This window comes from Collinsella tanakaei, assembly GCF_030373545.1.
Taxonomy (GTDB): domain Bacteria; phylum Actinomycetota; class Coriobacteriia; order Coriobacteriales; family Coriobacteriaceae; genus Collinsella; species Collinsella tanakaei_C.
This window is the reverse complement of the sequence record NZ_JAUDCO010000004.1, coordinates 1-115,343: the sequence shown is the minus strand read 5'-3', so window position 1 is coordinate 115,343 and position 115,343 is coordinate 1. Positions and strand designations below refer to the sequence as shown.

The 115,343-nt window shown below is 64.5% G+C and carries 95 protein-coding genes, 3 tRNA genes, 1 other RNA gene, 1 pseudogene and 1 riboswitch (1 of these 101 running past the window's edge); of the genes and pseudogenes, 24 read left to right on the top strand and 76 right to left on the bottom strand.

Features of this window, described 5'->3' with window-relative positions; all coding sequences use genetic code 11:
• The 13 genes from QUW00_RS04620 to QUW00_RS04560 form a co-directional block, all read right to left on the bottom strand.
• Positions 1–487, bottom strand: partial view of a helix-turn-helix transcriptional regulator gene (locus QUW00_RS04620; protein ID WP_289613220.1) — the start only. The gene continues 593 nt to the left of window position 1, outside the view; the window shows 487 of its 1,080 coding nt (coding positions 1–487); the start codon lies at positions 485–487; its stop codon lies off the left edge, out of view.
• 149 nt (positions 488–636) lie between these two features.
• Positions 637–2,619 carry a lysine--tRNA ligase gene (gene lysS / locus QUW00_RS04615; protein ID WP_289613219.1) on the bottom strand — a complete coding sequence of 661 codons (1,983 nt, stop codon included), beginning with the start codon at positions 2,617–2,619 and terminating at the stop codon, positions 637–639.
• A gap of 82 nt (positions 2,620–2,701) precedes the next feature.
• On the bottom strand, positions 2,702–3,175 hold the full coding sequence (locus QUW00_RS04610; protein ID WP_289613218.1) for a GreA/GreB family elongation factor: 474 nt from the start codon (positions 3,173–3,175) through the stop codon (positions 2,702–2,704).
• A gap of 126 nt (positions 3,176–3,301) precedes the next feature.
• The gene (tatA, locus tag QUW00_RS04605; RefSeq protein WP_289613217.1) at positions 3,302–3,565 is read right to left on the bottom strand and encodes a twin-arginine translocase TatA/TatE family subunit; all 264 of its coding nucleotides are present in this window, start codon (positions 3,563–3,565) and stop codon (positions 3,302–3,304) included.
• A gap of 847 nt (positions 3,566–4,412) precedes the next feature.
• Positions 4,413–4,489: transfer RNA gene (locus QUW00_RS04600), tRNA-Pro, on the bottom strand.
• A gap of 37 nt (positions 4,490–4,526) precedes the next feature.
• Positions 4,527–5,423, bottom strand: a complete 897-nt coding sequence (gene ispE, locus QUW00_RS04595; protein ID WP_289613216.1) for a 4-(cytidine 5'-diphospho)-2-C-methyl-D-erythritol kinase — start codon at positions 5,421–5,423, stop codon at positions 4,527–4,529.
• 1 nt (position 5,424) lies between these two features.
• The gene (locus QUW00_RS04590; RefSeq protein WP_289613215.1) at positions 5,425–5,721 is read right to left on the bottom strand and encodes a Veg family protein; all 297 of its coding nucleotides are present in this window, start codon (positions 5,719–5,721) and stop codon (positions 5,425–5,427) included.
• A gap of 234 nt (positions 5,722–5,955) precedes the next feature.
• Positions 5,956–6,405, bottom strand: coding sequence for a D-aminoacyl-tRNA deacylase (gene dtd / locus QUW00_RS04585; protein WP_289613214.1), 450 nt, complete (start codon positions 6,403–6,405; stop codon positions 5,956–5,958).
• Complete coding sequence (gene rdgB / locus QUW00_RS04580; protein WP_289613213.1) at positions 6,402–7,046, bottom strand: RdgB/HAM1 family non-canonical purine NTP pyrophosphatase; 645 nt, start codon at positions 7,044–7,046, stop codon at positions 6,402–6,404. Before rdgB ends, dtd begins: the two co-directional genes overlap by 4 nt.
• A gap of 32 nt (positions 7,047–7,078) precedes the next feature.
• Positions 7,079–7,819 carry a ribonuclease PH gene (gene rph, locus QUW00_RS04575; protein ID WP_289613212.1) on the bottom strand — a complete coding sequence of 247 codons (741 nt, stop codon included), beginning with the start codon at positions 7,817–7,819 and terminating at the stop codon, positions 7,079–7,081.
• A gap of 197 nt (positions 7,820–8,016) precedes the next feature.
• Positions 8,017–8,901 (bottom strand): glutamate racemase, encoded by an 885-nt coding sequence (gene murI / locus QUW00_RS04570; protein WP_289613350.1) that lies wholly within the window; start codon positions 8,899–8,901, stop codon positions 8,017–8,019.
• An 18-nt stretch (positions 8,902–8,919) separates the two neighbouring features.
• The gene (locus QUW00_RS04565; protein ID WP_289613211.1) at positions 8,920–9,825 is read right to left on the bottom strand and encodes an HAD family hydrolase; all 906 of its coding nucleotides are present in this window, start codon (positions 9,823–9,825) and stop codon (positions 8,920–8,922) included.
• Positions 9,826–10,219: 394 nt separating this feature from the next.
• A tRNA-Val gene (locus QUW00_RS04560) sits at positions 10,220–10,295 on the bottom strand.
• A 121-nt stretch (positions 10,296–10,416) separates the two neighbouring features.
• Between QUW00_RS04560 and QUW00_RS04555 the strand changes: the two genes are divergently transcribed.
• A complete protein-coding gene (locus QUW00_RS04555) occupies positions 10,417–11,424 on the top strand; it encodes an acyltransferase family protein (protein ID WP_289613210.1) in 1,008 nt (335 codons plus the stop codon).
• Positions 11,425–11,812: 388 nt separating this feature from the next.
• On the opposite strand, the gene QUW00_RS04550 is transcribed toward QUW00_RS04555, so the two are convergent.
• The 10 genes from QUW00_RS04550 to QUW00_RS04505 form a co-directional block, all read right to left on the bottom strand.
• A complete protein-coding gene (locus QUW00_RS04550) occupies positions 11,813–13,096 on the bottom strand; it encodes an aminotransferase class III-fold pyridoxal phosphate-dependent enzyme (RefSeq protein WP_289613209.1) in 1,284 nt (427 codons plus the stop codon).
• A gap of 55 nt (positions 13,097–13,151) precedes the next feature.
• On the bottom strand, positions 13,152–14,105 hold the full coding sequence (gene argB, locus QUW00_RS04545) for an acetylglutamate kinase (protein ID WP_289613208.1): 954 nt from the start codon (positions 14,103–14,105) through the stop codon (positions 13,152–13,154).
• Between the two features lie 69 nt (positions 14,106–14,174).
• The gene (gene argJ / locus QUW00_RS04540; RefSeq protein ID WP_289613207.1) at positions 14,175–15,446 is read right to left on the bottom strand and encodes a bifunctional glutamate N-acetyltransferase/amino-acid acetyltransferase ArgJ; all 1,272 of its coding nucleotides are present in this window, start codon (positions 15,444–15,446) and stop codon (positions 14,175–14,177) included.
• A gap of 78 nt (positions 15,447–15,524) precedes the next feature.
• Positions 15,525–16,595 carry an N-acetyl-gamma-glutamyl-phosphate reductase gene (argC, locus tag QUW00_RS04535; protein WP_289613206.1) on the bottom strand — a complete coding sequence of 357 codons (1,071 nt, stop codon included), beginning with the start codon at positions 16,593–16,595 and terminating at the stop codon, positions 15,525–15,527.
• A 226-nt stretch (positions 16,596–16,821) separates the two neighbouring features.
• On the bottom strand, positions 16,822–17,241 hold the full coding sequence (locus QUW00_RS04530) for a pyridoxamine 5'-phosphate oxidase family protein (RefSeq protein WP_289613205.1): 420 nt from the start codon (positions 17,239–17,241) through the stop codon (positions 16,822–16,824).
• Positions 17,242–17,275: 34 nt separating this feature from the next.
• Positions 17,276–17,713 (bottom strand): pyridoxamine 5'-phosphate oxidase family protein, encoded by a 438-nt coding sequence (locus tag QUW00_RS04525; RefSeq protein ID WP_289613204.1) that lies wholly within the window; start codon positions 17,711–17,713, stop codon positions 17,276–17,278.
• Positions 17,714–17,839: 126 nt separating this feature from the next.
• Positions 17,840–18,631 carry an energy-coupling factor transporter transmembrane component T family protein gene (locus QUW00_RS04520; RefSeq protein WP_289613203.1) on the bottom strand — a complete coding sequence of 264 codons (792 nt, stop codon included), beginning with the start codon at positions 18,629–18,631 and terminating at the stop codon, positions 17,840–17,842.
• A complete protein-coding gene (locus tag QUW00_RS04515) occupies positions 18,628–20,490 on the bottom strand; it encodes an energy-coupling factor transporter ATPase (protein ID WP_289613202.1) in 1,863 nt (620 codons plus the stop codon). The genes QUW00_RS04520 and QUW00_RS04515 overlap by 4 nt, the downstream gene beginning before the upstream one ends.
• Positions 20,487–21,077: an ECF transporter S component gene (locus tag QUW00_RS04510; protein WP_289613201.1), complete on the bottom strand. Its 591-nt coding sequence runs from the start codon at positions 21,075–21,077 to the stop codon at positions 20,487–20,489. Before QUW00_RS04510 ends, QUW00_RS04515 begins: the two co-directional genes overlap by 4 nt.
• A 7-nt stretch (positions 21,078–21,084) precedes the next feature.
• A riboswitch (FMN riboswitch) is annotated at positions 21,085–21,275 on the bottom strand.
• A gap of 794 nt (positions 21,276–22,069) precedes the next feature.
• A complete protein-coding gene (locus tag QUW00_RS04505) occupies positions 22,070–23,284 on the bottom strand; it encodes an iron-containing alcohol dehydrogenase (protein ID WP_235421917.1) in 1,215 nt (404 codons plus the stop codon).
• Positions 23,285–23,689: 405 nt separating this feature from the next.
• On the opposite strand from QUW00_RS04505, the gene QUW00_RS04500 reads away from it, so the two are divergent.
• Together QUW00_RS04500 and QUW00_RS04495 are read left to right on the top strand one after the other, a co-directional pair.
• Positions 23,690–24,772 (top strand): hypothetical protein, encoded by a 1,083-nt coding sequence (locus tag QUW00_RS04500; RefSeq protein WP_289613200.1) that lies wholly within the window; start codon positions 23,690–23,692, stop codon positions 24,770–24,772.
• Positions 24,772–25,827 (top strand): hypothetical protein, encoded by a 1,056-nt coding sequence (locus tag QUW00_RS04495; RefSeq protein WP_289613199.1) that lies wholly within the window; start codon positions 24,772–24,774, stop codon positions 25,825–25,827. The genes QUW00_RS04500 and QUW00_RS04495 overlap by 1 nt, the downstream gene beginning before the upstream one ends.
• A 51-nt stretch (positions 25,828–25,878) precedes the next feature.
• On the opposite strand, the gene QUW00_RS04490 is transcribed toward QUW00_RS04495, so the two are convergent.
• Positions 25,879–26,421, bottom strand: coding sequence for a biotin transporter BioY (locus QUW00_RS04490; protein WP_289613198.1), 543 nt, complete (start codon positions 26,419–26,421; stop codon positions 25,879–25,881).
• A 292-nt stretch (positions 26,422–26,713) separates the two neighbouring features.
• Between QUW00_RS04490 and QUW00_RS04485 the strand changes: the two genes are divergently transcribed.
• The 4 genes from QUW00_RS04485 (at position 26,714) to QUW00_RS04470 (ending at position 31,711) form a co-directional block, all read left to right on the top strand.
• Entirely contained in the window at positions 26,714–28,414 is a 1,701-nt protein-coding gene (locus QUW00_RS04485) for a zinc-ribbon domain-containing protein (RefSeq protein ID WP_289613197.1), read from the top strand.
• 140 nt (positions 28,415–28,554) lie between these two features.
• A tRNA-Glu gene (locus QUW00_RS04480) sits at positions 28,555–28,631 on the top strand.
• Positions 28,632–28,963: 332 nt separating this feature from the next.
• The gene (locus tag QUW00_RS04475; protein ID WP_289613196.1) at positions 28,964–30,277 is read left to right on the top strand and encodes a uracil-xanthine permease family protein; all 1,314 of its coding nucleotides are present in this window, start codon (positions 28,964–28,966) and stop codon (positions 30,275–30,277) included.
• 27 nt (positions 30,278–30,304) lie between these two features.
• Positions 30,305–31,711, top strand: coding sequence for an amidohydrolase family protein (locus QUW00_RS04470; RefSeq protein WP_289613195.1), 1,407 nt, complete (start codon positions 30,305–30,307; stop codon positions 31,709–31,711).
• Between the two features lie 158 nt (positions 31,712–31,869).
• Here the strand turns inward: QUW00_RS04470 and QUW00_RS04465 are convergent, their stop codons facing one another.
• Positions 31,870–33,966 carry a glutamine synthetase III family protein gene (locus tag QUW00_RS04465; RefSeq protein ID WP_289613194.1) on the bottom strand — a complete coding sequence of 699 codons (2,097 nt, stop codon included), beginning with the start codon at positions 33,964–33,966 and terminating at the stop codon, positions 31,870–31,872.
• 428 nt (positions 33,967–34,394) lie between these two features.
• Between QUW00_RS04465 and gltB the strand changes: the two genes are divergently transcribed.
• The 7 genes from gltB (at position 34,395) to QUW00_RS04430 (ending at position 47,327) form a co-directional block, all read left to right on the top strand.
• Complete coding sequence (gene gltB / locus QUW00_RS04460) at positions 34,395–39,014, top strand: glutamate synthase large subunit (protein ID WP_289613193.1); 4,620 nt, start codon at positions 34,395–34,397, stop codon at positions 39,012–39,014.
• Positions 39,007–40,497 carry a glutamate synthase subunit beta gene (locus tag QUW00_RS04455; RefSeq protein WP_289613192.1) on the top strand — a complete coding sequence of 497 codons (1,491 nt, stop codon included), beginning with the start codon at positions 39,007–39,009 and terminating at the stop codon, positions 40,495–40,497. The genes gltB and QUW00_RS04455 overlap by 8 nt, the downstream gene beginning before the upstream one ends.
• Positions 40,498–40,970: 473 nt before the next feature.
• Positions 40,971–41,846: a methylenetetrahydrofolate reductase gene (locus tag QUW00_RS04450; RefSeq protein ID WP_289613191.1), complete on the top strand. Its 876-nt coding sequence runs from the start codon at positions 40,971–40,973 to the stop codon at positions 41,844–41,846.
• Positions 41,847–41,872: 26 nt separating this feature from the next.
• Positions 41,873–42,625: a hypothetical protein gene (locus QUW00_RS04445; protein WP_289613190.1), complete on the top strand. Its 753-nt coding sequence runs from the start codon at positions 41,873–41,875 to the stop codon at positions 42,623–42,625.
• 45 nt (positions 42,626–42,670) lie between these two features.
• A complete protein-coding gene (locus QUW00_RS04440) occupies positions 42,671–45,178 on the top strand; it encodes a homocysteine S-methyltransferase family protein (RefSeq protein ID WP_289613189.1) in 2,508 nt (835 codons plus the stop codon).
• A 124-nt stretch (positions 45,179–45,302) separates the two neighbouring features.
• Complete coding sequence (locus QUW00_RS04435) at positions 45,303–46,667, top strand: PFL family protein (protein ID WP_289613188.1); 1,365 nt, start codon at positions 45,303–45,305, stop codon at positions 46,665–46,667.
• Positions 46,668–46,838: 171 nt separating this feature from the next.
• Complete coding sequence (locus QUW00_RS04430; RefSeq protein WP_289613187.1) at positions 46,839–47,327, top strand: hypothetical protein; 489 nt, start codon at positions 46,839–46,841, stop codon at positions 47,325–47,327.
• Here the strand turns inward: QUW00_RS04430 and QUW00_RS04425 are convergent.
• Complete coding sequence (locus QUW00_RS04425; RefSeq protein WP_289613186.1) at positions 47,324–48,037, bottom strand: hypothetical protein; 714 nt, start codon at positions 48,035–48,037, stop codon at positions 47,324–47,326. The genes QUW00_RS04430 and QUW00_RS04425 overlap by 4 nt on opposite strands.
• A gap of 203 nt (positions 48,038–48,240) precedes the next feature.
• Between QUW00_RS04425 and yhbY the strand changes: the two genes are divergently transcribed.
• Positions 48,241–48,540, top strand: coding sequence for a ribosome assembly RNA-binding protein YhbY (gene yhbY, locus QUW00_RS04420; protein WP_289613185.1), 300 nt, complete (start codon positions 48,241–48,243; stop codon positions 48,538–48,540).
• A gap of 5 nt (positions 48,541–48,545) precedes the next feature.
• Here the strand turns inward: yhbY and QUW00_RS04415 are convergent, their stop codons facing one another.
• The 6 genes from QUW00_RS04415 to QUW00_RS04390 all read right to left on the bottom strand — a co-directional run bounded on the left by QUW00_RS04415 (position 48,546) and on the right by QUW00_RS04390 (position 55,501).
• A complete protein-coding gene (locus QUW00_RS04415) occupies positions 48,546–51,512 on the bottom strand; it encodes an AfsR/SARP family transcriptional regulator (protein WP_289613184.1) in 2,967 nt (988 codons plus the stop codon).
• Between the two features lie 529 nt (positions 51,513–52,041).
• Entirely contained in the window at positions 52,042–52,785 is a 744-nt protein-coding gene (nagB, locus tag QUW00_RS04410; RefSeq protein ID WP_436232153.1) for a glucosamine-6-phosphate deaminase, read from the bottom strand.
• A gap of 75 nt (positions 52,786–52,860) precedes the next feature.
• Positions 52,861–53,358, bottom strand: coding sequence for a PTS sugar transporter subunit IIA (locus tag QUW00_RS04405; RefSeq protein ID WP_289613183.1), 498 nt, complete (start codon positions 53,356–53,358; stop codon positions 52,861–52,863).
• Between the two features lie 228 nt (positions 53,359–53,586).
• Entirely contained in the window at positions 53,587–53,982 is a 396-nt protein-coding gene (rpsI, locus tag QUW00_RS04400) for a 30S ribosomal protein S9 (protein ID WP_289613182.1), read from the bottom strand.
• Between the two features lie 2 nt (positions 53,983–53,984).
• Complete coding sequence (rplM, locus tag QUW00_RS04395) at positions 53,985–54,428, bottom strand: 50S ribosomal protein L13 (protein ID WP_235421936.1); 444 nt, start codon at positions 54,426–54,428, stop codon at positions 53,985–53,987.
• Positions 54,429–54,631: 203 nt separating this feature from the next.
• Entirely contained in the window at positions 54,632–55,501 is an 870-nt protein-coding gene (locus QUW00_RS04390) for a patatin-like phospholipase family protein (RefSeq protein ID WP_289613181.1), read from the bottom strand.
• Between the two features lie 235 nt (positions 55,502–55,736).
• Here QUW00_RS04390 and ssrA point away from each other — a divergent pair.
• Together ssrA and QUW00_RS04380 are read left to right on the top strand one after the other, a co-directional pair.
• Positions 55,737–56,105, top strand: a transfer-messenger RNA (tmRNA) gene (ssrA, locus tag QUW00_RS04385).
• Between the two features lie 964 nt (positions 56,106–57,069).
• Complete coding sequence (locus QUW00_RS04380) at positions 57,070–57,522, top strand: hypothetical protein (RefSeq protein ID WP_289613180.1); 453 nt, start codon at positions 57,070–57,072, stop codon at positions 57,520–57,522.
• Between the two features lie 110 nt (positions 57,523–57,632).
• Here QUW00_RS04380 and gatB read toward each other — a convergent pair whose 3' ends face one another.
• The 7 genes from gatB to QUW00_RS04345 form a co-directional block, all read right to left on the bottom strand.
• A complete protein-coding gene (gene gatB, locus QUW00_RS04375) occupies positions 57,633–59,318 on the bottom strand; it encodes an Asp-tRNA(Asn)/Glu-tRNA(Gln) amidotransferase subunit GatB (protein WP_289613179.1) in 1,686 nt (561 codons plus the stop codon).
• Positions 59,315–60,829: an Asp-tRNA(Asn)/Glu-tRNA(Gln) amidotransferase subunit GatA gene (gene gatA / locus QUW00_RS04370; RefSeq protein ID WP_289613178.1), complete on the bottom strand. Its 1,515-nt coding sequence runs from the start codon at positions 60,827–60,829 to the stop codon at positions 59,315–59,317. Before gatA ends, gatB begins: the two co-directional genes overlap by 4 nt.
• Positions 60,829–61,140, bottom strand: coding sequence for an Asp-tRNA(Asn)/Glu-tRNA(Gln) amidotransferase subunit GatC (gatC, locus tag QUW00_RS04365; protein WP_289613177.1), 312 nt, complete (start codon positions 61,138–61,140; stop codon positions 60,829–60,831). The genes gatA and gatC overlap by 1 nt, the downstream gene beginning before the upstream one ends.
• 570 nt (positions 61,141–61,710) lie before the next feature.
• A complete protein-coding gene (locus QUW00_RS04360; RefSeq protein WP_289613176.1) occupies positions 61,711–61,959 on the bottom strand; it encodes an HPr family phosphocarrier protein in 249 nt (82 codons plus the stop codon).
• A gap of 218 nt (positions 61,960–62,177) precedes the next feature.
• Positions 62,178–62,714 carry a PTS sugar transporter subunit IIA gene (locus QUW00_RS04355; protein WP_289613175.1) on the bottom strand — a complete coding sequence of 179 codons (537 nt, stop codon included), beginning with the start codon at positions 62,712–62,714 and terminating at the stop codon, positions 62,178–62,180.
• Positions 62,715–62,914: 200 nt separating this feature from the next.
• Positions 62,915–63,394 (bottom strand): S-ribosylhomocysteine lyase, encoded by a 480-nt coding sequence (locus tag QUW00_RS04350; RefSeq protein WP_289613174.1) that lies wholly within the window; start codon positions 63,392–63,394, stop codon positions 62,915–62,917.
• 683 nt (positions 63,395–64,077) lie between these two features.
• On the bottom strand, positions 64,078–65,055 hold the full coding sequence (locus QUW00_RS04345; protein ID WP_289613173.1) for a hypothetical protein: 978 nt from the start codon (positions 65,053–65,055) through the stop codon (positions 64,078–64,080).
• 618 nt (positions 65,056–65,673) lie between these two features.
• Here QUW00_RS04345 and QUW00_RS04340 point away from each other — a divergent pair.
• Both QUW00_RS04340 and moaC read left to right on the top strand, forming a co-directional pair.
• Positions 65,674–66,783, top strand: a complete 1,110-nt coding sequence (locus QUW00_RS04340) for a GTP 3',8-cyclase MoaA (protein WP_289613172.1) — start codon at positions 65,674–65,676, stop codon at positions 66,781–66,783.
• Positions 66,784–66,789: 6 nt separating this feature from the next.
• Entirely contained in the window at positions 66,790–68,154 is a 1,365-nt protein-coding gene (moaC, locus tag QUW00_RS09355; protein WP_354003405.1) for a cyclic pyranopterin monophosphate synthase MoaC, read from the top strand.
• 56 nt (positions 68,155–68,210) lie between these two features.
• Here moaC and QUW00_RS04325 read toward each other — a convergent pair whose 3' ends face one another.
• Together QUW00_RS04325 and QUW00_RS04320 are read right to left on the bottom strand one after the other, a co-directional pair.
• Positions 68,211–69,266, bottom strand: coding sequence for a Gfo/Idh/MocA family protein (locus QUW00_RS04325; protein WP_289613171.1), 1,056 nt, complete (start codon positions 69,264–69,266; stop codon positions 68,211–68,213).
• Positions 69,267–69,414: 148 nt separating this feature from the next.
• Positions 69,415–69,795, bottom strand: a complete 381-nt coding sequence (locus tag QUW00_RS04320) for a PTS-dependent dihydroxyacetone kinase phosphotransferase subunit DhaM (protein ID WP_289613170.1) — start codon at positions 69,793–69,795, stop codon at positions 69,415–69,417.
• 630 nt (positions 69,796–70,425) lie between these two features.
• Here QUW00_RS04320 and QUW00_RS04315 point away from each other — a divergent pair.
• The 4 genes from QUW00_RS04315 to QUW00_RS04300 all read left to right on the top strand — a co-directional run bounded on the left by QUW00_RS04315 (position 70,426) and on the right by QUW00_RS04300 (position 73,150).
• On the top strand, positions 70,426–71,460 hold the full coding sequence (locus QUW00_RS04315; RefSeq protein ID WP_289613169.1) for an SPFH domain-containing protein: 1,035 nt from the start codon (positions 70,426–70,428) through the stop codon (positions 71,458–71,460).
• A 60-nt stretch (positions 71,461–71,520) separates the two neighbouring features.
• Positions 71,521–71,700 (top strand): Arc family DNA binding domain-containing protein, encoded by a 180-nt coding sequence (locus QUW00_RS04310; protein ID WP_289613168.1) that lies wholly within the window; start codon positions 71,521–71,523, stop codon positions 71,698–71,700.
• 647 nt (positions 71,701–72,347) lie between these two features.
• Positions 72,348–72,536 (top strand): hypothetical protein, encoded by a 189-nt coding sequence (locus QUW00_RS04305; protein ID WP_289613167.1) that lies wholly within the window; start codon positions 72,348–72,350, stop codon positions 72,534–72,536.
• 449 nt (positions 72,537–72,985) lie between these two features.
• Positions 72,986–73,150: a hypothetical protein gene (locus QUW00_RS04300; protein ID WP_289613166.1), complete on the top strand. Its 165-nt coding sequence runs from the start codon at positions 72,986–72,988 to the stop codon at positions 73,148–73,150.
• A 166-nt stretch (positions 73,151–73,316) separates the two neighbouring features.
• On the opposite strand, the gene QUW00_RS04295 is transcribed toward QUW00_RS04300, so the two are convergent.
• The 3 genes from QUW00_RS04295 to QUW00_RS04285 all read right to left on the bottom strand — a co-directional run bounded on the left by QUW00_RS04295 (position 73,317) and on the right by QUW00_RS04285 (position 76,639).
• Positions 73,317–75,524, bottom strand: a complete 2,208-nt coding sequence (locus tag QUW00_RS04295) for an FtsX-like permease family protein (RefSeq protein ID WP_289613165.1) — start codon at positions 75,522–75,524, stop codon at positions 73,317–73,319.
• Positions 75,514–76,347: an ABC transporter ATP-binding protein gene (locus tag QUW00_RS04290; RefSeq protein ID WP_436232154.1), complete on the bottom strand. Its 834-nt coding sequence runs from the start codon at positions 76,345–76,347 to the stop codon at positions 75,514–75,516. The genes QUW00_RS04295 and QUW00_RS04290 overlap by 11 nt, the downstream gene beginning before the upstream one ends.
• Positions 76,348–76,477: 130 nt before the next feature.
• Positions 76,478–76,639 (bottom strand): hypothetical protein, encoded by a 162-nt coding sequence (locus QUW00_RS04285; protein WP_289613163.1) that lies wholly within the window; start codon positions 76,637–76,639, stop codon positions 76,478–76,480.
• A 166-nt stretch (positions 76,640–76,805) separates the two neighbouring features.
• Here QUW00_RS04285 and vsr point away from each other — a divergent pair, with 166 nt between their 5' ends.
• Positions 76,806–77,804 (top strand): DNA mismatch endonuclease Vsr, encoded by a 999-nt coding sequence (gene vsr / locus QUW00_RS04280; protein WP_289613162.1) that lies wholly within the window; start codon positions 76,806–76,808, stop codon positions 77,802–77,804.
• A 388-nt stretch (positions 77,805–78,192) separates the two neighbouring features.
• Here vsr and QUW00_RS04275 read toward each other — a convergent pair whose 3' ends face one another.
• The 32 genes and pseudogenes from QUW00_RS04275 to QUW00_RS04120 form a co-directional block, all read right to left on the bottom strand.
• Positions 78,193–79,176, bottom strand: a complete 984-nt coding sequence (locus QUW00_RS04275; protein WP_289613161.1) for an ATP-binding protein — start codon at positions 79,174–79,176, stop codon at positions 78,193–78,195.
• Entirely contained in the window at positions 79,169–80,056 is an 888-nt protein-coding gene (locus tag QUW00_RS04270; RefSeq protein WP_289613160.1) for a hypothetical protein, read from the bottom strand. Before QUW00_RS04270 ends, QUW00_RS04275 begins: the two co-directional genes overlap by 8 nt.
• 8 nt (positions 80,057–80,064) lie before the next feature.
• Complete coding sequence (locus QUW00_RS04265) at positions 80,065–80,775, bottom strand: LytR/AlgR family response regulator transcription factor (RefSeq protein WP_289613159.1); 711 nt, start codon at positions 80,773–80,775, stop codon at positions 80,065–80,067.
• 780 nt (positions 80,776–81,555) lie between these two features.
• Entirely contained in the window at positions 81,556–82,266 is a 711-nt protein-coding gene (locus QUW00_RS04260; protein ID WP_289613158.1) for an FHA domain-containing protein, read from the bottom strand.
• Positions 82,267–82,294: 28 nt separating this feature from the next.
• On the bottom strand, positions 82,295–83,719 hold the full coding sequence (locus QUW00_RS04255) for a zinc ribbon domain-containing protein (protein WP_289613157.1): 1,425 nt from the start codon (positions 83,717–83,719) through the stop codon (positions 82,295–82,297).
• Between the two features lie 83 nt (positions 83,720–83,802).
• Complete coding sequence (locus QUW00_RS04250) at positions 83,803–87,765, bottom strand: hypothetical protein (RefSeq protein ID WP_289613156.1); 3,963 nt, start codon at positions 87,763–87,765, stop codon at positions 83,803–83,805.
• Positions 87,766–87,790: 25 nt separating this feature from the next.
• The gene (locus QUW00_RS04245; protein WP_289613155.1) at positions 87,791–88,777 is read right to left on the bottom strand and encodes a hypothetical protein; all 987 of its coding nucleotides are present in this window, start codon (positions 88,775–88,777) and stop codon (positions 87,791–87,793) included.
• Between the two features lie 11 nt (positions 88,778–88,788).
• The gene (locus QUW00_RS04240; protein ID WP_289613154.1) at positions 88,789–90,546 is read right to left on the bottom strand and encodes a serine/threonine protein kinase; all 1,758 of its coding nucleotides are present in this window, start codon (positions 90,544–90,546) and stop codon (positions 88,789–88,791) included.
• The gene (locus QUW00_RS04235; RefSeq protein ID WP_289613153.1) at positions 90,546–91,430 is read right to left on the bottom strand and encodes a PP2C family protein-serine/threonine phosphatase; all 885 of its coding nucleotides are present in this window, start codon (positions 91,428–91,430) and stop codon (positions 90,546–90,548) included. Before QUW00_RS04235 ends, QUW00_RS04240 begins: the two co-directional genes overlap by 1 nt.
• 36 nt (positions 91,431–91,466) lie before the next feature.
• On the bottom strand, positions 91,467–93,170 hold the full coding sequence (locus QUW00_RS04230) for an FHA domain-containing protein (RefSeq protein WP_289613152.1): 1,704 nt from the start codon (positions 93,168–93,170) through the stop codon (positions 91,467–91,469).
• 13 nt (positions 93,171–93,183) lie between these two features.
• Positions 93,184–94,194 (bottom strand): FHA domain-containing protein, encoded by a 1,011-nt coding sequence (locus QUW00_RS04225; RefSeq protein ID WP_289613151.1) that lies wholly within the window; start codon positions 94,192–94,194, stop codon positions 93,184–93,186.
• 117 nt (positions 94,195–94,311) lie between these two features.
• Complete coding sequence (locus QUW00_RS04220; protein WP_289613150.1) at positions 94,312–95,331, bottom strand: protein kinase domain-containing protein; 1,020 nt, start codon at positions 95,329–95,331, stop codon at positions 94,312–94,314.
• A 223-nt stretch (positions 95,332–95,554) separates the two neighbouring features.
• A complete protein-coding gene (locus QUW00_RS04215) occupies positions 95,555–97,141 on the bottom strand; it encodes an Mbeg1-like protein (protein WP_289613149.1) in 1,587 nt (528 codons plus the stop codon).
• A 36-nt stretch (positions 97,142–97,177) separates the two neighbouring features.
• On the bottom strand, positions 97,178–98,035 hold the full coding sequence (locus tag QUW00_RS04210; RefSeq protein WP_289613148.1) for a hypothetical protein: 858 nt from the start codon (positions 98,033–98,035) through the stop codon (positions 97,178–97,180).
• Between the two features lie 62 nt (positions 98,036–98,097).
• Entirely contained in the window at positions 98,098–98,397 is a 300-nt protein-coding gene (locus tag QUW00_RS04205) for a hypothetical protein (RefSeq protein ID WP_289613147.1), read from the bottom strand.
• Between the two features lie 3 nt (positions 98,398–98,400).
• Positions 98,401–98,691: a hypothetical protein gene (locus tag QUW00_RS04200; RefSeq protein WP_289613146.1), complete on the bottom strand. Its 291-nt coding sequence runs from the start codon at positions 98,689–98,691 to the stop codon at positions 98,401–98,403.
• 11 nt (positions 98,692–98,702) lie between these two features.
• The gene (locus QUW00_RS04195; protein ID WP_289613145.1) at positions 98,703–99,158 is read right to left on the bottom strand and encodes a hypothetical protein; all 456 of its coding nucleotides are present in this window, start codon (positions 99,156–99,158) and stop codon (positions 98,703–98,705) included.
• Positions 99,159–99,170: 12 nt separating this feature from the next.
• Positions 99,171–100,172 (bottom strand): FHA domain-containing protein, encoded by a 1,002-nt coding sequence (locus QUW00_RS04190; protein ID WP_289613144.1) that lies wholly within the window; start codon positions 100,170–100,172, stop codon positions 99,171–99,173.
• A gap of 18 nt (positions 100,173–100,190) precedes the next feature.
• Positions 100,191–100,442, bottom strand: coding sequence for a hypothetical protein (locus QUW00_RS04185; protein WP_289613143.1), 252 nt, complete (start codon positions 100,440–100,442; stop codon positions 100,191–100,193).
• 2 nt (positions 100,443–100,444) lie between these two features.
• The gene (locus QUW00_RS04180) at positions 100,445–101,878 is read right to left on the bottom strand and encodes a T7SS effector LXG polymorphic toxin (protein ID WP_289613142.1); all 1,434 of its coding nucleotides are present in this window, start codon (positions 101,876–101,878) and stop codon (positions 100,445–100,447) included.
• Positions 101,879–101,914: 36 nt separating this feature from the next.
• Positions 101,915–102,268 (bottom strand): hypothetical protein, encoded by a 354-nt coding sequence (locus tag QUW00_RS04175; protein ID WP_289613141.1) that lies wholly within the window; start codon positions 102,266–102,268, stop codon positions 101,915–101,917.
• A 3-nt stretch (positions 102,269–102,271) separates the two neighbouring features.
• Complete coding sequence (locus QUW00_RS04170; RefSeq protein WP_289613140.1) at positions 102,272–102,703, bottom strand: DUF5082 family protein; 432 nt, start codon at positions 102,701–102,703, stop codon at positions 102,272–102,274.
• 42 nt (positions 102,704–102,745) lie between these two features.
• The gene (locus tag QUW00_RS04165; RefSeq protein ID WP_289613139.1) at positions 102,746–104,290 is read right to left on the bottom strand and encodes a T7SS effector LXG polymorphic toxin; all 1,545 of its coding nucleotides are present in this window, start codon (positions 104,288–104,290) and stop codon (positions 102,746–102,748) included.
• 57 nt (positions 104,291–104,347) lie between these two features.
• On the bottom strand, positions 104,348–104,737 hold the full coding sequence (locus tag QUW00_RS04160) for a hypothetical protein (RefSeq protein WP_289613138.1): 390 nt from the start codon (positions 104,735–104,737) through the stop codon (positions 104,348–104,350).
• A 24-nt stretch (positions 104,738–104,761) separates the two neighbouring features.
• Positions 104,762–105,175 carry a DUF5082 family protein gene (locus QUW00_RS04155; RefSeq protein ID WP_289613137.1) on the bottom strand — a complete coding sequence of 138 codons (414 nt, stop codon included), beginning with the start codon at positions 105,173–105,175 and terminating at the stop codon, positions 104,762–104,764.
• Between the two features lie 9 nt (positions 105,176–105,184).
• Positions 105,185–105,505, bottom strand: a complete 321-nt coding sequence (locus QUW00_RS04150) for a DUF4176 domain-containing protein (protein ID WP_289613136.1) — start codon at positions 105,503–105,505, stop codon at positions 105,185–105,187.
• Complete coding sequence (gene essC, locus QUW00_RS04145; RefSeq protein WP_289613135.1) at positions 105,502–110,052, bottom strand: type VII secretion protein EssC; 4,551 nt, start codon at positions 110,050–110,052, stop codon at positions 105,502–105,504. Before essC ends, QUW00_RS04150 begins: the two co-directional genes overlap by 4 nt.
• Positions 110,053–110,058: 6 nt before the next feature.
• A complete protein-coding gene (locus tag QUW00_RS04140) occupies positions 110,059–110,352 on the bottom strand; it encodes a WXG100 family type VII secretion target (protein WP_289613134.1) in 294 nt (97 codons plus the stop codon).
• Positions 110,353–110,774: 422 nt separating this feature from the next.
• Positions 110,775–112,268, bottom strand: a complete 1,494-nt coding sequence (locus tag QUW00_RS04135) for a zinc ribbon domain-containing protein (protein WP_289613133.1) — start codon at positions 112,266–112,268, stop codon at positions 110,775–110,777.
• Between the two features lie 57 nt (positions 112,269–112,325).
• Positions 112,326–113,693 carry a zinc ribbon domain-containing protein gene (locus QUW00_RS04130; RefSeq protein WP_289613132.1) on the bottom strand — a complete coding sequence of 456 codons (1,368 nt, stop codon included), beginning with the start codon at positions 113,691–113,693 and terminating at the stop codon, positions 112,326–112,328.
• A gap of 83 nt (positions 113,694–113,776) precedes the next feature.
• Positions 113,777–114,787: a hypothetical protein gene (locus QUW00_RS04125; protein WP_289613351.1), complete on the bottom strand. Its 1,011-nt coding sequence runs from the start codon at positions 114,785–114,787 to the stop codon at positions 113,777–113,779.
• Between the two features lie 237 nt (positions 114,788–115,024).
• A pseudogene (locus QUW00_RS04120) lies at positions 115,025–115,090 on the bottom strand (zinc-ribbon domain-containing protein); the annotation flags it as partial.
• Positions 115,091–115,343 lie beyond the last annotated feature (253 nt).

Here is a 115,343-nt window from a genome sequence, read left to right as displayed (position 1 = left end):
CGCGCCCGGACCCCTCCGGAACGATCGCCGACATCAGACGATAGAACGATGCGTCGTAGTGCAGGCGCGATGCGGGGTCGCTTCGAGCGCTCAGCACCATCATCTGCGCCAGACACCGACGGATGGTCGCCAAACGCGGGTCGGATCGCCGCGCGGGATCGGACACGAGCCGCAGCGACACCATCTCATCGGTACCGAAATACCCACGGAAGAACGCAGGGTCGATATGAAGGACCATGGCGGTGTTGTCCTGCCCCAAGCCGAGCGTCGCATGGCCCTCGTTGGGGTTGATGAGGATCATGTCGTCCTCGTCGAGCACGTAGCGCGCGCCGCTCGCACACAGCTCGACCGAGCCCTTCACGACCACGAGCAGCTCAAAGTCGGCGTGCCAGTTGTAGTGGTACGAACCGATGCGATACACGTAGTGCTCGAGCCTGAGATTCGCATTCGCGTTCTCGTAGCGATAATGAAGCTGACCGTCCTGCATGTCTGCGGCACCTCCCCACCCCTGCATGGTAGCGCAGCGAGGCGGTCCTCGTTCCGCGCCCGTTGAAAAAGGTTGAACCGCACGTCACGAAAAAACGGGCCGCCCGGTTTCCCGAGCGGCCCGCGCAGCGTACGATATTCCGCCGTCCCTTAGTACAGCTTGGCGCCCGCCGGGATGGCGTCGTCGAGCATGAGGAGGTTCAGGCGCTCCTCGTCGCCCTCCTGATGGATGGCGCTGATCAGCATGCCGCAGCTCTCGATGCCCATGAACTTGCGCGGCGGCAGGTTGGTGATGGCCACGCAGGTGCGGCCGACCAGATCCTCGGGCTCGTAGTAGTCGTGGATGCCCGACACGATGGTGCGGTCGGTGCCCGAGCCGTCGTCAAGCGTGAACTGCAGAAGCTTCTTGCTCTTGGGCGGCAGCACGCAGTCCTTGACCTTGACCACGCGGAAGTCCGAGCGGCTGAAGGTCTCGAAGTCCACAGAATCGGCGAACAGCGGCTCGACGGCGATCTTGGAGAAGTCGATCGTCGGCTTGAGGTTCGGCGCGACGTTGGACGAGGCGGCGCCGGCGCCCTCGGCCTCCTTGGCGCGCGCAGCGGCGGCGCCGTTCGCGCTGCCGCGCTCGGGCTTCATGTGCGGGAACAGCAGCACGTCGCGGATGGACGCCGAATCGGTGAGCAGCATGACCACGCGGTCGATGCCGATGCCGATGCCACCTGCCGGCGGCATGCCGTACTCGAGCGCGCGCACGTAGTCCTCGTCGTACTCCATGGCCTCGTCGTCGCCGCCGGCCTTCTCCTCCATCTGGCGGGCGAAGCGCTCGGCCTGGTCGACGGGGTCGTTCAGCTCGGAGAACGCGTTGGCGTACTCATGGCCGGCGATAACCAGCTCAAAGCGATGCGTGAGGCGCGGATCGTCCTCGAAGCGCTTGGCGAGCGGGCTCACCTCGACCGGATAGTCGCACACGAACGTGGGGTTCACGATGGAGTCCTCGCCGCGCTCGTCGTAGATCTCGGCGATGAGCTTGCCGGGGCCCCACTCGGGCTTGACCTCGATGCCGCACTCCTCGGCGGCGGCGCGCAGCTCGTCGATCGGCGTGTCGAGGTTGAGCTCGCGGCCCATGACCTCCGAGACGATCTCGGTCATGGGGCGGCTCGGCCAGCTGCCGGACAGGTCGATGGTCTTGCCCTGGTACTCGATCTGCTCAGAGTCGTTCACCGCGGCGTTGGCCGCTTTGATGACGCCCTCGGCGAGCTCCTTCATACCCTCAAGGTCGGAGTAGGCACGATAGGCCTCCATGGTGGTGAACTCGGGATTGTGGGTGAGGTCCATGCCCTCGTTGCGGAAGATACGACCCAGCTCGAACACGCGCTCGTAGCCGCCCACCAGCAGGCGCTTCAGGTGCAGCTCGGTGGCGATGCGCAGGTAATTCTCCTGGTTGAGCGCGTTGAAGTGGGTGATGAACGGCTTGGCCGTGGCGCCGCCCTGGATGGTCTGCAGGATGGGCGTCTCGACCTCCATGTAGCCGTTGTCCTCCATGTAGCGGCGGAAGGCGCTCACGATGCGGGAGCGCTTAGCGAAGGTCTCGCGCACGTCGGCGTTGACGATCAGGTCGACGTAGCGCTGACGATAGCGGGTCTCCTTGTCGGACAGGCCGTGGAACTTCTCGGGCAGCGGGCGGACCGCCTTGGACAGCAGGGTGAGCTTCTTCGGGGCGACGGACAGCTGGCCGCGCTTGGTGCGCACCACGACGCCCTCGGCGCCCACGATGTCGCCCAGGTCGAGCTCGCCGAGCAGCTCCCAGGCGTCGGCGGGCATGTCGTTGATGCGGCAGAACAGCTGGATGTCGCCGGTCGGGTCGCGCAGGACCACAAACATGATCTTGCCCTGGCCGCGCTTGGCGACCACACGGCCGCCGATCTTCACCACGTCGTCGGTGTCCTCGCCGGCGGGCAGCTCCGCATAGGCGGCCTCGATATCGGCGACATGGTTCTCGACGTCGGAGTGCTCCGGGTAGGGGTTCTTGCCCGCAGCGAGCATCGCGGCGCGGTCGGCAAGACGGCGGGCGCGCTCGTCGTTGAGCGTCGAGGCGGCCGGTGCCTCGGCGGATGCGTTCTGCATGTCTTCCATGGTAGCTCCTCTACGAAAAACGCCCCCTGAAACACGAGGTCCCAGGGAGCGAGCAAACGTGCGTTGCGCGGGACCTTATGGCCTAGCGCGAGATCTTCGTGATGGTGTACACGCGGGACTTGCCGGAAGGCGTGATGACCTCGACGGTCTCGCCCTCGGCGCGGCCGATGATGGCACGGCCGACCGGGGACTCGTTGGAGATCTTGTGCTCGAGCGAGTTGGTCTCGGTGGTACCCACCAAGGTGACGTCGATGGCGACGCCGTCGCCGTCGACCAGCGACACGGTGCAGCCGATGGAGACGATCAGACCGTGCTCGCCGACCTCGGCCTCGCGGGCGTTGGCGAGGATGGCCTGGATCTCGGCGATGCGCGAAGCGTTCTTGGCCTGCTCCTCCTTGGCGGCATCGTACTCGGCGTTCTCGGAAAGGTCGCCGAACGCGCGGGCCTCTTTGATGTGCTCGACGATCTCACGGCTCTTCTCGCCCTCGCGCCACTCGAGCTCCTCGACGAGCTTCTGGCGGCCCTCAGCTGTCAGTACGATCTCGCTTGCATCCATGCGTGCTTCTCCTTGCAACGTTTCTGCCATCGCCGTCGCCTCGGACGGCGGATACTCCAAAACACAAAATGACCGGCTCGCCCCTCCGGGGAAGCCGGCCATCGCTCACCCCGCTTCGCGGTGGAACTAGTCCTCCTCGATCGGGCTTTCCTCCTTCTTGGCCTTGGCCTCCTTGGCCTCGGCAAGCTTGGCCTCGAGCTCGCGGATCTCCTTGTCCTCCTCGGACTCGGGCTCCTCCTCGGTGGCCTCGGCTTCATCGGTGGACATGCCCTCGCGGATGTTCTTCACCGTCTTGCCCAGAGAGGCGCCGAGCTTCGGAAGGTTCTTGGGACCAAAGATCAGCAGTGCGACGATGAGGATGACAACCCACTCAAAACCCTTAGGGAACATACTTTTCCTCCCACGAATACATGGCATGTTCGATACGAAAAGCGCGGCCGCCGTGCGTACCCGGGCGCTTTCCAGCTCGAAAGAGTATACAACGCCGATGCGGCATGGACAACACCGCCATATTTTACACGTGAGTTATGGGCCGCACGCTCGCGTACCCCAACCTGAATCTTGTTTTGGCACGATTCCCCCGCACCATCGACGGCACGACCGGATATACATGGTCTGCGGCGAGCCCCGGATGCCTCGCCTCACCGGAACCGTGCTGTAAACGCGCCGGTGCGCGATGACGGGCGAGGCGATTTACGAGTAAACCGCCCTGGTTTTGCATCCGAAGTTCGACAGTGAAAGCCAGCAATGCCGATTTTGGACAATTTGTTCAGATATGAAGGTTGAAGGGTCAATAGATTGACCGAGACGACTGCCAAAGCTGGCGCTGTTGAGCAAGTAACAGCATTTAGTTTTATTCTCTTTATACTGTCATTTCGCCTATACTTTGCCGACTGTCTGCGCAATGCCCCCGACACACACCTTTAGCCCGTTTTCGCTCGGTCAATCCTTCATATCTGAACAAATTGCCCACCTTGGAACCAACCTTTGCAACATCCCTGCGTTCAGGCAGCCGAAATCGCGCAATTCGCTCTCTTTCACCAATGCAAGGACAGGTTATGCCCAAATCTGCATGCGCGCGTCACCCCGGGCAGCTCGCTTTGTCGCGCCCGCAACGGCAATCTATACTCCGCATTCGCGCACTGTCCCCGTTCGACAAGCCTAGACGTCGCTCTCGGCCACCGTCCACAACAAAACAGGCCAGCGCGGAAAACCACGCCGGCCTGTTCACATTCACTGGTCGGGTTGACTGGATTTGAACCAGCGACCCCCGCGTCCCGAACGCGGTGCTCTACCAAACTGAGCCACAACCCGAAAGCTCGATTATCCTAACACACTCCGCGCGCGATTGCTAGCACGTGGATACCGTCAGTCCCGACTTCTCCATCTTTGTGGCGCACGACCACCATCCGTGCTGGTCAGAGGCCACAGCGGCAAGGCGCTGAGCGATGTCGTGCGACTCGCACACGGCAAAGACGGTCGCTCCCGACCCCGACACCTCGGCGGCGCGAACACCCGGCTGCGCCCGCAGCCATCCGCGCACGTCGCCGATTTCGGGCAGGATGTCAATCGCCGCGGGAGCCAGATTGTTGAAGACGGCCCCTATGGCTGCGTCCTTGTCACCGGCGCGCATGGCGCGCAGCATACCCGAAAGATCGCCAAGCTCGCACGGGTCGGCATCGAAGCGCCGGTACGCCTCGATGGTCGAGACACCGCCGTGACGCGGCTTGACGAGCACCACGGGCACGTCGTCGAGCGGCTCAAAGAGCTCAACGAGCTCGTCGCCCGCACCGGCCAGATAGGCAGGCGGGCCGTAGAGGAAAAACGGAACGTCGGCGCCGATGCTGCGCGCAACGGCGACAGCGGCGGGATCGGTGCGGTCAATGCCCCACAGCTCGCAGATGCCCGCGATCGCGGCGGCGGCGTCAGCGGAGGGACCGCCCAAGCCGCTTTGAAGCGGGATGTGCTTCTCCACGGTAATGGACGCCTCGACCGGGCGTCCGAATGCCTCGCTCATGGCATGCGCGACGCGCCAGACGGTATTCTTCTCGATGGGAATGCCGGCATCCGGAACGGTGGTGACCTGCAGGTCGCAAGCCGGCTCAAAGATGAGGGTATCGGCGAGGCCGAGCGCCGTCATGACGGTGTCGACCCGATGGTAGCCGCGCGCGTCGGTCGTCGTGTGGATACCCAGATACAGGTTGACCTTTGCGGGCGCGTCGACCCGCAGGCGCGCGGCGGCGTTCATCCTAGTGCTCCTCGAGCTGGTTTCCGAGCGGCGTGAACAGGTGCTCGCCCGACTCGGGGTCGAACAGCTCGACGGTACCCGTCAGGACGTCGACATACTGGTACGACTGACGGGACTTGCGGCCGCGACGCTCATCGACCTCCACAATGAACACGGAAGGGTGAACGGTCTTGATGCAGCCCATGCGCTCCACGACGCGCGTACGGCCCATGTTGGCCTTGACCTTAACGCGCTGACCGATCATCTCCAACAGCTTCTCGTGAATCTCATCCACATGATTGACTTCAAGCTCTTCCATAGCGCCTCCTCCAGATGTGGGCGAAAATGCGCAGAACTATCCCACTGTATTCACAAACGCACCGAGTATAGCAGGGTCATATCGAGATTGCACGTCAGCACAGTGGAGCACGCAAGAACCCCAGGCTACGCCTCGCCCCATGGCAAAGCAGCGCGCTCACAGCAAACGGCGCGCCCCGTTTGCCGGGCCTGGCAAACGGGGCGCGCCGCCCTGTCGTCTTGTGTTTCCGCGCGTCTACGCAAGCTGGTCGGTGTCGAGCACGATGGTGAACGGCCCGTCGTTGACGAGCTCCACCTCCATATAGGCGGCAAACCTGCCCGTCGCGACATGCGGCACGTCCGCGCGCACGAGCTCGACGAAATACTCGTACAGCTCGTTGGCGAGCGCCGGCTCTGCCGCATCGGTGAAGGAGGGACGGCGCCCGCGCCGGCAGTTCGCGTACAGCGTGAACTGCGACACGACGAGCACCTCGCCGTCGATATCGGCGAGCGAGAGGTTCGTCTTGCCGTCGGTGTCCTCATTGATGCGCAGGCCGCTGAGCTTGGCCCACAGCCTATCGGCCTCCGCGCGGGTATCCTGCGCGCCCACGCCGAGCAGGATGAGGTAGCCCGCGCCGATGCTGCCGACGACCTCACCGTCGATCGTCACGCTCGCACGGGAGACCCGCTGGACGACCGCCCTCATGCGTCCTCGCCGGAAAGCTTCGCCGACAGGGCCTCGAGCGCATGGAAGCGGTGGCTGATGGCGTTTTTCTCCTCCGGGGTGAGCTCGGCCATGGTCTTGCCCGGCGTGTCGTCGGGCAAGAACAGCGGATCGTAGCCGAAGCCGTTGGTGCCGCGCCCCTCGTGGGCAATGCGCCCCTCGCAGGCGCCCTCGCCATAGGTCACCAGACCGTCGACGTCGATGAGCGCCACGACGCTCATGAAGCGCGCGGTGCGCGCGGGGTCCTCGACATCGGTTAGATTGGCGAGCAGCTTGGCGTTGTTCGCCGCGTCGTCGCCGTGGACGCCCGCGTAGCGCGCGGAGTACACGCCCGGCTCTCCGCCGAGCGCGTCCACCATAAGGCCCGAGTCGTCGGCGATGGCGGGAAGCCCGGTCTCCTCCACCGCAGCCTGGGCCTTGATGAGGGCGTTCTCCAGAAACGTCGTGCCCGTCTCCTCGGGATCGTCGAAGTCCCCAAGCTGGCCCAAGGCAACAAACGTCACATCGGGCAGGACGTGCGAGAGAATCTCCTCGATCTCGGTGAGCTTATGCATGTTGCCCGTGGCCACCACGATGGTGCGCGCCGGGTCCAGCGAATCGATATCTATCTTCTCGAGGGCCATGTTGCCCCTCCTTCCCTATCGGCTGGCGGCGCCTACTCGTCGTCGCGGAAGAGCGTCACCTGGTTCTGCAGGTCGATAAGCTGGCGGATGCCCGCGTCGCCCAGATCGAGCAGGCGGCCGAGGCGCTCGCGCGAAAACGGCGTCCGCTCGCCGGTGCCCTGGATCTCCACGATCTCGCCCGTATCGGTGGCGACGAGGTTCATGTCGACCTCGGCGCGCGAGTCCTCGGCGTAGTCGAGGTCCAGCAGCTCGGCGCCGTCGACCACGCCCATGGACACCGCGGCGACCTGGCCGGTGAGCGGCAGGCGCGCGATCTTGCCGGCCTCGACCCATGCCATGAGGGCGTCGTGGAGCGCCACCCAGGCGCCCGTGATGCTCGCCGTGCGCGTGCCGCCGTCGGCCTGGATCACATCGCAGTCGACCGTGACGGTGTACTCGCCGAGCGCGCGCATGTTGGTCACGGTGCGCAGGCTGCGGCCGATCAGGCGCTCGATCTCCATCGAACGGCCTTTGCGCGAGCCCGTCTCGCGCTTGCTGCGGCGGTTGGTCGACGCCGGCAGCATGGCGTACTCCGCCGTCACCCAGCCCTGACGGCTTGCGCGGCGCCAGGCGGGAAGCCCCTCCTCGATGGTGGCGGCGCACAGTACGCGGGTATCGCCGAACTCGACAAGGCACGAGCCGAGCGCGTGCTTCATGACCTCGCGCGTCAGCTTGACCGGACGCAGGGCGCCGGCAGCGCGGCCGTTTGCGCGCTTGATCTCGATATGATCCATAGGTCGTCTACTCCTTTGTCGTGAATCTCAATGGGTCAGATGGGGACGTGTTCCGTCCAACCCATGCGGACGGACGGAACACGTTTTGCCTGCAGCCCATGGGTTGGACGGAACACGTCCCCATCTGACCCATGGGTTGAGGGGAACACGTCCCCATCTGACCCATGGGATGGCCGGACACGTCCCGCCCAACCGCGTTAGTAGCGATCGAGCTCGTCCAAGCTGATGTGCTCGATGCTTTTGAGCGGCTGGCCGAAGATGAAGCTGCCGGCCGCCGCGAACTCGGCGATGTTGTCTGACGTCGTCGCAAAGCGATGCGCGGGCACCGCGTCCTCGCCGGCAAGCTGCTCGCGGCGCACGAGGATGTCCGTGAGCTCGCGCGTGGTCTCCTCCGCCGACGATACCACGCGCACGTCGGGACCGAGCGCATGGCGGATGGGGTTCACGAGCAGCGGGAAGTGCGTGCAACCCAGCACCACCGTGTCGACCTGGGCGCCGGACTCGATAATCGGCTTGAGCGTGCGCTCCACCTCGGCGCGGTTTTCGGGCGTGTCGAACACGTCGCCGTCCTGGAGCCAGCGCTCCTGAAGGTGCGCGCCGGTCGCCAGCTCGTTCTCCACGATCTCGACGAAGCTCGGGGCGGGGCAACCGTAGACCGAAACGCCCGCATCCAGATCGCGAATCGCCCGCGTGTAGGCACCGGAGCGAACCGTGAGCTCGGTAGCGAGCACGCCGACCTTGCGCGTGCGCGTGCTGTTGATGGCGGCGCGGGCACCGGGCGCGATGACGCCGATGACCGGGATGGGAAGCAGCTGCTGGGCGATGCGCAGGCCGGCTGCCGTCGCGGTGTTGCAGGCGATGACCATGATCTTGACGTCATGGGCGGCCAGCCAGCGACCCGCCTGCAGTACGAAGGAGCGGACCTCGCTTTCGGTGCGCACGCCGTAGGGGCAGCGCTTGGTGTCGCCCACGTAGTAGATGGACTCATGCGGCAGCGACGTGGCTATGGAGCGCGCCACGGTCAGGCCGCCGAGGCCGGAATCGAACACGCCGATGGGCCTGCTATCCCCTTGAGCTGTCATCTCTTCCAACGTCCCTTCCTATGCGAGCGCCGCGAGCAGGCAGCGCATCCCCTGGACCCAACCGTCGACGATGCGCCCGCGCGTGACGAACGCGTTGTCGTGGGTCGCCAGAAACTCCTCGGCCGTCGGGTTCTTGAGACCATTTTCGACCAAGAAGAACGTATCCACGTAATCCGCCATGAGAAAATCGGACGTCGCGTCGCCGATGGCGAGCGTCTGTGCAAGGTCGATGCCGCGCAGCTCGCAGAACCGCTCGATGCCGCGTCCCTTGTTGAGGCCGCGCGGCATGATGTTGAAGGCGCGGCCCTTGACGCCTTCGGGCAGCTTGAGCGTCGTGGGGGCGGAGATGTAGTTGAGGTACCCGTTATCGCCCCAATCGAGCTCGGCGCCGGATGCGCGGATGATGTCCCACGCCTCCTCGTCGGGGATCTCGCCGCGCAGGCCCACGGTCACCTCGCGGTGCTTGTAGCCGGTCGACATGTCGTTGTGGTACTCGAGCAGGCCGGGCCAGCGGTTGGAGAACTCGTCGAGAATGCCCGTGGCCTCGATGCACTCGTGAGGCGAATAGCCCCAGATGGGGTTGTACGGCATGTCGGCGCAGAAATACTCCCAGCGCGAATCGCCGCGGTCGAGCATGAGCAGGCCGCCCATCTCGCCAATGTAGGAGTTGAGGCCGAAGACGCGCGAATCCTCGTGCAGCATGGAACGGTTGCGCCCCGAGCACGGAATGACCTCGACGCCGGCGCGCTTGAGGTCGATGAGCGTGCTGACGAGATCGAGGCTCGGGTTGCCCGCCGCATCGCTGAGCGCGCACGAGCCGGGCGCCAGCATGGTCCCGTCCAGGTCGGTGAACACGTAGCGCACGCGCGAAAGGCGCTCGCGCAGCTCGCCGGTGGGGATATCGGGCAGCACGGTATGGGGCATGGGCCCTCCTTGGTCGCACGGAACCGTCGCGCACCATTGTAGCCCGAACCGCACGAATCCCCCGACAAGATGGCGCCGGGTACAAACTTGTCGCGACAAGATGGTGCCGGATACGAACTTGTCACCGGTGGGCTTCGAATCCCCCTGCAGGGGGGCGCCCACAAGAAACGGCACCGTCGCCGGTGCCGCCAACTGTCCTATGGTGGGCGATGAGGGATGTCGGCCGCCGCTTCGCGACGGCCTCCCGCTGCGGATGCCCTTCGGGCCTCCTTGCGCGCTTCGCTGGAAAATGCTCAGCGCATTTTCTCAGCTCCGCGCCCCTAGCGGGGTTCGAATCCCTCTGCATGGAGCTCAAAACAAAAACGGCGCCTTTGCGGCACCGTTAACTAAACTATGGTGGGCGATGAGGGATTCGAACCCCCAGCCTTGTGCGTGTAAAGCACCTGCGCTAACCGTTGCGCCAATCGCCCTTGCGCGGACCAGTATAGCGTAAAGCGGGGGCGGGAGCCAAAGATCGGAGTCGCTCCCCAATCCTTCATGGCTACAATGGTGGCGCAATGTCTTCTTACCGCACGAAAGAGTTTCTCCGCCATGCCCCCCCGTACGCGCATCGAGCTGTTTGACAACATCAAGGGCGTGTTGATCGTCCTCGTCGTCATCGGGCACTTCATGCACCCGGTTCACAACGACAACCCCGCCATCAGCGCCGGATTCGACATCATCTACCTGTTCCACATGCCGCTGTTCGTGTTCATGTCGGGACTGTTCGCCAAAGGCGCTTACCGCGACGGGCACCTGAACGTGAACCGCATCATCTCCTACTTGGTACTCGGCATCGCCTATCAAGCGGCGATCATTCTCATCAACGGAAGCGAGCTGCTGCCCAAGCTGTTCCAGTTCACCTCGGCACCGTGGTACCTCATCGCCATGGCGTGGTGGTATGCCGCGACGCCGTTGCTCGCCCGCATGCGCCCCGCGATGGGCATCGGCATCAGCTGCGCGATCGCGCTTGCGTGGGGCGCGGTCGACCTCTCGGACGGCCTGCTCGCCATCAGCCGCACGCTGACGTTTCTCCCCTGGTTCGCGTGTGGCTACTATCTGAAGCCGGAGCGCGTGGCCCAGCTGCATGGCAACCGCTGGCTGTGGGCAGCGGTGCCCGTCGCTGCGGCAATCGCCCTCGCGCGCCTGCTTGATCCGACTGTCTACGACTGGTTCTTCCAGCGCGTCTACGGCGATACCCCCTATCTCGCCGGCATCTGCATCGGCCTCGTGGAGAAAACCGTCGCCACGGCAATCGCCGTCGTGTTCTCGCTTGCCGTCATCAAGCTCATCCCCAGCGAGACGCGCCCGTGCCTCGGCCTGCTCGGCAGGCGCTCGCTGCAGATCTACGTCATCCACCGGCTCATCCGCGCGGCACTCACCTTCCGGACGCCCTTCTACGATCTGCCGATCTTGCTCGACCCGCTCTGGGGAACGCTGATCGTTCTCGCCATCAGCGCCGCTGTCTGCGGCATTTGCGCGGCTCTGCCCGTCGAGCAAGCTTTCAACAGCTTCATGCGCCGCGCGTGGATTGCCCGCCCCGCGGAAACCGATCGCTAGGCGGCGCGGTCTTGGACTTGCCCCATCCGCCCTCACGTTACTAGCGAATCGCCTGCCTGGCCGCCGTCACGCTGCTAACGGTTTTACCCGGTCCGTTGTGACAGAAATCGGCCTCGAAGCGTCACAGCCGACCGGATAAAACTTTTAGCAGGCAGGAGCAGGTAGGCGAATTGGCGGGAGAGCAGGCAAGCAGGCAGGTGAGCACCGGGGCGGTCAGGCGGCCGGGAAGGCAGCCTGGACCTGGGGCTGGCGAGGGCGAGAAGCCGGACACCAGGGCGGTCAGGCAGCCGGGCAGGCGGGCAGCCGCGCGAGCTGACAGCCGGCAGGCAGAAGCGGCCCGTCAGCTCGACCGGGCCTATGCTGGCGGCGGCGACCCGAAAGCCCGTCCCTACGCCAGCACCTGCGCCAGCGCTGCCACCAGCGCGTCCACGTGCTCGCGCCCGCAGATCAGCGGCGGCAGGAAGCGCAGCGTGTGCGCGCCGGTCGCGTTGATCACGAAGCTGCGCCCGAGCATCGCCGAGACCACGTCGTGGGCATCGCCTGCCGCCTCGTCCAGGTCGCAGCCGACCATAAGCCCTGCACCGCGCACGTCCACCACATGCGGTACCCGCGCGAGTCGCTCAGCCAGGTAGGAGCCGACCTCGGCCGCATGCTCGTCATAGCGCCCGCGCACGAGCTCGCACAGAACTGCGGATGCGGCGGCCATGGCAAGGCAGCTGCCGCCGAACGTGCTCCCATGGTCACCCGGACGGAACACGTCGGCGACCGCACGTTTGGCCACGCACGCGCCGCACGGCACGCCGCCGGCGATACCCTTGGCAAGGCTCATGATGTCGGGCTCCACGCCCAGCGTCTGGAAGGCAAACGGCTTGCCCGTACGGAAGATGCCCGTCTGGACCTCATCGGCAATGAGCAGGCCACCGACACCGTGCACGAGCTCGGCAGCTGCGCGCATGAACTCCGGTGTGAGCGGATGGACGCCGGACTCGCCCTGGATGGGCTCGACCATGACGGCGCAGATCTCGCTGCCCAGCCGGTCGAAGATCGAGCGCAGCTCATCGACGTCGTTGGGCGTGCAGGCCACAAACCCGCCCGGCAGCGGCTTGAAGCTGTCCTGCAGCCAGTCCTGCATGGTGGCGGCGATGGTCTCGAGCGTGCGCCCGTGGAAGCCGCCGCGCAGGCACGCGATGGTGTTACCGCCGTTGCCGACACGCTGGGCATAGAGGCGCGCAAGCTTCATGGAGCCCTCGTTGGCCTCGGCGCCGGAGTTGGCGAAAAACGTCTGCCACGTCTGCTCGTCCTCGGCTGGTTTCGCGGCCGCCTGCACGGCGTCGGCATCGCCGGCGACGACGGCGTCGGCCACGGCGCGCGCCCCCGCCATGTCGTCGTTGGCGAGCTTGGACAGCAGCGCTGCCACCTCGCCGCGGTGCTCGATGTAGAAGTAGTTGGACACGTGGAGCAGACGGTCCGTCTGATCGTGCAGCGCCGCCGTGAGCGCCGGATGGCCGTGCCCCAGGCAGCACACGCCGATGCCTGCCAAGAAGTCCAGGTACTCACGGCCTTCATCGTCGACAAGCGTCATGCCGTGCCCGCCCACGAACTCGACCGGCGCGCGGCCGAACGTATGCATGACGTAGGCGGATTCGAGCTGCTGCTGCACGTCGCGTGACATAGCGGGTTCCTTTCGATACGGCGGCGCGCCGATTCGCAGGCGCGCGGCGGTTGGGCTAGATGTTTTCCGTCAGGCGGGCGGCCAGCTGCGTCAGCGGATGGGGCTGGGTGTCCTGCTCGTAGGCGACCTGGGTGGAGTGCACGACCGTTCCCACGCCGCTGTCGGTCAGAAGCTCGAGCAGCAGTGCATGAGGGGTCGTGCCGTTGATGATGTGCGCACGGAACACGCCGGCGCGCAGAGCGTGCGCGCAGCTTTCGAGCTTGGGGATCATGCCGCGGTCCACCTTGCCGTCCGCAAGCATGGCCTCGACCTCATCCAAGGTCATGTTGGAGATGAGGGACTCCTTGTCGTCGAAGTCCTCGTACAGGCCGTCGACATCGGTCAGGAAGATCACCTTGTGCGCACGTACGGCCGCAGCGATATGGCCGGCCGCCACGTCGGCGTTGATGTTGTAGAAGCCGCCGTCGACCCCGCGCGCGACGGTCGCCACGACGGGGATGTAGTCGTTGTCCATCAGGCTGTCGAGGTAATCCGCGTTGATGCGGCAGATCTTGCCCACGCGGCCGAGCGCCGGGTCGAGCTGTTCGGCGACGATGGTGCCGGCGTCCGCACCCGCCACGCCCACGGCCAGGTTGCCATGGGCGTTGACCGCCGTCACGAGGTCCTCGTTGACCTTGCCCACGAGCACCTGCCGTACGACCTCCATCGCGGTCTCGCTCGTGACGCGCTGGCCGTCCTTGAACTCCACGGGGATGTCGTAGTGCGCGAGCGCGGCGTTGATGTCCTTGCCGCCGCCGTGCACGATGACCGGCTTCATGCCGATGATCTTGAGCAGCACGATGTCGCTCATGACGTCGGCGCGCAGGCGCGGGTCGACCATGGCGGCGCCACCGTACTTGATGACCACCGTCTTGCCGGTCAGGTTCTTGATCCAGGGCAGCGCCTCAAACAGGAGCTTCGCGGTCTCCTCGTTCGAGCGCGCGGGACGCGAGTCGCGTGCGTACTTCATCGGTCAGCCTTCCATGTTGGGTCGGGAGCGGACAGCAGGGCCGTGGGCGACGGCCGGACGCGCGCAAGCCTACGTGCGGTAATCGCCGTTGATGGTGACGTAGTCGTGCGTCAGGTCGCAGGTCCACACGCGCGCAGACCGGTCGCCCGCGCCCAGATCGGCGTCGATGGTGATCTCGGGCGCCTCGAAACGGCGCAGTGCCTCGTCTTCGTCAAAGGGCACGGTCAGCCCGTCGCGGCACACGGGGATCCCCATGATGTCGATGGAGACGTCGCGCTGGTCGAACGCCACCCCGCACTTGCCGAGCGCCATGGCGATGCGCCCCCAGTTGCAGTCGCGTCCCGCGATGGCCGTCTTGACGAGCGGCGAGTTTGCCACCGCGCGGGCGGCGACCTCGGCATCCTCTTCCGTCGCCGCGCCGCTCACCGTCACGGTCACCAGGCGCGAGGCGCCCTCGCCGTCGGACGCGATCGCGCGGGCAAGCGCCTCGCACACCACGTGGACCGCGTAGGCAAGCTCTTCATAAGCCTCGGTACCTTGGCATATGAGGGCTGCCTGCGGCGCGGCAGCACCGGAGGCGAGCATGATGCATGTGTCGTTGGTGGAGGTGTCCGAGTCGACCGTCACCCGGTTGAAGGTGTCGGCGACGCACGAGGTGAGCAGCGCGTGGAGCGCGGCTGGCTCGACCGGCGCATCGGTGGTGATGACGGCGATCATCGTTGCCATGTTGGGCATGATCATGCCCGACCCCTTGGCGCAGCCGCCCACCGTAAACGTGCTCCCCGCGTACGCGAGCACCCCGCTTTCGTATTGGATGGCGAATTCCTTGGGATGTGTGTCCGTGGTCATGATGGCGCGGGCGACGTCCGCTCCCCCGTCGGCGGAGAGACGCTCGAACGCGGCCGGCACGCCCGTCTCGAAGGGCTCGATGTCCATCTGCTGCCCGATGACGCCCGTGGACGCCACGAGCACCTGCTCGGGTTCGCAGCCGACGACCTGCGCCACGATGTCGCAGGTTTCGCGGGCAAGAGCGAGTCCCGGCTCACCCGTGGCGGCGTTGGCGTTGCCCGAGTTGATGGCGATCGCCTGGACGTCGCCGTAACCACGGCCCGCACCCCCGAGGTGCTCGCGGCACACGATGACCGGAGCGGCGCAGAACCGGTTGGTGGTGAACACGCCGGCCGTGCTCACCGGGCGGTCGGATGCGATGAGCGCGAAATCGGCCCGTTCGGGATTTTTGCGAAATCCGGCGTGCATACCGCAAGCGGAAAAGCCCTGCGCGCTCGTCACGCCGCCGTCGGCGACGGCGCGAATCTTGGAATCGAAGGTATCGGTATCCATCGGATGCTCCTTTTGATGCAGATCGAGTGGGGTCGACGCGCCCGCCGGGCGCGCCTGGAGAAGCTGCGTGCCGATGCGCTAGACCGGCAGGGCAAGCAGCGGCAGCCCGCATCGCTCGTCGAGCGAGAACACGATGTTCGCGCACTGGACGGCCTGGCCGGCGGCCCCCTTGCACAGGTTGTCGATAGCGGAGGTCACCACGAGCATGCGCGCGCCCGCGTTGACCGCCAGCCCGATCTGGCAGGCGTTGGACCCGACAACCGAGCTCGTCTTGGGCTGCTCGCCGGCGTCGAGCACGCGCACGAAGGGGCTGTCCTCATAAAACGAACGATAATGCGCGACGGCGTCGGCGGCCGTGAGGGATTGCGCCACCTCGGGCGCCAGCGGGATGTTCACCGTCGAGAGCAGGCCGCGCTTGAGCGGCGCCAGGTGCGGCGTAAACACCACGCGGCCGGGCAGGCCGAGAATCTGCTCGATCTCGGGCGTATGGCGATGCTTGCACACGCCGTACGCCTCGACGCTCTCGTCGGCGCTGCAGTAGTGGGTGCGCGCGGTGGCGCCCTTGCCCGCTCCGGTCACGCCCGAGATGGCATCGACGATCGCAACGCCACCAGGCGCCATCCATCCGGCGGCAATCGCCGGGTAGGCGCCGAGCGAGGTTGCCGTGGGATAGCAGCCGGCGCAGGCCACGAGCGCGGCGTCGCCCGCGTCGCGACGGCAGGCAGCTTGGGCGAGGTCCTCGGCGAACAACTCCGGCAAGCCGAAAGCACGGGTCGCAAGCAACTCGGGCGACGTATGGGGGGCATTGTACCAGCGCTCGTAGACCGCAGGGTCGGACAGGCGATAGTCGGCGGAGAGGTCGATGACGGTCACGCCCGCAGCAAGCAAGCCAGGAACCGCGGCAAGCGCCGCCGTATGGGGCACGGCGAGAAAGACCACATCGCACGTCGCGAGCCGCGGGTCATCATGGGCGCTGAAGACAAGGTCGCTCGCGCCGGCGAACGCCGGGTAGACGCTCGCGAGGCGCTGCTCCGCATCGGCGTTCGACGTGATCGCGACGAGCTCGAACTCGGGGTGCGCGATGAGCAGACGAACGAGCTCGATGCCTGCGTATCCCGCCGCCCCGACGACTCCCACCCGATAAGACATGCCCTCTCATCTCCTAAATGCATATTAGAGCTTTCATAATGCATACAGCCGCATGTTTGAATGCGTTCATAGAACGTTTTGAGAGAATAGCACGACCATTATGTGAACATTCGAGAAATCATCAGGACACAATCTCGCAACACAGCGCGAAACGGCGTCAGGCGTTTTCACGCCGGCCGGGCCCGGTGGACACCGATTACGATCGCCTGATTCCTTTCGAGGGCGCTCAGAAGTCGAAGCGGCGCTCGCTGCCGTCGATGTCGCAGAAGCGCGCACAGCCGTTCATCACGCTGAAAAACGCCAGGCGCCCGTCATGCGCCGATTCGTGCGCCTCGCCGATACCCACCATGTGGGCGAACCCCGCTTGGCGCACGTCCTCGCTTACCTGCGCGTCGTCGGCAAGATTCGCCTCGCCCGAGACGACGATCCAATAGGAGCCGGGCTTCCATCCGGACAGCTCGAACTTGGGATGCGCCGCGAGCTCGCGCCAGACGTCCTTGTCGCGCGACGTGCAGAACCACAGCTTGCCGGCATCGGCGCAGGCAAACGAAAACGGCCTCACGCGCGGCTGACCCGCATCGTGCTCGTCGATGGTTGCCAGGTACCACGCCGGGATTCCGCGCAGATACGCAACGATCTCGTCCATATTCACTCCTTACGTATACTGGACGCGCAACACGCTAGAGCTCGATCGGCTGCCACTCATCGTGGTTGCAGATCCAAGCCTGGGGCTCTTCGACGCTGAAAAACGCGAGCGTCGGATCATCGGGCCCATCGTAGTGCTCACCGAAGCCCTCCAGATGCCTCCAGCCGGCCTCGCGGATCTCCGGGCAGGCGCAATCATCCATACCGGCGACGCCGCGCAGGATGAGCCAGCCGTGCCCCGGCCACCAAGCGGTCGCCTCGAAGCGCGGGTTGCGCGAAAGCTCCTCCCATACGTCTTTGGTCGTCGCCGTACAGAACCACAACCGTCCATCCTGGATAGCCGCGAACGAAAACGGCCGCACGTGAGGCTGGCCGTCCACGCTGGTGGCGAGATACCACGCGGGAATCGACGTCAGATACTCCAGCGCGGTGAGCAGGCCCTTAGAGGCCGTCCCGTATACGATGTGCTCCATACAATCCTCCTGTATCTTGCAAAGGGGTCGCACGCCAACATGCCCCGGGCGACGACACGATTGAACCCGGCACCATCTTGTCGCGGCAAGTTTGCACCCGGCACCATCTGGTCGCCCCGAGCCCCACTAACCGCACGTCACGACAGCGACGGCGAGCGCCACCAACACGGCAGCGGCAAGCGCATCGCGGCGATGGAATGCGAGCGGATGCAGGCGCGTGCGCCCCTGTTCGCCATGGTAGCAGCGCGCTTCCATGGCGGCCGACAGCGTCTCGGCGTGACGGAAGATGCTCGTGAACAGCGGGATCGACACGCTCGACAGCATGCGCACCGCGCCCAACGGGCCGGACGCCACGCGCGCGCCGCGGCTCACCTGGGCGCGGTAGGTAATCTGCAGCTCCGTGGCAAACTGCGGCATGAACCGCAGCGCGATGCCGAGCATCATGCCCAGCTCGTGAGCGGGGAGACCGACCCGCGCGAGCGGCGCAAGCAGGCGCTCGACGGCATGCGTAAGGTCGAGCGTCATGGTGGTCATGGTCACCAGGCTCATCGCGCACATCATCAGCAGCATGCGCAGGCCCAAAAAGGCGAACGCGCGCACGCCCCCCTCGAAGATGCGCAGAAAACCAAGCTGAAAGACAACGGCGCCCTCCCGGTTGGTAACCAAGTTGAGCACCGACACGATGACCACGATGGCCAGCAGGGGCGCCAACGATCGAGCGGCACGGCCGGCGGGCACCCGGGCGAGCAGATACAGCAGCACCACGAAGCCCGCGATGACGCCAAGCGCCGCAAACGTGCGGGCGAGCAGGGAAACAATCAGAAACGCCAAGCCGCCCAGCAGCTTAGTCCGCGGGTCCAGGCGGTGCAGGATGCTGTCACCGGGATAGTAGCTTCCGAAGGAGAACACCTCGTTCATCGCGCGCCCCCCTTCCCGTCGCCCGCAAAGGGACTGCCCGCGATGGCCGCGAGCTCGTCAGCGAGTGCATCGAGGTCGTACAGGCGATTCAGGCGCACCGGAACACCGTCGGCAGCAAGCCGGACCGCCATGCGCTGAGCGGCAGGCTGGCCGAGCCCGACACGGTGCAGCTCGTCGCCGCGCGCGAAAACCTCCGACGCGGTCCCCTGCATCAAGACCTCCCCCTCGTTCATGACGACGATGCGGTCGCACAGCGCTGCGAGGTCATCCATGCTGTGCGATGCCATGACGACCGTGAGGCCCGACCGGTGGAGCTCGGCCACCAAATCGAGAAACTCCCGGCGAGCTGCAGGGTCGAGCCCCGCAGCCGGCTCGTCGAGCACCAGCACTTCGGGCTCCATGGCGAGCACCCCGGCAAACGCCACACGGCGCTGCTGGCCACCCGACAGCGCGAAAGGGCTTTTTTCGGCGATGCGATCAAACGCAAGTCCGACCTGGCCAAGCGCGCGGCGCACGCGCTCGTCCACCTCATCCGCCGTGCAGCCGAGGTTGCGCGGGCCGAACGCCACGTCCTCAAAGACCGTCGGCGCGAACAGCTGGTGCTCGGGATACTGAAACACGAGCCCGACTTTGCACGTCAGACCATCGGCGCCGCGCCTGTCCGCAAGGTCGCGCCCGAAGGCGCGCACGCGTCCCATCGTGGGGTGGACAAGGCCGTTCATGTGCTGAATGAGCGTCGATTTGCCCGATCCGGTATGGCCTGCCAGCCCGAGAAACTCACCGCGGCGCACGGCGAGGTCGACGTTATGCAGCGCCCACACGGCATCCGCATTTGCACCCCATGCGGCGCGCTTCTCCCGCTTCGGGCTGCGCCGACGACGCGCGCGCTCGCGAACAGACCGCTCGTAGCTGTAGCTGACGTGCTCGAAGGACAAACACGACTCCGCCGTCGTCCCCGCCTCCGTGTCGGCAGCAGCACCGTGCGGCGAGGCGCATTCGCCATCGGCTGCATCGGAGCGCTCGGATGCGCGAGCGGGGCCTGCGTGCCCGAGCGCCTGCTCGACAGCATGGACCACCTCGTTTTCATCCACAGCCGGCGTGAGCTCAAGCCCGCGCCGGCACAGGGCGAGCGCCAGACGGCACGCCGGCGGGACCTCGAGGTTCAGCCGCTCCAGGTCGTCGGCACGGGTGAGCACCTCCTGCGGTGTCCCCTCGAGCGCAATCCTTCCCTCGTTAAGCACCACGACGCGATCGGCCGCGGCGGCCTCCTCCATGAAATGGGTGATCATGACGATCGTCATGCCTCGGTCGCGCAGCTCGCGGCACACGCGCAGCAGACCGCTGCGTCCGCGCGGGTCGAGCATCGAGGTCGCCTCGTCAAAGACGAGCACCTGCGGCTGCATGGCAAGAACGCCCGCGATCGCCACGCGCTGCTTCTGCCCGCCGGAAAGCGCATGGGTCTCGCGCCGCTCAAAGCTCGTAAGCCCCACGCCTTCAAGGGCATGGGCAACGCGTCCCTCCAGATGCTCAGTGTCGACGCCCAGGTTTTCGGGGCCGAACGCGACGTCGTCCTCGACCAGGGTCGCCACGATCTGATCGTCGGGGTTTTGGAACACGTAACCCACGCGCGAGCGGATGTCGTAGACGTATTCGGGATCTGCGGTGTCCAGGCCATCGACCACCACGCGACCCTCGTCGGGGATGAGCAGGGCGTTCAGGTGCTTGGCAAGCGTCGACTTTCCCGACCCGTTGCCTCCGAGGATGCACAGAAACTCCCCGTCCGCTACGGTCAGGCTCACGCCGTCGAGCGCACGGGTCCGCCCGTCATACGAGTAGCAGACGTTTTCGCACGCGATCATGCGCGGCCCTTCACCTGGTCTTTGACCGGCGTGATGAGGTTGGAAACGACCTTGTACACCGCAAGCGTGAGCGTGGAGTTAAGGATCGTCTTCGCGAGGTTGAACGGGACGACCGCAGGCAGCATGAGCGGCAGGATGGCATCGGCCGATCCGTACCAGAACCACACGCCGATCGTCAGGTTGGAGACGATCGACGCCGCGGTGGCAAGCACCACGCCCAACACAAGGCCGAGGATAGCGCCGCGATACGTGTGCACCTTCCGGTAGACCAGCGCCGCGGGCAGGATGTAGCACACGGTTGCGACGATGTTCATGAGAGCTCCGACCCAGTCGCCGGTCGTAAGCGCATGGATCACGATCGCGAGCACGCCCACCGCGATGCCCGACCCCGGTCCGTACGCGAAACCCGCAACCATGGCGGGCACGAGCGACGGGTCGTAGGTGAGAAACGTCGCGGCGGGAATGATGGGAATCTGGAGAAACATGAGCAGGGCGCTGACGGCGCACATGAGCGCCATCGTCACCAGCTGCCTGGTGCTCCACCTATTCGTATTCTCGAAATGGATATGCGTGGACTGTTCAGCCATGACGAATCACCTGCCTCTTCCATCCGGCCTGTAACCGTTGGCCCCGGATTCTCACCGGATCGGCCCGCTGGCGACCCAACGCCAGACGGGTTCGCGGGCTTACCGGATATGCGCGCAGGCCCCTTGCCCGGCGCCCGGGCGCAGACGCCCGGCCGGCTCACCGCCAGTGGGGAATTCCACCCCGCCCTGAAACAGCAGGTCCATCGTAGCACGTTTTACAGGCGTCGCACCGAACGTGAAAATACGTCTGGCGTTTTTTCCGTTTCCATTTGGCGCACGCCGCCCGCGACGTATTAACGGTGATCAGGGGTTTTCAATCCACCACACTGTGGCGACTTGCTCGAAGGGCCCCGCACGCTCGCGGCGAGGCTCCCAAGAAGCTGCTGGAAACCGAGCTCGTATACGAAGTGGGGCCTTGCACGCTCGTGGTGCAGCTCCCGCGCCTCGCTCTTAGGGCCCTCCCCAGCGCCAAATAGGACCCCGCGTGCGCTCGTGATGCGCCTCGTGGTCACGACGATACGATAATTGTCAGAACGGCGCACTCGAAGCCCTCCGATAGGACCGTTTTTTGCCTCTAGAGAGCCCGCCGGATCACCCTGAAAAGCCATCGGACAATGGGTGCATCGTATTATATTGTTTTTATATAGTCGTGCGAAGCCCTTCAGAACCCCCGATGACAGTTATCGGCCTCTCGTGACCACCGAGCGAAATACGAACGTCAAAACCGCGCGCACGCGCCCCGTGGCCGACCGGCGCATGCAAAACAAAACGGTGGAAGGTCGCGAAACGCAAAAGCCGCACCGAAGATCATGAACTCCACCATTCCCGGACTCCGAAAGAGAGGTCCGCAAGGCGGGACAGCTTGCTTTTTCTCGGCAGGACTGGCGCACGCTCGCATCGACGACGCGCGAAACGTCTGACGTGTCACCGCATCAAAAAGGCCCCCGAGAGACTCGGGGGCCTTTCGCACGAATCAATGAGTCGAGCGTGGATTAGAAGTCGACGTCCTGGTCGTTGTAGACGCACTCGAGGAGCTTCTCCATCTCCTCCTGGGACGGCTGACGCGGGTTGGAGCCGGTGCAGGCGTCGAGGATGGCGTTGGCAGCAACGTCGGCCTTCTTGGCCTCGAACTCGGCGTAGTCGATGATGGACTCGTCGGCCTTCACGCCGCCCTTGCCGTAGTTCTTGATGCCCTGCGGGATGTCCAGCTTGTCGTTGAGGTCGCGGATGCACTGAACGAGCGCGGCGACGAGCTCGTCTTCGGTCTCGCCCTCAAGGTGCAGGATGTCCTTGGCGATGAAGGCATAGCGGCTCTTGGCGCGGGCGTCCTTGGCGTTGAACTGGATGACCTTGCCGAGGTACATGGCGTTAGCGCAGCCGTGGATGATGTGGTCGCCGGTGAAGGCGGCACCGGTCTTGTGGGCCATGGAGTGCACGATGCCCAGCAGGCCCGAGGAGAAGGCGATGCCGGCGATGCACTGCGCGTCGTGCATGTGCTGGCGGGCCTCATGGTCGCCCTGATAGGACTTGGGCAGCCACTCGACGATCTCGCGGATGGCGTGCAGGGCGTTGCCGTCGGTGTACATGGAGCCGGCGGTGGAGACATAGGCCTCGATGGCGTGGGTCAGAGCGTCCATACCGGTGTGAGCGCAGAGCTTCTGCGGCATGGTGTAGGTGAGCTCGGGGTCGACGATGGCCACGTCGGGCGTGATGTTGAAGTCGGCCAGCGGGTACTTGATGCCCTTCTCGTAGTCGGTGATGACGGAGAACGCGGTGACCTCGGTCGCGGTGCCGGAGGTGGAGGCGATGGCGCAGAAGTGAGCCTTGGTGCGCAGCTCGGGGAAGCTGAACGGCACGATGGCCTGCTCGAAGGTCTCCTCAGGATACTCATAGAACAGCCACATGGCCTTGGCAGCGTCGATCGGCGAGCCGCCACCGATGCCGATGATCCAGTCGGGCTGGAACTCGAGCATGGCCTCGGCGCCGCGCTTCACGGTCTCGACGGACGGGTCGGACTCGACGCCCTCGAAGATCTGAACCTCGAAACCGGCCTCCTTGAGGTCAGCCTCGACGTCCTGCAGGAAGCCGCCGCGACGCATGGAGCCGCCGCCGGTGACGATCATGGCGCGGGAGCCCTTGAGGTTCTTGACCTCGTGGCGAGCACCCTCACCGAAGTACAGATCGCGCGGATTGGTAAAACGTCCCATTCTTTGCCTCCAAATCTGCAGGCCGACCGTTCGACCTGCACATACAACGGGGCACCCGATGTCCCCGTTAGGACCAAAGGAGCCGTCGCGCGCCCAAAGGCCGCGGCGCGGAGCCCGAAGGCCCGTCGCTATTTTAGCGCTTTGGAAACATCTTCGAAACAGTTTGGGCGCATTTTTCGCTCCGCGAGCCGGACAAAACGACAGCGCGGGAACGCGCCCGTGTGTCGGTTATTTCGCTTGCGTGGAAGCGCACCGACGGCATCCCGCATGTGCTCCTCGCGATCCGTGCGCACGCGTCCGACGCGCCCGCCCATGTGTGTTTCATCCCTTCGCGCAAGCGCTCCCCCACGTGTGCGATGAGCGCTACACTGTAGAAATTCCATTTCGCATCGGAAAGGAGGCGCCGTGGCGTTCGATCCCATCCAGGAGGACTGTTTGCGTCTCATCCTCGAGGCGATGCGCCGCGAGCGCATCTACCCGCTGGACGACGCGACGTTCATCGAGCGCGGCATGAAGCAGTTCCGCGAGGACCCCTCGCAGCTCATCACCTGCGACCGCGACCGATCGTTCCACCTCACCGCCCGCGCGACCGAGATCTTGGACTACCACGTCCCCTTCTTCACAGACGAGGTCGCCATCGAGCGCGAGGAGACCCGCGCGGAGAACTTCCTGCGCGAGGCCGTCGACCTCGATGAGGGCAACTGGGATGCCCGCCGCATGCTCGCCGCACTCGAGGCGCAGTCCAACGACGCGTACGTGAGCTACCTGCTCGACAACCGCGAAGCCGTCGAGCGCGACGTCCTTGCCGCCGTCGAGGGCGCCCGCGATGTCTACGACCGCGAATATGCGAGCGATTTGGCGTATCGACCGCTGCTCAGATGGCTGGCGGCAACCGCCTCTCGCGCCGTGATCGCCGGCCAATACCGCCTGGCCTACCAAACGGTTGAGGAGAGCCTCGAGGTGGCGCCCGGAGACCCCGCCGACATTCGACATACCGGCATGCTCGCCTTGGCCAAGCTCGAGGCAAGCGCTCGGGACATCAAGCAGTACCGGTCGCGCCACGCCATCGCCTATCAGATCGCAGGGCCCCTGCGCCGCCGCCATCACGGCGCCGAGAAGTCGCCCGACGCGTGGACGCTGCTGGCGCAGATGTGCGTCGCGTACCGCTCGTTTGACTACCGCGGCGCCGACCGCGCCCTGCACGCCCTCATGCGCGCCTACCCCGATGCCGCTCAGCCGCTGTTCTACCAAGCGGAGTTCCCCGACGGCATCTACGCGCGCGTCAATGTGAACCCCGGCAGCCAAGACGAGCTCATCCTCGCCATCAGCGAAGCGACCCCGCTGCTGCAGGAGGGTATCGGCACGCCCGACAACGCGTGCTTCTCGGCATGGCTTGCCGGCCACGAGCTCGTCCAGCGGTCGCTTCGCGAGCACACACCGCAGACACCGGGCGGCGTCGGGCGCACGAGCGCGGGAGGGGACAACTGATGGAGCCTCGCGAATACGTGCCCGCATACCTCGAACGCGAGTATCTGGCGTCCCACGAGGACCTTACCCCCGCAGCCTGCAGGCTCGTGCACGACGAGATCATGCGTGACCCGACCCGTTACGCCACATCCGATCACGCGCGCGCCCTGCTCTCCTACGCCCGGGTGCACGAGGGGCTCATGTTCGAGCTCGATCGGATGGAGGAGCTCTCCGACCAGGAGTTTGACAAGCGCCGCGAGCGCCTGTTTGCCGATACCCGCGCCAAGCTGCGCGAGATCGTTGCCGCAGATCGTCTGTGCGTGGACGCCCAGCTCGTCAACATCCTGCTCGCCGACGTCCCCATCGACGCATGCCTGAACGACCTTATGCAGCTCGAGGACTCGGTGCGCACCCAGCTGCAGGCCGATCCCGCCTTCAGCGACGACGCGCCGCATTTTTGGCATGAGGACCGGCTCGCGGGCATCACCGCCGCCGAGCGGACCGGCACCGATCCGACGATGATCGGATGGCTCCATACGCTCGAAGCCATCTCCCAGCTCAGCCTGGCAAGCGCGCGCTACCGTGCCGCGGCCGAATACGCCCGAAAGGTCATGCGCGCCCAGGGTTATCGCAACCATGCCGTGGGAACCGTGCTGCTCGCGCTCGCTCGGCTGGAGGACGAGGAGGGATTCTTCGCCGTGGCGCAACAGGCCTCACCGCAGGCCCCGGGCGCCGAGCAGGACGAAGGGGCCGGCAGCGTGGAGGACTCCCCGTGGTACCTGCTCGGCCGCACCTTGCTGCTCTACAAGCTCGGACGGCGCAAGAACGCGCGCCGCGCGCTCAAGGACTTCGCGGCCCGTTGCGAGGGCGGGGCGTTTTTCCTGCTCAACCCCACCTACTTGACGCCCTACCTGCCTGTACGTCCGCCGGTGCGCGAGGCGTGGGAGCTCTCGCACCAAGCGGTATGGGAAGCCGACGGCATCATCGTGGACACTCCGGACTTCTGCGCCTGGGCGGCCTCGATCGAAGGCATCGAGGACATCTCCGAGAACTTCGCCCATCAGTACGGGTTCTAGCCTGACGGTTCGGGCGGAGCGTCTCCGCGCAGCAAACCTGCGGGAACAGAATCAGGCGTGTCGCGACACGCGGCCCGCGGCGCGGGCAACTGCGCAGCCCACCTGCGCGCCCACGACGAGCTTGACGACATCGGGAATCACGAAAGGCACGACCGCGACCAACAGCGCCGCAGCGACGTCCATCGAGCCGATGACCATAAGCTGAAACGTTCCGCAGGCATACGAGATAAGCAGCAACACCGCATCGGCAACGAGTGTGCGCGCAAGCAGAGGCAACTGCGCGGGCAGCAATTCCTTGACAGTCGTGGCCGCCAGCATGCCGATCAAGAAGCCCCACAAAAAGCCGCCGGTCGGACCGAAGATCGATGCAATCCCACCGGAGAAACCCGAGAACACCGGCAGGCCGATTGCTCCCAACAGCAGATAGACGGCAACGGACACGCACGCGCCCGCACGGTCGAGGGCGGCGGGAAGCATGGCGAGGGCGAGCGTCTGCAACGTAAAGGGAACCGGGCCGATGGGCAGCGTGACCCACGCCGAGACGGCGAGCAGCGCAACCGAAACACCGACATAGGCAATCTGACGAGTATTCATGGCTCCCCCTCGTATGTGGCCGGATGCCCCAATCTGCGAGACAACGCGGCCAGTATAGCAACGTCCCTTGCGCAAAATCGCCGGATTCGTGTATTCGCTGTGTGCCGTCCTTCGCGGCGCAGGTCAACGGCCGATTGAGCGAGACGCATCCGTACGCCAGCCGAGACCGCTGGCCAAGGCATGCGCCGCACGCGGCGCTCGGGCGCATGCGCAGCCGCACGCGAAGTTGCGCAACACCGCGTGCGGTCGCGCACTAGAATGGGACGGGAACGCGAACCGAGAGGGGACGACCATGAAGTGCACGAACTGCGGGAACACGATTCCCGACAACGCACGGTTCTGCTCGCACTGCGGAGCAGCCGTTGCCGCGGAGCCCCAGGCACCTGGCTCCGCGAACCCCGAGCAGAGCTCGTCCGGCGAAACGCGCGAGCAGCCCGCGCACCCCGGCCGTCGCCGCACGGCACTCATCGCAGTCGCGGTCGTGGCGCTCATCGCGGCGCTCGGCTGCGGCGCATGGTTCCTGTTGCCACGCGTGCTCGGCCCCAAAGTCGTGCTCAACCTTCAGGACGTGCCGGACGAGGCTTTCCGCACCTACCTTGCTCAGAAGGTGGACACCGACGGCAACAGCGGCATCGACCAGGAGGAGGCCGATGCCGTCACGGCGATTGGCGATACCTCGGCGGACGCGGTCGCAGGCAACGGCCTTGCCGGCCTCGGCATCACCAACCTGGAGGGTATCTCGACCTTCTCCAACCTCACGCAGCTCGTCTGCGCCGACAACCAGCTGACGGAGCTGGACCTCTCGGGACTGGCCAACCTTACCGATCTCAACTGCTCATCCAACCAGCTGGGGAGCCTCGACGTCTCCGACCAGGCAGATCTTACCGACCTCGACTGCTCGAACAACCAGCTGACGGACCTCGACCTCACGTCAAACGACGCCCTTGCCTCCGTCAGCTGCGATGACAACAAGGACCTGTCCTCCCTCACGCTGCCCAAGGGCGACGCCTTGAGCTCGGTGCACGCCACCGGTTGCGCCCTGGAGAGCATCGACCTCGCTGGGCTGTCCGGCCTCGCCGACATTCAACTCGACGACGCCGTCCAGATCTCGGGCGACGCCGCGACGGTGGACGACCAGGCTCGCGACAACCTGGAGCTTCTCGCCACGCTCTACACCTATTGCGTGGAGCCCGAGCCCTGGCAGCAGACCATCTCGACCGTCCGGGCGCAGGCGGGCGATGCAGACGTCGACGCACAGCTCGTATGGATTTCGCTCACGCTGAGCGACGCGTTCGTCCTGACGCATGGCGAGACGAACCAGAACGCCTCGGGCGACCCGCTGGGCGTGGCCACGTCCCATGAGCTCGGCATGAGCTACACCCTGACCGACGACGGCGTGCGCACGATTCTCGCGACCTATTACGGCTCGGCGCCCGATGACCTCTCCTACCTCCACAACGCCTCGAACGCGCTCATGTACGACGCGTCCACAGGCACCTGGACCGCGGCCGTGGGCACCGCCCCCGTCGGCGAGACCGTCTGGACGGGCAATTTCACCTCGTACGGCACCTATCTCGCATACGACCTGGCGATGCTCATCCTGCCCGGCACCGACGCGCCCCGCCTGTGCTACTACCACGTGGTCGCGCAGCAAAGCGAGGCCAGCGCGCTCGGGTACCGAATGGTCTCGCTCTCGGCGGCGGACGACCTCTCCGCGAGTTTCCCCGACGCCGCGGCCGCCTACGACGAATTGATGTCGACACCGGTTTCGCTCAGCGGCGAATGGGATATGCAGGGGACCACACGCAACGTCCTGTTCCATACGGATGGAACCTGCTGGGTCAACATGCAGAAAGGAAGCTGGACGAGCCCGGACTCCAGGACCGTGATCGTTTTGGAGCCCGAAAGGATAACCTTTACGTACGACCCGATCACGACCGACATGGTCGACCAGGACGGCAACGTGTGGTCCTACTACAGCTACAAAGGGTAGGCGCTGCGCGCCGCCTGACGCGGCCGATGCGGTTGGGCGCGACGGCAACGGCACCGTGCGAAGCCGGCAGATTCGTGTATTCGCCGTGTGCTGCCCGTCGCGGCGCACGTCAACGATAATCTGCTATACTCAACTGCGCTGTCCCCATCGTCTAGCGGCCTAGGACGTCGCCCTTTCAAGGCGAAGATCACGGGTTCGAATCCCGTTGGGGGCACCATTGACCTCCCAAGCCCGGTGCGCCTGCGTGCCGGGCTTTTTGCTGCCACGGGCCGGGATTCGAACCCGGTGGGGTCGCGAGGCTGAGCAAACGCGCCGAGCGTTTGCCAGCGAGCGCGCGAGGGCGCGCAAGCGCCCGGAGCCGCGGACGCCGCAGGCGGACGCGAATCCCGTTGGGGGCACCATCGACCTCCCAAGCCCGGTGCGCCTGCGTGCCGGGCTTTTCGCTGCCACGGGCCCGAAATGTCCCAATTTTCTCCTGGCCCCTTTTGGGATATGCCGCGCTTGGACTATGCTCATAGCTGTCATGTTCAAAGCGTGGGAAGGAACCACATGGCATCCGAAAACAACCTCGTCCTGGGCGTCAACGATCGCGTTGAACCGCTGAAAGCGGTGGGTCTTGCATTCCTGCACGTCCTCGCCATGGACCTGTACGTGTGCCCCATCGTCCTATCGGCGATGCTCGGCCTCGACACCGAAGGCACCAACCAGCTCATCCAGATCTGCTTCTTCACGGCGGGCATCGCCACCCTTATCCAGACGGGTCTGGGCATCAAGCTCCCCGTCGTCCAGGGCGCCAGCTTCGTCGCGCTGTCGGCGCTTGCAACCATCGGCGCGAACGGCGGCATGGCGATGATGGTCGGCAGCATCATCCCCGGCGCCATCATCCTCATCCTGCTCGGCGTCACCAAGCTGTTCGCCAAAATCGTACGCCGCTGCATTCCGCCCTACATCGGCGGTCTCATCATCGTGATCGTCGGTCTGTCGCTCACCCCCACCGCCGCGGGCGGCGTCTTCAGCATCGACGGCGGCCTCGCCGCCAACCTGGCGCCCGGCCTTGCCGCCATGGTCACCCTCGTCATCATGAACGTCATCGCCTACAAGACCGGCTACAAGCACCACCTCGTGAGCGTCCTGTCCGTCCTGTGCTCGCTGGCCGTCGGTTGCGTCGCCGCTGCCATCGTGGGCGTGCTCGACTTCTCGACCGTCGTCACCTCCGCGTGGTTTGCCATGCCCATGCCGTTCCACTTCGGCATGCCGGTCTTTGACATCCCCTCGATCGTGCTCATGACCTTCATCTACTTCATCGTGCTCATCGAGACCACCGGCGTGTGGTTCACCGTCGGCGATGTCACCAACGAGGAGCTCACCGACGAGCGCCTGAACCACGCCGTCATCGGCGAGGGCCTGGGCTGTCTCGTGGGGTCGCTGTTCGGCGGCACCCCGCTCACCGGCTACTCCACCAACGCCGGCATCATCTCCATCACCAAGGTCGCGAGCCGCGTCGTCGTCATGGTCGCCGGTATCATCCTCGTCGTGCTCGGCATGTGTCCCAAGCTCATGGCCGTCATCTCGTCGGTGCCCGAGGCCGCCATCTGCGGCGTGCTGCTCGTCGTGTGCCAGATCCTTGTGGTCAACGGCCTGCGCATCATCATCAACTCCCAGCTCGACCAGAAGAAGATGCTGGTCATCGGCCTGTCCCTCATCTTCACGGTCGGCAGCCTCGTGCTGTCCGCCGACGTCAAGGCCGAGTTCCCCGTCATGCTGCAGTACCTGGTGAGCAGCGGCACCGCGGTCGGCGGCATCATCGCCGTCGTACTCAACCTGCTGCTGCCGGGCGATCCCGCAGCGAACAGCGAGGAGTAACTCGTCGCGCATTGGAAAGGAGCAGCAATGTCTGACGCTTCCCGCCTGAAAGCCATCCTCGGCTCGTTTTTCCACACCCCTGCCTACGGCGACTTCGAGCTTCTGGAACACACCCTCATCGAACTCGACGACGCCGGCGTGATCGAGCGCATCATCCGTCCGGACGACACCGACTACGCCGAGCGCGTCGCCGCCGCACGGACGGCGGGCGAGCGCGAGCCCGGCTCGTTTGCAGAGCTTGCGTCCGATACGTTCATCCTGCCCGGCTTCGTGGACCTGCACGTCCACGCGCCCCAGTGGCCGCAGGCCGGCGTCGCCCTCGACGAGCCGCTGAACGTGTGGCTCGACCAGCGCACGTTCCCGCTCGAGGCTCGCTTCGCCGACCCCGAGTTCGCCTACACCGTGGGCTACGACCTAGCGCGCACGTTCCTGTCGCGCGGCACCACCACGACGCTGTACTTTGCCAGCGCGCACCTCGACGGCAGCTATGCCGTTTCGCGCGCCTGCGCCGCAGCCGGTCAGCGAGCCATCGTCGGCAAGGTCGTCATGGACGACCCTGCGTCCAACCACGATTTCTATCGGGACGCCACCCCCGAGCAAGCCCTTGTCGACACCGAGGAGTTCCTCGCGCGCGTCGAGGCGCTCGACGCGCAGGGCCGTGCGGCCGACCCGCGCTTCGCAGGCGCCTACGCCGCCGTGACGCCGCGCTTCATCCCCAGCTGCACCGACGAGGCGCTCGCCGGCCTGGGGCAGATCGCCGCCGCGCACGACGCCTATATCCAGTCGCATTGCAACGAGGGCCAGTGGGAACACGGCGTGGCAATCGAGCGCTTTGGCAAGACGGACGCCGAGGCGCTCGCAAGCTTCGGCCTGCTGGGGCCTAAATCCATCATGGCGCACTGCACGTTCATGAACGACGATGACACCGCGCTGTTCGCCGAGACGGGCACCGTCGTGGCGCACTGCCCCATCTCCAACGCGTACTTCGCCAACAGCGCCTGCCCGGTGCGCCGCATGCACGAAGCCGGCGTGCGCATCGGTATGGGCACCGACATCTCGGGCGGATTCTCGCCCAGCATGTACGACAACATCCGCCAGGCGGTCATGGCGTCGTGCATGCTCGAGGAAGGCGTCGACGCACTCGTGCCACAGGAGCGTCGCGGCGCCGGCCGGCCGTCGCGCATCTCGGCACCCGAGGCACTGTACCTCGCGACCAAGGGCGGCGCGGAGGGCCTCGGCTTGGCGACCGGCTCCTTCGAGGTCGGCCGTGCCTTCGACGCGCAGGTCATCGGCACGCGCCAGCCCTATACGGACCTCACGGGCTTCGGGGTCTTCGACGAGCCGGGCGACAAGCTCGCCCGCATCCTCTACCTGGCCACGCCGGACAACATCCGGCAGGTCTGGTGCCAGGGCAAGCTCGTCATCGAGCGTTAGCGCACACGCGGCGGCAGACATCGCCTCCGCTCTCATACCGCTCACGGTAAAGCGACGAAAGCCCGGTTGCCAACAAGGCAACCGGGCTTTCGGTTTTCGCGACGGACAGCCGCGCAATGTCCCATTTTTCTCCTGGCCCCTTTTGGGACATCAGGGCGCTACACGTAGAACAGGATCTCGTCGTAGGTCGGCACCGGCCAGTAGTCGGCCGCCACGATCTCCTCCATGGCGTCGACGGCGGTGCGCAGCGTCTCCATGGCGGGAGCCACCTCATGCGCGTAGCAGTTCGCCTGCTCCTGAGGATCGATCAGCGCCTCGGCCTTCTGGTGCAGCGCGTCGAGCGCCTTGATCGCCTCGTTGATCTCCGTGATGCCGCAGCACAGCTTGTTGAGCGTGTTCTGCTCGCAGGTCATCGCGGCTTCGGCACCGGCGGCGCGGATGGTCTCCAGGCCCTTGGCGACCTTCGTGGCGTACGCGGTGATCACGGGGCGGTACGTACGGCGCGCCTCGCGAATCATCGTCGTGGCCTCGATGTTCATGAGCTTGTTGTACTTCTCGAGCTTGACCTCGTAGCGGCTGAACGCCTCGGTCTCGGTCAGCACGCCCATGCCCTGCCACAGCGCCATGCTCTCGGGGGCCACCATCTGCGGCAGCGCGTCGGCAGTCGTGCGCAGGTTCAGCAGGCCGCGCTTCTCGGCTTCCTGCTCCCACGCCTCGGAGTAGCCGTCGCCCGAGAACAGGATGCGACGATGCTCGTTGAGCGTCTTCTTGCAGTACTCGAGTGCCGCATCGGCAAACTCGTCTGCGGGCACGTCCTCCAACGCATCGGCAAACGCCTTGAGCGACTCGGCCACCGCGGTGTCGAGCACCAGGTTGGCGTCGGACGGATTTTGCTCCGAACCCACCGCGCGGAACTCAAACTTGTTGCCGGTGAAGGCGAACGGCGAGGTGCGGTTGCGGTCGGTGTTGTCCTGCTCCAGGTTGGGCAGCACGTCGGCGCCCAGATCGAGCACGCCGTGGCGCGCATGCACGGACGCCTCGCCGTCCATAATCTTCTGCACGACCTCGGTGAGCATGTCGCCCAGGAAGATGGAGATGATCGCAGGAGGCGCCTCGTTGGCGCCCAGACGATGGTCGTTGCCGCAGCCCGCCACCGACATGCGCAGCAGGCCCTGGTACTTGTCGACCGCCTCGATGACCGCGGTGAGGAACACCACGAACTGCAGGTTCTCGAGCGGCGTGTCACCCGGATCGAACAGGTTCTCGTCCTCGGTGCCGATCGACCAGTTGTTGTGCTTGCCGGAGCCGTTGATGCCCTCGAACGGCTTCTCATGCAGCAGGCAGGTGAGGTCGAAGTTCGTGGCGACGAGCTTCATCTTCTCCATGACGAGCATGTTGTTGTCGACGCCCTCGTTGAGCTCGGTGTAGACCGGGGCGAGCTCGTGCTGGCAGGGAGCGACCTCGTTATGCTTGGTCTTGGCGGGGATGCCGAGCGCCCACAGCTCGTCGTCGAGCGCCTTCATGTACTTGGACACCGACGGACGGATGGCGCCGAAGTAGTGCTCCTCGAGCTCCTGGCCCTTGCAGGGCGGAGCGCCGAACAGCGTACGGCCGCAGATGACCAGGTCGCGGCGCTTGCGGTAGGCGTCCTTCTTGATCAAGAAGTACTCCTGCTCGAGGCCGACATTCGGAACGACACGCTTGGGATGCTTGCCAAACAGCGCCAGCACGCGCTTGGCCTGCGTGTCGAGCACCTTCATAGAGCGCAGAAGCGGCGTCTTCTTGTCGAGCGCCTCGCCGTTGTAGCCGCAAAACGCGGTGGGGATGCACAGCACGTCGTCCTTGATGAACGCGGGGCTCGTGGGATCCCAGGCGGTATAGCCGCGGGCCTCGAACGTGGCGCGCAGGCCACCGTTGGGGAAGCTCGACGCATCGGGCTCGCCCTGGATGAGGGCCTTGCCGGTGAACTTGGTGATGGCGGTGCCGTCGTGGTTGGGCTCCAGGAAGCTGTCGTGCTTCTCGGACGTGATGCCCGACAGGGGCTGGAACCAGTGCGCGTAGTGCGTGGCACCGCGCTCGATCGCCCACTCCTTCATGGCGTGCGCGACGGCATTCGCCACATCCAGGTCGAGTGGCGCGCCCCGATCGATCGTCGCAGACAGGCGTTTGTAGATATCCTTGGGAAGACGCTTGCGCATCACGTCCTCCGAGAACACCATGGTGCCGAAGCGACTGGTGAGTTCGGTATCGGCCATAGGGACTCCCTTCATATGCGCGCCGACGGGCGTCGACGCGTTATCCCAACGAACGCATTGTAGGTTACGCGACGCTCATTTCGCAGGAATTACCGCCGTGTTGCTAGGTTGAAACGAAAAATACCACGAACGCGGCCACGCGACCACGCCGAAAAGAAGGCAGGTCACGTCCGCTGTATGCGAAACGAAGCGCCCTGCCGCGCATGTCTTCTGGGACCTGCGCGGCGTCCCTCCCCTTGGGCAGCGTGGACAGTCTTTTTTGCGGGCTGCCCTGCGACGACTTCGTTTGGCACCCAAATCGAAACCGCGTGGAAACCGACGGGAAAACCCGTCGCAACCGCACCTGCCTATCATGGGTCGCCGCGCACGCGCACGTCATCGCACGCGTGTGCATGTATTCCCCGTCTCGATCCAACATGGGAGGGCGCATGGACCACCAGACTCTCTATAGGCCCGAATTCGAGCACGACGCGTGCGGTATCGGCGCACTCGCTGCGCTCGACGGCACGAAAAGCCACCAGATTCTCGACGATGCGCTCTCGGTGCTTGTGAATCTCGAGCACCGTGGCGGCACGGGACTCGAACACAACACCGGCGACGGTGCAGGCATCCTCTTTCAGATCCCGCACAGTTTTTTCCGCAAGGAGGCGCAGCGCTACGGTCAGCTCCTGCCCTCGGAGGGCGACTACGGCGTTGCGATGATCTTTTTGCCGCAAGACCCGCACGGCGTGCAGGCGGCGCGCCGGCTGTTCGAGGAGGGCTGCGCCGAACTCGGGATACCGGTGCTGTTCTGGCGCGATGTTCCCGTTGATCCCCATGACCTGGGCGAGACGGCGCGCGCGTGCATGCCTACCATCCAGCAGGCATTTCTAGCCCGCCCCGCCGACGTCGAGGCGGGTGACGCCTTTGAGCGGCGGCTTTACGTATGCCGCCGCACCATCGAGAAGCGCGCCGACGCGGAGCACGCGCTCGCCGGGAAGATCTTCTACATCTGCTCCATGAGCACGCGGACCATCGTGTACAAGGGCATGCTCGTGGCGACGCAGATGCGCCGCTTCTTCATCGACCTGAACGACGCTGCGGTGAAAACCGCCGTGGCGCTCGTGCATTCCCGCTATTCCACCAACACGACGCCGAGCTGGGAGCGCGCCCACCCCAACCGCTACATCATCCACAACGGCGAAATCAACACGCTCAAGGGCAACGTCAACTGGATTCGCGCCCGCGAGCCGAATCTCTACTCGCCCGTGCTCCAACACGATCTGGAACGGGTGCTCCCCATCATCAACCGCGAGGGATCCGACTCGGCGATTCTCGACAACGTCCTCGAGTTCTTGGTGATGAACGGCCGCCCGCTCTCACGTGCCGTGTCGCTGCTCATTCCCGAACCCTGGGACAACAACGCCACCTTGTCCCCCGCGCGGCGCGCCTACGACGCCTACCAGTCGATGCTCATGGAGCCGTGGGACGGTCCGGCGGCGATCGCCTACACCGACGGACGTACGCTGGGCGCCGCCCTTGACCGAAACGGTCTGCGCCCCGCCCGCTACTACGTGACGCGCGACGACCGGTTCCTGCTCGCCTCGGAGGTCGGCGCCATCGAGGTCGACCCCGCCAACGTGCTCACCTGCGGCTGCTTAGGACCCGGCGAGATGCTCGAGATCACGCTCGGCGAGGGTCGCATTCGCTACAACGACGAGATCCGCAACGCCTTCGCCAAGCTCAAGCCCTTCGCATCGTGGATCGACGAGGAGACCTTGACCCTCGACGATCTGGATGCGTCGACCTCGCCCGAGGCCGACGCGCTGCCGCACGCCCCGAACACCGTCGACATGATGAAGCTCGGCTACCACTGGGACGACGTGCGCGAGGTGCTGCGTCCCATGGCCGCCAACGGTTCCGTTCCGCTCGCCTCGATGGGCATCGACGCGCCGCTGGCGTGCCTGTCGCTCAAGACCCGCTCCTTCTACGACTACTTCTTCCAGCTGTTCGCCCAAGTGACCAACCCGCCCATCGACGCGCTGCGCGAACACATGGTCACCTCGACCGTGCTGTACCTGGGAAACCACGGCAATCTCCTGGAAGACAGCCGCGGTACCTGCCGGCTCGTACGACTTGACGCACCGCTGCTGACGCGCGATGAATTCCTGCGCATCTGCGCGATCGATCGCACCGGCTTCGCAGCGCGCCGCTTCCGCGCAACCTATGCGCGCGACGATGCCCCCGGCGCGCTCGAGCGCGCCCTCGAGCGACTCGGGGACGAGGTGCGCGAGGCGGTGCGCGGCGGCGCGAACATCGTGGTCCTGTCCGACCGCGCAGATGCAGGCGAGGTGCCCATCCCGATGCTGCTCGCCGTCGGCGCGGTGCACAACTCGCTGATCAGGTGCGGCCTGCGTACCTTCGCTGACCTTGTGGTGGAATGCGGTGACGCCATTTCGGCGCACGATTTCGCGGCGCTCATCGCCTACTCCGCAAGCGGCATCTATCCGTACATGGCCCACGACGTCATAGCCCAGCTCGCCGACGAGGGAGATCTGACCGGCTCCGATGGCAGCCCGCTTGACGCCCAGGCCGCCATCGCCAACTACAACCGCGCGGCGGTGGCCGGCGTCGTCTCCATCATGTCCAAGATGGGCATCTCGACGGTTCAAAGCTACCATTCCGCGCAGATCTTCGAGACGGTGGGGCTTGCACCGAGCCTCGTGGATCGCCACTTCACGGGCACCGTATCGCGCGTGGGTGGCCTCGATGTCGACGATATCGAGCGCGAGCTCGACGACCGCTTCGACCAGGCGCTCGCTTGGCGCAGCTCGCCCGCGCCCGACACCTGCCCGACCCTCGGACTTACCTCGTGGCGCCCGGACGGCGAGGACCACCTGATCGATCCCGATACCATCTACCTGCTGCAGCAAGCCGTACGGACCGACTCATATGAAACCTTCCTCACCTACAGCGAGCATCTGCGGCGCCCCGGTCGAGCCGTGCGCCTGCGAGACCTCATGGAGTTCGATCGCGGCAGCAGGGCGCCCGTACTCCTCGATGAAGTCGAGGACGCCCGCAGCATCGTCACGCGGTTCAACACCGGCGCGATGAGTTTCGGCTCGATCAGCGAGGAAGCTCATACCTGCATGGCGATCGCCATGAACCGGCTGCACGGCCGCTCGAACTCCGGCGAGGGTGGCGAGGACCCGCGTCGCGAGACACCACTGCCAAACGGCGATTCCGCGAACTCCGCCATCAAGCAGGTGGCAAGCGGCCGCTTCGGCGTGACAAGCCGTTACCTCTCCTCCGCCCGCGAACTGCAGATCAAGATGGCGCAGGGCGCCAAGCCCGGCGAGGGCGGGCATCTTCCTGGCAAGAAGGTCTACCCGTGGATTGCCCGCGTACGTCAATCCACTCCCGGCATCGGACTGATCTCGCCCCCGCCCCATCATGACATCTATTCGATTGAAGATCTCTCCGAGCTCATCTTCGACCTCAAGTGCGCCAACCCCAACGCCCGCGTGAGCGTCAAGCTCGTATCGGAAGCGGGCGTGGGCACGATTGCCACTGGCGTGGCGAAAGGCGCCGCCGACAAGATCCTCATCTCCGGCCATAACGGCGGCTCGGGCGCGGCGCCGCGCGACTCCATCTGGCACGCCGGCCTGCCGCTCGAGCTCGGACTGGCGGAGACGCAGCAGACACTGCTGCGAAACGGGCTGCGCTCGCGCGTGGTGCTCGAGGCCGACGGCAAGCTTATGGACGGCACCGACGTTGCGGTGGCATGCCTGCTGGGCGCCGAGGAGTTCGGCTTCGCCACCATGCCGCTCATCGCGATGGGCTGCCTCATGCAGCGCGACTGCCATCAGGACACCTGCCCGGCCGGCATCGCTACGCAGAACTGCCGGCTGCGCGGGCACTTCGCCGGCAAGCCCGAGCACGTGGAGCGCTTTATGCTCTACGTCGCCGAGCAGCTGCGCGAGATCATGGCGAACCTGGGATTCCGCACCGTCGACGAGATGGTGGGCCACAGCGAGTGCCTTCGCCAAAAAGCGGTCCCGGGAAACTGGAAAAGCGAACGCATCGACCTGTCCTGCGTGCTCGCATCCGCCTCGTGCGAGTTCGGTGCGCGGATTCCCGGCGCCGACGGCAAGCACTTCCTGCCCTCCATGGCAGCCGACTCCCATCTTGAGCGAACCCTGGACGCCACCCTGTTCACCCCGCTCACCGAGCGGGCCCGGCAGCACATGGTGCCCGTGCGTTTCCACGCCGACATCGCAAACATCAACCGCTGCGTAGGCACGATGCTCGGGCACGCCGTCACCGCGGCGCATCCCGACGGCCTGCCCGACGGCTCGATCACCATCGACTGCACTGGGTCGGCTGGCCAGAGCTTCGGCGCGTTCCTGCCGCGCGGCATCGCCCTCAACGTGACCGGCGACGCCAACGATTATTTCGGCAAGGGTCTTTCGGGCGGCACGGTCTCGGTGCGCCCGCCCGAGTCGGCGAGCTTCAAGTTTGACGAGAACATCATCGTGGGTAACGTCGCCTTCATGGGCGCAACCGGCGGCCGCGGCTTTGTCAACGGCGTCGCCGGCCAACGCTTCGCGGTGCGCAATTCCGGCGCCACGGTCGTCGTCGAGGGCGTGGGCGCGCATGGCTGCGAATACATGACCGGTGGATGCGCGCTCATCTTAGGGGAGGTCGGGCCCAACTTTGCAGCGGGCATGACCGGTGGCGTCGCCTATGTGTTCGACGAGTTCGGCACCCTCGCTGCGCATTGCAATCGCGACACCGTCGCCCTGCGCGCACCCAGCGAGCAAGAGCTCGACGACATCCACGCGCTGATCGAGGAGCATGTGCGCATCACCCAAAGCCCGCGCGGCATCAAGATGCTCTATCGCTTTGCTCGAGTTGCCTCGCTGTTCGTCAAGGTGATTCCCGTCGAATACGAGCGCGTCCTCAAGCTCATCGAGCAGCATGAGGCTGCAGGTTCGACACATGAGGAGGCGCTCGAGTTGGCATTCGAAGCCGTCACGGGCGCAAAGGAGGTGAAGCGCCATGGGTAAGCCCGGCGCATTTCTGGCGCACGACCGCAAGACGCACGAGCTGCGCCCCGTAGACGAACGCGTCTGCGACTACCGTGAGCTATACGTCGAGCTCGACGAGGGCGAACGCCGCATCCAAGCGAGCCGTTGCATGATGTGCGGCGTCCCCTTCTGCCAAACCGGGCATCCCTTCGGCAGAGCGCGTTCGAGCGGTTGTCCCCTGCACAACCTGATCCCCGAATGGAACGATCTCGTCTGGCGCGGCCGCTGGGCAGAAGCCGCGAAGCGCCTCGCGCTCACCAGCCCGATGCCCGAGTTCACGAGCCGCGTATGTCCCGCCCCGTGCGAGGCCGCCTGCAACCTGGGCTCGGTCGACGGGCAACCCACAGCGATCCATGACACCGAGCGCGCCATCTCCGATTGGGAGTGGGCGCACGGAGGGCCCGCTGCGTTTGCGCAACCCGCCGATGACGCCCCGCGCGTGGCCGTCATCGGATCGGGGCCGGCCGGGCTTGCCTGCGCCTGGGAGCTCGCGCGCCGCGGGGCTCGCGTGACCGTGGTCGAGCGCGCCGATCGACCAGGCGGCTTGCTTATGTACGGCATCCCTAACATGAAACTGCCAAAAGAGGTCGTGGAGCGAAGGTGCGCCCTCATGGCTGAGCGCGGCATCTCCTTCATGTTGAATACCGATGCCGCCGACCCTGCTGTTGCGGCGAAGCTGACTGCCGGCTTCGATGCCGTCGTGATCGCGACCGGCGCGAGCGCCGCTCGCACGCTCAACGTCCCTGGCGCGCAGGCCGAGGGCGTCGTGCTCGCCGTGGATTACCTCACCGCGAGCACGCGCGCGGTCCTTGATGGCGACGCGCCCGCCATCGATGCCCGTGGATGCGACGTCGTGGTGATCGGCGGGGGCGATACGGGCAACGACTGCGTGGCGACCGCGGTGCGTCAGGGCGCCGCGAGCGTACGGCAGCTCGAGATCATGTCCGAACCGCCCGAGCATCGCACGCCCGACAACCCTTGGCCGCAGTGGCCAAACGTCAAGAAGACCGACTACGGGCAGCAGGAGGCAATCTATCTCGCGGGCAGCGAGGTCCGCTGCTGGTCTGTCGACACCCTCAAGGTCCTGTCCGACGATGACGGCAAAACGCGCGGGTTGCAGATCGTCGATGTCGATTGGTCCGAGGACGCACCCGCACGCGTCCCTGGGACACAGCGGGAGATCCCCGCACAGCTCATCCTGATCGCGTGCGGCTTCACGGGGCCGCAGCGTGGGGTGTTCCAAGCGCTGGGCGCCGCGCTGCCCGAGCCCGATGACAGGCGGACGCTGCCCATCATGAGTGAAGCCACCCCGCATCGCTGCGTGCATACGGGCGATGCATACGAACCGAACGGCGGCGTATGGGCGTGCGGCGATGCCCGAGGCGGCGCCTCACTCGTCGTGAGCGCCATCGCCGATGGCATCTCCTGTGCCCAGGAGCTCGCGGCGACCTGCGGTCTCTAGCGCATGGCGGGATGGGGGATACGCCCCCATCCCGCTCTTCTTTCCGCCACGCCGCCGCGTTTGGGACAATTTGTTCAGATATGAAGGTTTCACTCGGCAAACTAATATCGTCTAGTATTGTTTTTCAGAGCAGATGCTCGACATAGACTCACCGTACGACCGAATCAACCCGCTCAGACCTCCCGGCAGCCTGCTTTCCCCGCCCAAAGCTCGGCCAAAACCTTCATATCTGAACAAATTGCCCACCTTGAAGCCGCGCGGCAAGGGCAACCCAGCTAACAGCGGCCCATCCCTCCATGAAGTCGATAGGCGCCGCCCATATGCGCGCGACTCGCTGCTGAATCGCGTCGCTTCAAATCAAGTCTCCCCACTCGCCCCGTGAACAACGCGTTTCGGCATAGCCGGTAAACCGCCTTCCATCGCCCACGGTGTATGATGCCTCCACCGCACCTTGCGCACCGAAAGGGGACGCCATGAGAGTCGACCAGATCTTCGCCGAGGCCCGCACTGCGGGCACCCAGCCCGTCTCGTTTGAGATGTTCCCTCCCAAAGGCGAGCTCACACTCGAGCGCGCCCGCGAGGTCGCGGGCGGCTTCGCGCCGCTTGCGCCCGACTTCGTGAGCGTCACCTACTCCGCTGGCGGCTCGGGCAACTCCGCCGCGACCGCCCAGATCGCCCAGATGATCAACTCGGAGTTCAACATCTCGTCCGTGGCGCACCTCACCTGCATCTCGCTGACGCGCGAGACCCTGGCCGAGAAGATCATCGAGCTCATGGACGCAGGCATCGAAAACGTGCTGGCCCTTCGCGGCGACCTGCCGGCCGGCATGAGCGAGGCCGAGGCGGAAGACATCGCCTTCCCCTATGCCAAGGACCTCGTGCCGGCGCTCGTGGACGCCGGCTTCTGCGTGGGAGGCGCCGCCTATCCCGAAGGGCACCTTACCTGCGACGACCTGCCGACCTCCGTCAAACACCTGCGCCAGAAGCAGGACGCCGGCGCGAGCTTCTTCGTCACGCAGCTCTTCTTTGACAACGAGTACTTCTACCGCTTCCGCGAGCTCGCCGATGCGGCCGGCATCACCGTCCCCATCACGGCGGGTATCATGCCCTTCACGAGCAAGCAGCAGATCACGCGCATGGTGTTCACCTGTGCGGCATCGCTGCCCGCGCCCGTCATCAAGATCCTCGCGCGCTACGAAGACGATCCGGCGAGCCTGCGCGAGGCGGGCATCGAGTACGCCTGCCGCCAGCTCGAAGACCTCGCTGCCCACGGCGCCGAAGGCCTGCACGTGTACACCATGAACCGCGCCGACGTCGCGAGCGCCGCCATGCAGGCCCTGCGCCGCTAGGGCATCCGATCAGAAGCGAAACCGACGTGGATCACGAGCTCGAAAGCCCCATCCTCTACCGCCCCGTACCAGGCGATGCTCCGCGCATCGATCGCTTTGAGATGCTTCGCTACCTGGGTTACACGGGTCAGCGCATAGACGATGAGCTGGCTGCGCGCATCGAGCAGACGGCGGCCGATCTTGAGCGCTCGGTCGTCCCGCGCGGCGTGCGCCGCGTCTTTGCCGTCGATGCAACGGCCCGCGATGCCCAGGGAGATCCCTGCATCCGCCTCGTGGGCACCGCCGTCGAGCTGCGCGGAACCGATATCTTCCGTCACCTGAAGGATGCCCGGCTCTGCGCCGCGATCGCCTGCACGCTCGGGATGGAAAACGAGCGGGAGCTGCGCGCGCTGAGCAGCCAAAATCCGCTCGATGCGGCGCTGTACGACGCCGCATCGTCCGCCTACATCGAAGCGGCGGTCGAGGCTATGCAGCACGACGCCGTACGCGCTGCAGAAGCGCACGGCATGTCTGCCAACTGGCGTTTCTCGCCCGGATACGGCGACTGCCCGCTCGACGCGCAGCCGACGCTCGTCGCCGCCCTCAACGCGACGCGCCTCATCGGGCTCACCGTCACCGACCAGAATCTCTTGCTGCCGACGAAAAGCGTCACGGCGCTCATCGGCCTGTTCGATGGAGAGGCCGCGTCCGCACACGATCGCCCCTCCTGCGCGACCTGCCGCCTCCGCGACGCCTGCCCCTTCCGGGAGCGCAACACCACCTGCCATCCCGCACTATGATAGAACCTTAAGACACGGGCATTCCCCACGCTGAGAAGGACCGCCATGGACTACACGCTCGACCCGACCGCTCCCGTAACCGCCGCGCTCGCAGCCGGCGATACCTATCGCCCGCGCACCCTCGATACGCTGCGCATCGCCGATGAGGCGCTGCGCCGTGTGCTGGAGGGCACGCGCCATCTTGTGCTCGACGGCGGCATGGGAACGATGCTGCAGGCAGCCGGCCTCGCCGCAGGAGAACTCCCCGAGTTGTTGTGCCTCACTGACCCCGACGCCATCACCTCCATCCACGCTGCCTACGTCGCCGCAGGCAGCGAGGTCGTGACCACCAATACGTTTGGAGCCAGCGCGCTCAAGCTCGGCGATGCCGCCACGGTCGAAGACGTGTTCGGCGCGGCCGTGCGCTGCGCGCGCGCAAGCGGGGCGCGCTACGTGGCCGGCGACATCGGTCCGCTCGGCGCCCTGCTGCGCCCCATGGGCACACTTTCGTTTGACGGGGCCTACGAGTTGTTCGCACGCGAGGTGCGCGCCGGCGTTGCGGCGGGTGTCGACCTGTTCATCGTCGAGACCATGACCGACTTGGCGGAAATCAAGGCGGCCATCCTCGCCTGCCGCGAGAACTCCGACCTCCCCATCTTTGCGACCATGACCTTTGAGGAGGACGGCCGCACGTTTTTAGGCACGCCGCCCGAGGTCGCCGCTGTGACGCTTGACGCCCTGGGCGCCGACGTCGTGGGCGTCAACTGTTCGCTTGGCCCCGACGAGCTGCGGCCCTTCGTCGCCCGCATGCTCGCGGCGACCGACAAGCCCGTCATGGTGCAGGCAAACGCCGGACTTCCGCATGTCGAGGACGGCCGCACGGTCTACGACATCGCGCCTGAACCCTATGCGCAGGCCGTTGGGCATATGCTCGACGACGGCATCGGCATCGTCGGCGGATGCTGCGGCACCAATCCCGACTACATCCGCTTGCTTGCGGACATGGTTCGCGGGCGAACGCCGCGCGAGCGGCGCGGGGAACCCGCGCTCACCGTCGCGAGCGCACAGCGGCTCGTGGCACTTCCCGCCGCAGGACGGCGCATCGCCGTCATCGGGGAGCGCATCAACCCCACGGGCAAGAAGCGCTTGCAGCAGGCCCTGCGCGAGGGCGACCTGGACTACGTCGTGGGCCAGGGCATCAGCCAGCAGGAGCAGGGTGCCGACATCCTCGATGTCAACGTCGGCCTTCCCGACATCGATGAGGTGCGCACCATCGTGGACGTCTCGGAGCGCCTGTGCGCCGCCACGCTGCTGCCCCAACAGATCGACTCGACCGATCCGCGCGCCATCGAGGCGGCCGTGCGCCGCTACCCCGGCAAGCCGATCATCAACTCGGTCAACGGCAAGCGCGAGAGCCTCGATGCCGTGCTGCCTATCGCTGCGCATTACGGAGCGAACATCATCGGCCTCACCCTCGACGAGGACGGCATCCCCGAGACCGCCGAGGCGCGCGTGCGCATCGCCGAGCGCATCGTGCGCGAGGCGGCGCGCTATGGCATCGGACCCGAGCGCATCCTCATCGACTGCCTGGTCATGACCGCATCGACCAATCAGGCGCAGGCGCTTGCGATCCTCGACGCCGTGACCGCCTGCAAGCAGCGGTTGGGCGTCAAGTGCGCCCTCGGCGTGTCCAACATCAGCTTCGGCCTGCCCGCACGCGAGGTCCTCAATGCAACGTTTCTCGCCGCCGCCTTCGGTGCGGGGCTCGACGCCCCGATCCTCAACCCCGGCTCCGAGCGCTACATGGATGTCGTCCGCACATTCCGCGTGCTCAATGCCGAGGATTCCGGGTCCGCGGCGTACATCGAGCGCTATGCAAGCTGGACAGACCCCTACAAGGGCGAACGGACGGCGGGTGTGACAAGCACCGATGCTCTCCCCGACCGGCAGAACACCGACGGCACCATCCGCCATCTCATCCTGACCGGGCGCAAAGGCGACATGCCGGCGGCTACCGAGCGGCTCCTTGCCACCTGCGACCCCATGGAGCTCATCAACGAGCACCTCATCCCCGCCCTCGACGAGGTCGGCACCCTGTTCGATCAGGGGCGGTACTTCCTCCCGCAGCTGATGGCCGCCGCTGAGGCCGCGCGCGCCGGATTCGATACCGTGCGCTCCCTCATGCCCGCAGCGGACATCGAGCCCAAGGGCGCGATCTGCCTCGCCACGGTCAAGGGCGACATTCACGATATTGGCAAGAACATCGTCAAGATGCTCCTCGAGAACTACGGCTACACCGTGTACGATCTCGGACGCGATGTCGAGGCGCAGCGCATCGTCGACACCGTGCGCGAGCGCGGCATCGGCCTGGTCGGGCTCTCGGCGCTCATGACCACCACCGTCAAGAACATGGAAGCGACCATCGAGCTGCTGCGCAGCGAGGTCCCCGACGCGAAGGTCGTCGTGGGAGGAGCGGTGCTCACGCCTGAATACGCCGCGAGCATCGGCGCCGACTACTACGCGAAGGACGCCGCCGAGACCGCCCGCATCGCCGAAGAGGTCTTTGGGGGCTAGGGAGCGCCGCGCGGGACCGTGCGATTCCTCCGCCCATATTCACGGCGCCTTCGCACGCGGACGCGGGCAGTTGGTTAGAATGAAGCAAGCATTTGCTTGCACCGCAACGAACGAAGGAGCCCCCATGGCAATCACGCCTGCAGAAATCGCCGAGACACGCGGCATGGTTTCCGAGCAGCACCTCGACATCCGCACCATCACCATGGGAATCTCGCTCATGGGCTGCGCCGACGAGAACCTCGAGCGCATGTGCACGAAGGTCTACGACCGCATCACCACCACCGCCGAACGTCTCGTGCCCACCGCCGAGATGCTCGAGCGCGAGTACGGGATTCCCATCGTGAACAAGCGCGTCTCCGTCACGCCCGTAGCGCAGATCGCCGCGGCCTGTCCCGACCAGGACCTGACGCCTCTCGCGCACGCGCTCGACCGAGCCGCCGAGACGCTCGGCATCGACTACCTGGGCGGCTTCTCCGCACTGGTCCACAAGGGCATCGGCGACGGCGACCGTCGCCTCATCGCCAGCATCCCCGAGGCGCTCGCGCAGACGAGCCGCGTGTGCTCGAGCGTCAACGTCGCGAGCCTGCGCGCCGGCATCAACATGGACGCCGTCCTCATGGTCGCCCAGACCATCCTCGACGCCGCACGCCTCACCGCCGATGCGGAATCGGTCGGCGCCTCGAAGTTCGTCGTCTTCGCCAACATGGTCGAGGACTCCCCCTTCATGGCTGGCGCCACGCATGGCTCCGGCGAGGCCGACGCCGTCATCAACGTGGGCGTCTCCGGCCCCGGCGTCATGGCCGCAGCTCTCGAGCAGCTGCCCGAGAGCGCTTCCATGATGGAGGTCGCCGAGAAGATCAAGCAGACCGCCTTTAAGATCACGCGCGCCGGCGAGCTCATGAGCCGCGAGGCAGCGCAGCGCCTCGGCGTGGAAAAGGGCATCGTCGACCTGTCGCTCGCCCCGACGCCCGCCATCGGCGACTCCGTCGCGCGCATCCTCGAGATCATCGGCGTGGGCACCTGCGGTGGCCCCGGTACCACCTGCGCGCTGGCGATGCTCAACGACGCCGTCAAGAAGGGCGGCGTCATGGCGAGCTCGAGCGTGGGTGGCCTGTCCGGCGCGTTCATCCCGGTGTCCGAGGACGCCGGCATGATCGAGGCCGTCGAGGCCGGCGCCCTGTCCCTTGAGAAGCTCGAGGCCATGACCTGCGTGTGCTCGGTCGGCCTCGACATGATCGCCATCCCCGGCGACACGAGCGTGGAGACGATCGCCGGCATCATCGCCGACGAGATGGCCATCGGCGTCATCAACAACAAGACCACCGCCGTCCGCATCATCCCTGCCATCGGCAAGGGCGTGGGCGACTCGGTGGAGTACGGCGGCCTGTTCGGCCGCGCACCCGTCATGCCGGTCAACCAGCACGCCGGCACGGTGTTCGCCCACCGCGGTGGCCGATTCCCCGCACCGCTCAACTCGCTCAAAAACTAATTCGTCACCACGCATGCGCGATTGATGCACACGGGGCCGTCTGGAAAGGCGGCCCCGTTTTGTTTGCTCAGGCTATGGAGACGGGCGCGAACCGCTCGTTCCCACGCTCGCCGTACGCCGCGCGGGGCATATGGTGGTCAGCCCCATTCCCTCGGCCGCAAGGAGCCGTCAATGAATACCTTTACCCGAGCGCTCGCCGTCACGCTTATGGCGCTCGTCATCGCCCTTGGTGCGTTCTCGCTGCTCTGCGCAGGGCCGCTCGCGAACACGCCCATCTCCCAAGCCCTCTCCGACTTCGGTAAGAACATGGAGTACGCCACCTTAAACGCCGCCCTCGACGCATCGGGCGTCAAGGGGGCGGCGGAGGGCGCGCTGCGCGACAACGCCGCCGGCATCGCGTCGGCGACGGGCATGAGCAAACAAGAGGTCGACCGCGCCATCGACGACCTCGACATATCCTCGTGGCGCATGGCGGAGCTCCCCGCGCAGGCGACGCCCCGCTTCAGCGTCCAAGCCTCCTATCAGGGCTCGTCGGCGACGATCACGACCTACGACGATCCGTCGTACATCACGGTCGACGCGCTTGGGCAGCATGCGACGCTGCTCGTACCCGAAAGCGCCCAGCACCGCGTCGCCCATCTGATGCAATCTGCGACCTAAGCGTCATCGCCGTCCAGAGAGAGGGACACGAGCACACCCTGCTCGCCTTCGAGCGTCAACACATCCTGCTCGAGTTCGACCGCAACGACACGGCCCGATCCGCTCGCCACGCACGTTGCCAGCGCCCCCTGGCTGTCGGAACATGCCCAGACCTCATAGCCCTCGTCGACGTTAACGACCGCAAAGAACATGCCGCCCGCATACGCCATTCCCACCGGCTCTCCGCTGACCGCGATCAGCTCTGTCGCGTCTGCGGCATCACCTGCGGCGTCCATCCGGTAAAACCGTGCCGTCCCCTCATCGTCCACAGAGACCCCGAAGGAACGGTCGTAGACGTCCAGCGTGCTTGCCGACGCGTCGTCGGGATCAACCGTTACCGCCAAGGCGTCCGTCTCCGCCGGCTTTGATGTGCTGACGGGAGTTTCATCCGAATACAGCAGCGCGCCGAGCACCGCGCGGCCGAGCACGAAAAACGCGATCGCCGCAAGCAGCGCGCCCGCGACCACCGCCGCGATCGATATCGCGCGCCCCGCGCGCGCCGGGTCCCCTCGACGCGCAGCGCGGGAGGCCGACGTCCCCATCGCCTGTCTGCGATAGCTCTCCTCCTCGTCGCGGCTGCGTGCGCGGGCAGCCCGGTGGGCCGCCTCGGCCGCGTTGACGGGTCGGCGAGGCGCCTGTGTGTCTCGCGAAGTCCTCTGCATATCGGTCATCGGCTGCCTTTCGAACCGCGTTGTCCTGGAAGCATCGTACCCCGGACGCTTCCCTGCGCGACCAAAAGGCGCCGTGAATTTGAGGGAGCGGCTCACCTCCATGAAAAATCGAGGAAGGAGCCGCGGAGGTCTGGCACTTGTGCGCATCGTGCTATATCGTGTACCAGCTACATCATCGCGTACAAGAAAGAAGGCCCCTCTTCATGGCACTCACCGGCAAGCAGGTCCGTCAGCTCCGCAGCCTCGCTCATCACCTGGACCCCATCGTCTACATCGGACGCGGCGACGTCAACGGCGGCGTGGTCTCGCAGGCCGAGGAGGCCCTGGAGGCCCACGAGCTCATCAAGTGCTCCGTCCAGGACGGCTCCGACCTCACGTGCCGCGAGGCGGCCGAGCAGCTCGCCGAGCTCACGTCTGCCGAGGTTGTACAGGTCATCGGCCGCCGCTTTGCGCTGTATCGCGAAAGCTCGCGCAAGGACATCCAGAAGATCAAGCTCGTCTAGTCAACCTATATCAGCAGCGGCGCTTTCGATCTGTTCACGATTCGCTCGTACAGCGCCCGCGTCTCCGCCTCAGGAAGCGCGTTGACCTCGTGCTGTAGATAGTGCAGATGGCTGTTGTAGAGGGTCACCACCTCCCTTCTGCGCCCACAGCGATCGTAGACCTCCATCGCGCGCCTGATCAGATCCTCGCGGGCGGGCACATGGCGCAGCGCGGCCTCCACGAGCCATGCCGCGCAGGAAAGGTTGTCGAGCTCCAGTGCGGCGTCGATACCTTTCGCCATGCAGTCGGCAAACCGAGATGCAAACAGGGCTCGCATACGCGTGAAGTACGCGGTATCCCCACGGTCGGGTACGTACAGCGGGCCCGCATAGAGCTCTTCCAGTTTGAGGCAAAGCTCCACCACCTGCTGCGCAGAAGTCTCCTCGCTGCGCAAAAGGATTCCGCGGGCAAGCAGGTCAAAGCTGCGCACATCTGCATAGACGTACTCCGCGTTGAGCGCCAATCCATCGCCTTGCGTCAACAGGTACTGAGGACCGCCCGCGCGCTGCCCGAGCGCCGTGCGCAACGCCGAGAGAGTCACGTACAGGCTTTCCCGTCCACTTGAATACTTGGCATCCGGCCACAGCTCATCGATAATCGCCCGACGGCTTACGAACGACCCCAGATTCAAGGCAAGCCTCGCGGCGATCACGCTCGCCTTCTTGCGCCTCCATGACCCATCGGTCAGCACATGTCCGTTTCGCTCGGCATGAAACCCGCCAAACAGGTTAATCACGACCTCGCCCGCATGCTCCGAAGGAAGCCCCGTAACGATCTCGCGAAGCGTCTCCGCTCGCTCGTCCGACCTCCTGTCGGAAGCGCGGCCATCGTCATGGGCAGGCGTAAGAAACGGCGCGATCGATTCGCATTTCGATCCGACGAGCTCCGCTGCCCGTCGGACAATGGGCGCGATACGCGGATCGACCATCACCGTCTTGTTGAGCGAGTACCACGCCGCCAGTTCCGCGTCAAAGCGCGCGGCGGCAAGACGCAGCGCAGTCGCCCACGCCGAGCCCGCATCATCACCTCCCTGCGTCAAATCGAGCGCCTCCGCCTCCTGCCTGGCACGCACGCGCGAGGTCTCGCGCAGATGCGCTGAGCACTCAAGGAGCAAGCCCCACGCGCGCAGAAACCGGTTCTCGGGTACCGCGAGCTTCGTGACCTGCTGACCTCGAAAACGTGCGTTTGACGCTTGGCCGACGGCCAGAGACTGCCATCCTTCGGCAGCCAGGCAATACAGCTGGGTCGACAGATCAGCTTCGCGCACGGCGATGGTGCCGGCGTCCACGAAACCGCGCTCGTCGATGATCGGCAGACTGCAGTAGAACCGGCACGTGTTCACGGTCATGCGCACGCGTGCGGCTATGGCGATCAAGCGCCTGCGCACGAGCTCCTCCACCATGCCCTCAAGCTCCTCGATCTCTTGCTGCGAGGCGCCCTCCCCGTGCAGCGCGAGCTCGAGCAGCCGATCGCATTTCAGCAGAACGCCCGGTATGTCGATTCTATTATCCGCCAAACTTGCGGCCGCCTCGACATCCCCGTCCCATCGCGGGCTCCCGCCGCCGCCCACGAGCTCTGCGTATACGCGCGCGTGAAGCCTCAGGGCCTCCGCCTCGCGACTCGTCTGGCGACCGACGAAATCCGCCGGCATCTCAGGCAGATCAATTCCCGTACACGAGCCCCACACCTGCTGCATCGCACACGCGCAGTCCCAATCGCAAGCATCGATCTGCTCGCATATCTCATCCGCCCTTCGTCGCAACTCCGTGGCGCACGAGCGGGCCATGCGGTAGTTTCCCGCCGTCAACGCCGCCACATAGAGCGCGAGCAAAGCGCAGGCGTCCACGCCCGACGAGACGACCGTCTCCCCTTCCGAAAGCGCAGAGAAGATAAAGGACGCATGGCCCGCAAGCGCAAAGCGCGTGGGAAACTGCGCGATGAGCAGCGCGGTCTGCTCGGCATCCATGACCAGACGACAGAGCTCGACCGCATCGTCGACGCGACCGCAGCGCATAAGAACCCGAATCGCCTGCCCCGCAAAGGCAGGGCGTCTGGCAGCAATATCCCTGCGGATGCGCGCAGAGGCCTTCCCTTCCCTCCCCAAGCACGCAAACGAGCGATCGGATGTGTCCAATCCAAACAGCGGATAATCGCGCGCCAGGCGCGCCACGGTCTCGCGCTGGACGCGCATGCCGCACCGCTCAAGATCATCGAGCCGCCCACGCTCCATCAGCAGCATCATGCAGACGATGCGGTAGAGCGTATCGCGCTCGCGCCGCAATTCCCCCAATACGCCCTCATGGACCTCCACGATCCCCGCTTCCAGCGCATCCGAGCTCGCCTTGCGCCCCGACGCCATGCAAAGCAGCGCCACGAGAGCCGGGATCCCCTGGGTGAGCTCGTACACATCGAGACCGCTCGCTATGGTGAACACCTTGACCCATTCCGAGTACTCCCGCGGGTGGACGGCAAGGGCACGAGACGAAATCTTCGCCGAATCGCCGAGGAGAGATAGAAACTGCCTATTGGACGGCATGCATGTCACGATGACTTCATATCCCTGTTCGCGCAGCGCGCGAAGCCGCTTTACCATCCACTCCGCCGCCTCCCGGTCAAGACGCGGAAGGCCGTCGATGGCAAGCAACGGTCGAACTCCCGGTACGGCAGCCTGCTCAAGCTCATCAAACAGGCTGGCGAACCCCTCGCGGCCAAGCCCCTCGCCATCGACCACCCGCGCGCCTCCTCGGGCGGGATCGGCCTGCACGATCGACGCATACTGAAGCACCAGCGCCGTTTTGCCGTATCCCTTCGGCGCGCTCACCACCGTGATTCCTGCGGAACGACCCTTCTCGGCAAGCTCATGCAACAGCCTGTCCCGTTTCACGATGAGTCCCGCATATGCTCCCATGGCAGCCTTCTCATGGTCGGCCATATCGCGCGCGTCCTTCGATGATTCAGCGCTCTGCCCCGTATACGCCATCTTCCCTCCGATCCCTTTCGGTCCTTTTCACCATATGCGGCGCGACGCTGCGGCCCCGTGGCTTTTTCTCGCTCCACGCCCATCTTGTCGGATGGACATGTGATACCTGTCAGGATTCTGTCGGGCCGTCTTCCCACTGCATTCGATTCGCCGCGTACATCGACATAGCACGATGCGTTTTGTGCAAAACTGAAATAGCGTTACATGTTGTCTTTCATATGAAGCGCTTCAATCTCTTTATTTACACCGATTCACATATATTCTATTTTTACTTCGTAATGTTTTCTGATTTTCGAAGGTGCTCAATGGCGTATGTGTGCACGGTCGGGCCCATCCGGAAGACCGTTGACAATGTGTCGGGGCGCAGTGCGAACGGTGGAAAACCGAGGCCAGCACGCAAAAAGCAGACGAAATGCAACGCATAAAAAAAGCGCCCCGCGATGCGGGGCGCAAGCAGCTCGATATGCGTATGCGAGATGCGCTACTTGAGCTCGTCGCCACACAGCGACAGAGCAGCCTCATCGGCAACGAGCACCGTATTGGGGTGAAGCTGCAGGATGGAGGCGGGGCAGGTCGGCGTCACCGGGCCGAAGCACATGTCGTGCACGGCCTGAGCCTTCTTCTCGCCGTTGGCCGCAACAAGGATCATCTTGGCGAACATGATGGTCTGCACGCCCATGCTGAACGCCTGACGGGGCACGTCGTCGATGCTGTCGAACAGGCGGCTGTTGGCCTGGATGGTCGACTCGGTCAGATCGACGCAGTGCGTGCCCTTGGAGAAGTGGTCATCGGGCTCGTTGAAGCCGATGTGGCCGTTGTTGCCGATGCCGAGCAGCTGCAGGTCCGGATAACCCGCGGCGGCGACGGCCTCGTCGTAGGCTGCGCAAGCTGCCTCGTAGTCCTCGGCCATGCCGTCGGGCACATGGGTGTTGGCCTTGTCGATGTTCACGTGATCGAACAGGTTGTGGTCCATGAAGTAGCGATAGCTCTGGGGGTCATCGCCGGCAAGGCCGCGATACTCGTCCAAGTTGTAGCTCACAACGCGGGAGAAATCGATATCGCCCTTGTTGTACCACTCGACGAGCTGCTGATAGGCACCGATGGGCGTCGAGCCCGTCGCAAGGCCGAGCACGCAGTTCGGCTTCAGGATCACCTGAGCCGAGATGATGTTGGCAACTTTGCGGCTCATGTCGTCGTAGTCGCGCGCCCTCACGATGGAAATCATGTTGGACCTCTTTCCTTCTCCGATCTCCAATACAAACGGCCCCTTCGCATCATGCGAAAAGGCCGCCTAAAACCCTTATCGTTCGCGTGCCGTGATGAGTTGATCGAGCTCGGACACGGTATCGCCGACGTTACCCTTGATGCTTGCAAACTCAACGGAATTGCAGATAAGAATGGGGGCTGTCACATCGAAGCCCTCGCGCTCGATGGCTTCGCGATCGAACTCGATCAGCACGTCGCCCTTCTTGACGACCTGCCCGACAGACGCCTTGACGTTGAAATACTTGCCGTCGAGCTTGACCGTGTCCAAACCGATATGAATCAAGACATCCATGCCCTCTTGCGTATGGAGCGCGAGCGCATGGCCGGTGGGAAAGATCGCCTCGATCTTTGAATCGGACGGCGCCACGACCTTATTGCCCGAAGGCTCGATGGCGACACCCTGGCCCAAAAGACCCGCAGCAAATGTCTGGTCGTTGACCTCAGACAAAGGGATGACCTTGCCCGCGATGGGCGACAGCAAGACGTTGCTGCGCCTCCGCAAGCCAAACGACTTGAGAAACCTGCTGAACATGATCCTCCTTGTTGTACCGTGCAGAAGAATCCCCGCAACAATCGTACCGCATCAGCGCGCGGGCGGCGCTGTCGTTTTTGTCCCATTCGCGTCTCGCCGATGCAAGGTTCTTGGGAATCCCAGCGTGTCGGAACGCCACGAGAAGGCCCTTTAACGTACGAAATACAAAAGCGGGGCCCGCCAAAGTGGCAGGCCCCGCTTGCGCGTTCGAAAAGAGTCCGGAAGCGATTAGCGCTTGGAGAACTGAGGAGCGCGACGGGCCTTCTTGAGGCCGTACTTCTTGCGCTCGACCACGCGGGCGTCACGGGTGAGGAACCCGGCGCGCTTGAGGTCGGCACGGTAGTCGCCGGCGTTGAGCAGCGCGCGGGCGATGCCCAGGCGCAGGGCGCCAGCCTGACCGGTGATGCCGCCGCCGTCGCACAGGGCGATGACGTCGAAGGTGCCGGCGGTGTCGGTCACCTTGAAGGGAGCGAGAGCGTTCTCGACCAGCTGCTTGCGGCCGAAATACTCAGCAGCGTCGCGCTTGTTGACGGTCACCTTGCCGGTGCCGGGGACGATGCGGACGCGGGCAACGGCGTTCTTGCGACGGCCGGTGCCGTAGTAAACAACGGTGTTCTCAGCCATCTTTAAGCCTCCAGCTCAATCTTGACGGGGTTCTGGGCAGCATGCGGATGCTCGGGACCCGCATAAACCTTGAGCTTCTTGAGCTGAGCACGGCCGAGCGTGGTCTTGGGGAGCATGCCGCGGACGGCGCGCTCGATGACCTGCTCGGGATGCTTCGCCATGGCCTGGCGGAAGCTCTCGGCCTTGAGGCCGCCATTGTAGCCGCTGTGACGGTAGTAGACCTTCTGGTCGGCCTTGTTGCCGGTAAGCTGGACCTTATCGGCGTTGATGACCACCACAAAGTCACCGCAGTCAGAGTTCGGGGTGAACTGGGGCTTGTTCTTGCCGCGCAGGATCATAGCGACCTGAGTGGCGAGACGGCCCAGGACAGCACCCTCGGCATCGACGAGGACCCAGTTGCGGGCAACCTCGCCCTGCTTGGCGTAGTGAGTCGACTTCTGAATCACTTGACTCCTCCATGTACAGTACGTGTGTCTTAACAGAGATTCACGGGGCTCTGCAAATGACTGAAGAATTATAGCGCGGCCGCCGACGGGGTCAATGCGGCTTTTGCATTCTCCCAGAGTTTCTGCACATGTCGAGCGGCCAAAGGCGGAGATGCCGCTTTTGGCCGCCTTTGTCGGGCCATCCGCTGAACCGCGAGACCGCGCTACCCGAGGAACGAAACGATATCGTCCAGACGGCGCATGCACTCCTGACGACCTTGGATGTAGAGGTCGAGCAGCTTGGCGGTATCGTGTTCGATATGGCCAACCTCGACGGGACGCGGCGGGGCAAGCACGAGCACCCGGCCTTCGCTCTCGTAATTCCAAATGTGCTCGCGCTGCTCGTTGTAGCGTTCATGGCGATCCGCGATCGCCTCGAGCAGATACGGGTACTCGCTGTAGCGCGCACGGGCGGCAGGCATGAGTTCGTAAGGGCCCTTTTTATAGGAACGATGCTGTGTGAGGACCACAACGGCACGGTCGTACCCTGCCTGCTCAAGGACGTGCTCGACGGGAACCGAGTCGGCGACGCCGCCATCGAGATACAGGTGGCCATCGATTTCGACCGGGGGCGCCATGAGCGGAAGGGAGGTGGACGCCCGCACGACATCGATGTCGAGCACGGCGTTTTTCACCTCAAGATACGCCGCGGTGCCAAACACGATGTCAGTCGCCACCGCGACCAAGGGCATAGGGTTCGCCAGGTAAGCGTCGTTGTCGAATGGATCGAGTCGATCCTGCACGTCGTTGAGCATGAAGTCGTAGCCGATGAAGCTGCCGCTGCGTGCGAACGACTTGGCACCCATATAGCGGTCATCGTTGCAAAAGGCGAGGTTCACGCGGTTGGGGCGACCAATCTGATGCGACTTGTAGCTCAACGCGTTAAGCACGCCCGCCGATACGCCATAGCAGGCATCGGGCTGTATGCCGTGCTCCATGAGCACGTCGAGCACGCCGGCGGTAAACTGTCCGCGAAAGCTGCCTCCCTCGAGCACGATTGCCGTCTTGCCCGCGTTTTCAGCCCGCTGATCCATGCGACGCCTTCTTTCTGCACGACTTATCATCTTCTGCTCTTCTACCACAAAGAGCGCTGCCGCAAACCCGCAAACGTGCAAGCGGGACGGCGCCGAGTCGCTTAAGGCTCGAGCCCATCGGAACACAACCGTATAAATGCGCCCGGAACGTGGTAGAATACCTAGCCCACGGCCCTTCGGTCGTACGTTCTTTGACACGTCGAGCGGCTTTGCCGCCCGGTGTCCTTTTGCATGAGGGGGCGACTGGTTTCGACGCGATAGCTCTGAGAGAGGAAGCAGGCCGTGGTCTCCTCGCCACGTTAAACAGGGGTACCGTCAAAATGAATTGACAAGAATTCTTCTTACGAGCCCCAGCTGGCTCTTGCTGCTTAGTTAAATAGCGGCACGTCGCGTCCGGGAGATTCCCCGACCCGGGCCCGATGTCATTTGAGGGGAATGCTCCCGCGCACGTAACCGGTATGGCGCGGGCTAAGATCGAACCGGTTAGGATGCCGCGAGCGTGTCGCTGCGCGCAACGCATCCGAGACTAAATCAGCGACTGAGCCTGGAGATGCCAATCAGGGGGCTTTCGTGGACCGGAGTTCGATTCTCCGCGCCTCCACCACAAGGAACGAGCAGGTAGATAGCACTATCTACCTGCTTTTTTATTTTCTGAGGGCAAGCCCGCGGAGAATCGAACTCCGAGCGGGGCGCGAAGCTGAAAAAGCGCGTAAGCGTCTTTTCAGCGCAGCGCGCAAGGCGGCGAAGCCGCCGCAGCGGGTGCGAATCCGCGCAGCGGATACGCGGGTTCGCACCCCGCTACACGTTCCCATGCGGATGCGGCGCTTGCTGCTTCGCACGCATCTCTTTTGCCGAACGGAGTGCCGATCCCCGATCGAAATGCACTCGCCACAACGGTCAACCTGACGGCTGGATATGCCAGAAAACCATGTATAGCTCCAGGGCGCGATTTTTCGGTGCGATTCTCCCATCGGCCAAAGACCCTTCGCAAAACCCCAGTTGTTTCCTGCGGCGTTATCGAGGTGTATAGCCATAGGTGGCAAAGGGCACCGAAAAATCGCGCCCCAGAAGGTGCGCATGTATTTCGCGGTGTACCGTTTCCGTTTTTTATGCACCACTGCGCTGCTTCCCTGCGATGATACGCAGGAATATGCACGGTCATCAGAGCGGAGTGTTCGAGACCGTCAGGGGCGTCCATTGCCTCCAATGGAGGCGTCATACCCGTCGGGCTGTCGTTCGCAACGGCTTGATGTGACAGGAGGTCTTCGGGCGCGCATGTCGGTCGGCAACATCGCATTGTGCACGGCGGCATGTAGCATTTCTGCATGTTGCCTGCAGATTGGAAGATGAACACATCAGGTAGGCGTATATGTTTAATCGGCGAACGGTAGATGGTATCGATTTCACATTCTTTGGCTTCTAGCAGCGGTTTTAGCAACAGTAAGTTGTTTTGGCCGTTTCAGCGTATCTTCACACACATGGAGAAACGCCACAAAGTCTTGCCGAGCGGACGCACCAGTCGCTAAGGTGCTTCCAACGTTATGGTTGCCCTCACAAGGAGGTTACTCATGAACACGCAGAACGCTCAGCTCGCCGGTGCCCTCGTCGGCCTCGGCGCTACGATTACGCAGGCCATGGACCAGATCGACGACTTCGTTCCCTGCGGCCACCCCGCATCCGTGGTCATCAACGGCCTTGCCGCCCTCGACGATTCCCTCACCGATGACCAGCGCAGCGAGCAGGTCTCCTCGGTCACCGGCCTCATCGACCACGTGAGCGAGAAGCGCGGCGTCCCCGCTCACGATATCGCCAACGTCCTCGAGCTCGGTGGCATCAAGACGCAGCTGCTCGACGAGCTCAAGCACCTCGCCATCGCCATGAAGCCCAAGACCGACACCAACCCGAACGTCAACGCCTGGATGTATCGTTCGCTCGCCGCCATCGAGCGCGACGGCAACCTTGAGGCTGCAGCGCGCATGGCCGAGATCCGCGCCGTCAAGGCCGCGGTGGAGACCCTCTAGGCCATATGGCCACGCGCACGCGACCGTGCGCACCTACATACAAATGCACAAAGGCGACAGCGCGCCCACCGGGTACGCTGCCGCCTTCTTCTTATAGGGTAGGTCGCTGACTACGACAGGCTCTTCCTGAGCAGCTCGTTGAACAGCTTGGGGTTGCCCTGGCCACGGCTCGCCTTCATGCACTGGCCTACCAAAAAGCCGAGCACCTTCTGGTTGCCGTCGCGGTACTGCTGGGCCTGATCGGCGCAGCACGCGAGCACGTCGTCCACGATGGGCTGCAGCGCGCCGGCGTCGCTCACCTGGCGCATACCGTGCTCATCGACGATCTTCTCGGGATCCTCGCCGCTTTCGGCCATGAGGCCGAAGACCTCGTGCGCCTGGTTGGAGCTGATGGCGTCCTCGGCGAGCAGCTTGGCAAGCGACGCCACCTGCGCCGGTGCGATGCCGCAATCCGCGATGCCGCCATCTACGCCCTTCAGGTATGCCGCCAGCTCGTTGACGATAAGGTTTGCCACGGCCTGCGCCGGTTTGCCGGAAAGCCCCGCCGCGGAGGCCTCGAAAAACGTCGCGGTCTCGGGGTCACCGGCAATCTGCTCGGCATCGGCACGCTTGATACCGAAGTCCGCCTCGTAGCGGTCGCGCTTGGCGTCGGGCAGCTCGGGAATCTCGGCACGACAGTGCTCGATGAACTCGTCCGACAAATCAAACGGCGCCAGGTCGGGATCAGGGAACAGGCGGTAGTCGTCGGCCGTCTCCTTGACGCGCATGACCACGGTGCGCTTACGGCCGGGCTCCCAGTGGCGTGTCTCCTGGTAGATGATGCCGCCCTCCTCGAGCACCTCGGCCTGACGGCAGATCTCGTAGGCAAGGCCGTCATGCAGGGCCTTGAAGGAGTTCAGATTCTTGAGCTCGGTCTTGGTGCCGAGGCGCGTCTCGCCACGACGACGCAGGCTCACGTTGCCGTCGCAGCGCATGGAACCGTGCTCCATGGAGCAGTCGGAAATGCCCAGCGTCAAGAAGATGCGGCGCAGCTTCTCCATGAACAGGCGCGCCTCCTCGGGCGTGCGCAGGTCAGGCTCGGTGACGAGCTCGATAAGCGGCGTGCCGCAGCGGTTGTAGTCGATCAGCGACTCGCTGGCCGCCGCGATACGGCCCTCCTCGCCGCCCACATGTACCATCTTGGCCGCGTCCTCCTCCATATGGATACGCAGGATGCGGATGGGCACGGTATAGGAGCCGTCCTCGTGGCGCTCGGGCAGCGCCAGGTTGGCTGTATCGTATCCGCTCATGGCAGACAGCGCGCCCGCGGACTCCCCACCCGTGCGCATCTGCTGAGCCATGGCGGTCGAGAGCCCCTCGGCGTTCGCCGACGCACTCGCGAGGCTCGCGGCCTCGGCCTCGCCGAACGCGCAGTCGGGACGCTCGGCGGCTCCGCGGCCCGTGACCTCCAGGTCCAGACGACCGTGCATGCAGAAGGCCACCGGGCCCTGCGTGGTCTGGAAGTTCTTGGCCATATCGGGATAGAAGTAGTGCTTGCGATAGAACATCGAGCGCTTCTGAATCTCGCAGTTGGTGGCAAGACCGGCCTTCACGATGCTCTCGATGGCGCGCTTGTTGGGCACCGGCAGCGCGCCCGGCAGGCCGAGACACACCGGGCAGACGTTCGCGTTGGGCTCGTCGTCATGGGAGAGCTTGCAGTTGCAGAACATCTTGGTGTCGAGCGTCGTGAGCTCGGTGTGAATCTCGAGACCGATCACGGCCTCCCAATCTTTCAGGACCTCGGAAAGCTCCTTCATGCCAGCTCACCCCCCTTCCCGGCAAAAACAGGCGCAACGGCGAGCGCGGGCGTACCGTCGGCACCGGTGAAAGCGCGCTCCAACGCGGCAGCGAACATGAGCAGCGTGCGGTCCTTGAAGGCGGGGCCCACGAGCTGCGCGGCCACCGGCAGGTGCGACGTGGCACCCAGCCCCAACGGCACGGAGATGCCGCCGTTGCCCACGATGTTGATCGAGATGGTATACAGGTCGGACAGGTACATCTGGGTGGGGTCGGAGATCTCGCCGTGGCGCCACGCGGTCCGCGGGCTAGCCGGCATGAGGATGACGTCGCACTTCTCGTAGGCAGCCGCATAGTCGGCCGTGATGAGCGTACGGGCCTTCTGCGCAGCGTAGTAATACTTGTCGTACACGCCGCTGGACAGCAGGTAGGCGCCGAGCAGCTGGCGGCGCTTGGCCTCGTCGCCAAAGCCGTGGGCGCGCGACAGGGAGCTCTGCGTATCCAAGTTGGGGCAGTCAGGCTCCTGGTAGCCGTAGCGGATGCCGTCGAAGCGCGCCAGGTTGGAGAAGGCCTCCGCCGGACCGATGACGTAGTACGCGGCGATAGCGGCGTCCAGATGCGGCAGGTCGACCTCGACGAGCTCGGCACCGGCCGACTCGAGCGCACGAGCGGCCTGCTGGACCGCGTCGCGAACCTCGTCCGTCAGCCCCTCGGCCTCCATGAAGGCAGGGATGATACCCACGCGGCGGCCCTCGATGGAATCACCCAGGTGCTCACAGAAATCCACCGCGCAGTCCTGGCTCGTGCCGTCATAGGGGTCGTGGCCCGCGCCCACGAGCGCGTTCATGGCGAGCGCTACGTCCTCCACGGTGCGGCCGAACGGACCCACCTGGTCGAGCGAGCTGCCGAAGGCGACCACGCCGTAGCGCGACACCGCGCCGTAGGTCGGCTTGCATCCGACCACACCGCACAGTGCAGCCGGCTGGCGAATCGAGCCGCCGGTGTCCGAGCCGAGCGCGAGCGGCACCTCGCCCGCGGCGACCGCAGCTGCCGAGCCGCCCGACGAGCCGCCCGGGATGCGCTGCGTATCCCACGGGTTGTTCGTGGGATGAAACGCCGAGCTCTCGGTGGACGAACCGAAAGCGAACTCGTCCATGTTGGCCTTGCCCACCGGAATGCACCCCGCATCGAGCATGCGCTGCACGCAGGTGGCGGTGTAGACGCTCTCGTAGTTCTCGAGCATGCGGGAGGCGCAGGTGGTGCGCGTTCCCACAAGGTTCATGTTGTCCTTGATCGCCAGCGGCACGCCCGCAAGCGGCGGCAGGGTCTCGCCGGCGGCGCGGGCGGCGTCGATGCGGTCGGCGGCGGCGAGCGCCAGCTCGGGCGAAACCTGCAAAAACGCCTGGACGGCGTCCTCGCGGGCGGCGATGGCGTCAAGCGAGGCGGTCGCCACCTCGCGCGCCGTGAACTGCCCCGCAACGATACCCGTGGCGATCTGCGCGGCGGTCAGGGAGTCGAAACTCGTCGCCATCAGCGCTCACCTCCCTCGCCCAGAATCGAGGGCACGCGGAAGAACCGGTCGCGGCTGCTCGCGGCGTTTTCCAGCGCCACGTCGAGCGGCAGGTCGCGTGCCGCGAGCTCGGCGTCCTCGCGCATCACGTTCGCAAGGTCGCCGATGGGGTGAAACGTGGGTTCCACATCGGGCAAATCGTAGTCAAGCACGGGCGCAAGCATGTCCACCGCATCGTTGAGGTATGCGGTCATCTGCTCGAGCTCGCCGTCATCGAGCGCGATGCGGGCGTATTCCGCGATGCCGCGCACGTCGTTAGGGCTGAGCGCCATGGGCACTCCCTTCGTGGTATCAGTCGAACGCTCACCATTATACGCAAGCGTGCCGCTCCACCGCGATGGAGTGGCAATGGAAACAGTTGGGGCCCTGACGTCTCATGCAGCTTCCAGGCGCGCCGCTGCGCCCATGCTGATTCGGGGCGCGACGGTCTGATTGGGACAATTTGTTCAGATATGAAGGTCTTGACCTCGCTCGAACCCCTCGAATACTGTCCTTTTGGCCGTCTTGAGGCCTCTCAGCGGACCCTTCTGTCGCACTATCCAGTACTCATAAACTAAGCTGCTGTCTTTTTAATGTTCATTGCAGCCGTAATTTGTCGTCAACCTTCATATCTGAACAAATTGCCCACCTTGCCGCGCACGCGAAACAAGGTCGGCGTTATTTCACGCGCTGCATCGCGAAAAGCCCCCTGATTCCGGAAGGACCCCAAAGTCTCGCTACATGGAATTGTCGTCTGACCCGATGTCTTCACACCTGCAAACAACGCGAGGGTGCCGCAGCGCATCGCCACGACACCCTCGTCGCACATCGAAAACTGGGGGACGAACCCCGGCAAGCTCTCCTTACGGCAGAACCTTGAGAAGCGCCTCTTTGGTTTCCTCCTCGTTGCCGCCCACGATCAGGATGTCGATCAGGTCGCCCTTGTTGGCATCGAGCTCGAGCATCTCCATGAGGTCACGGCCCGAGGCGGTCTTGCCGTTGAAGGTGATCTGGACGTCGCTCGAGCACTTGTTGAGCGTAAAGGCGACATCGGCGACGGGACGAGCGTGCAGGCCCTCTTCGGCTTCGATGAGATGCTGGAACTTGATCATGGCGATACCTCCTGCGTTGAAAACCACAACGGGCATTGCGGCCCTCGTTTCACTATACGCTACACTGAGACCCCGGTATGCAAGCAATTGGGGACCGTCCCTTTTGGCCGGGCGAGTGGAAACTGCCCGCGCTCTTCAAAAACAGGGCGCGGGCGACACCATCCGTGACACCCGCGCCCCATCACATCGATTCTCGATGGCGTTATAGCAGCTAAAGCCTAGCGCACGACCTTTACCACAGCGGCGCCGGCGGCAACCGTGGACTCGGGCTCGGCAGTGAGCTGGACGTCGGCGAACTCGGCGGTGTTGGACACGGCGAGCACGACGCAGTCGGGATGACCGGCGGCCTCGATGTCGGCGCGGCTCATCTTGATGACAGGCTGGCCGGCCTTGACGGTGTCGCCCTGCTTCACGTAGCCCGTGAAGCCCTTGCCGCCCATATCGACAGTGTCCACGCCGATGTGCACGAGGGCCTCGACACCGTTGTCGGCGGTGATGCCGATGGCGTGGCCCATGGTCACGGTTACGTTGCCCGAAATTGGCGCGTAGACGATCTCGTCATCGGGCCAGATGGCGCAGCCCTTGCCGACGACCTCGCCGGCAAAGACCGGGTCGGGCACGTCGGCCATCTTGATGACGCGGCCGTTCACCGGAGCGCACAGCACGTCGGCAGCCTCCTCGGCGGCGACGGCCGCGGGCGCGGCGGGAACCGCAGACTCAGCGTCCTTCTTCTTGAACATATCGAACAGACCCATGCTCAATCACTCCTTTATCATGTGCCCCGCCCCTGCGCAGGGCAACCATGGCGGCTTGATACTTTATCGCATCAAAGCACCCGAAATGCACTCAAAACCGCACGTGGGTGTATTCGGCCGGGTCAGCGGCAACGGCACGCTACCGACAAGATGGTGCCGGGTACGAACCTGTCGGGTGCATACCTGGCACGCTTTGGCGATCAGTAATGCAGACGTCCCTCGTCGGCGCAGGCGAGATCGCGCGTGAGGTAGCGCTCGGCGAGCCACCGCGCCATCGGCAAGTTCTGGTCGAGATAGTTACCGCACTCCTCGGGCGCGGCGCCTGGAATCTCGCCCTGGTAGTCGCGCACGAACTCAAACAGCTCGCGCACGAGCGGCAAGATTTCCTCGGAGGTCACCTCGCCAAACACCACGAGGTAAAACCCGGTACGGCATCCCATGGGCCCGAAGTAGACCACACGGGACGCCCATGTCGGATGGTTGCGCAGAAACGTCGCGCCCAAATGCTCGATCGTGTGGCATTCGGCCGTGTTCATGACCGGCTCGCGGTTGGGTGCGGTCAGTCGCAGGTCAAACGTGGTCACCACGGCGCCACTTTGCGGGTCGCGGTCCACGCGGGACACGTAGACGCCGGGCATGAGCGTCAGGTGGTCTACCGTAAAGCTGGCAATCTTCTCCATGCGGAATCCCCTTTCGTGCCTTGCGTCCGCATACGTCGCGCGGGCTACCCTGAATCATCGTGCAGGATAACACGTCATGCAACGTTCGTCGGCCATAGGGAGTGAGGACACAGCCTTCGCAGTCGATGGAAAATGGAGGGTGTTTTCGAATTAGGCACCAGCACATCTTGTCCACGTACCAGCACTCGGAAGCCATGCAACGCTTTCTCACCAGCGCCGAGCTATGTCACTGATTGCAACCGCGGATGCCATAAGGCCGATAGTTGTCGTACGGCAACTCCGAACTCTATTTCTGCACTTTTTTGCAGGTTATGTACCGTCATATTCCGCCACCCTGCCAAACGCCATATCTAATCGCAAAAAGTCCGCAGCTCGCGCATTATTGTACGATTCCGGTTTTCCAGCTACCGAATTGAAGCGGTACACACCTTGCATAAATCTGCAGAAATCGAACTGAGGATTGCCGCGCTCGGCCATGCCCGCATATAACTTAGCGGTAAACGACGTCCGTTATCCCCAGGCGGAATGTCTGGACACAATGACAGATAAGTCTATAAGCTCGAAATGCATTCTGATCAACCGTCTTGCTCCGCTGAGCTCCACAAAGCGGGCTCATCCCTCGAAACCGACCGCCGACACTTCAAGGCTCACGTGGAAACAGCAGCATCGCTTTTGTATGCACATCAATAATCGCGCACGCCCCTGACGAACGAATCGAACAGCTCGATCTGCCGCTCCCGGTACTCTCTCAGCGCCTTGCGCCCATCAACGCTGTCGCGTGAGACATTAAGACTCGGCTTGCGCCTTTGCTTAAGTACCTTTCGTGCCCGCTCTCCCATAAGTACCAGATAATCGAAATCTAAGATGTCAGAGGTAACGAGCGTAAAGTGCACGAGGTTTCGCACCGTCGCGATGGCATTTGCGCGGCGTCGGTCTTTGGCTGCTTTATTGTCGCCTCCGTGGGTGGAATCGGCATCATAGTCAAATGCCACATCATAGCGAGTCCTCGTGTTGAATGCGGAGATCATGATGTCGGGATACCGTGTCTCGGTCTTCACCTCTCCGAACATGTCGCGACCCGCATACACCTCGACGCTGGGGTTAAGGGTTACGGTTCCGATATGCATACCACCGTAATGACACGGCAGGCCGTAAAACATCGCGAGTCCCGATTCCTTGGGCGACAAGGCGTGCTCGACCACATAACGCAACGCTCTTCTCGCCGGACGAACCCCCTTCATACCCTTTGCGCGGTCGAGAAACCTTCCAATGCTCGACACAGAGGCAGGCCTGCGATCGGATGGCGCGCGTCGAACTACTCCGCCATCAGCAAGTGCGTCGATACGGTAATCGGAGCAGAGCGCCATCCCTGTATAGACAGCCGTTTGTAGCGTCGATCCGCACGCAACCTGCAAAAAAGCGAGCTCCGGACTCACAACGTATAGAGGAATCTCGTCCCAACAGCTTGGAATGGAAACCAGCGAGCCCTCGGGTAGTCCCCCGGTGCAAACGTGCGTGATCATATTCTTCAAATGCCTACGCTTGGAGGAATCGTCTACTAGGAAATCGAGCCTAACGCCCTCTAGACTCAAGAACCACTGAAGACGCTCGACGGATGGCGCGTCGGGCGCCGACGCGCCCGCAACCGATGCGCGGCTCATGCGTTCCCCTCGTACACGGGGAAACTCATGGCGCATATACCAGATAACAGCTGCCTTATGTGAAAGAATATACTTCATTATTAGTTATAATATCATTTTCATATTGCTTACAAATAGCTATTTACATTTTACGGATTATCCGCCATCGGGAACGATGCCGCCCTTGCTGCCACGACGAGTGGACTGGAGGCAGACTCACAATGGTCTTCTACAGTTTTTTGCGCGTTATGTACCGCTCAATTTCAGCTTCGTTGATTTCGGCACCGTAGGAGAGCTATTCAACCAGCGTTTTCGCAGATTGGAGATAAGGGGTCCTCGGTCCGCCTATGCCGTTTCTCCGTGAATCGAAAACCAGCGGTACACAACGCGCAAAAAACTGTAGAAAAGAGTCCTCGACCTGCCGCCGGGCGAAATAAAAACGAACAGGGAAGCGACTCGCCCACACGTCGAGACTCTTTTACACCCTTGCGCCTGCAGCGCAGCACCGTGGATGTTCCCGTCTGCAAACAAACACGGGGAGCGCCGTCCATCCGAACTGATAAGACAGTGTGCTCGGACGCTCAGACATCAGTGTTATTCTTGGATGAGCATCATTCAACCCGAAAGGGCGTTTGGACCTTGACGACCCCCACACAGCACGACAGCTTCGGCCGCAGCGTAACGTACCTGCGCGTATCCGTCACGGATAAGTGCAACTATCGCTGCGTGTACTGCATGCCGCCCGAGGGAGTCGCCGCCCGCGATCACACCGAGCTGCTCACCGCGGAGGAGACGGCGCATTTCATCCGCCTCGCTGCCGGCGAGGGCATCCGCCGCGTCCGCCTCACCGGGGGCGAACCGCTCGTCTCCCGCCGCCTTATCCCGCTCATCCGCGCCATCCGCGCCATACCGCAGATCGAGGACATCTCGCTCACCACCAACGGCGCCCTGCTGCCCGCGCTCGCGCCCGCGCTGCGCGACGCCGGCCTCGACCGTGTCAACATATCGCTGGACACCCTCGATCCCGAGCAATTCGTCCAGATTACCCGTACCGGTCACCTCGAGCAGGCGCTCGCTGGCATCGACGCCGCGCTCGGCTTTGGGTTCTCCCCCGTCAAGGTCAACACCGTCGTCGTGCGCCGGCTCCACCAAAACGTGCTCGGCCTTGCCCGCCTCTCGGTGGACCGCCCCATCCACGTGCGCTTCATCGAGTACATGCCAATCGGCAGCTCGTCGCACGCTGCGGGCGCCGAGCCCCACTGCCTGCCGGGCATGGGAGCGGCTCCGCTGCCGCGGTCCGCACGGGCCGACGGCGCGGCCGGGACGGCTGATTCCGTGTGCCCCGGGGCTTGGGACGAAAGCGACGTCGTCCCGTCGGCAGAGCTTGTGCAGACCATATCCGCAGCGGGCGTCGCCGCCGGCATCGGCGCGCTCGAGCCCGCCGCGAATGCCCCGGGCGGCGCAGGTCCGGCGCGGTACTGGCGCTTTCCGAACGCTGCCGGCACCGTGGGCTTCATCTCGGCGATGTCCAACCATTTCTGCGCGCGCTGCAATCGGCTGCGCCTCACCTCGGACGGAACGCTGCGACCCTGCCTGTTCTCGGACGACGAGTATTCGGTGCGCGAAGCCCTGCGCGCGCATGACGACGCCCGCGCGATTGAAATCTACCGCGCGGCGCTCGCGCATAAACCCAAAGAACACGGACGCACCGGCGGAGCCGGGCGTTTCATGTCGCAGATCGGAGGCTGATCGACCATGGGCAAGAAGATGACCGCCAAGGCAGCCATCAGGCAGAAGACGGGAGAGAAGTACCCGACCGCCGTGGTCGGCGAGCCGCAGTCCCCCGGCCAGGCCCCGCAGGAAATCGCCTCCGCGACCGTCGCCCCGACCCCTGCGGCTCACGGTGTCTCCGCGACCGTCGCTCCGACCGCCACAGCTCACGGTGCCCCCGCCGCGCCGCAACGCGACGGCGCAGGCGACGCCCTCACGCATATCGACGAGCATGGCGACGCACGCATGGTCGACGTCTCCCAAAAAGCCGAGACGCAGCGCCTGGCCGTGGCCGAAGGCTGCATCCTCATGCATCCCGAAACCCAGGCGATGGTGCTCGAGGACCGCGCGAAAAAAGGCGATGTGCTCGCCTGCGCGCGCATAGCGGGCATCATGGCCGCCAAGCGCACGAGCGACCTCATCCCCCTGTGCCATCCGCTTATGCTCACGAAAAGCGCCGTGGATATCGAAGCCATTCCCGCCAGCGGCAACGGCGCGCGCCCCGACGGCCGCGTCGGTTTCCGCGTAACGGCCACGTGCGGCATGACCGGCTTGACCGGCATCGAGATGGAGGCGCTCACCGCGGTATCATGCGCCTGCCTGACCATCTACGACATGTGCAAGGCCGTCGACCGCGGCATGGAGATCGTCGACGTGCACCTGCTGCGCAAGGAAGGCGGACGATCCGGCGTGTGGGAGCGCACCGAGCAGGTCGTGGACGTCCCGGCCGCCGATACGGGCGACGGCGCTGAAGCCGCCTCCCCGCTGCCCGGCGGACCCGGATGCGGACCGGCGGCACCCGCCATCGCGTTCATCGGATATCAGAACTCCGGCAAGACGACGCTCGTCGAGAAGGTCATCTCGCGCCTGACGCAGCGCGGGCTTCGCGTGGGGTCCATCAAGCACCACGGCGAGAAGAACATCGAGGTCGACCAGCCCGGAAAGGACTCGTGGCGGCACGCGCAGGCGGGCAGCCGCCACGTGGGCATCGTCTCACCCGGCCGCTACGCCGAATACGCGGACACCGGGGCCGAAGTCCCCGTGGAGGACCTGCTCGCACACTTCACCGATGTCGATATCGTCGTGGTCGAGGGCTATAAGACCGCGGGGCTTCCCAACATCGTCGTGAGCCGGTCGGGTGTCGATCGCCTGCGCGGCGACGACTCCTACGACCTCATCGACGGCAACACGGTCGCCATCGCATGCAACGAGCTGGTGGAGCGCAACTTCCGCGCCCGCGCGACCAAGGACGCCGGAAACGACGGCGCGGCGCGCACCCTGCCCCCGTTTTTGAGCATCAACGACGCCGCGGCCATCGTGAACTTCATCATGGCCTGGCTGGGCAAGTAGCTCGCCGTCCCCGCCAACCCCGTGTTAAACCTTCGGGGACGATCCTGCGCCTTGCGCTACGCGGCGTCGGCGGGAAACACGATACCCGCCTGGCGGCGCGCCTCGTCCATGATGTCGAGGGAGGTGCACGTGATGCGCTCGAATTCCTCGGCGTCGCGCTCGCCTCGCACGCAAGCGCAGAAGTCCTCGAGCTCATAGCACATGTTGTTGGCACAGGTGGCAAACGGCAGGGTCTCGGTCACATCCCCTTCGGTAAACTCGCCGGGCCGCGACGCCCCCGCCCGCGCACGCCCGCGCAGCACCAGCGCACCGGACAACGGCACCGAGACGCCCCGATACGTGATAGTCCCCAGCTCGCCCTCGATCTGGCAGTCGAGCATATCCTGGGTGATCTTGGAATACGAGAGCTCGGCAACCATATCCGGATAGCGTGCGAGCAGCGTGCCGGCGCCATCGATAACGCCGCCGGTCGCCTCGCAGTCCGCATCGGCGATGCGCACCGCCGCACACGATACAGCTTCGGGCACGCCGAACAGCGCTACGCAGGCCTCGACGCAGTACACGCCGATATCCATGAGGGCACCGGTCGCCAAGCGAGCGTCGAAGATGTTGGTCTGGCGCCCCGCAAGCACCTCGTCATAGCGCGTGGAATACTTGCCGAAACGCAAGCTCGCCCGGCGTATGCGCCCGATGCGCGAAAGCGTGTCGCGCAGCACCCCGTAGGCAGGGTCATGCACCGAGCGCATGGCCTCCATGACCACCGCCCTATGGCGGCGACCTGCCGAGAACAGCTGACGTGCTTGGGCAGCGTTCGCAGCGATCGGCTTCTCCACGAGCACGTGTTTGCCCGCCTCGATGCAGGCGAGGGCCTGCTCGTAGTGAAGGGCATTGGGGCTCGCGATGTAGACCGCGTCGATTGCGGAGGACGACACCACCGCATCCAGGCCGCAGAACGGCTCCGTGCCGCCGAGCCGCGACGTCACGTCGGCGGCGCGCTCGACGCTGCGCGACATGCTTCCGACGTATAGGGCATCCGAGCTTGCATGGAGCGCATCCACGAAGCTCTCGGAAATCGAGCTCGTCCCGATGACGGCAAATCGCACGCGGCCCATGAAAACCTCCTTGTGACGCCAGTAGCTCCATTGTCCCGCATGGTGACGGCAGCGGGCAAGATGCGCGCGAAGCCGAGTGGGCGAGACGGCGGTGCGACATGCGTCGAATCCGAGATGCAATGGACAGCATGTCCGTGTAACGCGCGCCCTAAAACTTGCGCAGCGACGAGAGCGATTTGAGCGATTGAACGATGGAGGCGCGATCGATGCCGGCCTGCGCCTGTACCGTCGCCTCGACGGCGCCTTCGACGAAGGGGCAGTCGGCCATGTAGACACCGGGGTCGCCCATATCCGTCAGCACCATCTTGACGACCGTGGCCGACGCGCCTATGTCCATGAGGACGATGACGCCGTCCGGCCCGTTGACGCGATTGATGGCGGCGCGCACGCGCGCGTAGCTCGTGCCGAAGGAGCCGTCGGGCATTCCTCCGGCAAGCGCGACGGGCGCGTTGGGAGCGATCACCTTGGTGTAATCGTGCAGCGCCGAGACTAGCGCTTCGGAGTGGGACACGAGCACAATGCCCACCATGGCGGTCACCCCTTTCCCCTGCAAGACCGTCATACGAGCACATGGTACCCAATTCGCACCCGTCGAAACATTCCGTCCGGTCAAAAGGAAACCGGTCCCGTTAACGACAAGCCCTTCCGGTTTCCCACGTTTCTCCCGGCGCCTCTTGGGACATTCGAACGCAAGACGCCGAACATGGACAATTTGTTCAGATATGAAGGTCCGAGAGGCCAAAAACGGGCTGATGGCGCGTCTGTGCACGTAGCGAAAAATGCTTCTAGCTATTGTTACTTTTACACAACGACATGAACACATTCTTTTATGATGTATAGCTAGAACCGGCCAGCAGAGATCGTCCCGATCACCTCTAATTCCGAGGCTGCAAACCTTCATATCTGAACGAATTGTCCGCTTTCGCGACACCCACCTGACGTCCGGCGCTACTGTCCCGCTTTTTCCCTGAACCCTTTTGAGTCACGCCGGGATACCGTTCGCCGAAAGGGTGAACGCGCCTTGACGGGATACCAATGTGATATCACAATGTAATCAACGGAACGCACGGGTTCCGTCGGGGACTGCCCTCCCCCGAAGCAATACGGGGCAGCGTCCGGGCTGTCACGCAAACGCGGACGTCGTCTGAAAGGAACTTCCATGAGCGTGGAAAAGCAGATCAAGGCTAAATCCGGTTGGGGGATGCTCGCCGTCGTCTGCGTGGCGTTTGTCGCCATCATCGTCGTATTCATCCTGAGCATCATAGGGCTGGACGCCGCTGACCGCGCGGGCACGCCCGTCAGCCCGCTGCACGGCTGGGGCTTGGGACTCAGCATCGCCGCATTCTGTCTCATTTGGATCCCCATCTGCGGATTCTTCACCCTGCAGCCCGGCCAGGCGCGCGTGTGCATCCTGTTCGGCGACTACAAGGGTACGGTCCGCGACGGTGGCTTCCGCTGGGCCAACCCGTTCTACAGCCGCTCGATGGGCACGAACGCCTCCGCCGAAGAGGCGACCGCCGAGGTCCTCTCCAAGTCGAGCCTGTCGCTCGGCAAGCAGATCAGCGTCGCCACGAAGGCGTCCAACAACCTATCGACCAAGGTGAGCGTGCGCGCCCGCACCCTGAACGGCGAGATCCTGAAGGTCAACGACAAGATGGGCAACCCCATCGAGATCGCCAACGTCGTGGTGTGGCACGTCGCCGACACCGCCAAGGCCCTGTTCGACGTGGACAACTACGAGCAGTTTGTCTCCACGCAGGCCGAGACGGCACTGCGCCACGTGGCAAGCATCTACGCCTACGACCACCTGGAGGACAACTCGGATGACGCCAGCGCCATCACGCTGCGCTCCAACATCGAGGAGGTCTCCGAGGCGCTCAAGCGCGAGCTCACGCAGCGTCTGGCCCCGGCCGGCGTAACCGTGGACGACGCCCGCCTCACGCACCTGGCGTACGCGCCCGAAATCGCCCAGGCGATGCTTCGTCGCCAGCAGGCCGAGGCCGTCATCGCCGCCCGCAAGAAGATCGTCGAGGGCGCGGTGTCCATGGTCGACATGGCCGTGAAGGAGCTCGCCGACGGCGGTACCATCGAGCTGGACGAGGAGCGCAAGGCGCAGATGGCATCGAACCTCATGGTCGTGCTGTGCGGCGAGTCCGAAGCGCACCCGGTCCTCAACACGAGCTCGATCTACTAACCCGATTCGGGGCGCAAGGAGGTATCCTTGCGCCCCGTTCCCGACGAAGCAGGTGTCCCCATGGCACGCAAGCAGTATCCACTCCGTATCGACCCTGCCATCTGGGAGGCCGTTCAGCGCTGGGCGGACGATGAGATGCGCAGCGCCAACAGCCAGGTCGAGTGGATCTTGCGCGACGCCTTGAAGCGTGCCGGACGCCTGCCCAAAAAGAAACCGAGCCCCGACGAGCACGCCGACTGATAAAGCCCCAGCGCGGTCCGCCCCTTTGCCGGCAGATGCCGGACAAAGGGGCGTTTTGCGTTTTGCGCCCATGAAGCCCATTTTGCTCCTGATTCCTTTCGGACCATTGCGGACCCGGGACGCCAAACCTGGACAATTTGTTCAGATATGAAGGTTCAGGAGGCCGAAAACGAGCCGACGGCGCATCTTCGCGCGCGGCAAGAAATGGTGCTTGTACGTAGCACTTTTACATAACTGCATGAACGCATCCTTTTATGATGCGTACTCAGAACCTGCCCGCTAGCACCAGCCCAATCCCCTCGTATTCCGGGGCCGCAGACCTTCATATCTGAACAGATTGCCCGCTTTCGCGCCGCCCGGCCGACGCTCGGCGATGCCGCCCCGCCTCTCTCCAGGCCATTTTGGGACGCGTGCCCCTTTGGCATCACAGATCGCACAGATACGTGACCGTCCCCTCGCCAAAAGGTGCCGTTCGCGACGGAGAACACGGCTTAAGCGCTTCTTCAGATTAATCCGACGCCCCTGAGGTACATTCTTAAGCGGCGCACCAAAACGACCGTCGGATGCGCTCGGATGCCATCCGGCAACGCTGAACAGGAGATGAAACGATGCGCACGGACACCAAGAGAAAAGAGGACCCTCACCTCGTGAAGACCACCGAAGCTGCCCCTTCCGCGGCGACCAAGCGCCCCAAGCGCTCAAAGGATCAGCGACTCAACCTGAAGCGCTCCTATGAGGCGTTTTTGGAAGCCACCAAGAAGGCCGGCGCATCCGCTCGAAGCGTGTGCACCCCTTCCGAGGCGTGGCCGATGCGACCGTATGCCGCATCCATCTAGGCCCTCTTGCATCTGATGCCCCGCCGTGCGGGGCGATGCGCGAGACCCCGTGCTCCCATAGGGAGCGCGGGGTCTCGCCATGCAATCGCAGCGCATAGACAATCTGCGAAGCAGTTCGGGACGAGCCTCGGGGTGTCGAGCGGTGAGGGCCGTTAACACGAGCATGTGAAGGAATTATGGTCGTCAACCCCATGTTGACGCCATGCAGGCCCACATAAGCGGAATAATCGCGCTCCAGCGCTATCCCGCGGTGCAGCGATTGCTGCAGAAATACCACTTTGACCTGCGGATTATGTGCGAGTCTTGAATGATTTCAAAATGGTTACCGATGAGCCTTGAAACCGCCTGATGGACCCTCTAGACTTGCCCTCGGCAAATCGGTGAACGGACGATTACCCGCAACGAACGGTCCGTTCATTTCCATAGGATGTCGAAGGAAAGGAAGAACTATGGCCGCCATCAATCTGCTCCAGTCCACCGCCAAGGCTATCGCGAACCTCTTCTCCAACGAGCTCGAGGCCGCCGTGCCCGGCATCAGCAACGGTGCTTACCTTGACCGCGCCGCTCACGTGACCCCGAAGGCCTCCTCCGTCTACGGCCGTCTCGCCGCCTAGTTCTCAGCGAACATACCGCACCACGGTGCGTTGAAGCCCGCAGGCCGCCTTAGCGGCATGCGGGCTTTTTGTTTGATAGGGTCGAAAGCGGAGCAAAAGGCGGCAAAGGGGACGGCTCGTAGCCGTCCCCCGCCGCATCCGATGTCTGCCCATCCTCTGTCGCGCGCTACGCGGCGTGGCGGGCCCTCGTCGCATCGCGCAGGATGCCCTTGCCCATCAGGTAGGTCACGCAGAAGTAACCGCCGTAGGCAATCAGGAAGATCAGGGTCACGAGCCCCACGGTGCCACCGATGGTAAACCCGCCGAACAGTGCCACGAGCTTGATGATCACCGACAGCGCGCAGATGGAGTGCGCGATGCCCATCGCAAGCGGCAGCACGAAGAAGACCGTCTGCTGGGCAAGCACCGAGTGCGCGATCTGAGCGCGATCGCAGCCCAGCTCGGACAGGATCCGGTAGTTGGCGCTTGCATCCGCCACGCCCGAGAGCTGCTGAATCGTCAGGATCGCCGCACAGGCCACCACAAGCACGAAGCCGATGTAGATCGCCAGGTAGCTGATCAGGCCGTTCATGGAGTCGGTGCTCTCGTACGTGGTGGTGCGGGTCGCCTCGACGCCCCAGCCGCCCACGATCGCATCGGAACCGTCGGCAACCACATCGCCGTAGCGACGGGGCGTGTCGATATAGGCGTCCGCCTGCTGGCCGTCGATGTCATCCGCATAGTTCACAAGCAGATAGCTCGTGTACGGCGGCAAGGCGAGCGCGTCGACGAGCGCGTCGGGCAGCACGATGGTGCCGGAGTTCATGCCCATCATCGAGTTCACGAACACGCTCGCGTCCTCGTTCACGCGATCCTGAACCGGATGCAGGATATGGCCGCCCATGTTGAGCTCGACGCCCTCGCTCAGAACAGCGTTGTAGATCACGTTGACGGTTTCGCCCATGTCGGACAGCAGCGTATAGCCGTCATCCCCCAGATCGACCTGCTCCATGCCGCGAAACGCCAGATAGTCGTTGTAGTTGCTCTCCCGCACGACCTGCAGGCCGAGCGATTCGACATCGGAGGACTCGGTGCCCGCAGGCAGCGGCATGTCGACCGCATCGCACAGATCCTGCAGCGTGACCAGCGGGCGCGCCGCCCCGCGCGGGGTGGAATCATACACATCGACCTGCACGTAGGAGCCCGTAATGGACGAAAGGTCGAAGGGCTCGGCCTCGGGCGTGTCGGGATTGAGCGTCTGGTGCGACGAGAGCTCCATGACATCCACCGGCTCATCGGTCGCCGCAAACGTCACACCGCCCTCTCCCCCGGTGATGGTCGGGTCGGCGTTCCATTCGTCTACGAGCGGCTGGCTGTAATACGTCACCGACGTCGTGTAATCCACCGGTGTGCCGCGCTCGACGGAGTTGTTCATCGTGTCGGCAAGCGACATGCCCGTCGTCACCGACGTGATGGCCAAAAACAGGATCATCGCGATGACGGCCATGGACAGGCTCACCGTGTTGACCTTGGCGGCAAGCTGACGCAGCGTCACCATGTTGAGGCCGCGCCAATACAGGCCGCGCACGCCCTGCAGCGCTTTGAGCAGAAAGCCCGACAGGCCGAAGAAGAACAGGATGGTGCCGACCACCACGATGAGCGTGGTGATGCCGAAGGCCCGCATCCCCTCGGGCGCGCCGTCATAGGGCAGGCCGTCGTGCAGCAGTCGCACGTATGCGGCGACGATGGCGGCAAGACCAACGAGGAAGATGACCGCCGAGACCCAAGGGTTGCGCGTCTTGATCGTCTCGTTGGTGCGGCCGGCGCTCATGAGGTCGATGATGCGCGCACGCCTGACCACGCGCAGGTTGAACACGAGCGTCACGATGAAGATTGCCACCAGGCATCCCACCGTCATGACAAGGGCACTCGGTGAGACGAAAAACCGGAAGTTCGCAATCTGCGTCTTGAAGATCGACGCGGTGAAAAACACCATGAGCTGCGAGAGCGCAAGCCCCATGACAAGGCCGAGCACAAGGGCCGCAAGCGAGACGAACAGCGTCTCGAGCGTCATGATGCGCGCCACCTGCCCGCGGCTCATACCGAGCACCTGGTAGAGACCGAACTCCTTTTTGCGCCGCTTCATGATGAAGTTGTTGGCGTAGACCATGAGAAAGCCCATGACAATAGCCAGGAACACGGTAAGACCGCTGATGATGCCGCCGAGCGCCTCGCCCATGCCGGCGTTTTGCTCGCTCACCCCGGCGATATCGACCTGGAACGAAATGGTGTTGAACGCGTAGAACACCGTGACGGCAAGCGTGAGCGTCAGCAGGTAGACGAGATAGTCGCGACCCGCACGGCGCACGTTGCCCCATGCGAGCTTACAGAGCATCGGAACCCTCACCGCCCATCATCGCGACGACCTCCATGATGCTGTTGAAGAACTCCTGGCGCGGCGTGCCCCCGCGACGCAGCTCGGTGAAGATGCGGCCGTCGCGAATGAACAGCACGCGGTTGGTGTAGCTCGCGGCGAAACTGTCGTGCGTCACCATGAGGACCGTCGCCTGGTAGGTACGGTTCATGGTCTCGAGACACTCGAGCAGAAGACGCGCGTTCTTGGAATCCAGCGCGCCGGTCGGCTCGTCGGCCATGATGACCGCCGGGTTGGTGACCAGGGCGCGCGCGGCGGCCACGCGCTGCTGCTGGCCACCCGACATCTGGTAGGGATACTTGTCGAGCACCTCGGTGATGGCCAGGCGCGACGCCACGGCCTCAACGCGCACGAGCGTCTCGCGCGCGGGCACGCGGCTGATGGTGAGCGGCAAGGCGATGTTCTCGCGCGCCGTCAGCGTGTCGAGCAGGTTGGAATCCTGAAAGATGAAGCCGAGCTGCTCGCGCCGGAAGCGCGTGAGCTTCGCAGGCTTCATGCCCGTCACGTCGACACCGTTGATGCTCACCGAGCCGCTCGTCACGGCGTCGATGGTGGATACGCAGTTGAGCAGTGTCGATTTGCCGGATCCCGAGGCTCCCATGATGCCGACGAACTCGCCGCGCATCACCGAAAACGAAACGTCGGCCAGGGCGCGTGTCACGTTGTTGCGCGAGCCGTAGACCTTCTCGACATGTCGTACGTCCAGCACCGGCCCGGCGGCCTGCGCTGTTGCGAACTGGCGAACAGGCGCAGAAGTGCCCCTCAGCGACGACGGCAGGGTCATCTGGACGCGCGCGTTCGCGCCACCGTCCCGGGTATCGATCGTATGCATTCCCATACTCACATTCCTCTCCTCATAGCAAAACGGGACCCATGGCAAAGGGGCACAGCCACGCTGCCTGGGGCGTCGCCGATCAGCGCGTGTGGGCCCACAGTAGCCAGATCATGACGACAGAAAGCACCGCCATGACCAGCAGCCACAGGACCATCTCGATTGCGCTCATCCCGATACCCTGCGGGTCGTCTTGAATATCATACGGGTTGCGGCGCTGGTTCCTGATGTCTGTTGCCTGCATGACAACCACCTCCTGACGCTATAGTCGCGCAGGCGCCTGTGGGCATCCATCGATTTGGCTTACATCTGGATTGCGGTTTTGTAAGGTTGGTTAAGGCGGGCTTAAGGCCACGGGCGCAGCCGCGTTCTGCCGCTCGGCGCGCAGCGTCACGTGTACAATGGTGGCCATGAAAACGGTACATGTAGCAGCAGGAATCATACGCAGAGGCGGCGAGAGCGACGAGGTTCTCGCCGTTCAGCGCGGCTATGGCGATATGCAGGGACTCTGGGAGTTTCCGGGCGGCAAGGTCGAGCGCGGCGAGACGCCCGAGGACGCCTGCATACGCGAGCTTCAAGAAGAGCTGCAGGTGCGCGTGACGGACCTGCGCGACTTCTATACGGTCGAATACGATTACGAGGACTTCCATCTGTCGATGGAGTGCTTCTTCTGCCGGATCGACACCGAAGCGGGCGCCGCGGAGCCGCAGTGCAGCGATCGGCAGCTGGACATTCGCTGGATCAGCCGCCGTACGCTCGCCAGCGTCGAATGGATGCCCGCCGATAAGGGTTTGGTCGAGGCGCTTGCGCTCGACGCGGCGCGGCCCGACGATATGTCGCCGGATGACACGACCGCTCAGGGCAGCTCCGACGCAGACGATGAGCCGCCTGCGGGCGCTCGACCGCAAAAGCGCAAGAAGGCGCGCACGGCAAAGAAGAAGCGCTCCCTGCTCGACGGCATCGACACCAGCGACCTGACCGCCGCCGAGACCGAGCTGGTGCGGCGCCGAGCGGCCATCAAGAAGTCCATGCAGGGCAACAAGCGCGCGAACACCAAGCCCGAGATGCTCGTGCGCCAGCGCCTGCGCGCAGCAGGGCTCACCGGCTATCGCCTGCAGTGGAAGAAGGCACCCGGGAGACCGGACATCGCGTTTCCGGGCAGGCGCATCGCGATCTTTGTCAACGGATGCTTCTGGCATCGTTGCCCCCACTGCCATCCCAGCGTGCCCAAGCGCAACACCGAGTTTTGGGAAGCCAAGTTCCGTCGCAACGTGGAACGCGACGCAAAAGCCCGTACCGAGCTTGCCGAGCTCGGCTGGACCGCCATCACCATCTGGGAGTGCGAGCTCAAGCGCGACCGCATCGACGAGACCATGGATCGCGTCATCCAGCAGATCCGCTCTGTGTAGCGGTATGACTGTCGGCCTGCTCGGCGGTTGGCCCGCCGGGGTTAAAACACCCTAGGGATTATTTTACATGGCGTATTCTAAAGAATACGCCATGTAAAATAATCCCTAGGGTGTTTTAACCCCGGCGGGCCAACAAGCAGCGACGAGAGTCTCCCAAACAGCCCCGTGACACACGAAGAGAGCCGGGGGCGAATGCCGCGCCCCGGCTCTCCGACCTCCCCGCCTCTCGAAGGCTCTCACCGGATATCTCGGTGGGGAGGACCCTTTGTCCATTGTTGTTATTACCGCGCCCGGCCGGCACTATACGCAGACGCCGCAAGAGTGCTCGGCGCGTCGGCAAGCGGCAGCGGATGACGGGCAGACGGCTGGCAGCAGCTATCGAACGCGCCTAACCTCGCGCCCCTGCGGACGACGTGGCGCTCCGCCCCAACTTCAAGAGCACGCGAACGGTATAGATGCCCTGAGTGCATTCCGTGCTGACGGTCCCGCCATGCAACTTGGCCAGGCTCTCGACAATCGACGTGCCCCAGCCATGTTCACACAGGCACGCATCATCCGAAAACGCATGCGCGGACCGACGGGCGCGCTCGCGTTCGGCGTCGGGCGCATGGTCAACCGGGTTGCTCACCACCATGGCCAGATACCCTTGAGCCGCACGGACCGACACATCGATGCGGCGACGCTCCCGCTCGAACCCCTTAACGGCGTTCACCGCGTTATCGATAAGATTCGACAGCAGGGCGCACACCTCGACATCGGGAATATCGAGCGCGAAGGGGACGTCGGCGCGGATGGTGATCGCGATATCCGAATCGGCGCACAAGGCCGCCTTGGAAGCGAGCAGGGCGTCGACCGCGAGGTTGCGACTGTACGACGCGCCGACGGACGGAACGATGTTCGTCACGTTGCCGAGCAGCTGACGAGCCCGGCTGCTCTCGCCTGCTGCAAGGGCATCGCCCACACGGGAGAAGAGCTCCTGCAGTTCATCTCGAATGCGGTCGGCGTCACCCGCCACCTCGCGCGCTCGCTCAAGACGGATCTTTTGCTCTGCGAGCTCGCGCTCGACCAGCTGCGCCCGCATGGCCTCGGCATCGCGCTCCTCGGCGCGCGCGAGCCCGCGATAGAGCGCCGGATTGCACGCTGCGCAGGCGAACCCACCCAGCGCGATGAAGACGAGATACGGCGTGCTCGCGCTGCTCCGAACTGCCGCGACCGCCGAGAACAGCACGATCCCCATCTGGCCGACGGGAAAGATCAGGCTGAGCAGCCGACGCGACGCCGGATAGTCGCCCAGCGCCGTCCACATGGCGACCGTCGACACCGCAATCGAGATCACCGAAGCCGCAACGAGCAGCAAGACGTGCTCATGCATGGTGCGCCTCCGTCACCGACGCGAGCTCGCGTGCGTACTCGGCAGCGTAGCGCGCCGCCTCATCCGTGGCACCGCGGTCCAGCAACCCCGAGATCACCTGCACGTGATTGCGCGCGTCGTGGCGAAGCGCAGCGGTCCTCGCGTTGCGCCGTGTCACCTCTTCGCACCGCTCCAGATAGCCCTTGAGCTGCATCTGCATGAGCTCCGTATGAGCGCGTGCCTCGTCGGCGCGGGCAGCGCGGTCTATGGAGATGACGATCAGGAGATCCGACGCGTAGAACACAAGCGAGATGACCGACATGCCGGCACAAAAGAACAGGCTGTAGCCCAAGACAAACATCTGCATATACAGGGCGGCCATGACGAGCGCAACCTGCAGCACCGGGAGCAGCAGGAAGCGCCCAAGCACCGACAGCGCTTCGGGGCTTCTGCCAAGCCGCCTGAACAGCAAGCTGAAAATACGGGCGCCGATCAAGATGCTCACCATGTCGACCAGCCTAAGGATGCACGACGCAGGCGCGTTCTCGAGCATGGCGCCCGCCGTCGTCACGAGTTCGCCCTCCCACAGCATCCATACGCCAGACAGCACCGCCTCCGACACGATCGCCGGGGTGAAGCCGAGCATCACGGCAAGCACCCGATATCTGAAGGGCCCTTCGAGAAACAGCAGGGCAATCGTTACGAGCAGCGCGAACGAAACCTGCGCCGCCAGCGGATACGCGTAGTGCGCAAGCTGCAGGGCAAACATGATGCTGATCTGCAGGGCATAGTAGACAGGCGGCCTGCGCACCGGCAGCATGAACGTCATACCGACCAGCACGGAAATGCTCACCGCCAGAGTGGAAAGCTCGACGCACGCGCGAGCGAACAGCGGGTCCACGACGTTCCCTACAGCGCTCTGCCCACATGGTCGACAAAGCGATCATGGAGCTTTTTACGGCAGCGCTGACTTACGGGCAGCACCGTGCCGTCGATGAGGACCACGTCGCGGGCGCGCAGCTCGGCGATGTAATCCATGTTGACCAGAAAGCTCTTGTGGCAGCGGACAAACTGCGCCGGCATACCCTGCTCGACGTCAGCCATCTTGGCGTACGTCTCAATCGTGCGGCTTCGCTCGTGAATACGCACCTTGCGCCGCTCGCTCTCGATATACATGATGCCGTCGGGCATGATTTGGAGCAGCGCACCGTTCGAGCGCACCAGCAGGGGCTGGCGGGCGATCTGCTCGAGATTCTCGATGGCGCGCGCGAGCGCGGTATCGAGCGCAAGCTGTTCGACCGGTTTGGACAAAAACCATGTGTGCTTGGTGCGGTACACGTCCGACGCGTGCTCGAGGTAGCCCGAAACGTAGATGACCTGCGTGGTGCTGGTTGGCGAGAGCAGGGCCTCGACCAGATCGATGCCGGTAGCGACGTTGGAACCCAGGCGGATATCCATAAACAGAATGTCGACACCTTGGGAGAATGCCTCGGCAAATGAATCGGCTGATCCCTCAGACCCGACAATCTTGATACGGTCGGCAAACGGAGAGGCCATGACCATATGGGCGAGCAGCTCGGCTTGTTGCCGATCGTCCTCGAGTATCGCCACGCGAAACATACGCTCCCCTTTCGACGCACCGATTCCCGGTACCTCCGCAGCGGACGGGACGCACGGCAACAAGCCGGTCCGTCCCACCTTTCGCACCGCCGATTATACGACCCGAAAGCGCCCCAGATATACGAACGAAGGCTCTCATGGCACATCCGAAACAATCAGTGGACTTTTCGCTGCAATGGGACGATAGGCGGACCCCTGTGATGCCGTCACCGCCCGTCCGTCCACAGGACCGACACATCACCGGACACACGGCAGCGCATGACCCGGGCCGGCTCAAGCGGCTGTTTAGTGGCGTATACCTGCTGCGTCACGAAACGTACAAACAGGCGTAAGCAAGCCTTAAACGGAGATGAACGGGAAGGGCGGGCATAATGGGGTCAACGCACAGGCCGACAGCGACACAGGACCTGCGCGGTATCCGGTGGACGAGCGAGGAGGCCACGCATGCATCCTTCCCAACATGCAGCAAGCACGTGGTCGCCATTGCCGTCATCCCAACAGGCAGACCAATTCTCCTTCCCCCCGACACAGAGAACCGGCCTCCTCGCCTCCCCCACCAGTTCGCCCCAGCAGACAGGGGCACCATCGCACGACGACGAGCGCTGCGATGATCAGCGCGAGAACCTCAAGCACTCACTCGATCGCTTGCTCGACGCCCTGGATTGCGCATAAGGCAAAACGGATAAACCGTATTCAACGCAGCGTGCCCGCCGCGCGACATGACCCCTTTCGGTCGCTGTCGCACGGCGGGCACGCCCGTTGACGCATCTTCAAGCCGAGCTACTTGATCTCGACGATGAAGTCCTCGTCTCCCAGGGTCAACCGATCGCCCTCGTGCAGCGCCACGCGCTCACCGGCGGACAGCGCATTGCCGTTGATGAACGTGCCGTTGGTGGAAGCGCGGTCCTCGACCGAGAAACCGGTGCCCAGGTACTTGATGATAGCGTGGACGCGCGAAATGGCGGTGTTGCCGCCGATGCGCACGTTGGCCGCCGACCCCTTGCCCACCGTGGCGGGAAACTCGCTGATGCGGTACCGGGTTCCGTTGGCGCGCACGAGCGTCAGGCTCGGCATGCTCGCGGACTGGGGACGCTCGGACACGATACGCGGCAGCTCGGCCGACGAGGGACCGGCGGGTGCCGCTTGAGCAGGCGCAGGCGCCGCATGCGAGCCCACGGGCCGCGCAGGCACCGCGGCAGCGGGACGCTGGGCAGGAGCCGCCGCAGGACGCGCCGCCGCACCGGGGTAGGCCGGACGCGGAGCGGGACGAGCGGCAGCCGGCTGCACCGGCTGGGGAGCCGCAGGATACGCGGCACTGGCAGCCTTGGGCTTGGGCTGGGCGGGCGCAGGCGTCCGCATGCCCCGAGCCGCATGCTGCGGGGCGGCCGCCGGCGCGGGACCGCCTACCATATACTGTTTGAGATTCGCACCGCAGTTGATGCAATACTCGTTGGAATCGTCGTTTTGTGCACCGCAGTTACCGCAAAACATCCTGTGCTCCTTTCTGGCAGCCTCGACCCTACGAGCGCGCCGCCACTTCGATGACCGATACCGGGTCGCTCGAAAGATCGATTACGTTGAGTGTACCTGAACCGTCGGCGATGTCGGTGAGCAGGTAGGCCTGCTCGCCGCAAACGGTCACGCGGCTGGTGGTGGCGCTCACGGACACGTGCGCCCCATCAAGCGCGGAGGTCTCGTCATGCAGGAAGCCCGCGCCCGAATCGACCCAGGCAAATCCTCCCGAACCGGTGATGAACACGCAGGTCGTGGAGCTTCCCGCCACAAGCGGCAGGCCCTGGATACCCGTGTAGTCGTTGAACGTGCCGCCGGGCTCCTGGCGCGAGGTGTGCTGTCCGCCGCCCTTTTCCGACACGGTCTTATAGAGCTCCTCGCCGTCGAACCATGCGGCCTCGATCGTCTCGTCGCCCCTCATGACCTCTGCGAACGCCGCATCCGAGACGCCGTCGCGCGGAATGCCATCGAAGGGCACCTCCGCGAGCGACCATGAGCGCGCATCCGCGGCGAGAACCGCCACGGTATCGCCCGTATCGAACAGCCAGGCACGCGAGCCCGCAAGGCTGCAGACCTCGTTCCACGCGGGCGCCTTGTCACTGAGCTGCGTCACATCGATGCAAGCAACCGAGACGGAAGGTTTACCCGCGGCCTTGTCGCCCGTTTCATCCTCATCGTCCGCCGCAGAGGGGTCCCGCAGGGCCGCGATGGCCACGCCGTCGTGCACCACCAGCCCGGCAGCGGCCTTTTTATCAGATGCAGACAGCAGCGCACGCGGTTCGGCATCCTGCGCATCGGACAGCAGCCATATCGATCCGTCGGCATCCCGATAGACCAGATTGCCCTCATACGCATACAGTTCGATGACGTCCACGCCATCGAGCACACAGCGCGCCGAGCGGTCGTCGTCCGCAAGCGCTTCGGCATCCAGCGCGTAGATGCCCGTATCGGACGCCCAGTAGAGCGTCTCGCCGTCGCTTGCCGCAAAGCCGCCGCCAAAGGGCGTGTCGGCGAGCGCCGCAACATCAACGGCGTCTTCCTGCAGCCCCGCCGCTCCCTGCTGGGCACGCGCGCGCAGCTGCGCGTCGGAGACGAGCGCGATGGCAACGGCTGCAACCAGCACGACGCCCAAAACGGCAGCCGCGACGATCAGCCCCATCTTGACGCGACGGCGTTGCTCGGGATTGGCAGCTATGCGCCGCACCCGCTCCTCAACGCGATGGTCGCGATGCTTGGCGGCGTGCGCGGCGTGGGGATGAACGGCTTTGTCGTGCTCGAAGAACTCAGGCGAGAACGGCAAATCGGATGCGGGCGCCGCGGGCGCCCCGGCCGCGTCGCGGGCGGGCACGACGGCGCCGCAAAACGGGCACGTCTGCGCACCTGCCGGCAGGTTCCCTCCGCATGCTGGGCACTTGAGCGTATCGTCAGCCATGCACGACTCCTCCGTTACAACAACGGCGCCTCGCCCACAAGCAGACGAGGCGCCGTGCGCAGTCAATCGGGAAACCCGTACGCTTACGCGTTGGTCTCCTCGTCATCCTTCTTGCGCTTCTTGACGATGCCGAACGCGATGCCCGCGACGGCCACCGCGGCGACGGCCAAGGTGCCGGCGAACAGCGGCGTGTTGCGGCGCCACAGCTCGAAGGCGTTGGTCGTGACGACCACCTTGTCCATGCTGGCCTCGCCCTCGTTGCCCGCGGCATCCCAAACGGTCACCTTGATGGAGCGCTCACCGGTAGATTCGTTGATGGTGAACTCCTGGGTGGTGCTGTTGGCGAGCTGCTCGGCGTCGAAGGTCGCGACCTCCTGGCCGTCGATCTCGACCACGGCGTGATCGAGCATCAGGTTGTCCTCGAAGGTCACCTTGGCGGTGTGGCTGGACTCGTTGTAGGGCTCGGCGTTGGACAGGTCGGCGAAGGACGCGAGCGGGGCGGTGTCATCGACGGCGAAGTTGACCTCGGCGGTCGCGCCGGCCTCCTCGGCGTTCTTGTCCTTCATGGCGTTCTCGGAGATGTTGCCCGCAACGTCCTGGCTGTGGAACAGCACGCGGTACACGCCGTCAGCGTCGTAGTTGTCGCGGTCGACGGTGTAGACGTACTGGCTCCAGCCGGTCTCGGTGCCCTCGTCGGTCGTGTAGTCCTCGTCGGCCTTGAGCGTGGTGTTGCTCGTGTCGCGCGTAAGCTCGACGGAGGTCTTGGACTCATCGAGGCCGGAGGGGTTGATCTCGGTCACGCGCACGTCGGTGGTGTTGTCGTGCTTGAGGTACTGATCGAGCATCTTGCCGGTCTCGTCGGAGATGACGTAGGTGGAGCCGAAGCGGTTGACGGAGAACGTCACGGCCTCATCGCTCGTGTTGCCGGCGAGGTCGACGGCCTGGACGACGACGGTGTAGACGTTGTCGTTGGGCTTGGCCTCGTCGGGGTTGCCCCACTCGACGTTGGCGTCGGTCGCCGTGAAGGCGGGCGCGGCGCTGAACGGGTTGGCGGACTCGCCGTACGGGGACACGCCCACGACCTCGACGTGGATGTCGGTGGCGTCGGACAGGTTGGTGTCGTGGACCGCGACGGCAGGCGACACGGCGTCCGCGTAGGCGGTCAGGTTCTCCACGCCGGAGATGGTGATCTCGGGCTCGATGGTGTCAACCACGAACTCGGGGCAGCTGTAGGGCGTGAGCTCGTTGGTGGCGAGGTCCATGCCGTCGACGGCGAGCGTGTACACGCCCTGGCCGGGGAACGTCACTGTGGCGGTGTGGGTGTCGCCGGAGGAGGACCAACCGGAGACGGCCGGCTGACCGACCTCGCCGCCGTTGCCGGCAGACGCGGTGGTGGTGATGTTCACCAGGTTGGGGTCGAAGTTGTGCTCGGTGATGGTGATGGTCGCGGTGCGGGCGGCGTTGTAGTAGTTGCCGTTGGCCACGTTGTTGTTGTCGAACGTCACCTGCATGGTCGGGGCGGTCTTGTCGATGGTGAAGGTGTCGCCCTCACCGGTGGCCGCATGGCCGACGATGTCCTCGACGTGCATGCTCGACACGACGTAGTCCGCATCGTCCGTGAAGGCGAGCGTGTAGGAGTACGTATCGCCGGACACATGCGTGAAGTCTGTCGGGTGGATGGCCATAGCGGTCTCGCCGTTGCGCTCGACCGTGAAGATCACCTGGTCGTTAGCGTACTGCTGGGTGTAGTTGAAGAACGCCTCGGTGATGGTGACGGTCAGCGTGCGGTTGTGGTTGTAGTACTTGCCGTTGGTGGCGTCGCTGCTGTCCCACGACACGCTCATGGACGGACCGGTGCTCTCGGCGACGAGCTTGGTGATGCTCGTCGGGATGCCGTTGTTGTCATCGGCGGTGGTGTCGAGCACGTTGCCGGCGACGTCGGACGCGTGGATGCGAATGTCGGCGGTGTTGACGTCGCGGTCGCCCGTGATGGAGAACGAGTACTCGGAGCCGTCGTTGGTGAGGTCGGCGGCCAGGGTGGTGCCGTTCTTGCCGTCGTCGTACTCGGCGGTCACCGAGCCGGTGTTGACGCCGGACTGCAGGGCCTCGAGCGTATCCTTGGAATCCTCGGCATTGGCCTTGATGAGGTCGACGAGCGAGAAGCTCACGCCGACGCGCTGGTCGCCGAACACGAAGGTGCCATGCTTGACATCGTAATCGACGTCAGCACCGTTAAGCTGCGGAGCCAGGGTGTCGAGCCGGTAGGAGACGCCCGTGATCTGGCTCACGACGTTGTCGCTGCTGAGCGCGTACATGGTGACGGAGTGGATGCCGTCGCCGCCGGACAGGGCGACAGAGCTGGCAAACTCGTCAGCGGTCGTCGGAACCGCAGGCGTGGCGTAGGCGAGCTCGTAGCCGTCCCACGAGGCGGTCGGAATCTTCTTGACCCAGGTGTCGGCGTTGTCGGCAGTCAGGTCGATGGCATCGCTGGCCTCGTTGTGCTCAGAGGCGAGCGCAAGGCCGCTGTCAGCCCACGCGACGTCCTGGATCGCCTTGATGGTGACGTTCGAGGGGGCGGTAATCGTGTAGTTCGCGAAGGCGTCCGCGTTCTCCTCGCTCGGAGCGAGCGTCACGGTCGGCGACTGATCGGCAACTCCCTGGTTGTCAAAGTCACCGCCCAATTCGGCAGAGGCGTAATAGTCCTCGCTCAGGCTTTCATTGCCGAGCTTGTCCTCTACCTCGTTGACCGCCTCGAGGACGCGCTCGTTCGCATCGACAAGAATCGTCTTTTCCTGAGCATCCTGCAGACGGAAAGGCTGTTCGTCGAGACCGATGCTAATCTGCTTCTTCTGGATGGCGGGGACGGTCACCGTAACGGCACCGACTTCTCTACCGCTCCAGTGCTTCTTGAACGTAACCGTGAACGTCATGTCCTCATCGCTTGCGCGCTTCGGTGTAACGGTGGCCACGTAACTGTAGCGACGATTAAAGCCGCTGCCCGCCCTCTCACGAGAGATGTCGACAGTGAAGTAATCCTCAGCATCCCCATCGTATGTAACCTCATAGTCAAGGTTCGCCCAGCCGTTACCCCACACGGTCGCCTTCTGAGAGCCCTCGCCGTACGTGAGTTCAGGAACGGTTACGCCCTCTGCCTCCGCTTCACCGGCACTATCCTCGGCTCCCGCCCAGTAATCGACAGCGGTCACGGTAACACTCGGCGCGGGAAGCGTGCCGGCATTGATTACGCCGGAAGCCTCGACGGTGAAATCCTCGGCGCTGCTGCCGGGATACCAGACTTCCTCGCTCTTCTCCTCATACTGAGGCTGCGTGGTCTCTTCGCCGGAACCCGGATCGGTCGGATCAGTCGGTTCGCCCGTCTCGCCCTCGCCCGGCTCGGTGCCATCGGGCGTCTCGGGCACGTCAGGCTCCTCAACCTCCACCTCTTCCATAAAGGTATGGGTGTACTTGAAGTTGTACTGATAGGAGATGGACGTGACCGTGATCTCCAAGGCCTCATTCGTAACGTCGGCGGCCGCCGAGATGGTCCAACCATCATCAGTAGCATCGACCTTGATGGAACTACCAGCAGCCGCAGCGACCTTGATATCGATATCGGTGATCTTGTAATTCGTCTCAGTCACCGTGTAGGCATCTTTGGTCTCATCCCCCACAGGGAAACTAGCGACCACGTCGTCGATCGTCTGGGAGAACTGATCCGTGCCGCCCTTGGTATAGGTGAACAGGGCCTTCAAAGCCTCACCCTGCTGCTGCTCAAGCAGGTTCAGCAAGTCTTTCTTGGTAAGCGTGTAGCTTCCAGCTTTCTCGGCATCGCTATCGTAAACAAGGCTGATGGAGGCCGTCTGCGAATCGAAGGTGCCTCCCGTCACCTCATCCACCTGGTCATCGGCCTTCTGCTGCGGGGCGGCATAGGCCGGAGTCGCCTGGACGACCGCCTGGACCGGCACGCTCGAAGTGGCGAGCGTCGCCGCCATGATCACCGCGACCGGCTTGCGCGAATAGAGTTTGAGCTTATCCAACACTGACATGTTCGTATCCTTCCCGCGTCAGCAGTTAATCGAGAGTCTCCTCGGTATGGACGACAATGACATTCTGTTTAAGTATGAAGCGGAACAGCGGTTCTTCCTGTTGCACAACACCCTGTTGCGCCCCGGAATCATCATCGGTAACAATTTCTGCATCCGCATGCGGGGATACGAGCACATCGGTCGCCCGCTCGGAGTCCTCCAGGCTCTCGCCCAGCACGGCGGTGGCGCGCTCGGACTCCTCGTCGGACTCGACCAGCACGGCGGTCGGGCGCTCGGAGTCCTCCTCGAACTCCTCCTCGGCCTCGGCAGCGCCGAGCACGGTCGTCGGCGCTTCGGAGTCCTCAGCCTCGTCGGCCTCCATCTCGCCCGGCACGGTCGTGGGAGCCTCGGAATCCTCGTCTGTCTCTGCGCCCAGCACGGTCGTCGGGGCCTCGGAATCCTCCTCGGGCTCGGCAACCAGCACGCTCGTGGGATGTTCCGAGTCCTCCTCATCGTGCTCGGTGAGCACGCCGGTCGGGCGCTCGGAGTCCTCGGCGTCGGTGTCCTCGAGCACGCCGGTGGCGCGCTCGGATTCCTCGTCGAGCTCGGAGAGCACCTCGGTGGGCGTCTCGGACCCATCGACGCCCTCGTCGGAAGTGATGAAGTCCACCGGCATGCCCGCGATGGTGGTCGGGCGGTCGTCGGCGCGGTCGGCGCCCGTGGACACGACCGTGGTCAGGTTGTCGTCGGCGCGCTCGGATCCGGCAAAGCCCGTCGTGCGGTCGTCGCCCACGTTCTCGGTCGTGTCGCTTGCCACGGCGTTCGATGCGGCGCGAGGACGCCCGGCGCCTGCGGCGCTGCCGCGGCGGGCGCGCTTCTTCTTGCTCTCGTCATCGGCCGAGATGCGCTTGCCCTGCAGGAAGCGAATCGAGTTCATGATGTCGCGCTTGACGAACATGACGGCTGCCACGACGCCCAGCGCCACACCGATCACAAACAGGGCGACGGCTACGCCCAACAGTACGTTTTCCATGGTCGCCCCTCCTAGTTCTCACCGACGACGGCACCGGAGTACACCGTCGTGATCCTTGTACGCACCTGGTTGGCAAGGCGCGACAGCGCATCGACGCGCTGGGCCTCGGCCTCGGCGTCATCGGCACCGAAGCGGTCCTCCAGGTCGGTCAGACCGTCGTAGGCAACCTGATAGAGGTCCTCGACGTCGGACTGCGAGATGCCCGCGCTCTCGAAGCCGTACAGGTAGGTCTCGAGCGCGTTGCAGATCAGCTCGTAGCTGTCCAGACGCACGCGGTCGTTGGTGTCGTCGTCGATCGTCTGAGCGAGCTGCTCGAGGTAGCCCCAGTACTCCTGGTAATCCTCATCGGAATCGGAGTCGGTGCGCATGGCCTCGGCAATCTTGGTGTTGAACTGCGCGATGCCGTTGTAGATCTGCGCGCGCTGGCGATCGGCGAACTGCACGTCGTTGGCCGCGGTCTCGAAGTACTCGGCCGACGCCTTGATGCGCGTGGCCTGGTTCTGCTCGGAGTCGCCGGCGTCGCCGTAGGCGTAGTAGTACCAGTACAGCTGACCGATATCAAAGGACAGCTGCGAGAAGTCGCGGTGGCCGCGCAGCTGCTCCAGGTTGGTCTGGTACACATTGTCGAACTGCGCCTTCTCGTCGGTGTCAAACTCGCCGTCCACCTTGTAGGCGGCGATGAGGCCCTCGTAGCCGCGCGGATCGCCGGGGCGCTTGGAGATGGCGTCCAGGTAGGCCTCCTCGGCCTCCTCGGCGTTGCTCGAGCGCACCGCGCTGTCGCCGATCTGCATCTGGTACTCGAAGTTCTGGGTGATGACGCCCTCGCGCGCGATGAGGCAGCCGATACCCAGCACGAGGCAGACGGCGGCGCCGATGGCGCACCCCGCAAACGTGCGGACCTTCTTGGCCTGGCGCTCGCGGTACTCGGCGGTGAGCTCCTCGTAGCGCTCGAGGTCCACAGCGAGCTCGTCACAACTCTGATAGCGCTCGGAGCGATCGAGCTTGCAGCACTTGGCGATGATGTTGGCGAAGCCCTCGGACACGTTGGGGTTGACCGTGCGGATGTCAGGCAGCGGGAACTCCATGGGCGGCGCGCCGCCGGCCAGCAGGTGCCACATGGTCGCGCCGATGCCGTAGATGTCGGTGCGCGCGTCGGTCTGCGTCTTGGCGCCGTACTGCTCGGGCGCGGCGTAGCCCTCGGTGCCGAAGGCCACGGTGTCGGTACGGGAATCGTCGTCCACGTACTCGCGCGCCACGCCCAGGTCGATCAGCTTGATGTAGCCGTCGGGGTGCAACATGATGTTTTTGGGCTTCATGTCGCGGTAGATGATGGGCGGGTTCTGCTCGTGCAGGTAGCCCAGGGCGTCGCAGATCTGGAGCATCCAGCGCTGGACGTCCTCCTCGGACTGCGGGCCCTCCTTGCGCACCTCGGCGTCGAGGGTGTCGCCCTCGACGTAGTCCTCGACGACGTAGATGAAGTCATCGGTCTTCTCGATGTTGACGATGTCGACGATGTTGGGGTGGTTGAGCTTGGACAGCAGGTCAGCCTCACGCGCGAGCGACTGCTCGATGGGGCGGCCCACCGGGTCGGTCGCATGGCGGTCGACCTCCTTGATGGCCCACATCTTGTTGGTGAGCTGCAGGTCCGAGGCAAGGTAGACGCGGCTCATGCCGCCGGCGCCGATTACCTGAAGGACCTTGTACTGCCCTTTGATGACGTCACCGACGCGCGCGCGGCGCGCGTTGGAGCTCCTGCGTACTCTGGCCATCAGCGGCCTCCTTGCTTGACGCGCATGACCACGGCGGTCAGGTTGTCCTCTTCCTTGCGGTCCATGACCAGACGTGCGACGGCGGCGAGCTTCATGGACACGCTGCCCTCGGGGAAGCCGTGCTGCTCCTCGAGCGAAAGGCTCACGTCGTCAGCGCGGGTAAACCCGGGACGCGTCGCCTCGATCTCCCAGCTCTTCGCATCGAGCGCCGCCGGTCCCAGGCGCTTGCGCACCTCGCCGTCCGTGAGCACGTGGCGATAGCCGTCCGAGCACAGAAAGTAGATGGCGTCGCGGTCGATGTTGCCGTGGATCAGGTCGGGCACGACCTCCTTGGACGAGCCGAGGCACTGCAGCAGCACGTTGCGGCGCGGGTGCACCATGGCCTCCTCGGGCGTCATGCGGCCCGCCTCGACCTCGCGGCGCACGTAGGTCTGATCGCGCGTGAGCTGCGCGATCGCATCGTCTTTGACCTCGTAGGCGCGCGTGTCGCCCACGTGCACGATGGAGTAGCGCCCGCCGATGGCGAGCAGCGCGGTCAGCGTGGTGCCCAGGTTCATGCGCTCGGCCATGCCGTGGCGGATGAGCGCCATGTTCATGTCCTGGATCAAGCCGTTCCACTGGCCGTCGACGAACTGCTCAAAGCCGCCGACGCTGGCCTCCATGGCCTCAAGCGCCGCCGGAAGCTTGGTGTCGAACCACGTGGACAGCATGCGGATGACGGTCGCCGAGGCGAGCTCGCCGCTCTCGAGGCCGCCCATGCCGTCGGCAACCGCGAGCAGCGCGACGTCACCCATAGAGGTGGAGGCGACCTTGATGAGGTAGCTGTCCTGGTTGGAATCGCGCGACTGCCCGACGTTGGAATAGCCGGTCGCTTCGAAGATCATGCGCGCTCCTTTCTTGCTGGTTGGTGGACGGAGCCGCTATGCCGGCTCGACCTCGAAGACGAAATCGACATCGCTCATGCGGACGGTGTCTCCGTCCACGAGCTCCATGGGCACGCCCGACTCGAGGCGGATGCCGTTGACGTAGGTGCCGTTGCGCGAGTCGTCGTCGGTGATCGTGCAGGTACCGTTCTCGACCGTAAAGATCGCGTGGCTGCGCGAAACGGTGGTGGTGTCGCGCACCTGGAAGGAGCTGTGCTTGGACTTGCCGACCACGAAGCGGCGGCCGCGAATCTCGAAGCTCTCGCCCGTGCGCAGGCGCGTCATGAAGAAGCGGTTGCGGACCGGCTGCGCGACGGGGGCGGGAGCGACGTCGGGCGCCGGGACGGCCCAAGCGTCGGGCGCCGGCTGCGTCGGGGCGGGTTCGGGTTCGGCAATCGGCTCGGGCTCGGGTTCGGCGATCGGCTCGGACTCGTCGTCCATCTGGGTAAAGCCGGTATCGGTGAACGCCGGCATGGTCTCGGTCGCCGCGACTGCGGGCTCAAAGCCAGCGCCGACGTGGGCGACCGTGGTCAGGCTGTCGTCAGGGGCATCCTGTGCGGCAGCCTCGGACTCGACGGCGGGCGTCGGCTCGAAGGCCTCCCCCACCTCGACGACGGAGGTCTTGGAGTCGTCGGGCTCATCGGCGCCCTCGGGCTCAGGCTCCTGCTCGGGCTCCGGCGCGGGCGCCACGTCGAACTCGGGGCCGACCTCGACGACCTGCGTCTTCGTGTCGTCAGCCGGCTCGGTTGCACCAACCTCGTCCTCGTCGGGCTCGTCCTCTATGCGGTCCTCGTGCGCACCGGCGGGCTCGGGCCGCTTGGGTGTCTCCTCGTCGAAGATGCGGAAATCAAGGTCGCTCAGAACACCGGTAAGACCCTGGCGCGACTGGAGCACGCGCTCGTTGGCGAACAGGTCGTCCTCATCGCCCAGAACCGTCGTCCCGAAGTCGTTCTTGGGATCCTGGGGCTCATCGGCGGCGAGCACCGTGGTGCCGTGGTCGTCGGGCTCCTCGTTGACCAGCACCGTCGTGCCGTGATCGTCGGCCTGCTCCATGCCCAAAAACGTGGTCTCGGAATCGTTGGGGGCAGAAACCGGGTTGACCGTGGGCAGCTCGCCGCCCACCGCAGCGGGCTCGGCGCACAGGGCGCCGGCGACGACCTGCTTGAGATGTTTGGAGAAGGCGGTGATGTCAAACGCCTCGCTCACCTGGAAAAACGACACGTACGAGCGAACCGCGCTCGCGCCGACCTCGTCGGAGGTCTTGATGGATTCTCCGATGGCGCGGAAGAAGCCCTCGGCTGCCGCCAGGTCGGGCGTGATGTTGGTCAGGGGCAGGAATACGAAGCGCGCCTTGCCCGACGCGCCGTCCATAGCGACCTCGTCGGTGTGCATGCGCATGTTCATGAGGGGCATGCGCTGCTCGATGAGCGAGTCGATGAGCTGTGCGATGCATCCGAACAGCGCGCAGACCTCAGATGAGGTGAAGGGGCGCTCCAGGCGCTCGGAGAGCAGCTCGCCCTCCACGGCGTAGCGCGCCTCAAGGCGCCCGTCAGCGTGGCGCGCCAGGCGCCCCTCGAGCAGGACGCTCGAGGACAGGGCGTCCATCCCGCGGTCGAGCCTGCGATCGATCACGTCCAGCGAGGCAACCTGGTAGGCAAGCGCCCGCGAGCCGTCCGGCAGTCGGACAAGTGAATGCTGCATCTTACATCCCCGTTCAATCACCGAGCCCGCTCTCGTCGAGCGAGCGGAACCAATACGTTATGCGGCCGGCGAGCACGATGCGGTCGCCGAATGAAAGCTTGAAAACCGGGCTGTCCTGGGCCGCGCTGTCAAACACCTCGACCGAGTCGCCGGGGGTCTCGCCGCGCACGACACGCGTGCCGTGAGCACTCCCCGCATCCTCAACATACCACGACCCGTCCGCCTGCCAGATGCGGCAGTGCACGCGCGAGACGTAGGGGTCGGATTCGATGGCGTCGCAGTCGGTGTAGCGCCCGATGGTAAACGGCCGGGCAGCGTCGATGCGCCACGCGCCCGACAGCGGGGCCGTACGCGTCTCGCCCACGCGGAACAGGCAGGCGGCGTCAGTGCGCGGCGAACCTAAAGCTACCGGCGCCTCGGCGGCGGAAGGGACGTCGTCGGGCGTCGCCGCGAGCAAGGTGCGGGCAAAGCGCTCGTCCAGGTGACCGAACGCCACGATGTGGAACAGCGAGGCGGCCAGCTCCTCGAGCGGCACATGCCCCGCCACGCGCGACGTCGCGCACCAGGTGGCAAGCGCCGCGGTCTCGTTTTCCAGACGGGCGAGGTTGACATCCGCGCGCCCGGCGGCGCGTTCGTTGGCAAGGCCGCGCGCGAGACCCTCGCGCAAAAGCAACAGCAGGGCATCCATGAGCTCGCGGTCATCGAGATGGGCGTTTTGGCGCAGGCGGGCGATGAGCTCCGTCGCGGCGCTCGCGAACACCGTGTCGTCGGCGCGGTAGGCCTCCCGGAAGTCATCGGCGTAGCGACTGGAGTGGATGAGGCGCGAGAACGCCGCCGCCGTGCGCTTGCGCACGATCGCGTTGACGTGGTTTACGTAGCGGCCGTTCATGCCGACCATGGCATACAGGATCTTGTAGTTGACCGCCCCGCCCGAAAGCGTGCGCACGCCCTCGGCGAAGCGGTAAAACGCGCTGTCCCATGCGCCGTCGTGCGCTTGGGAACGCTTAGCGCCGCCTTCCCCCATCGGCCCTCCTTTCCCACATACGTCAATGCTACGAGCAAACGTTTCCCAACGGTGTTGCACAACACCTCAGGGAACCGGCCGTTTACCCATCGAGGTGTTGCTCATCCGCATGTCAGACTAGATGGTCGGACGGTCTGACCACGCCGCGCGCGGGGCCCTCGCCAGCATGTCCCCCGCGTGGGCGCGCCCCAGGCGCGCAAACGCGCTGGCGACGCTGGACGCGGCGGGACGGAGCCGAGGATCGGTCGCAAGACACGCCCCCAGCACCGATGCGACATCGGGTGGCAAGGCCCGGTCGATGGCGACCGGCGGCAGAGCGCCATCCGCGCCCGCAAGGTCGGCGCCAATGCTTCCGGCGTAGGGAAGCGAACCGGTCAGCAGCTCGTGCGCGACGACGCCCAACGCGAAGATGTCCGTGGCGCGCCCATCGGAAGGCGCGGATCCCACATCCTCGGGCGCACAGTAGCCCGGGGTGCCGAACGGCCGCGGACGATAGGGCGCCCGACCGTCGAGCGGCACCGCAAACGCGGAATCGAAATCGATGAGCGCGCACGCGCAGTCCAAGGGGCCCTCGGTGCTCGTGCCCAGCACAAGCCGTTTCGCGACATCGACGCCGTGCGCCATCACCACGATGTTGGAAGGCTTGACGTCCTGGTGGACAAGTTGGACGCCCGGCAGCGCCGACGCGGCGCGCGAGAGGGCCTGTGCGGCGCAGGCGAGCAGCGACAGGGCGCTTCCCAGATCGATGCGCCCGCTCGCGGAGAGCGAGACGCACACATCGGCGAGCGTGGGGCCGGCAAGCCACGAGAACACCGCGTACACCGACCTGCCGCCCAAAAGCGTCACCGTCCCATGATCGATGATGAAGGGCAGGCCCGATATCGCTCCCTGCGCGCGCCCGCCCGCATTCGCCTGGGCGCGCTCGAGGGCGCCCAGCAGGCGCTCGACGTGATCGAGGTAATCGTCGCTGCCGGTAAGCTCCTTGTACACGCAGGGAAAACCGGCATAGCTGCCCCGGTCGCACACCCCGCGAAACGTGCACGCGCGCTCGGAAGACGACAGGAGCTCGAGCTGCGCCACGCCCGCAAACGACGCGCAGCGCGCCTGCGCCATCCCTTTGTCCACCCGGTCGACCATAGCTTCCCCTCTCGCTGCAACCGACGGTCATCCCACCGTCATGGTCCCGCGAGATATCGTGCGCACGTTGCGCAACATTCCCGCCCCGCACGTCCGCCGTTTTGGACGAGGGGGTCAACATTTCAATATGTTATTCGTAGCGCAACCGGACACATCAGACAAGGCATCGGTAACAACCAGTACCGCTGCTGTCGCAAATGCACGCGTCACCGCAGCCGGAACGCTATCCCACCTCGATCGCCGCGTCGATCGAATTGACATTCTCGATGAGCTTGGCCGCCACATCGCCCTGGTAATACATGCTCCGCTGCACCACCCGCGTGAAGATGTCCTCGATCGTCTGCGTGGTCGCGCCTTCGATGTCGGCCACCTTGCGGTAATAGGTCCGCATGTCGTTTTGGTAGTTGTCGATCGTCAGACGCCCAAAGAAGCGCTCGCCGCGGTACCACACGTCCCAGCGCGTCGGATCCCACCATTCTTCCTGCTCGACTTCGCGTACGATGCTGAGCAGCTCCTGCTTTTTTGCCTCGGTGAACTCACGCACCAGGTTGCTCGCCATCGCATCGAAGCCCAGGGCATCCTGCGTCATGTTGATGACCGCCAGCGAACCCGCGCTGATCAGCATGCCGTTGAGCGACACGATTATGTCGAACAGCTGCGTGATGCCGAAGGCCTTGAGCACCGCCCACAGGTCGCCGGGGATCGAGCGCAGCCTCTCGAACTCATCGCGCATCTCGTCGCTCATGGCGTCGCCGAACGCGTCCAAGGTGGCGTCGATAAACGCCGTCCATCCGTCATACGAGCAGGCGACAGCGATGAGCAGCGCGACGCCGGCTTTGTTCGCGTCGTCGGAGAGCACCTCTTGGATGGTGCGCCCCTTGGTCCCCAGCAGCGAATCGAGGATCTGTCCGATGACGGGAGCCAGGATCGCGAGCTGCTGGGTGGACAGCTTGTCGTAGATGTGGATGATAAACGACTCGATCTGCTGGGAGAACGGCGACTGCCGCCCCTTCTTGAACCCGTAGCGACGGTTGCCGTCCTCGTCGATGTACGACGTGAAGAACGACTCCATCCCATGGTTGAGCATGAACGTCTCGCCCGGATTGTCCCCGTCGTAGGAGTCGCCGTAGGCGATGTATTCCTTGTCGATGGGCAGGGGCTTGAGCAGCGGGCCCACGTAGTCGTCCTCGAGGCCGTAAAACGTCACCTTGTAGGAGTTTTCGTCTATGAGGTTGGCGTACTTGTCGAAAAACGCCGGGCTGAAGCCCTGGCCGTCGAAGACGACGCAACGGTCGACGCAGTCGCTCGTGACTGCCACGTACATGGCCTTGTTGGCGCCATTGGAGTGGCCGGTCACGGTCACGGGGCTGCCGTAGCGCTCCGCAACGTACTTCACATACTCACTCGCCTCGCGCTGGGGCTGCGTGTCGGATTGCTCAAGTCCGAGCGCATCGGTGTACCATTCCGAGTTCGTCGCCTGGCCGTCGATCGTCCCGCCCGTGCCCGTACCCTGGAACGCGACATAGGTGTTGCGCCCGCCGTCCGCGGTGTTTTCCACGAACGCCGCCGCATGCGCCCCGCGTTCGTCGTAGGAGTCAACGTCGGCAAGAACCAGGTCGCTCAGGCGGGGATCGTTGCGTATCGCATCGATCAGCTCGTCGCTCGCGGCAAAATCGTAGCCGGAGCGGTCGAGTTCATCGAGAATCTCGCCGAGCGTCTTGCCCTCGTTGCCGCGAAAGATCCCCGAGCCGTCACCATCCTCGTACATGAGCACGTCGAGCATGCCCAGCTGCTCGTCGGTAAGCTGCATGGTAATCACCTCCAGCGCCACGGCGGCGCCTCTCCCCTACGCCTTGTTGACGACGTCCGAGCGCTTCCACTTCGCCCCAGGCAGCACGCCGGCCAGGTCGGTGCCCGCGCTCGGAGCGATGTACTCCCGGCGCGCGCTGTCGCCGATCTCGGGCGTGAGCTCGGTCGTCTCAGATAGGTTCGTGATGCACGCGGCGTCGATGAGCAGGTGCAGCCCCGTCGCGCGGGCTGCCTCGGTGATGGCGGCCACGTCCGCGTCATAGGCCTCCTCGGTCAGGCCGGGGGCGTCCCTGACATAGATGGCGAGCGCACCGACGTTTGCGCGGGCGACGTCCTCGATCGGCGTATCGGGTCCCATGTCGTCGCCGAACATGGTGTAGGCGTCGATCGTCGCCGCCACGACCGGGGCGGACTCGCACGCCGCGACCGCATCGGAGACCAAGCCGGTCACGTAGGCGTCGTAGGACTCGGCGATATAGGAGGCGAAATAGGTCTCGGTCCACACGGGATGCGCGGCGTCGTCGTTCCAGTCGCAGCGCGCCAGGAAGCCATCGGCCGGCCCGCTGCCGTCATCGGCGGTCAGGCGCACCATGCAGGCATCGGTGCCGGACTGGTTGTCGGACAGGTTGTAGTAGCAGTCGATCGCGGTGAAGCCGATGCCGTATTTCTCCTCAAGATGCTGCTCGGTGGCAAGCGCCGGGGCGATATGCCAATAGGCGTCCTCATCCACCCCGTCGGCCTTCATGCGCTCAACCACGCGCTCCTCGCAGCCGATGTTGCGCGCGACGCGCTCGAGCTCGTCGGTGAGCTCCATGCCCTCCGACCAGGAAAAATACCCCGTCGCCTCGGTCGTCGAGGCGTCCGGTGTCGGCTGCGTGCCGCTTCCGTTACCCATGGCGCATCCTCCTAAAACCAACGAAACGATGAGCGTGCCGATAACCTTGAGCGCCGCGCGCCTCATGACGCACCCCCGACACTTGAACCCTCGAGCAGGGCTTGGGCGATAGCCGCGTCCATGTTGCATAGCGCCACCATGTCGTACACGATGCCGTCCGCGATGGCGTCGATGAGCGCATGCTCTTTGGCCGCCAGTGCACCGACCGCCTGCGCCGCCGCAAGAAGGCCTTCCACCTGGGGCCCCGAGCTCTCGGAAAACTCCAACGAGATGGACTCGTAGCCGCTGCACAGAGACGCAAGCGACCGCAGACTCTGAACGATGTCGGCGATTTTCGCCGGATCAACCGTGATCGTGCTCATCGGCTACTCCCCGTAAATAAACGAGTCGATCTCGTCGATCTCGCTGACGTACTCCATGGCACCCGACACGATGCCCTCGCTCGTCGACTCAATCGAGCGGGCGAGCACATCGAGCGTCGAGTTCAGCTCATCGGTGTATTTCTGTCTGAGCGCATCCGACGCCAAGGCGCCGCTGTCCTGGAGCTCCTCGATAAGGGGCATGACGCGCGTGCAGATCGACGAGAGGGCGTACAGGGCGTCCTCGAGCGCCTGGGCGCTATGACGCATCTCGGCATCGGCGACAACGATATCCATCTGCATCCCTCCTAGCTCTGCATAGACGCGCGGGCGGTCTCGGCGGCACGGACGGCCGCCTCGGCGGCGCGGCGCTGCTCCTCCTGCGCGATGCGCTGCTTCTCGGCGGCGATTCCCTGCTCAAGCGACGATATCTGGGAGCGCACCTGCGCGATCTCGTCGGCCACCTGCGCCATGGCGCGTGCGGCGTTGGACGAGACGCCGGTAAAGCAGCCCTCGATTCCCCCGGAAAAGCTGCTGCCCAGCTTGGCGTCCAGATAGTCGGCCAGACCGCGCGCGAGCTTGGCGTTGCGCACCGCGCGCACCTTCGAGGCCGCCGCGCGCTTGCGGGCGAGCTGGCCCTCGAACTCCGCGCGATCGTTGTTGACCTGCGTCATGAAGCGCGCCAGGCCGTCGCGCTCCTCCTCGAGCTCACGCAGCTTCATATGGGCGCCATCGAGCTGGGATTCCATGGATGCTATGCTCATGCGAATCGCCCCCTATCGAATTTCGAACAGCTCCGACCCGAGCTGCAGGTAGTCGCCACGCGCCAGAACGGTGGGCACCCCGGGGCCCAAGCGCCTGCCGTTGACCGACACACCGTTGGTGGAGCCCAGATCGCGGATCTCGCAATGGTCGCCGGCGACGTAGAGCTCCGCGTGGCGGCGCGACAGGCCGTTGACGTCGGACAGGCAGATGGAGCAATCATCCATGCGGCCGATATCGTATGCGCCGTCGGCCAACTGCCAGCAGCAGCCGTTGGACACGCGCGTGAGAAGCCAACCGCGCGCAGCGGGAGTCGGGGCGGACGGGGCGTCCGCATACGCCGCCTGCGCACTGAACATCTGCTCGGTCACGAAGTCGCGCCCATGCATCGCGCGCGCACCCAGCGTCTCGGTGTCGACCCACAGGGGCTCGAGGTCGATGGGCTGCGGCTGTTGCTGCTGCACGAGTCCGAGCGCGGTGAGGTAGGCACTGAAATCGACGCTCGTGAACACCGTCGTACGGCGCATGTGGTCGAGCACGCTTTCGCGCAAGGCGTACTCCTGCGGCGGTACCTGGGCGTATTCGCACAGGTAGATGACGGCGTTGCGCAGGTCGTTATCCGTGGGGGCAAACGACTGCAGCGGCACGTACACGAAATACAGGCGCGCGTCGCCGGGATTGAACAGGATGTAGTCCGGGCTGGCGCTCACGCGCTGGCGCATGAGGCCGTTGTTCTCGCACTCGAGCATCAGGTCCAAAAACGAGATAAGCATGCGCTCGAGCTGGCGCGGTGCGAAGGGTTTGGTCACCGCCTGGCTGAGCGGGAACAGCCCTTGGGCGGCATAGGAGAAGCTGTAGATGCGACCCCGGTGCGTGTAGGTCAGCGGCAGCAGCGACACGAGCCGTCCGCGCTTGAGCGCCTCGGCTTCGGCATAGCCCAGCTGGTCGTCTTTGTCGCTCTCGACAAAGAACCGCTTGATGCCCGTCTTCTTGTTGTTTTTGACCTTGAACTTCACCGGACGTACCCCCGCAGGCTACACGAGCACGAAGGAGTCGCCATCGGTGAAGCCGATCTCGGCGACCGTGGAGCTGGGGTCCTGGATCTCGCCGGTGGGCACGTACATGAGGGCCGCGTCGGGCGTGGCCTCGTAGTAGTCGGGCTCCGCCACCTGCATCGCCTCGGCCACGAGCTGCGTGACCGTCTGCATCTGCATGCTCTCGGGAACCCAGAAATCATAGTGCTTGCCCGTCGAGGGCAGCAGCACATCGAACATCACCTTTGCCATACCTACCAGCTTTCGTCCGCAGCGAGGGAAGCGTCTTTTCCAATATACTCGTCGAGCTCGTTGAGCTTGCGCATCCGTTTGACGATTCTGGCGAGCTCCTTGTCGGCCTCGTCCATCTCGTAATCGACCTTGACGTTGACGGCCTTGCCCGCCTCGCCAAGGGCGCCGCGCGGGCTTCCCGTTGCGAACTCGTAGATGGCGGAGCCGCTTTTGTAAGCGACCTCGCTCTTCATGGCGGTCTCGTCATCCACCGCGTCGAAGAACACTTCCATCTGCTTGTCCTGGGTTCTTTTGACTTCGTCCAAAAACGCGCTCTGGAGCGTGTCGTCAAACTTCTTTTTTGAGCTCGTGTCGATCTTTGCCCTGCCTTCGGCCGACTCGAGATAATCTTTGACGTCTCCGAAGATTTCGCTGCCTTCCTTGCGATCGGCCCCCATGTCACTCGAAACCATCTCGTTGAGCTGGTCGGCACGGCGCTTCGTATCCATCATGCTCGTGCCGGTACCAATGAGACCTGCCCCCAAACCGAACAGCTTGGCCGAGACGGGCGCAGAGGCGCCAGCAGTCTGAATAAACCCGTAGACGGACAGCGCGAAAAGCCCCATGGATACCATAACGCCCACGACGCCATTGCCCGCTTTGCGCTCGGATTGCTCGATCCATGAGCGCTGCAGGCGCTCCTTCTCCTTTTCCAGCGCATCGAGCTGAGACGCCACGACGATAGCTGCCGCATCATCCTGGTAGCTGCGGCACTTCTCCGCGATGCCCTCGACGCCCGCGCTGTCCACCAGCGAGGAGAACGTCGCGGAATTGAACGAGGCCATCGAGGGAGAGATCTCGGAGAAGCTCGCCAGCAACGACGACAGGGCAGACTCCATCTCGTTGAAACCCGAGGACTCGCTCGCGAAGGCGCGCGCCGCGCCCGCCTCGATATCGGCGATGCCCTCCCGGACCCGCTTGGTTTTTTCCACCTGCGTCGCTATCTCGTCTTGGATGGCGGCCGCCGACGGAAAGGAGAACGTGATGCCCGCGGGCAGAAGGTTTTGGGCCTTCGTCAGCTCCCGCTGGGCGTCGCTCAGGTTCTCGTCCTTGACGGTCTTGAGCTTCGCGTTGGCGTTTTTCAGGACGTTCGAAGGCCACTGGGCGTTGTCGTGATGCTCCGCGATCGGGGCCTGGGAAAACTTGCTGTAATACTGGGTGGCGTACTCCGCACGCAGCTGGTCTGCCGCAAGCTGCAGGTACGACAGCAGCTTGCGGTGGGCGTCAAAATAGCTCTTGATCGAAGCGGCGGTGGCGCCCTGGAACGACTCGAGGCCGACGAGTTTGTTCATCTTGCTATCAAGCCGGTCGGCAGCCTCGGCAAGCTGCTCGCAGAACAGCGTGTAGTCGTTCTCCAGCGAAATAACCTCCGCGTATTTTACGTTGTATGCCGCCATGCTCGCCTCCGTCTCGCGGCTCGTCTCCCGACAGGATCACGCCTTGCGCTGCTGCTGTTTTTCCAGCACATCGCTATAGGCCGAGCCCTTTGCGGGACATATCTTGCGATTATCGTAGATGGTGCCGGCGTACTCCTCGGCGAGCTTGCTGTCCATGTCACCGAACGAGGTCGACGTCGCCATCAGGCGGAAGCTGTCGTTTTCCAGCAGCTCCTCGTACTGCTTCTTGAGCTTCTTCAGCTTTTTGACGCGCTTGACGAATACGTCCATCGCCTCGGACTCCGACGAGGGCTTCTCGATGCGCGGCGTGACGGCTTCCAGCTTTTCGGCAGCCTTCTCGATACCCAGATGGGTGTCGGTGAACTCCTCGAAATTGACCTTGATCTCCATAGGCTACTTCCCCACCATTATCGAGCCATCGAGCAGCGCCTTGAGGCTGAAACGGTTCCTGCCGATCCGTGCGTCCAAGGTCGCCATGTCGGATTGGCAGCCACGCGCCTGATTGTTCAGCTCCTCCATCTTCTGGGTGATCTGCGCTTCCAGAAGATCGATGTTCTCGACGTACCTCGCGGTGCGGCGAACGATGTCGCCGTCCATCGCGTTGTCAAACCCGCGCCGGCGCTTTCCGCGCCACGACGAGCTTGGTTCCAGGTTGCGCAGAGCCTGCAGGCCGGCCTGCGCGTCACGCTTCGCCTTCCGAACGTGCTCACGGACCTCGACGAGCTGATCTACCTGCCGCTGGAGAGCAGTCCAGGTACTTTTCTTCTGGTCGTACGCCGCCTCATCGGCCTTTATCGTGCATCGCAGCTCGGATTCACTCGCCATGCGCACACCTCTCGTCACATCCGTCTTCCGCCAGCGAAAGCACTACCACATCGGTCCCGTGTAGTTGCCGGCGTTCTCTCTCAGGCTCTCAAGTTGATTGGTGCGCTCCAGGCAATCGTCGAGCACCTCGTCGCACTTGTCGCACTTGTAGTCGGCGACCATGGAAGTAACCTCGCCGGCGGCGCCGATAACACTTCCCGGACTCACCGGGTTTCCCGAGATTACCTGGTCGGATACATAGTCGAGCGTCTGGTTTTTTACGAACTTCGCCCCGTCAACGAACAGCTCATCTTCCGGAGAATCCGCATAGGCGTCCTTCATCTGGTCAATCAGCATGTCTGAAGCGGTGTTCACCACATTGGCCATGCCCTTATCAAGGCTCTGGTCGGCGCGGTCGCCAAAGTACTCCGCCGTCCTTTCCCCGATCGTATTGCTCTGCTTATCTATGAAGTCAGCGGCTTCGTCAAGGTCCGAGAGGCTGTCACCGACATCCGAGAGATAGCCCTGGGCGTCCTGAATCTTATCGACCCGCTTCTGGCCTTCCTCGCCGGTACCCCATGCGAGCACCTCGTTATCCCCAGTGTAGTAGTTGCCATTCCGAATAGCGGCGTTCTCCCGCATGCGCCCGCCGATACTCGACAGCTCGTTGACCGTCGTCGCCGTAAGGCCGGCAACGGCGAGCACGAGCAACGGCGTGGAGGCGCCGCCCGTGGCAACAGTCGCCACAGCAGCACCGGCGATCGTCAGCACCGAGCCAATCGTGCCCAGCACGTTCCACCAGGCTTTCTCCTCCGCCGCCTCCTTGGCCTCGCGCTCGATGCGCGTCTGCGCCTGGGTGATGCTATCCTGTTGGGACTGGACGGTGACCTCGGCGTTCTCGGTCTGGTTGACCACCGAGGCGTTGTACGCCTCACGCAGGCCCGAGGAGTCGAGCACCGACGAGAAGGCGCCGCTCTGGTAGCCCGCCATGCCCACCACGCCGTTGGTGCAGGCGCCCATGGCATTGGAGAGCGCGACGGCCAGGGTCTCGAACTCGCCGCCCGCATCGGTGAACAGGCTCACGCCGTACTGTTCGTTTTCGGCAACGCCCTCATCGGTCTTGTTGGTAAGCTCCACCTCGGAGGACACCAGCTCGCGCACGCTCGAGGACGAGGGAATCGAATAGCTCCCCAGGCCGGACAGGATGCTCGTCGCCTTCGCGAGCTGCGTTTCGGCGCTTTCCAGATGCGCGCTTTGAGCGCTCTCCAGATCCGATACGTAGCTCGTCATGGCGTCGTGCGGCCAGCGGGCATTGTCGACCGACTCGTTGATGGGATCCTTCATGAACCGCTCGTAATACAGGGCGTAGTCTGTGGCGAGCTGACCCATCAGCGCGCTCAGCGCAGGCAGCAGGTAGGTCTGGTGCACCTCCTGGTAGTACGTCTTGGCCTTAGTCGCCGCCGAGCCGCTAAACGACGCGAGTCCCGTGACGCCCTGGACGTCCAGGCTCAGGTCCTGGATCATGTCGTCGATCTCGCCCCTGATCGTCGCGTAGTCGTTTTGCATGTTCTGGACGTCGGTATACAGGACGTCAAAAGATCCCGCCATGGTCTCCCCTTTCGCGTCCGCCGCGCATGGCGCAAACGGCAGCTCTCTCGTCGCGGCTTACGCTTTGACTTCCCCATCGCCGCCCGTCAAGAAATCTTCGATGTGCTCCTGCACGGCATGGCGGATGCCATCGCGCACGCCGCTGAGCCCATGCTCCTCCACATAGTCGGAGAAGGTGTCGACCGCGTAGATGAGGGAATTCTCGATATCGGTCTGGCGAAGCTCCTGCGCGGTCTTCTGCAGCTGCTCGTTGTCGTTTTGCAGCAACTCGGCGTACTGGTTCTTCAGCTGCTTGACGTAGTTCACGCGCGCCTTGAACTGCTCGAGCGCCTGCGAGGTGGACGAGGTATCGCTCAGCGTGCCATCGAGGCCCTTGAAGTAATCGCTGTCGTGCTCGAGCATGTCGTGCTGCTCGGTAAACGCCTCGTAATCGATTGAGATTTCCATGGTCTATCTCCCCATCGCACCGTGTCAGTCGCCGTCGGTGAGCTCTTGGATGCTCTTCGTGAGGTTCGAGATGCCCTCCTCGGCCTTGGAGATCACCAGCGTGAAGTAGTCGACCTGCGTGTACAGATCGGCGATCTCGCAGAAAAGCGCCCAGCCGAGGCCCCCCAAGCCGTCGACGAAGGTGTCGGCCTTGTCGGTGATGCACTCGATGCCGCTGTCGGCGCCATTGCGGCGCTTGCCGACCCAGCGGTCGTCGATATCGATCTTCTTGACGGCCCCCTTGAAGTCCTTCGCATAGCCCTTCGCGGCATCGACATACCCCTTGGCCTCCTCGAGCTGCTTGATGCGGTCGAAAAGCCTGGTGTTGTTCGCCTTGGCGTTCTCGTACGATTGCTGCAGTTGGCTGATCTGGCTTCTCAGCTCGGCTTCAGTCGGCATAGGAATCGCCTACCACTCTTCGTTGGGCTGCGGGTTGGCGCGCGGCACGGTCACCTTCGGCAGAATCTCGGCGATTTCTGCGAGCGCCTTCGCGTCGTCATCATTGCGGTAGCCCTCGAACAGCACCTCGTCGATGCAGTCGTGGTTGGAATACACCACCGCGTCGCCAATCAGGCCCTCGGGATACAGACAGAAGGAGTAGTCGTAGTACTCCTTGGAACCGTCGTCTTTGGTCATCACGAGCGCACGGCCGATGACCATCATGGTCTTCTGGCTTCCGCGCAGGCGAACAACCGAACCCAACGGCAAAAACTCAGGACATTCAATCATTTGGAACCCTCCTCGGTCGTGTCATCCCTCAGGGAAACCAAGCGTACGAGACGCGGCGCGCCGCCCTCGACGAAGTAGCCGCGGCCGCTGCGCATGGCGGTGTCCGGCTGCATGCCGGACATGTAATTGGTGGAAAGCGTGGTCTGCGCGTCCATGCCCGGACCGATCCACAGGCCGTCCTTGTTGGTGAGGTGGGCCTTGAACCAGTCCTCGTAGCCGTAGCTCACGTCGGCCACGGCGTCGATGAGCAGCAGGCGGACCGCTCCGGTAAGCGGCAGGCCCTGCAGCAGGCGCTTGAGCTCGTTGGCGACATCGAAAGGCGCCGCCGTGAGCATCGTGCCGATGCCGGAGATGACGATCAGGAGGTTGCGCGGCGCGTCCTTGCCGGCCTGGGCGAGCGCGTTTTGCAGGTAGCCGCCGGCGAGCTCGGCCTTGCGCGTGGCGTAGACGCAGCCCGCGGGCTTTTCGGATCCGAGCAGCTGCGCGATGTCGAGCACCGCGACCTCCCAGCCGGCAAGGGCCGTGGAAGCCTGAACGAACGAGCGCATGAAATCGATGCCGCAGCGCCGGCGAATGAACAGGGCGCGCGCCATGACGGCTTCCTCGAAGTCAAAGCTCGCAAGCCCGAGCGTGTCCTCGAAGATGCCGAAGGGCACTGCGCCTGCAGGCGCGGGACGTGCGCACAGAAGCTGCGGCGTGACCTGGGCGGGCACGGTCGGGATAGCGGGCGCGGACGGGATGTGCTCCGCGGCCGCACGCGCGGCCAGGTTGGCGGCGAGGGTCGAGGCGCACCCGTAGTCATCGCCGTCGTCCGTGAGATGCGCCGTCTGGAACTCCAGGATCGCGTCGTCGACCTTGACCAAGCCGCGACCGAAGCCGCGCGGGGCGGCGATGCCGTGCATGGAGCCGAAGATCATCGTGTAGTCGGTCTGGTCGGCAAGGTTGACCGCCAGCACCTGGCGGAACGACTGGCGCATGCGCACGCGCACCGAGGAGGTACCGTCGGCCGTCATGACGAGGTGGATGCCGTAGCGGCCCGCCTCGCGCACGAAGCGCACCATGCGGTCCTCGAGCTTGGGATAGGCCTCGAGGAACGCGGCGATGTCGTTGACGACCACCAGGATGGCGGGCATCTGGCCCCCGGCCTGCAGGTAGCGCGCAAACGATCCGCCGTACTCGGACAGTGCGCTGCGGCGGCTCGCCTGGATGGACTCGATGAAGTCGAAGAAGCGCCCGACCTTCTCCTCCTCGGCGACGCATACGATATCGCCGACCTGCGGCGCGGCGGCAAAGGCACGCAGGGCCTCGCTGCCGAAGTCAAGCGCGTACACGTTGAGGGAGCGCGGGCCGAAGGTGCGCAGCAGGCTGTAGAGCACCGCGTTCAAGACGAGCTCGACGCCCGCATCGGCCGCGCCGTAGACAAGGGCGCTGCCGCCTTCGGTGAGCGGCAGGGTCAGCGCGAACTGACGCTGGTGCTCGGGGTCGTCCAGCTCGCCGATGACAGGGTTCAGGGCGAAGGAGGCCGCATCGGCGGAGCCGCCGGCGACGCGGCGGTACTTGGAGGCGATCTCGTCCACCGTGATCAGGTCAGGTACCGGCTCCAGCCACAGTTGGCGGGCGCGCACGCCCTCCTGCTCGGCGACCTGCTGGACCAGCTTCAGGACCGCAACGGACTCGGGCATGTCCTCACCGGTGGCCAAAGACCGGTCGGGCTTGATGCTCACGAGCGTGCGACCGGTGTCGGACACGAGCGTCACGGCCTCGTCGACCGAGGTCGTGAAGCGGCTCTTGGGGGCATAGCGCGTGCCCGCATAGGCGGCCTGACCGAGCGCGAAGTGCTCGTTGTAGCCCACGAGCAGGTAGAAGCGACCCGCTTGGGTGAGCGCCGCCGCGTCGGGGCGACGGATCATCTCGCGGGAATCGGCCTCGTCGGCCACCTTCAGGCACACCTTGAAGCGCGCGTTGGACCAGATCTGGTCGTTGACCACGCCGCTGGGCTTCTGCGTGGCCAGGATGAGGTGCACGCCGAGCGAACGGCCGATGCGCGCCGCCGAGATGAGCTCGTCCATGAACTCAGGCTCCTGCTGCTTGAGCTCGGCGAACTCGTCGGCAACGATAAACAGGTGCGGGCAGGGCTCGGTGACGCGCTCCTGGCGGAACAGGTCCAGATAGGTGTAGATATCGACGTTGTCGCCGCCCACGATGTCGCGCGCGCGGTTGAACAGCGCCTGGCGGCGCTTGAGCTCGCTTTGGATGGACACGAGGCTGCGCGTGATGGCCGCACCGTCCAGATTGGTGATGACGCCGGCGAGGTGCGGCAGGCGCACGTGCTCGTTGTCGAAGGCCTTCGCCAGGCCGCCGCCCTTGTAGTCGATGAGCACGAAGGCGACGTCGTTGGGCGAGTAGGTGACCGCCATCGACAGGATGTAGGTAATGATGAACTCAGACTTGCCCGAACCCGTCGTGCCGGCGATAAGGCCGTGGGGGCCGTGGAACTTCTCGTGGAGGTTCAGCAGGAACGGCTCGCCCGTCGCGTCGACGCCCACCGGGGCGGCGAGACTCGCCGAAGCGTTGGACTCGCGCCAGCGCTGGGCGATGCTCAGATGCTCGATACTGCCCGCGTGCTCCATCTCGAGGAAGCCCAGGCGCTGCGGGATGTTGCTCGTCTCGGTCTTGATGTCGAGACGGATCTTGCCCATGGAGAACGCGAAGCCCTGCGCGAGCTCGCGTCCCAGCTCGATATCGGAGGAGAACTGCTTGCGCGCACCCGAAGGATCGTCGCGGTCGAGCAGGTAGGAACCGGACTGCTCGAGGCCGATCACGCTGCGGCAGGCGCGGGGCAGGTCGCGCATCTCGCCGGCGCAGGCGATCAGCGAGACGCCCAGGTTGTCGCGCTCGGCGCCCAGGGCGCGCACGATATCGGACTTGTCGGCGATCTCCTCGGACGCGCAGACCACCACGTAGTAGGGATGGGCGTCGCGCGCCTCGGCTTTGGTCTCCTGGGCGCGCCTGACCTCGAGCACGCGCTCCATGAACATGCTGAGCTCGGCCGTCTCCTCCAGACCGAAGGCCACGTAGCGCATGGTGCGATCGTCCGAGAAGCAGTGCGGCAGGTGCAGCGCGAAGGCCCACTCGTCGCGCTCCGCCTCGTCGGCGAGCACGATGAGCTTGACGTCCTCGTAGCTGTGCAGGGCAGCGATCTGGACGATCATGCCGCGCACGAACGACCGGACGCGCGGCGCGGCGCCGATCACGCCGGCGACGTTCTTCTCGATCAGGGGGAACGCCAGCGGCACGTCGGTGAGCACGCGCGGCGTGGCCGCCTGCTCGTCCACCGCACGGCGGATCTCGTCGTCCTCCATCGTGAAGTGCTGCTCGGGAAAGCGGATGTTGGCCTGCAGGGGCTCCGTGCCGGTGCCGATGCGCACGTCGAGGTAGTCGGCGTGCAGCGGCGTGCGCTCCATGAGCTTGGCGTCGCCGGTGTAGGCGCGGTTTAGGCACTCCTGAACCGAGATGCGGTTCTCACTCAGGATCTCGCGCTGCAGGCGCTCCTCTTCGGAGACCTCGGTGAGCACGCGGCTCAGGTACTGCGAGTAGGCGGCGCGGCGCTGGGATTCCTTCTGCGCGCGCCGCTTCTTCTGGCTGCGCGAGTTGGCGATGGGCCAGATCACGCTGCCCGACAGCATGGCCGCGGCCATGCCGGCCGTAAGGATCGACGGCATGATGGCCAGCGAGAGCAGCGACACCAAGGCCATGATGGCCGACGGTCCGATACGGGAGGCGAGCGACGTCTCCTCTTCGGGCTCACGCTGGGGCGGGGCGTCGATCACGAAGTCCTTCGGCTCGATGGCGCGCACGAAGCGCAGTGCCGGGTAGAAGCACTCGCGCTCGCACTTGGGGATATCGTCACGCGGGACGGGCGCGGCGGCGCGATACTGGACGAAGTCCGGTGAGACCGCGACAAGGCCGCCGGGATTGTTGCACGAAAACAGGCCGGAGCCGACCGTGATGTGCAGGTTGAGCAACGAGACGACATCGCCAAAAGCGAGCTCATGGGTACGGCGCGCGGGGATGCGCCACCCGTTTACGAACACGCCGTTTGCCGAATCCAAGTCCTCGACCGTCCATGCGCCGCCCGAATAGGTGAAGCGCGCGTGGTGCTCCGAGACGAAATGCGTCGTGTAGACGACCGCGTTGTCCTCGCCGCGGCCCACGACGAACTGGATATCGCCGTGGAAGCCGTAGGTCTGGCTCATGCGCGACCCGGCGTTGTCCGGATAGAACATGAGGCACCACACGTGGTATGCGCCGTCCTCGAGGTTGAGGACGGCGCGCTTGGTCGGATCGAGCTCGATACGGCTCGGCGCGCCACCGCCCGTTCCGCGAACGTGCACGGCGGTATGAGGCTCGATGCGCCAACGGCCGTCGACGCCCTCGACAAACGCGAGGCGCGACCCTGCCGCATCTTCTATCCAATGGCCGCCGGTGACATTCGCGGGAAGCGCGACCGTGTTCAGGCGGTCACGCGAAAGGACGGTGACGATCATAAGCTGTTATGCCCTCCAGCCGGAAGCGATCTGGGCATCCTGCTCGCGCATGTTGCGGGCGGTGTCGTTCAGGGCCTTGGCGATCTCCTCGAGGAGCTGCTGAGCCTTCTGCATGCTGGGCTTGAAGTCGCTCTCATAGCGCTCGGCGTAGGACTTGGATGCCTCGCCCTCCCACTCGGACTGCAGCGTGGAAAGCAGGTTGTTCATGTTGTTGATGACCTGGCCGATGTTGCTGGCCTCGGTACGAGCCTGGTTGGCGCGCTGGTCCATTGTGTCCGGATCGATGCGAATGTTGGCCATGGTAGCCGCCTTTCTCTCGTGTGCGCCGCGGCGCACGGTTTGCTGATTATTGTGGGGCACCCTCGGGTGGGGCCGCTGTTGCGCAACACGACCGCTAGGTCAGCGGACATCGGCCGGTAACAACCGATTCGTTCCTTGCACCGAGCGTGGCGTGCGGCCGTGCGCGACACCGTCAGTATCCAGCGCGGAGGGCGCCGTTCGTTGCGCAACAATGGGTTGATTGGGGACGTGTTCCAACCAACCCATGGCGCAACAATGGGTTGGTTGGAACACGTCCCCAACCAACCCATACCAAAAGGCCCGAGCGCTTGGCCCGGGCCTTCGACTGGATGGATGAAAGGAAATGGGTTGAACGGAACACGTCCCCAACTAACCCATGGGGATGGGTTGGATGGAACACGTCCCCATCTGACCCATCTGACCTACTCGTAGGAGATCGGCACGCCGTCCTCATCGATCATAAAGGCGTCGGCGCGCCCGTCGGGCTCGGACATCGAGCCCTCGTAGGCGACGAGTCGACCGTCGAAGTCGTAGATGCTGTACAGCCCGATGTCTTCGTATGCAATCGCGGTCTCGGATACGATCTCGCCCGAGCCATCGAGCGCCATCTCGCTCAGCCGGAACTCGAAGGGCCCCTCCATCGTGCGGTAGGACAGCACCACAAGCGCGGTGTTATCGCGCACGGAAACCAGCTGGACCAGCTCCGCATCGGAGGGCAAGGTCGCGAAGTCGATGGCGGTTTGGGCATCGCTGCCGTCCTCGTTCATCGAGACGAGGCGGTACGCCTCCCCGCCGGTCTCGAGCACATAGAGCTTGCCGGCGTTGCGCATGAACGACGAGATGCTCCCGCCCGAGGTCGTATACACGCGCTCTATACCCGTACCGTCAAGGTTTTGCAGGTACAGCTCGGTATAGACGGTCTCCTCATCCTGATAGAGATACCTTCCCGGCGCATAGCCCATGCAATCCGGCCAAAGCGCAAGGCGCGCACCGTCTTCCCTACGGATAAGCCCGAGGTTCTCGAGGTTCCCGCCGTCTGAATCCATGCAGACGATCTGCTGCTCCTCGTTTTTCGGGTTGTAGTACGTCGTGCGGATGACCGTGTACACCTTGCCGTCCCGTGCATAGGGCACCAAGAAGATGCCAACGACGATGTCGTCATTGTCGTAGTTGCCCGCCTCAAGCGAGAAGATCACCGTATCGTTTGATCCGTCGGTGCGGATGCGGTGCATCTCCGCCAGGTCGTCCTCGAGCGACATGCCGTGTCGGCTGGCGTCGCTGCGCAGATAGCTCAGACAGAAGTACAGGTCGTCGCCATCGAGACTCAGCGCGCTCAGGGTGAAGACCGGCGAGTCGCTGCCCAACACGACTGGGTAGATGAGCTTCACGCCCGATCCGTCGACGGCTGCACGCACGATACCGCCGTGCTCGGGGCTGAAGTAGTAATCATAGGTTCCGTCGGTCACGATGTCGCCGGTGTTGAACTCCGGGGTCTCGACGGGAGAAAGCTGGCCGACGCCGGGCAGCGATTGCTTGATCGAATCGGGCGCGAAGGCCGCAAACAGCGCGATGGCGCCGACGACCAAGATGGCAGCCGCAGCGGCAACGAGCGCTATGCGCGCGCCGCGGCGCTTGGGCGGCGTCGATGCGGTAGCAAGGCTTGCCGGCTGCTGCAGGTCACCGGGGACGGAAGCCGGTGGTGTTTGAGGGGGCACCGGGGCGGACGTGTCTGTCGGGACGGGGCCACCTGAGGGCGCGGGCTCCGCGGCGTCGTCGGGTACCGCCGGCTCCGCCGCCGCCTCAGGCGTCGGCGCTTCCGCGGGCTTTGCCTCGACACCCCTGATGAGCTCGGCGCCGCACAGCGGGCAGAACTTCGCGGTATCGGATATCTTTCCTCCGCATGCGGGACAAAACATCGCGTCCTCCTTCGCGTCGCGCTCCCCCGTCGAGGCCGGCGTCCGCCATGCCCCCGATTACGCCACCTCGTCGAGCGGATACTCGACCATGTTCGAGCCGTCGTAGTTTATCGACACAAGGCGGCCACACGTAGCGCCAGCATACTGGCCGTTCTCCGCGATCAGCAACCTGCCGCCGGCGCTGGTGAACGTGGGGTTGTACAGGTCAAGGTCGGCAGCCAGGACCTCGACCTCCCCACCGTCGACAGGCAGCCGCAGCAGATCCCACGTGACGATTTCGAGGGTGTCGGCATTCGACTCCCAGCTCTGCAGGTACAGCGCACCGTCGGCAACGGCGACCAGATACGCACCCTCCTGCGCCGGAGGCTCGTAGAGCTTCGTCGGGTCCGAACCGTCCGTCCCCACCGAGGAGATGACGGTGTAGCCGTTGGCCGACTCATAGAAGTACAGGCGCCCGTCCCAGATGCCAAGGTCCATGACGGAACCCACCGAGCTGCGATACAGCTCCTTGAAGTCGCCGCCGTCAAGCGACATGCTGTTGATCGTGCCTGTCGTGGACCCCGTCGAGCTGTATTCGTTTTGCGCGTAGTAGACGCGGTCGGGCGTCACGACGACACCGCGATAGCTCGCGTTACCCGGGATCGTGCCGTGCTCTTGCACATCGGACCCGTCGGCGTTCATGGTGATGATGGTCGTATACGTGTCGTTGTTCTCGTCGCGCGTAACGGAGGCCAGCAGGTACAGAACATGGTCGTACACGACGATGCTTTCGATATTCGACCAACCACCGGAATCGGCCGTGTAGCCCTCGCCCTTGAATATGACCGTGTCGCCCGTGCCGTCGGTTTTGATAGCATGCAGCTCAGGTGCCACGCTCCCGTCCATATAATTGCGCAGGACGAAAAAGACCGTGTCTCCGTCGACCGCGAGCGCCGGAGCATAGGTGGTCTCGACGTCGACCGGGTAGATGAGCTCGACGCTCGATCCGTCGGGCTTGGCACGGCAGACGCCGCCGGCCTTCGAGCTGAAGAAGATGTCGTACTCGCTCGTCGTGGCGCTGGGCCCGTTGGCAAGCGACGAGTTGGAAGCCGTCTCGTCGTCTGCGGCCGTGCTGCCACCGAAGATGCGCGGCAGGACCAAAGCCGCCGCGACGCCCGCCACGAGTACGAGAACAACGGCCGCCGCGATGATGAGGGGCGTGCGTCGGCGCTTGGGAGCGGCCACGGCAGGGGCGGGCTGCTGCGGGGGCGCCGGCGCGGCGGGTGTGGGCTGCTGTGGGGCCGCCGGCGCGGCGGGCGCAGGGTCGCTCGCGGGCGCCGCGGACCCGGACGCGGGCGCTACGGCGCGTACATCCACCGTCGCCCCGCAGGCAGGGCAGAACTTCGCGGTGTCAGGAATCTGGTTTCCGCATTTCGAACAGAACATGGTCCCTCAGCCTCCTGGGGTCTCGTAACGAGCCATCGCATGCAGCGGAACGACGCGTCGCATGCGCCGTCCCTTGAAATCCCCTAGTACGGGTATGCCTTGTAGACGGTGGATATCGACCCGTCGTACTTCAGGTTATAGGCACCGTACGCCGCGCCCTTGGTATCCATCGCCCCCATGATGACCAGCAGGTGATCGCCCGCATCGACAACGTACGGGTTGGCGTTAATCGGCTCCAAGGTACCGATCTGCTCGGGCGTCGCCCCCTCTTTGAGGGGCACCGTATAGAGCGTCATGGCCTCCGAGATGGCGGCGGAGTTTTCCGGACCGTTATCAGTGAAGTACGCCTTGCCGTCCACGATCGTCACCAAGCGGTCATAGATCCACGTATCCGAGGCAACGCGGTACAGCTCCTTGGCATCCGAGCCGTCGGGATTCATGGAAGCTAGGTAGCCGCCCGAAGATCCGCTGCACCATACATAGAGCCGATCGCAATACAGCACCGGCCTGCTGGTCGTATCGCATCCGCTGCGATAGATGCGCGTGGGCTGCGGCGCGTCGTACGGCTGAACGTACACATCGCCCTCGGATGAGTAGTACACCGCATCCGGAGCCAGTGCGATGCTTCCGTAAGACATGTCGTTGACCTGCGCAATCGTCTGAACATCGGAGCCGTCGAGACCCATACGCAAAACGTAATAGGTCGCGGCCTCGGCATTCGAATTGGCGTATCCCATGTCGACCAGCACATACAGCTGATCGTCAAACACGCATGCCGAGGAGATGTACGCATTGGTATCGTCCAGCGCCCGACCGGGCTCGTACACGGTCTTGCGGTCCGAACCGTCAAGGCTGACGCAGCGCAACGCGATGGGATAATCGCTCGCGTACGGGGCGGTGATGTAGTACACGTATTGGTCGCTTGCGCACAACACGTAGAGGTAGCCGTACTCGTCGGCCTGCTCAGCGATCTTCTGGGGAGCTTCCGACCCGTCGGCCTTTGCGCGCATGAGGCCCTCGGTCTCTGGATCCCAGCAGAAGTCATAGCCGCCCGCGCTCGCAGCCGTCCCGTTACCAAAGGCGGAATTCATCATGGCGACTTCGTTTTCAGACGGGCCGGCGGACAGCAGCCTCCACGCAGCAAAGCCGCCCGCCGCCAGTACCGCCACCGCGACCAGGACAATTCCCACGATAAGCAGCGGACTGCGCGGGCGCTTCGTCGCCGCCGAAGACGGCGCCGGAGCCGTGGGAGCTGCCTGCGGAGGCGCCGGAGCCGTGAGAGGCGCCGAGGCAGCGGGCGCAGACGGACCGACCTGTCGCTCCGCCAGCGGCGCTCCGCACGCAGGACAGAATTTCGCGCCGTCAGCGAGTTGGCATCCACATGATGGACAAAACATGGCCGCCCCAATCTCCGCACCGTTTTTTATAGAATCGCACGATTGGAGCACAGGAGCGTTGCGCAACTCGTTTCTTCGGCCAACAACCCCGCAGAATAAAGCAAACGTTTAGCGGACGCGTGGGGGGATGGTTGGGGACGATGGTTGGGGACGCGTTCGTTCCATCCCATAGCCGAATGGTTGGGGACGCGTTCGTTCCATCCCATAGCCGGATGGTTGGGGACGCGTTCGTTCCATCCCATAGCCGGATGGT

Bases quoted from the DNA above. Each gene is read 5' to 3' on its own strand.
- QUW00_RS04165 (WP_289613139.1), bottom strand. From the start codon at position 104,290: ATGGCGGGATCTTTTGACGTCCTGTATACCGACGTCCAGAACATGCAA.
- QUW00_RS04515 (WP_289613202.1), bottom strand. From the start codon at position 20,490: ATGATCGCGTGCGAAAACGTCTGCTACTCGTATGACGGGCGGACCCGT.
- QUW00_RS04170 (WP_289613140.1), bottom strand. From the start codon at position 102,703: ATGGCGAGTGAATCCGAGCTGCGATGCACGATAAAGGCCGATGAGGCG.
- QUW00_RS04245 (WP_289613155.1), bottom strand. From the start codon at position 88,777: ATGGAAAACGTACTGTTGGGCGTAGCCGTCGCCCTGTTTGTGATCGGT.
- QUW00_RS04450 (WP_289613191.1), top strand. From the start codon at position 40,971: ATGAGAGTCGACCAGATCTTCGCCGAGGCCCGCACTGCGGGCACCCAG.
- QUW00_RS04235 (WP_289613153.1), bottom strand. From the start codon at position 91,430: ATGATCTTCGAAGCGACCGGCTATTCCAACGTCGGGCAGTCGCGCGAT.
- QUW00_RS04380 (WP_289613180.1), top strand. From the start codon at position 57,070: ATGAACACGCAGAACGCTCAGCTCGCCGGTGCCCTCGTCGGCCTCGGC.
- argB (WP_289613208.1), bottom strand. From the start codon at position 14,105: ATGAAGTACGCACGCGACTCGCGTCCCGCGCGCTCGAACGAGGAGACC.
- vsr (WP_289613162.1), top strand. From the start codon at position 76,806: ATGAAAACGGTACATGTAGCAGCAGGAATCATACGCAGAGGCGGCGAG.
- murI (WP_289613350.1), bottom strand. From the start codon at position 8,901: ATGACAGCTCAAGGGGATAGCAGGCCCATCGGCGTGTTCGATTCCGGC.
- QUW00_RS04495 (WP_289613199.1), top strand. From the start codon at position 24,772: ATGGAGCCTCGCGAATACGTGCCCGCATACCTCGAACGCGAGTATCTG.
- QUW00_RS04555 (WP_289613210.1), top strand. From the start codon at position 10,417: ATGCCCCCCCGTACGCGCATCGAGCTGTTTGACAACATCAAGGGCGTG.
- gatB (WP_289613179.1), bottom strand. From the start codon at position 59,318: ATGAAGGAGCTTTCCGAGGTCCTGAAAGATTGGGAGGCCGTGATCGGT.
- QUW00_RS04325 (WP_289613171.1), bottom strand. From the start codon at position 69,266: ATGGGCCGCGTGCGATTTGCCGTCATCGGGACGAGCTCGATTTCCGAG.
- QUW00_RS04435 (WP_289613188.1), top strand. From the start codon at position 45,303: ATGGCAATCACGCCTGCAGAAATCGCCGAGACACGCGGCATGGTTTCC.
- QUW00_RS04125 (WP_289613351.1), bottom strand. From the start codon at position 114,787: ATGATGAATTCCGCCTTTGGTAACGGGACGGCTGCGAGCGCGGGCGGC.
- QUW00_RS04210 (WP_289613148.1), bottom strand. From the start codon at position 98,035: ATGGGTAACGGAAGCGGCACGCAGCCGACACCGGACGCCTCGACGACC.
- QUW00_RS04345 (WP_289613173.1), bottom strand. From the start codon at position 65,055: ATGAGCCGCGCATCGGTTGCGGGCGCGTCGGCGCCCGACGCGCCATCC.
- rpsI (WP_289613182.1), bottom strand. From the start codon at position 53,982: ATGGCTGAGAACACCGTTGTTTACTACGGCACCGGCCGTCGCAAGAAC.
- QUW00_RS04490 (WP_289613198.1), bottom strand. From the start codon at position 26,421: ATGAATACTCGTCAGATTGCCTATGTCGGTGTTTCGGTTGCGCTGCTC.
- QUW00_RS04350 (WP_289613174.1), bottom strand. From the start codon at position 63,394: ATGGAGAAGATTGCCAGCTTTACGGTAGACCACCTGACGCTCATGCCC.
- QUW00_RS04590 (WP_289613215.1), bottom strand. From the start codon at position 5,721: ATGGAAGAGCTTGAAGTCAATCATGTGGATGAGATTCACGAGAAGCTG.
- QUW00_RS04265 (WP_289613159.1), bottom strand. From the start codon at position 80,775: ATGTTTCGCGTGGCGATACTCGAGGACGATCGGCAACAAGCCGAGCTG.
- QUW00_RS04415 (WP_289613184.1), bottom strand. From the start codon at position 51,512: ATGGCCGACCATGAGAAGGCTGCCATGGGAGCATATGCGGGACTCATC.
- QUW00_RS04310 (WP_289613168.1), top strand. From the start codon at position 71,521: ATGGCACGCAAGCAGTATCCACTCCGTATCGACCCTGCCATCTGGGAG.
- QUW00_RS04320 (WP_289613170.1), bottom strand. From the start codon at position 69,795: ATGGTGGGCATTGTGCTCGTGTCCCACTCCGAAGCGCTAGTCTCGGCG.
- QUW00_RS04230 (WP_289613152.1), bottom strand. From the start codon at position 93,170: ATGCAGCATTCACTTGTCCGACTGCCGGACGGCTCGCGGGCGCTTGCC.
- nagB (WP_436232153.1), bottom strand. From the start codon at position 52,785: ATGATTTCCATCGTGAGGGCGCGCGACTACGACGACATGAGCCGCAAA.
- QUW00_RS04220 (WP_289613150.1), bottom strand. From the start codon at position 95,331: ATGGTCGACCGGGTGGACAAAGGGATGGCGCAGGCGCGCTGCGCGTCG.
- QUW00_RS04440 (WP_289613189.1), top strand. From the start codon at position 42,671: ATGGACTACACGCTCGACCCGACCGCTCCCGTAACCGCCGCGCTCGCA.
- gltB (WP_289613193.1), top strand. From the start codon at position 34,395: ATGGACCACCAGACTCTCTATAGGCCCGAATTCGAGCACGACGCGTGC.
- QUW00_RS04520 (WP_289613203.1), bottom strand. From the start codon at position 18,631: ATGAACGAGGTGTTCTCCTTCGGAAGCTACTATCCCGGTGACAGCATC.
- QUW00_RS04155 (WP_289613137.1), bottom strand. From the start codon at position 105,175: ATGCCGACTGAAGCCGAGCTGAGAAGCCAGATCAGCCAACTGCAGCAA.
- QUW00_RS04135 (WP_289613133.1), bottom strand. From the start codon at position 112,268: ATGTTTTGTCCCGCATGCGGAGGAAAGATATCCGATACCGCGAAGTTC.
- QUW00_RS04250 (WP_289613156.1), bottom strand. From the start codon at position 87,765: ATGTCAGTGTTGGATAAGCTCAAACTCTATTCGCGCAAGCCGGTCGCG.
- QUW00_RS04140 (WP_289613134.1), bottom strand. From the start codon at position 110,352: ATGGCCAACATTCGCATCGATCCGGACACAATGGACCAGCGCGCCAAC.
- ispE (WP_289613216.1), bottom strand. From the start codon at position 5,423: ATGAACGCCGCCGCGCGCCTGCGGGTCGACGCGCCCGCAAAGGTCAAC.
- QUW00_RS04525 (WP_289613204.1), bottom strand. From the start codon at position 17,713: ATGGAGCACATCGTATACGGGACGGCCTCTAAGGGCCTGCTCACCGCG.
- lysS (WP_289613219.1), bottom strand. From the start codon at position 2,619: ATGGAAGACATGCAGAACGCATCCGCCGAGGCACCGGCCGCCTCGACG.
- QUW00_RS04485 (WP_289613197.1), top strand. From the start codon at position 26,714: ATGAAGTGCACGAACTGCGGGAACACGATTCCCGACAACGCACGGTTC.
- rph (WP_289613212.1), bottom strand. From the start codon at position 7,819: ATGGATCATATCGAGATCAAGCGCGCAAACGGCCGCGCTGCCGGCGCC.
- QUW00_RS04565 (WP_289613211.1), bottom strand. From the start codon at position 9,825: ATGCCCCATACCGTGCTGCCCGATATCCCCACCGGCGAGCTGCGCGAG.
- QUW00_RS04470 (WP_289613195.1), top strand. From the start codon at position 30,305: ATGTCTGACGCTTCCCGCCTGAAAGCCATCCTCGGCTCGTTTTTCCAC.
- yhbY (WP_289613185.1), top strand. From the start codon at position 48,241: ATGGCACTCACCGGCAAGCAGGTCCGTCAGCTCCGCAGCCTCGCTCAT.
- QUW00_RS04315 (WP_289613169.1), top strand. From the start codon at position 70,426: ATGAGCGTGGAAAAGCAGATCAAGGCTAAATCCGGTTGGGGGATGCTC.
- QUW00_RS04355 (WP_289613175.1), bottom strand. From the start codon at position 62,714: ATGGGTCTGTTCGATATGTTCAAGAAGAAGGACGCTGAGTCTGCGGTT.
- QUW00_RS04130 (WP_289613132.1), bottom strand. From the start codon at position 113,693: ATGTTCTGTTCGAAATGCGGAAACCAGATTCCTGACACCGCGAAGTTC.
- QUW00_RS04475 (WP_289613196.1), top strand. From the start codon at position 28,964: ATGGCATCCGAAAACAACCTCGTCCTGGGCGTCAACGATCGCGTTGAA.
- QUW00_RS04390 (WP_289613181.1), bottom strand. From the start codon at position 55,501: ATGGATCAGCGGGCTGAAAACGCGGGCAAGACGGCAATCGTGCTCGAG.
- rdgB (WP_289613213.1), bottom strand. From the start codon at position 7,046: ATGGCCCTCGAGAAGATAGATATCGATTCGCTGGACCCGGCGCGCACC.
- QUW00_RS04300 (WP_289613166.1), top strand. From the start codon at position 72,986: ATGGCCGCCATCAATCTGCTCCAGTCCACCGCCAAGGCTATCGCGAAC.
- gatA (WP_289613178.1), bottom strand. From the start codon at position 60,829: ATGGCGACGAGTTTCGACTCCCTGACCGCCGCGCAGATCGCCACGGGT.
- QUW00_RS04425 (WP_289613186.1), bottom strand. From the start codon at position 48,037: ATGACCGATATGCAGAGGACTTCGCGAGACACACAGGCGCCTCGCCGA.
- QUW00_RS04455 (WP_289613192.1), top strand. From the start codon at position 39,007: ATGGGTAAGCCCGGCGCATTTCTGGCGCACGACCGCAAGACGCACGAG.
- QUW00_RS04550 (WP_289613209.1), bottom strand. From the start codon at position 13,096: ATGTCACGCGACGTGCAGCAGCAGCTCGAATCCGCCTACGTCATGCAT.
- QUW00_RS04295 (WP_289613165.1), bottom strand. From the start codon at position 75,524: ATGCTCTGTAAGCTCGCATGGGGCAACGTGCGCCGTGCGGGTCGCGAC.
- QUW00_RS04290 (WP_436232154.1), bottom strand. From the start codon at position 76,347: ATGACCCTGCCGTCGTCGCTGAGGGGCACTTCTGCGCCTGTTCGCCAG.
- QUW00_RS04255 (WP_289613157.1), bottom strand. From the start codon at position 83,719: ATGGCTGACGATACGCTCAAGTGCCCAGCATGCGGAGGGAACCTGCCG.
- moaC (WP_354003405.1), top strand. From the start codon at position 66,790: ATGGGCAAGAAGATGACCGCCAAGGCAGCCATCAGGCAGAAGACGGGA.
- essC (WP_289613135.1), bottom strand. From the start codon at position 110,052: ATGATCGTCACCGTCCTTTCGCGTGACCGCCTGAACACGGTCGCGCTT.
- argJ (WP_289613207.1), bottom strand. From the start codon at position 15,446: ATGGATACCGATACCTTCGATTCCAAGATTCGCGCCGTCGCCGACGGC.
- QUW00_RS04505 (WP_235421917.1), bottom strand. From the start codon at position 23,284: ATGGGACGTTTTACCAATCCGCGCGATCTGTACTTCGGTGAGGGTGCT.
- QUW00_RS04360 (WP_289613176.1), bottom strand. From the start codon at position 61,959: ATGATCAAGTTCCAGCATCTCATCGAAGCCGAAGAGGGCCTGCACGCT.
- QUW00_RS04175 (WP_289613141.1), bottom strand. From the start codon at position 102,268: ATGGAGATCAAGGTCAATTTCGAGGAGTTCACCGACACCCATCTGGGT.
- tatA (WP_289613217.1), bottom strand. From the start codon at position 3,565: ATGTTCCCTAAGGGTTTTGAGTGGGTTGTCATCCTCATCGTCGCACTG.
- dtd (WP_289613214.1), bottom strand. From the start codon at position 6,405: ATGAGGGCGGTCGTCCAGCGGGTCTCCCGTGCGAGCGTGACGATCGAC.
- QUW00_RS04510 (WP_289613201.1), bottom strand. From the start codon at position 21,077: ATGGCTGAACAGTCCACGCATATCCATTTCGAGAATACGAATAGGTGG.
- QUW00_RS04465 (WP_289613194.1), bottom strand. From the start codon at position 33,966: ATGGCCGATACCGAACTCACCAGTCGCTTCGGCACCATGGTGTTCTCG.
- QUW00_RS04610 (WP_289613218.1), bottom strand. From the start codon at position 3,175: ATGGATGCAAGCGAGATCGTACTGACAGCTGAGGGCCGCCAGAAGCTC.
- QUW00_RS04185 (WP_289613143.1), bottom strand. From the start codon at position 100,442: ATGGCAAAGGTGATGTTCGATGTGCTGCTGCCCTCGACGGGCAAGCAC.
- QUW00_RS04260 (WP_289613158.1), bottom strand. From the start codon at position 82,266: ATGTTTTGCGGTAACTGCGGTGCACAAAACGACGATTCCAACGAGTAT.
- gatC (WP_289613177.1), bottom strand. From the start codon at position 61,140: ATGGCGCTCAGCCCTAACGACGTGCGCGGCATCGCGGAATACGCCCGC.
- QUW00_RS04150 (WP_289613136.1), bottom strand. From the start codon at position 105,505: ATGATTGAATGTCCTGAGTTTTTGCCGTTGGGTTCGGTTGTTCGCCTG.
- QUW00_RS04240 (WP_289613154.1), bottom strand. From the start codon at position 90,546: ATGGCCAGAGTACGCAGGAGCTCCAACGCGCGCCGCGCGCGCGTCGGT.
- QUW00_RS04430 (WP_289613187.1), top strand. From the start codon at position 46,839: ATGAATACCTTTACCCGAGCGCTCGCCGTCACGCTTATGGCGCTCGTC.
- QUW00_RS04530 (WP_289613205.1), bottom strand. From the start codon at position 17,241: ATGGACGAGATCGTTGCGTATCTGCGCGGAATCCCGGCGTGGTACCTG.
- QUW00_RS04405 (WP_289613183.1), bottom strand. From the start codon at position 53,358: ATGTTCAGCAGGTTTCTCAAGTCGTTTGGCTTGCGGAGGCGCAGCAAC.
- QUW00_RS04275 (WP_289613161.1), bottom strand. From the start codon at position 79,176: ATGCATGAGCACGTCTTGCTGCTCGTTGCGGCTTCGGTGATCTCGATT.
- QUW00_RS04200 (WP_289613146.1), bottom strand. From the start codon at position 98,691: ATGGATATCGTTGTCGCCGATGCCGAGATGCGTCATAGCGCCCAGGCG.
- QUW00_RS04195 (WP_289613145.1), bottom strand. From the start codon at position 99,158: ATGAGCATAGCATCCATGGAATCCCAGCTCGATGGCGCCCATATGAAG.
- QUW00_RS04205 (WP_289613147.1), bottom strand. From the start codon at position 98,397: ATGAGCACGATCACGGTTGATCCGGCGAAAATCGCCGACATCGTTCAG.
- QUW00_RS04225 (WP_289613151.1), bottom strand. From the start codon at position 94,194: ATGGGGGAAGGCGGCGCTAAGCGTTCCCAAGCGCACGACGGCGCATGG.
- QUW00_RS04180 (WP_289613142.1), bottom strand. From the start codon at position 101,878: ATGGCGGCATACAACGTAAAATACGCGGAGGTTATTTCGCTGGAGAAC.
- QUW00_RS04285 (WP_289613163.1), bottom strand. From the start codon at position 76,639: ATGCAGGCAACAGACATCAGGAACCAGCGCCGCAACCCGTATGATATT.
- QUW00_RS04215 (WP_289613149.1), bottom strand. From the start codon at position 97,141: ATGCAGCTTACCGACGAGCAGCTGGGCATGCTCGACGTGCTCATGTAC.
- QUW00_RS04160 (WP_289613138.1), bottom strand. From the start codon at position 104,737: ATGGAAATCTCAATCGATTACGAGGCGTTTACCGAGCAGCACGACATG.
- argC (WP_289613206.1), bottom strand. From the start codon at position 16,595: ATGTCTTATCGGGTGGGAGTCGTCGGGGCGGCGGGATACGCAGGCATC.